Consider the following 114,198-nt stretch of genomic DNA (forward strand, 5'->3'; position numbering starts at 1 on the left):
CCTCGCCACAACCGCCCAAGCAGCAACGCACACCCCATCCGCCATCCCATCCACCACTCCCGATTCCGCCTCCCTCCCCCGACTCCTCCTCCTGATCGCCGGACCGCTCCTGCTCATAGCGGCCGTCGCTCTCCTTCTCCGCCGCCGCACCCGGCTACGAGATTTCGCGCACCCGTTGTCGGTCCCCCGGTCCGTCTTCACCGCTCTGCGCCGAGCCGACGAAACCGAGATACGGGAGCGCGCCGCTGAGGAGGTCATACGTCTGGCCGCGCAGACGCGGAGCACAACTGCCGCACCGGCTGCCGCGGAGCAGGCCCGTGAGGCCTGCGCGACGGCCGACACTCTCTTGCAGAGGGCGCGGGGAGTTCCGGACCTGGCGGGCGTGTTCGCCCTCCTCCACGAGGGCTATGCCGCCCTCGACCGGTCAACGGCTCCGCTCCCCCTGTGCTTCTTCCACCCCTTGCACGGCACCGCGACCCGACGCATACCTTGGCGCCCCTCGGAGCACGGCGACCGCTTCCAGGTGGGAGCCTGCGCCTCCTGCATACGTGCCCTACGGACCCGCCGGAGCCCGGACACCCTCACCGACCAGGACCAGGCGTCGGGCGGCCCCGTCCCGTACTTCCACCTGCCGCCGGAGCACAGCGTGTGGGCAGCCACCGGCTACGGCTCCCTACTGACCGACGCCTCCCTGACCACACACGTCCAACGCGCCCTCGGCCCCCAACCATGAACCAAAACACCCAAGCCCCCTCCCCTCCCTCTCCCTCACGCCCCACACACCTCTCACAGCTCAAGCACCGCTGGAGCGAACTACCGGTTTGGGCACGATGGGTTGCCGCGACATACGCGTACGGCTTCATCCAAGGGACCTGCGCCCACCTCATCGACCTGATACGCGACGGCGTCCACGCCTACGCCGCCTTCCCTCAAGTGCCGCTTCAGGTGTTCTTCATCAGCCTGGTGATCCTCGACCCGCTGACCGCCTTCCTGGTACTACGCCTACGCAGAGCAGGCGCCTGGATGGCATGCGGAGTAATGATCGCGGACACCACCGCGAACTGGACCGCCAACTGGCAATGGATACACAACGACCCACCAGAACTACTGAGCCCGGTAGGCCTCACCCTCATCACACTCTTCACCCTGTACGTAGTAGCCACCTGCTACCCACTCCAACGCGAGATGGCCCGGATGCAGCGACGGGGGAACAGCAGCAGCCGACGGCAGTGATCCTGCACGACCTGCTGGAGGAGGCGGTGCGGCAGGCAAAGGGCCGGGCGGGTCCCGCGCCGGACGGGCACAAAAAGCGCAACACGATGGAGCGGGCCATCAGAAAACTGAAGCAGTTCAGGGCCGTCGCCACTCGCTATGACCAGCGCGGATCCGTCCATCTCGCCACCGCCACCGCCACCGTCACCATCACCGCCACCGCGCTTCTCACCTGGCTCCGATCATGATCGAAAGGGCTGACCTACGGGGCCTCGACGCCAGATATCCGGTACTTGCTCACCTCGGCTGCGCGAATCTGAGCTGTCCGCTCGGGCTCCGGGCCCACACCACGGAAGCGTTCGAGATCCTCGTCCGTCTCCCAGCGTTCGTACACATTGATCCGGTCAGGCTCGACCAGATCGGCCGACAGGGCGAAATCAAGGCACCCGAGGGCGGCCCGGGCATGCTCGATGACCTTCGAGCATCCGGCCAGGTATGCGTCACGAGCAGCAGCATCCACGTACAACTTCCCGGCAATGATGATCACGGCACTCCTCGCATAGCAGCCACTCGCCCGACAGTGATGTGCAGCGTGACCGCCTTCCAGCACGGCCCCTGCGGAGACAGACCGTAGCGGCCTACCAGACTCAACGGACACATCCACCACCACGAGCAGGAGGCATCACAGCGGCGCAATCCACCTGATCGAAGAGACACGTCTTGGCGCCGGTGACAGTACCGGTGGCGCCGGTGCCGGTGCCGGTGCCGGTGCCGCCAGTGGTGTCAGCGGGGTGGCGCCAGTGACGGCGGCGCCTGTGTCGGCACCCGCGCCTGGCAACGTAGGTGCGCTGCCAGCCCGTAGGCGCGATTGAAGGGCCGCAGGTGGGTTCGACAGGGGCAGGGCCCGCAGACGGGTTGAACAGGCGATTCATGCAGCTCATGCAGCTCATGCGGTCCTTGCGAACCTTGTAGTGCCCGCAGTACCCGCAGCACCTGCAGTCCTTGTAGTACCTGCAGTACCTGTGGCCCTGGCGGTCTATTCGGCCCATCAGATGTGCACGTTTCGCGCGACACGTACACCGGTTCGGGGAGGGGTGGGGGGCGGGGGCGGGGGGGCCGGGGGGGAAGCCCCCAGACTCGCTCCCCCGCCCCCCCACCCACCCGCCCGCTCAGGTCCCGCTGTTCGTGTTGTCCCGTTTAGGGGGTGGGGGGCGGGGCGGCCGCTTGGGTGGTGAGGGCTGTTTGTTCTTCTTCGGGGGTGTAGCCGAGGCGGAGCGGGGGTTCGCCTCGGGCGCGGTCCCAGGCCAGGACGTCGGCGGCCGTTACTTCCAGCGGGGTCGACGGGAGGCCGGCCTGCCGGGCGCGGGCCGCGCTGCGCTGTTGGGTCGGCCAGTTCGGGCGTACCAGCGGAAACATTCGGGGCGCCCCGTCCGGAGAGACCGGCACGATGTCGACCTGGGTGCCCGCCACTCGCGCACAGGTCTCGATGAGTTCGCCGAGTGTCGTCGGTTCGGCAGGGCCCACCGCGTGGAAGACGCCGGGGCGGTCATCGGTGATCAACTGCACCACCAGGCGGGCCAGGTCACGCGAGTCGATGATCTGTACCGGCTGGGCCGGGTCGGCCGGCAGTGCCACTCGGCCGCCGCGCGCGGCGCGGCGTACCCAGTACGTGAACGTGTCCATCGAGTCGTGCGGCCCGGCCACCTTTCCCGGCCGTACGATCGTCGCCCGCGTGCCGTACCGGGCGGTCACATCGTCCTCGCAGGCCACTTTGAGCGGGCCGTACGTGGCTTCGCTCAGCTCTTCCGTGTCCCGTACGGGTGGGCGGCGCGGGGTGTTTTCGTCGCTGCCCGGGGCCAGGCCTGTGCGTTCGTAAACGGCGTGGCTGGAGATGAACAGGTATCGGCCGACGCGGTCGCCCAGTGCGTCCATCGCCTGTCCGACGTGGCGCGGTACGTATCCGCTGACGTCGATGACCGCGTCCCAACTCCTCCCCCGCAGTGCGGAGTAGTCGCCGGTGTCACGATCGCCGATGAGCCGGGGAAGATCGGGGAACAGGTCAGGGTTGGTGCGGCCCCGGCCGAACAGGGTCACCTCGTTACCGGACCGCAGGGCGTCCTCGACGACGGCGCGGCCGACGAAAGATGTACCGCCAAGAACTAGAAGGTGCATGGTCGCCGACACTATCGACGCGTCGATGGGACCGGCAGGGAATAGATCGGCGGCGGGTCTCTTATCAGATACTTACAGGCAGGCTTGTAGCTTGACTGCAAGTTAGTTCGATCGAGGCAGGGAGAAGACGAACATGACCGACGAACAGCGCAGGCTGGAGATCGCGATTCTGGTGTGTCCCGACTACATGCCGGTCGACGTCATCGGACTCCACACGGTCCTGGGCATGCTGCCCGGGGTGAACGTGCATCTCGTCTGGAAGAACCTGGACGAGATCTCGGGCTTCCCCCGCTTCCCCACCCGCGCCACCACCACCTTCGAGGACTGCCCGGCCGATCTGGACGTCCTGTGTGCCGGAGCCGTGCCCGCGGAGGTTCTTGAGGACGCCGAGACGCTGGCGTTCCTCGCCGACCGGGGCAGTCGCGCGAAGTGGATCGCGGGCGTCTGCGCGGGCAGCCTGCTGATGGGGGCGGCCGGCCTGCTCCGCGGATACCGGGCCACGACCAACCTCCATGTGTACGACCTGCTGCCCTACTACGGAGCGACAGCGGTATCGACCAACGCCGTCGTGGAGGACCGTAACCGCATCACCGCCGGCCCGGTGACCGGGAGCATCGAGATCGCCCTGCGGCTCGTTCAGGACCTCCTCGGAACCGAGACGGCGCGCGCGGCCGAGCTGAACATGGAGTACGCGCCTACGCCCCTGTTCGGAGTCGGCACGCCGGAGCTGGCCGGTCCTGAGCTCACCCGGACGGTGTTGGGCATGACCGCCGGCATGAAGACGCCCTTCCTCAAGGTCTCGGAGCGGGCGGCCGAGCGGCTCGGCGTCACGGTGCAGTCGGCCTGATCACCGGGGCCGGGCGGCCTGGGACACTGATACCGGGAGAGTCCACGCGCGGACATCGGTAGGGAGTCACAGGTGAGCAAGGCGCCGGAGATTGCGCTGTCGACGGTCATGCTGGTGATCGGCACCGGACGGCGCCTGCAGGAGCAGCTGGAAGCGCGGCTTGCCGACATCGGCCTGTCGATGCGGCTGTTCGGGGCCCTCGGGCACATCTCCCGCGACGCCGACCTGTCGTACAGCGATCTGGCCCGCCGCGCGGGTGTCACGAGCCAGAGCATGCGCGCCACCGTCCTCATGCTGGAGGAATTGGGGGCGGTGGAGCGCAATCTGCTGGGGCAGGGGCACCGCGCACGGCTGGATCTGACCGAACAGGGCCGCTCGCTGCTCGCCAGGGCGCGGGGCATCCTGTCCGAGCTGGACGAGGAGTTCCTGGCGAACGCCGGAGGGGACCGGAAAGAGGCGCTGGACGAAGCCTGCCGCGGTGCTTTGGGGGCGTCGTTCCCCTTCCGGAGCGAGTAAGCCCCGAACGGCCCGGGGCCGGTCCCGAACGGCCCGGGGGCGGTCCCGAACGGCCCGGGGGCGGTCCCGCATGGGCCGAACGGTGCCGCATAACCCGGACAGGGCAGTCCCGCACAGCTCGGACAGGCCGGTCCCGGTCAGCCCGGGGTAGCCCGGGGTAGCCCCGAGTGGTTCCGGGGCAGGCCCGAGTGGTTCCGGGAGTGTCGAGTGGTTCCGGGGCGTCCAGGGGCCTCAGGTCGGGAGGGCGGAGTCGAGGAAGGGGCCCAGTACGCCCCGCCACTCCGCGGGGGCTTCCCAGGGGAGCCAGTGTCCGGCGTCCGGGACCTCGGCGTAGGCGCCGTACGGGAGGACGCGGACCATTTCCTGGGCTTCGGCGCGGCCCAGTTCGCCGTCCAGGCCGCGGACGACGAGCGTGGGGCACTGCACCAGCGCGAGATCTTCCCAATGCGCGTCGTGGACCCAGGTCTCGCGGGCGGTGAGCATCTGGTGGCGGGAGAAGACCGGGCGCCAGCCGTCGGCGCGTTCGGCCATGATTTCGGCGAAGAACTCACCGCGGGCCGGCTTGGACCGCTCCAGTGTCGGGTCGTCCTCGCCGAACCACTTGCGTACGTCCGCGAGGGTGGCGAACGGAACCGGCCAGGAGCGGAACCAGTCCGCCCACTCCTGCTGCGAGGCCGCGCCCAGGGCGGAGGCCCGCATGTCGCAGATGACCAGCGCGCTGACGAGGTCGGGCCGCCGGGCGGCCACCTGCCAGGCCGTCAGGGCGCCCATGGAGTGGCCGATCAGGACGGCGGGCGCCAGGCCGAGCTGCTCGATGGCGGCGATGCCGTCGGTGATGTACGCCTCGCGGTCGTACGGGCCGTCCTGGGGCTTGTCGCTCCGGCCGTGACCGCGCTGGTCCAGGCCGACGGGGCGGCACCGGGAGCCGAGCCAGCGGGCGGTCTCGGCCCAGTGCGACGCGCGCCCCATGAGGCCGTGCAGGAGCAGCACGCCGGGACCGCGCTCCCCCTCCTCCCCGCCCCGGCCGGCCTTCGGCGGGTCGGTGAACTCCCAGGCGGCGAGCCGGACGCCGCCGGCCCCCGTCACGTCGATACGCCGCACCATGGGCCCTGGCACCCCCAATCGGTCTTCGAGCAGCCCCACACTATCGAACCCCTATTCGAATAAGCTGATTCTGCGCCCAATAACCCTCGTTCGGGTGACCACGCCCAAGGATTGCCGGTCCTCGCCGAGGGGAGACACGTAGCGGGAGGCGGGCCCCACCGGGAAGGGGGCCCACGGGGAAAGACCCTGAGAGCTCGGGGCTCCGGGTCTTGGCGGGGGGACGTGGGGAGGCGGGGCCCCGGCTGCTCGCAGCGCCGGGGCCCTGGTCGTTCACGGGGCCGCCGCCGTCGCGCCGGACGAACCCGCTTCGCATGCGCCTTCCGCGGCGACGCCCCGAAGTGCATCGGCCCCCCGAAGCGATGCGCCGCCGGGAAGCGGCGCGCCAGCCGGAAACAACCAGCCGCCCGGAAGCAATCCGCCGCCCGAAGGCACCCCGCTGTCCGGAAACAACCCGCCGCCCGGAGGCAACCTGCTGCCCCGAAGCCGCGCTACCCCCAGAGGCGGCAGCCCAGTTGAGACCGAGGACGCGCCCGATGACGGAGCCCCTCTCGGAGGCGAGGACGCGCCCGGAGGCGGAGACGCGCTCGGACGCGGGGGCTCGCTCGGACGCGGGGGCTCGCTCGGACGCGGGGACACGCTCAGAGGTGGGGACACGCCCGATAACGGGGAAGCCTTCAGAGGCGGGGAGCCCCTCAGGGGCGGGGGCTCGCTCAGAGGCGGGGACACGCCCGGTAACGAGGACGCCCTCGGAGGCAAGGACCCCCTCAGGGGCGGGAGCTCGCTCAGAGGCGGGGACGAACTCAGAGGCGGGGACGCCCTCGGACACGGGGACACACCCGATAGCGAGGACGCGCCCAGAGGCGAGAACCCCCTCAGAGGCGAAAACGCACTCGGAGGCGGGACCGCACTCAAAGGCGGAGGCGCGCCTGAAAGCGGAGGCGGGACCGCACTCAAAGACGAAGGCGCACCTCAAGCCGGAGGCGCACCTCAAAGCGAAGGCGCACCTCAAGCCGAAGGCGCACCTCAAAGCGCAAACGCCCCTGGGCCCGAAAACGCACCCGCTGACAACCGCGCAACGCAGAACGCCAAAACCCCCACGAGCCCTCTCGCCCGCACCCGCACCCGCACCCGCACCCGCACCCGCACCCGCACCCGTACCACCGTCCCCGCCCCCACCTCCGCCCACCCCCGCACAACTTGCCGAAGTCGCCCTGCGCGTCCGGGTCGTCGCGTACTTCGGTTTCGGGGGTGGTTTCCCGGGGCGGGCCGGGGGTCGCGGGGGACTGCTCCTCACCCGAGCCCCCTCCCCGACCCGGGGCCGCGGCGGCAGGTGTTGTCACGCCCTGTCGGTCGTCAGCCGCCTCGCCCCAGGTCTTAGGCGCCACACGTCATGAGCCCGCTGTCCGCTGTCCTCGCGCGCACGTGTGCCTGCTGCCACCTGTCACCGCGCGGTTGCCATCTGCCACCGCGCGGTCCGCGGCGGCCTTCGCGCGCACGCTCAGCGCCAGCGTGACATGCCTCCGGCCGCTCCGCTCGCGTTCCGCCAACTCCGCGCGCGGGTGAAGCGGTTGACCACTGCACCGGGCTGACGTCGTGCCAGGTCAGCCGGGTGGCGGGCGGTCGGCCCGGGTCAGCGCTTGGCCACGAAGACGTGCGCGGCGATCTCGGATTCCAGCTCCGCCGCCTCGCCGCTGCTGCCGATGAGGACGCCCGAGGACGACTCGGTCACGCTGACCACCGCGCCCGGCTGCACACCGGCCCGCCGCAGCGTGTACATGAGCTGGGCGTCCGCCTGGATGGGCTCGCCGATCCGGCGGACCACGACGGTCTTGCCGTCCGCGCCGGCCTCCAGGTCCATCAGGCTGACCATGCCGGCGTCCAGGAACGGGTCGGCCTCGGCCTTCTCGCCCAGCTCCTCCAGGCCCGGGATCGGGTTGCCGTACGGCGACTCCGTCGGATGCCGCAGCAGTTCCACGACGCGGCGCTCGACCGCCTCGCTCATCACGTGCTCCCAGCGGCACGCCTCGGCGTGCACCTGCTCCCACTCCAGCCCGATGACGTCGACGAGCAGACACTCGGCGAGCCGGTGCTTGCGCATGACGCGGGTCGCCAGCCGGCGGCCCTCCTCGGTGAGCTCCAGATGGCGGTCGCCCGCGACCGTGAGCAGGCCGTCCCGCTCCATGCGCGCCACGGTCTGGCTGACCGTCGGGCCGCTCTGTTCGAGCCGCTCGGCGATCCGGGCGCGCATCGGGACCACGCCTTCCTCTTCCAGCTCAAGGATGGTGCGGAGATACATCTCCGTGGTGTCGATCAGTCCGGACATGCGTGCCCCTTGATGTGTCGTGCGGTGGCCCTGACCTCAATTCTGACGCATCCCACCGACAACGGGCCCGCGCCCGCTCCGGCCGGGCCCCGCCGGAGCCCGGACCCGGCGCCACCCGCCCTGCGGCGAGGCGGCAACCGGGCGACGTCCGGGCTACCGGAAGGTGTCCGTCCGGTCGCGAGCGGCGACGTACACCGTATTGACAGGGCACTGGTCCAGACCGCAACGTGATCCGCGCCACGACTGTCCCCGCCGGAACCGCCACCGGAACCGCCACCGGACCGTCCGGACCGCGGACGGCCCCGGCGAGAACGGCGGGAACGGCAAGAACGGACAAGAACGGCAGGAAACAGCCGGGGATCGGCGGGAAACCGGTGCGTTGCCAGCAGCGGCGGCCGGCGCCGCCGGATGCGTCAGAACGTAGGACAAATGTACGAGGAACAACGTACAAGACCGATGAGTACCGACGAGAGGGGCCCCGCGGCGATGGGCGAGAGCAACCGGTTGGCCGGGCAGTACTTCGACGCCGCGATCGACCTGCTGCGCCGGGTGCGTGACGAGGAGGACGAGCGGATCGGCGCGGCCGGGACGCTCATCGCCGACACCGTCGAGGCCGGCGGCCGGGTCTTCACCTTCGGCGCGGGGCACTCCTCCCTGCCCGCGCAGGACACCGTCTACCGGGCCGGCGGCCTCGCCGTCATGAACCTGCTGACCGTGCCGGGCGTCGTCGGCGTCGACGTGCGGCCGGCGACGCTCGGCAGCGCGCTGGAGCGGGTGGACGGGCTGGCCGGGGCGGTCCTCGACACCAGCCCCCTGGAGACCGGTGACGTGCTGATCGTCATCTCGCTCTCCGGGCGCAACTCGCTGCCGGTGGAGATGGCCATGAACGCGCGGGCGCTCGGCCTCAAGGTCATCGGGCTGACGTCGGTGGCGTACGCGGAGGAGACCAGGTCCCGGCACGTCTCCGGTACGCACCTCCGGGACCACTGCGACATCGTCCTGGACAGCAAGATCCCGGTGGGTGACGCGGAGTTGACGCTGCCGGGCATCGAGGCGCCGTTCGCCCCGGCCTCGACGGTCGTCACCAGCGCGATCATGCAGTCCGTCGTCGCGACGGCCGCGGGCGTGCTGGCCGACCGCGGCATCGACCCGCCGCTGCTGCGCTCCGGCAACGTGGACGGCGGCCACGACTGGAACGGCCGGGTGATGCGGGAGTACGCGGACCGGATCTATTACCGGCACTAGGGCGCTTCTGACGGATCTCCGTGGGGGACGGAGCGGCGTTCGGTGCGTGCTCTCGGCGTGCGGTGTGAAGGGTCATGTGGCGGAGCCACCTGTCCCTTTGCGCCGTGCGGCGAGTGGGGGTCCCCCCTGCTCGAAGAGCTTGGGGGAGTGCCGGGCGTCGCGATGCCGCGGAGATCCGTCAGAAGCGCCCTAGTCACACAGATCGAGGGCCGCGGCGATCCTGGAGGCGACGTCCTCCGCGTACGTCGCGTCCGCCCGGTCGAAGGGGCGGCGTGAGGGGCCGCGCAGGAACGTCGCCACGCCCAGCGTCCGGCCCCGGCTGCGCAGCACCACGCACAAGCCGTGCACCGTGCCGTCCGGCCATTTGCGGGCCGCGGCCCAGCCCTCCGCGACGGCCGGGCCCGCGCCGGCCCGTACCGAGCCGCACCGTTCCAGCGCCTGTGCGGCCGGGTGGCCCGCTCCGTAGGCCACCGGAATGCCGGTCGGCGGCACCGCTTCGGAGGGGCCGGGCGCGCCCGCGGGTGAGGCGATGGCCCGTACGAGGCTGGGCGCGCCTCCTGAAGGATCACCGGCCCCGCCCTCGCCACTGCCCCCACCAGCGCTCCCGATCCCGCCCCCCACCACATCGACCAGCCCGTGATCGGCGAACCCCGCCAGGGCGAAGTCGAGATGGACCGCCGCCGCCTCCGTCGGGTCCTCGCACTCCCCCGCGGCCCGGCCCGCCCGGTGCAGTTGCTGGGCGCGGAAGCGCAGCAGGGAGCTTTCCTGTTCGGTGCGCTTGGCGTCCGTGATGTCCTGGAAGAGCCAGCCCACGCCGAGCGGTACGGGTTCCTCCGCCAGGGGCGAGGCCAGCCGCAGGAAGCCGCTGCGCCAGCACCGGCGGGTCGGTTCGGCCTCGTCGGACCGGAGGGTGACCCACAGTTCGGCGGCGGCGGGCGGCGTGCCTTCGGCGAGGACGTGCGTCAGGGCGCTCTCCAGCTCTTCCACGCCCTGGGTCAGCAGGTCGCCCAGCGGGCGCCCCAGTACGGCCGTACGGCCCATTCCCAGGGCGCGTGCGGCGTGCGCGTTGACGACGGCGGGCCGCAGGTCGGCGTCGACCAGCACCACGCCCCAGGAGGCGTCCACGAAGAGCGCTTCGCTGAGCGCGATGGAACGTTCCAGGTCGATCTGGGTGTGCACCTCGCTGAACGCGCAGTACACGCCCGCCGCCCGGCCGTCGGGCCCGAGCACCGCGGAGGACTGGGTGCGCACCAGGACGCGGCGGCCGTCCTTGGTCAGCAGCGCGAACTCGTGGACCTGGCGCCCCGGCGACCGGGTCGCCGCCAGGAGGCGGGCCTCCACCTCGTCGGCGTCCTCCTTGCGGACCGCCCAGCCGGCCAGCCCCGGGCGGCCGACCGCCTCCCCCGCCGACCAGCCGAGGATGCGTTCCGCCTCGCGGTTCCAGTGGGTGACCGTGCCGTCCGCGCCGAAGGCGCACAGCGCGGCGTCCATCCCGTCCAGCAGGGCGGCGAGCAGGCCGGAGTCGTCGCTGTCCGGCTGCGGGTCCGGTTCCGCGTCGGGGCACTCGTCCGCGCGCGCGTCGTCCGGAGGCGGGCCGCCCCGGTCCGCGGCCCGGCCCTGACCCCCGGGCGGTACGGGCTCGAAGCGGTGCGACGAGGACGACGAGGAGGACGAAGACGAAGCAGCCACTGGCACCCCCTACGAACGCGGCCACACGTGCTGCACGCCGGATCATTCAACTGGAACGTGACGCGGACCACACCCCATTCGCCGAAATCCCGCCGCGGGAAATTCGGTTGTGCGGCCGCCGGACCGGTTCCTAGGGTGTGAGGCACACGAGAAGGGAGGTGGTTCGGCAGATGATTTCGCACCGGACGCGTGAGGTGACTGCGGGCTAGCGGCCCGTCGTCGCACTCAGTGTGCAGCGCCGGACCAGCGCAGGAAACAGCTGCGCAGCCGGCCAATCCCAAGCAGTCACCCGACCCGCGGGCTGCCGGTTCGTCCGACCGGCCCCTTCGCGCCTCAGGCGCGGGGAAGCAGCCCGCGGGTCGTCTGCGTTCACCGGCGCGTCGCATACGGCCGGAAACGGACGCCGGCCCATGACGTACGGCCGGAAACGGACGCCTGCCCGCGGCGTACGGTCAGGAACGGACACCGGCCCGCGGCATACGGCCAGAAGGGGCAACGGACGCGCCGCCGCCCCGCCGGCCTCACGGCGCCAGCCGTACGACGGACCAGCCCTCCCCGCCGCTCTCCCGCTCGTAACGCAGCCGGTCGTGCAGGCGGTTCTCCCGTCCCTGCCAGAACTCGACGGTCTCCGCGACGACCCGCACGCCGCCCCAGTGCGGCGGTGCCGGTACCTGCTCCCCTTCGGGGTAGCGGGCCGCCAGGTCGTTCCAGGCGCGCTCCAGTTCGGTGCGGGAGGCGACCGGTGCGGACTGGTCGCTGGCCCAGGCGCCGAGCTGTGAGCCGTGCGGGCGGGTGCGGAAGTACGCGGCGGTCTCGTCGCGGCCGATGCGGGCGGCCGTGCCGGTCACGATGACCTGGCGGGCGAGCGGGTGCCACGGGAAGAGCAGCGAGACGTGCGGGTTCTCCGCCAGGTCGCGGCCCTTGCGGCTGCCGTAGTTGGTGAAGAAGACGAAGCCGTGCTCGTCGAAGCGCTTGAGCAGGACGGTCCTTGAGCTGGGGCGGCCCGCGGCGTCGGCGGTCGAGACGACCATCGCGTTCGGCTCGTGCAGTCCGCTGGTGGCCGCTTCCTTGAACCAGCGCGCGAACTGGTCGTACGGGCTGGGGGCGAGTTCTGCCTCGGCGAGTCCCTCGGCGCGGTACTGCGCCCGCATGGCGGAGGGATCGAGCTGGTCCGGGGTGGGCGTGTCGGCGGAGTGCACGGCCACATCTTGCAGCATGACGGCCTGTTGGGGCAGCCGGGTGGCAGGGAAGTCTGCCCTTGGACGGCCGTGCGTAACCCTCCCGTAAGCGAAACGCCCGGTGTGCCGGATCTCACGCTTCCCGGCACGTGCCGGACCGGCCAAAATCGTGCCGCGTGCCACTGTGGCGCGGGGGCGGTGCGGGATATCGTGTCCGCCCTGAAGTGATCGAAGTGATGTGCTCCGGGCGGGAAGCCACGGGTGCCGGTCGGGTGACCAACGCCCGCGCGGGGCATGACGGGAGTGACCGGTACGGACCGCGAGCCGCTGGACGGCCGCGTAACCGGACCGGCGCCCGGACCAGCCGTCCGATGCCCTGCGCGGCCAGCGGACCCGGCGGTCCACCGGAGCCGTCCGCCGCCCGGCCGCCGTGCCGGACTCCGGACGGCGTCGGCCGCACCGCCCGACCCGACCAGCCCGACCTGACAGATCCTGCACGCACGGCATCTTGGTCATGAGCCGCATGTCGTCCACATCTTGAGGAGCCGCCTGATGTCCGACTTCGTACCCGGACTCGAAGGAGTCGTCGCGTTCGAGACGGAGATCGCCGAACCGGACAAGGAAGGCGGCGCGCTGCGGTACCGCGGTGTCGACATCGAGGACCTGGTCGGCAAGGTCTCCTTCGGGAACGTGTGGGGGCTGCTGGTCGACGGGTCGTTCAACCCAGGGCTGCCGCCGGCCGAGCCGTTCCCGATCCCGGTCCATTCCGGTGACATCCGGGTGGACGTGCAGTCCGCGCTGGCCATGCTCGCGCCGGTGTGGGGCCTGAAACCGCTGCTGGACACCGACGTGGAGACGGCCCGGGACGAGCTGGCGCGGGCGGCGGTCATGGCGCTGTCGTACGTCGCGCAGTCGGCGCGCGGGCAGGGCCTGCCGATGGTGCCGCAGAAGGAGATCGACAAGGCCGGCACGATCGTCGAGCGCTTCATGAAGCGGTGGCGCGGCGAGCCGGACCCCAAGCACGTCGCGGCGGTCGACGCGTACTGGACCTCGGCGGCCGAGCACGGCATGAACGCGTCCACGTTCACGGCGCGGGTGATCGCCTCGACCGGCGCCGACGTGGCGGCCGCGCTGTCCGGCGCGGTCGGCGCGATGTCCGGGCCGCTGCACGGCGGGGCGCCGTCCCGGGTGCTCGGCATGATCGAGGAGATCGAGCGGACGGGTGACGCGACGGCGTACGTGAAGCAGGCGCTGGACCGCGGCGAGCGGCTGATGGGCTTCGGCCACCGGGTGTACCGGGCCGAGGACCCGCGGGCCCGGGTGCTGCGGCGCACGGCCCGTGAGCTGGGCGCGCCGCGTTTCGAGGTGGCGGAGGCGCTGGAGAAGGCGGCTCTGGAGGAGCTGCACAACCGGCGTCCGGACCGGGTCCTGGCCACGAATGTGGAGTTCTGGGCGGCGATCGTCCTGGACTTCGCGGAGGTCCCGGCGCACATGTTCACGTCGATGTTCACCTGTGCCCGTACGGCGGGCTGGAGTGCGCACATCCTGGAGCAGAAGCGCACGGGCCGCCTGGTGCGGCCGTCGGCCAAGTACGTGGGTCCGGGGCCGCGGGGTCCGGAGGCGGTGGAGGGCTTCACGCTGCCCGCTTAGCGGGCCCACGGCTGTCTGCTTAGCGGGCCCACGCTGCCCGCCTGGCGAGCCCACGCTGCCTGCTTAGCGGGCCGTGCGCTCCTGGCGCCGTACGGCGTCCGCGGTGACCGGCGTGAAGAGGTTGACCAGGTTGCCGTCGGGGTCCCGGAGGAGCAGGGAGCGGTTGCCCCACGGCATGGTCGTCGGCTCCTGGACGAACTCGCAGCCGAGGGACGCCAGGCGCCGGTGTTCCGCGTCGACGTCGGCGACGCGGAATTCGGTGATCACCGTGTGGTTGGCGGCGGCCCGTGCGGTGCCTTCGCCGAACAGGGCCACCGTGCGGCTGCCGGCGACGGCCAGCGTGCAGGAGGGCGAGACCAGCTCGGCGAATTCCGGGGTCGCCCACTCGGCCCGTACGCCGGTGAGGCGCTCGTAGAACTCGACGAGGCGGGCGACGTCATCGGTGATCACGCGGATGGAGACGAAGTTCATGGCTCGGCTTTCCTGCTGAGGGAGGGGCCCGGACCGACGGGCGTCGGCGGGCGTCTCCCACGCTAGGACCAATACCGGACAGGTTCCGCCCGGTATATGCGGGAGACTTTCCGGGTGACCACATCGACCACCGCCCGCGTGCTCGCGCTGCTGGAGATCCTTCAGGGCGGCGGCATCCGCACCGTTCCCGAGCTGGCCGTCCGCCTGGGTGTCGACGAGCGCACCGTCCGCCGCTATGTCGGTCACCTGCTGGACCTGGACATCCCCGTCGACGCGGTGCGGGGGCGCCACGGCGGCTACCGGCTCGCTCCCGGCTACCGGATGCCCCCGCTGATGCTCACCGACGAGGAGGCCCTGGCCGTGCTGCTCGGCCTGCTCTCGGGGCAGCGCGGCGGGCCGGGCGCCGCCTCGGCGGCGGCCGGTGAGAGCGCCGCGGCGAAGGTGCGGCGGGTGCTGCCGGTGGCGCTGCGGCGGCGGCTCGAAGCGCTGCTGGAGACGGCCGACTTCACCGACCGGCCCCGTCCCGCCACCCCTCCGGAGGCGGCGGCGCTGCTCGAACTCGCCGAGGCGGTGCGACGGCGGCGGCCGGTGGCGTTCGCGTACACCGACCGCAAAGGGAGCGACAGTGCCCGTACGGTCCTGCCGTACGGGCTCGTGGGGCACTCCGGACGGTGGTACCTGACCGGTGCCCGCCGGGACGACGGGGAGATGCGGATCTTCCGGCTGGACCGGATGGCCTCGGTCCGCCCGCTGTCCGGTTCGTTCGATGTCCCGGACGGTTTCGATCCGGCGGCGACCGTCCTCGACCATCTCGCCCGTACGCCGTGGACCCATGACGTGTCGTTGCGCGTCCGCGGCAGCGTCGAGCACCTTCGCGGCCATCTCCCGGCCGGGATCGCCGCCCTGTCCGAGGACGGGCCGGACTGGGTGCACGTCCGTATCCGGGCCGAGCGGCTGGACTGGATTCCGCCCGTACTGGCCGCGCTGGACCGGCCGTTCGTCATCGAGCGCCCCGCGGAGCTGCGCGGTCTCGTACAGGCGCTGTCCCGCCGCCTGGACGCGTACGCCGCCGGGTCCCCCGCCGAGCCTTCCGCTGCCGACGAGCAGCCCTCCTGAGGCCCGTCAGTCCCCGTTCAGCACCGTGTCCAGGATGCGCGCCCACTGCGTCACCACGCGGTCGCGGCGGGGTTTGTCGTCGGTGAGGAGGGTGGCGAGGCCGAGGCCCCGGGACATGTCGAGGAGGCCCTGCACGGTTTCGCGGACGCCGGGCACGGACTCGTCGGCGCCGAGGAGGCCGACCGCCGTACGGTGCGCCTCGCGGCCGACGCGGGCCTCCAGGGCGGTGACGCGGTCGCGGAGCTGTTCCTCGTCGGAGGCGGCGACCCACAGGTGCAGGGCGGCGCGGAAGAGGGGGCCCGTGTAGAGGTTGACGATCTCCTCGACGACGATGCGGGTGCGGGCGGCGGAGCCGGTGGGCGGCAGGTCCTGGGCGACGGCCTGGAGCGCGCCCTGGCGTTTTTCCGCGACGTGTTCGACGGCCGCCGTGAACAGGTCCTCGCGGGTGCGGAAGTGGTGCTGGGCGGCCCCCCGCGAGACGCCCGCGCGTTCCGCGACGACGGAGACCGTGCTGCCGCTCCAGCCGCGTTCGGCGAGGCAGGAGACGGCTGCCTCCAGGAGGGCGCGGCGGGTGGCGCGGCTGCGTTCCTGCTGGGGTTCCTTGGGGCTGCGCGCGGGGGTCACCGTACCCATGACGGTTCCCTGCGCTGGAAGAAGGCGGTCATGCCCTCCCGGGCCTCCTCGGAGGCGAAGAGCCGGGCGGAGGTGTCGGCGAGGGCGGCGGTGTCGCGGTCGAAGGTGCGCAGGACCTCGGCGGTGACCAGGGCCTTGGAGGCCGCGAGGCCCTGGGGGGAGCCCTTGCGGAGGCCGGCGAGGAGTGGTGCGAGGGCGGTTCCGGTGTCGTCGGCGGCGAGGGTCACCAGGCCGGTCCGGGCCGCTTCGGCGGCGCCGAAGCGCTCGCCGGTGAGGTAGTAGCGGGCGGCGGCCCGCGGGTCCATGCGGGGCAGCAGCGGCATGGAGATGACGGCGGGGGCGAGGCCGAGGCGGGCCTCGGTGAAGGCGAAGGTGGCGTCGGGGCCCGCCACGGACAGGTCGCAGGCGCCGAGGAGGCCGAGGCCGCCGGCCCGTACGTGGCCGGTGACCTCGGCGACGACGGGCTTGGGGAGTTCGATGACGGCGCGGAGGAGGCGGGCGAGGCCGAGGGGGCCGGAGACGGCCGCCGCTTCCCCGTCCGCGGCTCCGGTGGCCTCCGCCAGGTCCGCGCCCGCGCAGAACGTCGTCCCGGTGTGTGTGAGCAGCACGGCGCGCGTGTCGGCGGACCCGGCGGCGGCCTCCAGCGCCGCGTGGAGTTCGCCGACCAGGCGCCGGGAGAGGGCGTTGCGGTTGTGCGGGGAGTCGAGGGTCAGGACGGTCACGCCCCGGTCGTGGGCGTGCCGTACCAGCGGTGCGGCATCGGGCGTGGCGTCCGGTGTGGTGCCGGGTGCGGCCTGGGGCGTGGCGTCCGGTGTGGCGTCGGTCATGAGGCCGTGGAACTCCTTTCCCTGGCGCGCAGTTCGCGTCGCAGGATCTTGCCGGTGGCGGCGCGTGGCACGGCGTCCGTGAACTCCACCCGCCGTACTTTCTTGTACGAGGCGACCTGCCCGGCAACGTACGCGAGGACGTCGTCCTCGGTGAGCCGGGCCCCCTGGTCGCCGTGCTGCCGTACGACGTACGCCTTGGGTATCTCGTTGCCGTCCGCGTCGGTGACGCCGATCACCGCGGCGTCCGCGATGCCCTCGTGGGTGAGCAGCACCGCTTCGAGGTCGGCCGGTGCGACCTGGTAGCCCTTGTATTTGATCAGTTCTTTGACGCGGTCCACGACGTACAGCCAGCCGTCGGCGTCCACCTGTCCGATGTCGCCGGTGTGCAGCCAGCCGTCGCTGTCGATCAGCGCGTCGGTCTCCGCGGGCCGTCCGAGGTAGCCCTTCATGACCTGCGGGCCACGGATGAGGATCTCGCCGCTCTCGCCGGTGCCGAGGTCCTTGTCGGCGTCCGTGCAGCGGATGCGCATCTCGGTGCCGGGCAGGAGTTTGCCGACCGTGCCGGGCGGCGGGTGCACGGCGCCGCGGGGGACGGCGTGGGTGCCGGGCGAGAGTTCGGTCATGCCGTACGCCTGCATGACGTGCGGGATGCCGAGGCGGCGGGCGCAGGCGTCGGCGAGCCGGGCGTCGAGCGGGGCCGCGGCGCTGACGACGTAGTCGAGCGAGGACAGGTCGTACTGGGCGACGGCCGGGTGCTTGGCGAGGGCCAGGACGATGGGCGGGGCCACGTAGACGGCGTTGACCCGGTACTTCTCGATGGTGCGCAGGAAGTGTTCGAGGTCGAAGCGGGGCAGCACGACGACGGTGGAGCCGTTGCGCAGCGGGGCGTTCATCAGGGCGGTCAGGCCGTAGATGTGGAAGAAGGGCAGGACGGCCAGGACGCGGTCGCCGGGGCCGCTGGTGATCAGCTCGTTGAGCTGGACGAGGTTGGTGGCGACGGAGCGGTGGGTGAGCATGACGCCCTTGGGCGAGCCGGTGGTGCCGGAGGAGTACGGCAGGACGGCGACGTCCTGGGCGGGGTCGACGGGTACGGACGGTTCGGGCGCGGTGGAGGTGATCATGTCGCGTACGGAGCGGTGCCCGACGGCGCCGTCGCAGACGAACACCTCGGTGATGCCGCCCACCTGTTCGGCGGCGCTGCGGGCCGTCTCCAGCAGCGGGGAGACGGTGACGATCCAGTTGGCCCCGGAGTCGCGCAGCTGCTGGGCGAACTCGCCCGCGGTGGACAGCGGGTGGACGGTGGTGACGGCCGCGCCGCAGCGGGAGGCGGCGTAGCAGACGGCCGGGTAGACGATGGTGTTGGGGCTGTGCAGGGCGAGCACGTCGCCGCGGCGGACGCCGGCGTCGGCCAGGGCCGCCGCGATGCGGCGGGTGGCGCCGTCGAGTTCGGCGTAGCTGACCGTGGTGCCGTCCTGGCCGTCGATCAGGGCGGGCAGCGCGGCGTGCTCGGTGGCCGAACGTCCCAGTACGGCTTCGTGGATCGGCAGGTCGACGGGTGCGACATCGGCGTACTGACTGTGAAAGACCATGGCCATCCCCTCAGCAGCGGCGCTCGTCCGTGCCGGTCCCGGTCGCGGGCGGGCTCCTGTCCGTGTGCGTGCAGCATCGCGGTTGCCGGTGCGGTTGTCAGTACGGCGACCGCGATGCCGGTGCGGCCGGTCAGTACGACTTGGGCAGTCCGAGGCTCTGGTGGGAGACGTAGTTGAGGATCATTTCCCGGCTGACCGGTGCGATGCGGGCGACGCGGGCCGCGGTGATCAGGGTGGCGAGGCCGTACTCGTGGGTCAGGCCGTTGCCGCCGAGGGTGTGCACCGCCTGGTCCACGGCTTTCACGGCGGCTTCGGCCGCCGCGTATTTGGCCATGTTGGCGGCCTCGCCGGCGCCCAGGTCGTCGCCCGCGTCGTACAGGTGGGCGGCTTTCTGCATCATCAGGCGGGCGAGTTCCAGTTCGATGTGGACCTGGGCGAGGGGGTGGGCGACGGCCTGGTGGGCGCCGATGGGTTCCTTCCAGACCTGGCGGGTACGGGCGTAGTCGACGGCGCGGTCCACCGCGTAGCGGCCCATGCCGAGGGCGAACGCGGCGGTCATGATGCGTTCGGGGTTGAGCCCGGCGAAGAGCTGGAGCAGTCCGGCGTCCTCGTCTCCGACCAGGGCTTCGGCGGGCAGCCGTACGTCGTCCAGCGTCAGTTCGAACTGTTTCTCCGGTGCGGCCAGTTCCATGGAGATCTGGCTGCGTCCAAACCCGGGGGCGTCGCGGGGGACGATGAACAGGCAGGGCTTGAGCTTGCCGGTGCGGGCGTCCTCGGTGCGGCCGACGATGAGGGTGGCCTCGGCGATGTCCACGCCCGATATGAAGACCTTGCGTCCGTTGAGGACCCATTCGCCGGTGGCCGGGTCGCGGCGGGCGGTGGTGGTGATGCGGTGCGAGTTGGATCCGGCGTCCGGTTCGGTGATGCCGAAGGCCATCTTGCGGGAGCCGTCGGAGAGTCCGGGCAGCCAGGTGCGCTTCTGTTCCTCGGTGCCGAAGCGGGCGATGACGGTGCCGCAGATGGCGGGTGAGACGACGAGCATGAGCAGGGGGCAGCCGGCCGCGCCCAGCTCTTCGAGCACGATGGAGAGTTCGGCGATGCCGCCGCCTCCGCCGCCGTACTCCTCGGGGAGGTTCACGCCGAGGTAGCCCAGCTCGGCGGCTTCGGCCCAGAGGTCGTCGGTGTGCTTGCCCTCGGCGACGACGCGGGCGAAGTACTCGCGTCCGTAGCGCTTGCCGAGTGCGGCGACCGCTTCGCGCAGCGCGCGGTGTTCGGAGGTTTCGATCACGGGGTTGCTCACGGGGACTCCTTCAGGGGGAGGAGGGCGTCGGCGCCGGTCTCTCACCCGGTGACGACGGCCAGCGGCGTGCCGACCTCGACCTGCTGGCCCGCCTTGACGTGCAGGGCGGTCAGCGTGCCGGTGGCGGGCGCGGTGATCTTGTGTTCCATCTTCATCGCCTCCAGCCAGAGCAGCGGGGCCCCGGCTTCGACGCGGTCGCCCTCGGCCAGGCCGTCGGCCACCCGGACGACCGTGCCGGGCATGGGGGCGAGCAGCGAGCCGGGTTCCGTGCGGGCGCTGGGGTCGGGGAAGCGGGGCAGGGCGGTGAGGGTGCGGGAGCCGGCGGCGGAGTCGACGAAGATCCGGTCGCCGTGGCGGGTGACGGTGAACTCGCGGCGTACGCCGTCGATTTCGAGGACGGCATGGCCGGGCGAGGCCGCCAGCAGCCGTACGCCGGGGAAGTCCTCGGCGTGCAGGCCGTCGCGGCCGAGGCGGTAGCGGATCTCACGCTCGGCGCCGCCGCAGGCGTACGTCTTGCTCTGCGGCTGCGACGGTACGTTGCGGAAGCCGCCGAAGCGGGACCGGCCGTGGGTGTCGGCGAGGGCGGCGGCCAGCGCGCACAGGGCGGTGGCCGGGTCGTCGGGGGCCGCCGTGAGTGCGTCGAGGTGGCGGTCGTAGAAGCCGGTGTCCAGGCCGGTGGCGGTGGCGAACTCGGGGTGGCGCAGGGACCGTACGAGCAGGTCGCGGTTGGTGACCGGGCCGTGTACGCGGGCCCGTTCCAGGGCGCCCGCCAGTTTGCGTACGGCTTCGGCGCGGCCCGGCGCCCAGGCGATGACCTTGGCGAGCATCGGGTCGTAGTGGACGCCGATGACGGAGCCGTCGGCCACGCCGGAGTCGAGGCGGACGCCGTCGGGTACGGAGAGGTGGTGCAGGGTGCCGGTCTGCGGCTGCCAGTCCGCCGCCGGGTCCTCCGCGTACAGCCGGGCCTCCACGGCGTGGCCGCGCGGTGCGGGTGGCCCGTCCGGCAGGGGTTCGCCCTCGGCGACCCGCAGTTGGAGGGCGACGAGGTCGACGCCGTACACGGCCTCGGTGACGGGGTGCTCGACCTGGAGGCGGGTGTTCATCTCCAGGAAGTGGGCGTGGCCGGTGGCCGAGACGAGGAATTCGACGGTGCCCGCGCCGCGGTAGCCGATGGTGCGGGTGGCGTCGGCGGCCGCCGTGTGCAGGGTGGCGCGCAGTTCGTCGGAGAGGCCGGGTGCGGGGGCTTCCTCGATGACCTTCTGGTGGCGGCGCTGGAGGGAGCAGTCGCGGGTGCCGAGCGTCCATACGGTGCCGTGCGCGTCGGCGAGGACCTGGACCTCGACGTGCCGGCCGCCGACGACGTACGGCTCGGCGAAGACCTCGCCGTCGCCGAAGGCCGCGGCGGCCTCGGCCCGCGCCGCCGCCAGCTCGCCCGGCAGGTCGGCCAGTTTCCGTACGACGCGCATCCCGCGCCCGCCGCCGCCCGCCGCCGCCTTCACCAGCAGGGGCAGGTCGGCGTCGGTGGCCCGGCCGGGGTCGACGGGGGCGAGCAGCGGTACCCCGGCCGCCGCCATCAGTTCCTTGGCGCGCGTCTTGGAGGCCATCGACTCGATGGCGGCGGGCGGCGGTCCGACCCAGGTCAGGCCCGCGTCGGTGACGGCCGCCGCGAATCCGGCGTTCTCGGAGAGGAAGCCGTAGCCGGGGTGGACGGCGTCGGCTCCGGCGGCGTGCGCGGCCTTCACGATCAGGTCGCCGCGCAGATAGGTGTCGGCGGGGGCGTCGCCCGGGAGGCGTACGGCGGCGTCGGCCTCGCGGACGTGCGGCGCGTCGGCGTCCGCGTCGGAGTACACGGCCACCGTCGCGATGCCCAGCTCCCGGCAGGTGCGGAAGACGCGGCGGGCGATCTCGCCACGGTTGGCGACGAGGAGGGAAGAGATCACTGGTTCCTCACATCCGGAAGACGCCGAAGCCGCCGCGCGCGCCCTCGACGGGGGCGGTGTGCAGGGCGGACAGGCACAGGCCGAGGACGGTTCGGGTGTCGCGCGGGTCGATGACGCCGTCGTCGTACAGGCGCCCGGACAGGAACATCGGCAGCGACTCGGACTCGATCTGCTGCTCGACCATGGCGCGCAGTCCGGCGTCGGCTTCGTCGTCGTACGGCTGCCCCTTGGCGGCGGCGGAGGCGCGGGCGACGATCGACAGCACCCCGGCGAGCTGCTGCGGGCCCATGACGGCGGACTTGGCGCTGGGCCAGGCGAACAGGAAGCGCGGGTCGTAGGCGCGGCCGCACATGCCGTAGTGCCCGGCGCCGTACGAGGCGCCCATGAGGACGGACAGGTGCGGTACGCGGGAGTTGGAGACCGCGTTGATCATCATGGCGCCGTGTTTGATGATGCCGCCCTGCTCGTACTCCTTGCCGACCATGTAGCCGGTGGTGTTGTGCAGGAAGAGCAGCGGGATGTCGCGCTGGTTGGCGAGCTGGATGAACTGGGCGGCCTTCTGCGACTCCGCGCTGAACAGCACGCCCTGCGCGTTGGCGAGGACGCCGACCGGGTAGCCGTGCAGCTCGGCCCAGCCGGTCGTGAGCGAAGGCCCGTACAGCGGCTTGAACTCGTCGAAGTCCGAGCCGTCCACGATGCGGGCGATGACCTCGCGCGGGTCGAAGGGGGCCTTGAGGTCGCCGGGGACGATGCCGAGGAGTTCGTCCTCGTCGTACTCGGGGGGCGCGGCGGGTGCCGGATCGGTGTGGGCCTTCTGCCAGTTCAGGCGGGCGACGACGCGGCGGGCCCGGCGCAGCGCGTCCGGCTCGTCCAGGGCGAAGTGGTCGGCGAGGCCGGAGGTGCGGGCGTGCATCTCGGCGCCGCCCAGCGACTCGTCGTCGCTCTCCTCGCCGGTGGCCATCTTGACCAGCGGCGGCCCGCCGAGGAAGACCTTCGCCCGCTCCCTGACCATGATCACGTGGTCGGACATGCCGGGGATGTACGCGCCGCCGGCGGTGGAGTTGCCGAAGACCACGGCGACGGTGGGGATGCCCGCGGCGGAGAGCCGGGTGATGTCCTTGAACAGGGCGCCGCCCGGGATGAAGATCTCCTTCTGGCTGGGCAGGTCCGCGCCGCCGGACTCCACCAGCGACACGACGGGCAGCCGGTTGGCGAAGGCGATCTCGTTGGCGCGCAGGGCCTTCTTCAGCGTCCAGGGGTTGGAGGCGCCGCCGCGTACGGTCGGGTCATTGGCGGTGACCAGGCATTCCACGCCCTCGATGACGCCGATGCCGGTGACCAGGGACGCGCCCACCGGGTAGTCGCTGCCCCAGGCGGCCAGCGGCGACAGTTCCAGGAACGGCGTGTCCGGGTCGAGGAGCAGCTCGATGCGCTCGCGGGCGAGCAGCTTGCCGCGCTTGCGGTGCCGCTCGACGTACTTCGCGCCGCCCCCGCCGAGGGCCTTGGCGTGTTCCTCGTCGATCTCCGCCAGCCTGGCGAGCATCGCCTCGCGGTTCGCCGCGTACTCGGGCCCTGTCGGGTCCAGCCGGCTGCCGAGCACGGTCACAGCAACACCTCCGGTATGTCCAGGTGGCGGGCGCGCAGCCACTCCCCCACGGCCTTGGCCTGCGGGTCGAAGCGGGCCTGCGCGGCGACGCCCGCGCCGAGCAGGCCGTCGATCACGAAGTTGAGGGAACGCAGGCGGGGCAGGACGTGGCGGGTGACGGGCAGCTCCGCCGTCTCCGGGAGCAGTTCGCGCAGCCGGTCGGCGGTCAGTTCGTGCGCCAGCCACCGCCAGGCCGCGTCCGTCCGGGCCCACACGCCGACGTTCGCCGAGCCGCCCTTGTCGCCGCTGCGGGCACCGGCCACCAGGCCGAGGGGTGCGCGGCGCAACCTGCCGTCATGGGCGAGGGGTTCGGGGAGGGCGGGCTCGGCGAGCGGCGTCAGCTCACGGGTCTCCGTGGGCGGCGGCACGTCGACGCGGCTGCCGTCCGGGAGGACGGCGGTGTGCGGCACGTCCGCCGCGTCCGCGAACTCCGCCTCGAAGACGCCGTACGGATCGCCCTTGCCCGGCGGCGCCGTCACATGGAACCCGGGGATGCTGCCGAGCGCCAGCTCGACCGCCGCCCCGCTGACCACCCGGCCCACCGCGTCCTGGTCGGCGTCCCGCACCACCAGCCGCAGCAGGGCGCTCGCCTCCTCCTCGACGGCGGCGTCCGCGTGGTCGGTGCGGGCCAGCGTCCAGTCCACGGTCGCCGGGCGGCGCTTCGCCGCGTCGAAGGCCGCCTCCATCTGCGTCCGTACGAGGGCGGCCTTGGCCTCGATGTCGAGGCCGGTCAGCACGAACGTCACCGCGTTGCGCCAGCCGCCGAGACGGGTCAGGCCCACCTTCAGCGTCGGCGGCGGCGCCTCACCGCGCACGCCGTCGATACGCACCCGGTCCGGGCCGTCCTGCGTGAGGCGTACGGTGTCCAGCCGCGCGGTCACGTCCGGGCCCGGGTAGCGGGCTCCGGCCGTCTCGTAGAGGAGCTGGGCGGTGACGGTACCGGTGGTCACCGCGCCGCCCGTACCGGGGTGTTTGGTGATCACCGAGGTGCCGTCGGCGGCGATCTCGGCGAGCGGGAAGCCGGGGCGGCGCAGGTCGTGGGCGGCGAAGTCGCGGGCGGCGAAGAAGGAGTAGTTGCCGCCGGTGGCCTGGGTGCCGCACTCCAGGACGTGGCCCGCGACGACCGCGCCCGCCAGCCGGTCGTGATCGGTGGGCACCCAGCCGAAATGGGCCGCTGCCGCGCCGCTGACCAGCGCGGCATCCGTGACCCGGCCGGTGACGACCACATCGGCGCCCGCCCGGAGACACGCGGCGATGCCTCCGCCGCCCAGGTAGGCGTTGGCGGTCAGCACGCCCTCGCGCCCCCCGTACCGGGGCAGCAGGTCGTCACCCTCCACATGCGCCACCCGCACCGCCACGCCGACCCGCGCCGCCAGCTCCCGTACGGCGTCGGCCAGCCCGGCGGGGTTGAGGCCACCGGCGTTGGCGACGATCCGCACGCCGCGCTCGACGGCCAGGCCGAGGCTCTCCTCCAGCTGCCGCAGGAAGGTTTTCGCGTAGCCGCGTGCGGGGTCCTTGAGCCGGTCGCGGCCCAGGATGAGCATGGTCAGCTCGGCGAGGTAGTCGCCGGTCAGGACGTCCAGCGGGCCGCCGGTGAGCATGTCGCGTACGGCGTCGAAGCGGTCGCCGTAGAAGCCGGAGGCGTTGCCGACGCGCAGCACGTCGCCGCCGGTCACCGGGCACCCTCCCGGCCGCCGCTGCCGCCCGGCTCGCGGCCCCTGCCCGGCGGGCCGGCGAACGCCTGGGCGATGCCCAGCCACCGGTCGGCGTCCGGCCCGTCGGCCCGTACGTCCACGTCGTCGCGGTGGGCGCGCTGGGTCACCAGCAGACAGAAGCCGAGGGCGTCACCGGTCACCCGCTGCGCCGCGTCCTCCGGGCCGTACGCCCAGGTGCCGCCGCCCGGGGCGCGCAGCTCGACGCGGAACTCCTCCTCCGGCGCGGACAGGCCGTGTGCCGCGTACGCGAAGTTCCGCGCCCGCACGCCGATGCGGGCCACGTGCCGCAGCCGGACGGTCGGTTCGCGCGTCACACCGAGCGCGTCGGCGATGTCCTGGCCGTGCGCCCAGGTCTCCATCAGCCGCCCGGTCGCCACGGAGGGGACGCTCATCGGCGGCCCGTACCACGGCAGTTTCTCCCCGGCGGGCCGCGCGGCGAGCACGTTCTGCAACTCGGCCCGGCCCTCCCGCCAGCGCGTCAGCAACTGGGCGGGCGCCGCCCGCGCCTCCTCCTCCGCGCCTTCGTCGACGAACGTCGCGGGCGAGGCGAGGGCCCGCCGCACCGCCTCCTGGAAGGCGCCGGGGCCCGTCGCGGACAGCAGCACCTGCCGGTCGGTCCAGGCCAGGTGCCCGATCTGGTGGGCGACGGTCCAGCGCTCGGCCGGTGTCGGCAGCGCCCACCGCTCCGGCGCCAGGCCCGCGACGAGCACGTCGAGCGCGTACCCTTCGTCCCTCAGATCCGCCAGTACGGCATCGGCGTCGGACACGCGGCACTCCCCTCGTCGGCCATCTGCCGCGCGGGCAGGGCACATTGACTCATGCGGTGCGGTTTCCGAGCGTGACAGCGCGGAGGAAAACAATCAAGCACGCATGCATGATTTTCTGAAGGGGGTGGGCGGGGGCCGGGGTCCATCGGCGGCGAAGGGGGTGTCTGCGAGCCCGATGCCCGCAGATGCCCGCGGATGCCCCTACGCGTACAGACCGAGAGTGTCGGCCACGTCGCGCAGGCACTCCTCGAAGACGGGCTCCAGGTCGGAGTAGGCGAAGTCCAGTTGGTGCAGGACTTCCATGCACAGCAGGCCGTACAGCCTGGTCCAGCAGGTCAGGAAGACGTGCGCGGCTTCGGGCGGCAGGCGCCCGTCGAGGGTGGCCGAATAGACGGCCAGTTGCTCGCGCAGCGACGCGGGCAGACCGGCCGGATCGGGCACCGGGAACGGCCGCGTCTCCCACAGCTCGACCGTCAGATCCAGCAGGACCTGCTCGAAACGCTCCCCGGCCCGGCGACGCGCCGAGTCCGGCTGCCGGTTCGCCGGGGTGATCGGACTGGCGAAGATCCAGCCGAACTCGGCGGGATGGGCGCTCGCCCAGGCGCGCATGGCCCGGCAGGCCGCGAGGATGCGCTCGCCGACCGGCGCGCCGGTGTGGGCGTCACGGGCCTGCTCCATGGCGGCGGCCAACTCGCGGAAGAAGTCCGCGGTCACCGCGCCGACCAGCTCGCCGTATCCCGCGTAGTAGTGGTACAGGGCCGGGCCGCTCATACCCACCTGCCTGGCGACCGCGTTGATGGTCACCGCGGCCGATCCCTGCTCGACCAGGAGCTTGCGCGCGGCCCCGTGAATCTCCTCAAGGGTCGCCCGGCGCAGCCTCTCCCGCCTGCTGCTGGTCCCTGCGGACATCGCCCGTCACCCCTCTTGTCGCTCCGTCAGCACCGTTGACATCCTAGGGCATCTATGTTTCCTTAATGCCTCTAAGTGACCTTAGTAGCTCTAGGTGCGGGCGCGGAGGACCGGCGCCCGCCCGGCACGCACTCGGCGCACACCGGCACCCAGCAACCACGGAGGAGACCGGACGATGAAGGCGATCATTGTGGGCGGTGGCATCGGCGGGCTGACCGCGGCTGCCGCTTTCCATCAGCGTGGCTGGCGGGTGGAGGTCCTCGAACGCGCTCCGGAGTTCACCGAGATCGGTGCGGGAGTGTCGATCCAGCCCAACGGTTTACGCGCGCTGGACACGCTGGGCCTCGGCGATCTCCTGCGCTCCGGCGGACTGTCCGATCCGCCCGCGGGTATCCGCCGCGCGAACGGGGGCTGGCTGATCCGCAACGACATCGACGGCCTGAAACGCCGCTTCGGCCAGTGGGTGACCGTACACCGGGCCGCTCTGATCGACCTCCTGCGCGCGGCCGTGCCCGCGGAGGCGCTGCGGCCCGGCACCGCGGTGCACCAGGTGCGGCCCGACGGCACGGTCCGCCACAGCGGCGGCACCTCCACCGCGGATCTCGTGGTGGGCGCCGACGGCGTGCACAGCGTGACGCGGCGTTCCCTCTGGCCCCATCTCCCCGGGCCGCGCTACGTCGGCTACACCACCTGGCGCTTCATCGCGCCGCCCCAACCCGTCGAGGGGAGCGTGGAATCGTGGGGCCGGGGCGAACGATTCGGGCATGTGCCGATGCCGGACGGCCGCGTCTACTGCTACCTGCTGGCCAACGCCCCGATCGGCTCCCGCATCCACCTGGTCCGGCTGCGCGAACGCTTCGCGCACTGGCACGGCCCCATCCCCGCACTCCTGAACACCGCAGACGCGGACGCGGTGTTGCAGCACGACACCTACGAGCTGCCGGAGCTGCCCGCCTACGTCTCCGGACAGGTCGCGGTCCTCGGGGACGCCGCGCACGCCATGACCCCCAACCTGGGGCAGGGCGCCTGCCAGGCACTTGAGGACGCGGTCACCCTCGCCGCGGCAGCGGACACCCTCGGCGTACGTGCGGGGCTGGAGGAATACGACCGCGTGCGCAGACCGCGCACCCAGATGATCACCCGCCGCTCCCGGCAGGCCGGCGCTCCCGCGCACTGGACGTCCCCGCCACTGACCGCCCTGCGCGACGTGGCCCTCCCCCTCCTGCCCACATCCCTCTTCAACCGCTCCATCACCCCCGCCTACACCTGGACGCCCTGAGGCCCCTCACCCACGTGCCCCCGTCCGTGCCCCCACCCGCCCGACTCCGCGACAGCGCGTCACTTCCGGGAAACCACCGACCCCCAAGAGGCCAGCCCATGCACATGCCCCTCCCGCGCATCCTGATCATCCTCGTCGGAGTGATCACCACGGTCAGCGCCGTACTCGCCGATCTCGTCGTCCCCGGCCTGGCGGCCCAGCACGCCTTCAACCCCGGCTGGCCACCCCACGCCAAGTTCCACGACGCCCAGTACATGCTGATGACGGTGCTCCTCGGCCTCCTCGGCCTGACCCTCGCCCTGCGGCGGGGCCGCAACCTCCGCGGCCGGCTGCTGTGCGCCGCCGCGCTCCTGGCCGTCCCCTGGCTCGGCATGATCGGCGCACTCCTGTTCCCCGGCACCGCCACCTACGACCCGGAGTTCGCCGGCCGGACCCTCTTCGTCCTCGGCATGCACGGCCAGGTCTTCATGGCCGCCGTCCTGACCCTGACCCTGCTCGTGGCGACAGCGGCAACACTGCGCACGTCCCCGTCCCCCGCCACCTGACGACAAGCCGTCAGCTCTTCCCGCCCCCGCTCGTGCTCCGTACGGCGCCGACGCTCGCCAGGACCACCAGTCCGATCGCGACCGTCTCGGCCCAGCCCAGTGACTGGTGGAGGACCAGGAATCCGGCCAGTGCCCCGGCGGCGGGCTCCAGGCTCATCATCACGGCGAAGCCGGAGGCCGGGAGTTTGCGCAGGGCGAGGAGTTCGAGGGTGTACGGCGTGACCGAGGACAGCAGGGCGACGGCGGCGCCCAGCCCGATCGTGACCGGGTCCAGCAGGGCCGTGCCCGCGATGGCGATGCCCAGCGGAAGGCTCAGTACGGCCGCCACCGACATCGCCAGGGCCAGCCCGTCCGCCTGCGGGAAGCGCTGCCCGGCGCGGGACGACAGGAGGATGTACGCGGCCCACAGGGCGCCCGCCGCCAGGGCCAGCCCGGCGCCGAGCGGGTCCAGCCCGTCGAAGCCCTCCCGGCCGAGCAGGGCCACGCCGCCCAGCGCGAGCGACGCCCACAGCAGGCTCAGCGCCCGCCGTGCGGTGACCACCGACAGGACCAGCGGGCCCATGAACTCCAGCGTGACGGCGGCGCCGAGCGGGATGCGGTCGATCGCCTCGTAGAAGAGCGAGTTCATGGCGACCAGGGCGACGCCGAAGGCGAGGACCGTGGCCCAGTCGCCGCGGGTGTGGCCGCGCATCCGCGGGCGGCAGACGGTCATCAGGACGAGCGCGGCGACGACCAGCCGGAGGGTGACCACACCGAGCGCACCGGCCCGCGGGAAGAGGAGCACGGCGACCGAGGCGCCGAACTGCAGCGAGATGATGCCGCCGATGACCAGCGCCACGGACGTCAGGCGACCGCCCGCGGCCGCGTCCCGCTCGGCGGCTCGGACCTCGGGGGAGGCCGGGACCGGCCCGGGGGACGGTACCGGCTCCGGGACCGGGGGTGCGGGCGGCAGGCTGCTGGACTCGTGGCGCGATTCGTTCACACGCCCACGCTACGGCCCGCCTTCCCCGCCGTGAAATGCCTGTTCACTTGCCGTTATGCCCGGTGGGCATAACGACCGGAATGAGACACTCCGCGCCCTCGCCCCCGCTCCTTCACCCCCGCCTTCATCCCCGCCTTCATCCCCGCGGCGGCAGCGCCTCGGCCAGCACCTCGGCCAGGTGCCGGGCGCGCCGGTCGGTGAGCTGGCCGATCTGGGTGCGGCAGGAGAAGCCGTCCGCGAGCACCTCGGTGCCGGGCTCCGCCTCCCGTACGGACGGCAGGAGCTGCTCCTCCGCGCAGGCCACCGACACCTCGTAGTGGCCGCGCTCGAAGCCGAAGTTCCCGGCCAGGCCGCAGCAGCCGCCGCTCAGTCCGCCCGCCAGCCCGGCCCGTGCGCGCAGGCGCTGCTCGGCCGCTTCGCCGAGTACGGCGTGCTGGTGGCAGTGGGTCTGCCCGACGGCCGGGCGGTCGACGCGCGGCGGCTCCCAGCCGGGTGCCTGTTCCTCCAGGGTCTGGGCGAAGGTGCGGACGGACGCGGCCAGGCGCGCGGCGCGCGGGTCGTCGGAGAGCAGTTCGGGCAGGTCCGTGCGGAGGGCCGCCGCGCAGCTCGGTTCGAGGACGGTCAGCGGGGTGCCGTCCGTGAGCAGCGGGTCGAGGGCGTCCAGCGTGCGGCGCATGACCGTGCGTGCCTGGTCGAGCTGGCCGGTCGAGACCCAGGTCAGGCCGCAGCACAGCGGTTTACGGGGGCGGCCCGCCGCGGGCAGGCGCACGGCGAGTCCGGCGCTCTCCAGGACGTGGACGGCGGCGCGGCCCACCTCGGGGGCGAGGTAGTTGGTGAAGGTGTCCGGCCACAGGAGGACCGGGGGCGCGTCGGCCGCTCCGGCCCCGGAAGGCGCTCCTGCCCCGGAGTGCGCCCCTTCCCCGTCGGCCGCCCCTCCCCCGGTGGGCGCCCCGGTGGACGCCCACCGGGGCGCCCACCGGGGCGCCCCGGTGGACGCCCGCTTCGCCCACCACCGTACGAACGGCTCGGCGGCCAGCTCCGGGATCGCCCGCTGCGGCGCGATGCCGCCGAGGCGCTTGCCCGCTCCGGCCAGCGGCGTCCGGGCCAGGGCGTTGAGCAGCGGCGCGACCGGGGCCGCGGCACGCAGCCAGCGCGGCAGGCGGCCCATCGAGTAGTGCGCGGCGGGCCGCAGCCGCCCCGCGTAGTGGTGGTGCAGGAACTCGGCCTTGTACGTGGCCATGTCCACGCCCACCGGGCAGTCGCTGCGGCAGCCCTTGCAGGACAGGCACAGGTCCAGGGCGTCCCGTACCTCCTCCGACCGCCAGCCGTCGGTGACCACCTCGCCCGCCAGCATCTCGTGCAGCAGCCGGGCGCGGCCGCGGGTGGAGTGCCGTTCCTCGCCGGTGGCGCGGTACGACGGGCACATGACGGCCGAGGTGCCCGGGGCGGTGGTGCGGCACTTGGCGACGCCGACGCAGCGCCGTACGGCCGCCGAGAAGTCACCGCCGTCGTGCGGGTAGCCGAATTCCACGTCCACCGGGCGCTCCGGCAGCGGCGCGAAGCGCAGGTTCTCGTCCATCCGGTCCGGCCGGACGAGCATTCCGGGGTTCAGGCCGCCCGCCGGGTCCCACAGGTCCTTGAAGCGTTCGAAGAGGCCGACGAGTTCGGTGCCGTACATCTTGGGCAGCAGTTCGGCGCGTGCCTGTCCGTCGCCGTGCTCGCCGGAGAGCGACCCGCCGTGGGCGACGACCAGGTCGCCCAGGTCGCAGGAGAATTCACGGAACCGGCGGATGCCGGGGGCGGTCAGCAGGTCGAAGTCGATACGGACGTGGATGCAGCCGTCGCCGAAGTGCCCGTACGGTGTGCCGCGCAGGCCGTACTGGCCCAGCAGCTCGCGGAAGTCCCGCAGGTAGGCGCCGAGCCGCGCGGGCGGCACCGCGCAGTCCTCCCAGCCGGGCCACGCCTCGGAGCCGTCGGGCATCCGGGTCGCGGTCCCGGACGCGTCCTCGCGCACCCGCCACAGGGCGCGCTGCCGCGCCGGGTCGGTGACGACGGTGTGGTCGGTCGTGGACGCGCCGCGGCACAGCTCCTCGGCGCGCGCCAGCGCCTCGGCGGGCGTGCCGCCGCCCATCTCGACGAACAGCCAGGCGCCGCCCTTGGGCAGGCCCGCCGCGTTGCCCACGAGGTCGGCCGCCATGCCCTCGACGGTCAACGGCCGGTACGGAAGCAACGTGTGCGCCGCCTCGGCCGCCGCGCTCTCGTCCACGTATCCGAGTACCGCCAGCACCTTGGCGGCGGGCGGCCTGACCAGCCCGACGGTGGCCTCGGTCAGCACACCGAGGGTGCCCTCGCTGCCGGTGAGCGCCCGCGCGAGGTCGGTGCCCTGCTCGGGGAGCAGGGCGTCCAGCGCGTAGCCGGAGATGCGGCGCGGGAGCTCCGGGTAACCGGTGCGCAGCAGCGCCAAGTCTCCGTCCACGAGCGTCCGTACGCCGTCCCGCAGGCGCTGCGGTAGCGCGTCCAGTGCCGCCGCGCCCCGCCCGGCGCGCAGCCGCTCGCCCCCGTACGTCAGCACCTCCAGCTCGCGCACGCTGTCGGCGGTCGTGCCCCACGCCACCGAGTGCGAGCCGCAGGAGTTGTTGCCGATCATGCCGCCGAGGGTGCAGCGGCTGTGCGTGGACGGGTCGGGCCCGAAGGTCAGGCCGTGCGCGCCGGCTGCCGCCCGCAGGTCGTCCAGCACCACGCCCGGCTGGACGACGGCCGTACCGGCCTCGGCGTCCAGCGCCACGATCCGCCGCAGGTGCCGGGTGAAGTCCAGCACCACGCCGACACCGGTGGCCTGCCCGGCGATGCTCGTCCCGCCGCCGCGCGGCACCACCGGCACGCCCCGCTCACGGCACACCCGCAGTACGGCGGCGACGTCCTCCTCGTCCCGTGGGGCGACCACCGCCCGCGGCACCCGGCGGTAGTTGGACGCGTCCATCGTCATCAGCGCCCGGTCCCCGGCGGCGGACGAGACCTCGCCGCGCACGGCGTCCGCCAACTCCCGGGCCAGTTCCCGCGCCCCGTCCGGCGCCCCGCCCGGTTTCCCGCTCCGCATCCCGCGTGTCCTCGTACGATCAGCCATGCCCCCAGCCTGCCCACTCGGCCGGGGGCGCTCCCTCCCGTTCGCCCGCTCTGTGCCCGGCTACGCCCGGAACAGGTGCTCCGGGTCGTACGCCGCCTTGGCAGCGGCCAGCCGCCGGTACAGGTCCTCCTCGTACGCGTCGGCCACCGCGTCACCGTGATCACCGAACAGGAAGTTGACGCTGCGGCCGACCGCCCTGGACGCCAGTGCCGCGCGTACCTCCGCGTGCAGGGTCCGTGCGGTCCCGATGTCCGAGCCGTCCAGTGGGGACAGCAGGCGCAGCAGGTAGCGCGCGTCGCGGTGGCCGACGGAGCCGCCGCCGGTGGTGAGGGCGCCGCCGAGGTGGTTGAGCTGCACCACGGTCATCAGCGGGGCGTCCGGGCCGGTCAGTGCGGTGACCTTGCGCAGTTCCGCCGCGTCCAGGCCGCTGAGGAGGACGCTGTCGCCGTCGTAGGAGTGAGGCGTGTCCGGGTCTTGGTGGATGGTGTGCGCCTCGGTGTACGGCATGTCGTGCAGCGTGTCGGCCACCCGCGGCCCGACCGCGCGCAGCGGCGCGACCAGCCGCTCGCCGTCTTCCGCCGTCCCCGTGTACGCGATCCGGATCTGCGCGAGGTAGCGCCCGCGCAGGTGGCCGGGCACCACCGGGATGTCCGGGTACGCGATCAGGCCGACCGACGAGGTCAGCGTGTCGGGCAGATCCTCGGTCCAGGCCAGGTACGCGGCCAGCGCCTCGTCCATCAGGTCGCCGCCGAAGACCAGTTGCCCGCCGTACACCCGCTCCACGGGCACCAGCCCGAACTCCAGGGCGGTCACCACGCCCAGCCCGTGCCCGCCGCCGAGCAGCGCCCGGAACAGACCGGCGTCGCGTTCCGCCGTGACCTGGCGCAACTCGCCGTCCGCGGTGACGACTTCGACCAGCCGGACGCGGTCCGACGCGTAGCCGAACTCCCGGCCCAGGATGCCCAGTCCGCCGCCGAGCGTGTAGCCCACGACCCCCACGCCGGGCGACGACCCGTTCACCGGCGCCAGCCCGTACGGCGCGGCCTCCTCGATCACTTCGGCCCAGAGCGCGCCCGCCCCGGCCCGCGCGGTGCGCGCCCCGGCGTCGATCCGCACCCCGTCCATGCGGCGGGTACTGACCAGCAGGCCCCCGTCGTTCGCCGCCGCCAGCCCGTGCCCGGTCGACTGTACGGACACCGGCAGGCCGTTGGCGCGGGCGTACCGCACCGCCTCGACGACATCGGCCGCCGTGGCCGCTCCGACGATCACCGACGGACGGTGGCGGTAGCCGCTCTGGAAGCCGGACCGCTCGGCGTCGTACTGCTCGTCGCCCGGCACGAAGACCACGCCGGTGACGCGGCCGGTCAGTTCGGCGAGGGAGGCGGATGCGGAGGCGGATGCGGAGATGGGGGCCGGGGAGGGGGCCGGGAAGGGGCCCGGGGAGGCAGCGGCCTGTGCGGCGGTGGCGGCGGGAGTGTCGCTGCCCGTCGTGTTCATGCGGGCGCTGTGCGTCGTGTTCATGCGGGTGACTGTGGCGCCATAACCTGACACCTTCCGTCAAGTTTTCCGGAAGACTGGACGGCGTGAAGTCCGACCGCCTCCTCTCCGTCCTCCTGCTCCTCCAGACGCGTGGCCGGGTGCCGGCCGCCGAGCTGGCCACGCGGCTGGAGGTGTCCGTACGGACGATCTACCGCGACGTCGAATCGCTGTCGGCGGCCGGGGTGCCGGTGTACGCGGAGCGGGGGCGGCACGGCGGGATCGCGCTGCTGCCCGGGTTCCGTACGGATGTGACCGGGCTGACCACCGACGAGGCGCGGGCGCTGTTCGTGCTGGCCGCCGAGGGGGCGCACCACGCGCTCGGGCTGGACGACGCGCTCGGGTCCGCGCTGCGCAAGGTGATGGCCGCGCTGCCCGCGCCGCACCGGCCCGCCGCCGAGCTGACCAGCCGCCGCATCCTGGTCGATGCCGGGCGCTGGCGGTCCGGGCCCCGCCCGGCCGTGGACCTGGACACCCTGCACACCGCGGTCTTCGCCGACCGGCGGCTGCGGCTGCGATACCGGCACAGCGGCGAGACCGAGCCGCGTACGTACACCGTCGATCCGTACGGGCTCGTCTCCAAGGCCGGGACCTGGTACCTCGTCGCGGACCGGCGGCGGCGCGCGCAGCTCTTCCGGGCCGACCGGGTGGCCGCGGCCACCGTGCTCGACACGCCCGTGCGGCGCCGTGCGGGGGTGGAGCTGGCCGACGCGTGGGAGGCGCTGCGGCAGCAGGTGGAGACCCGGCCAGCGGGGCTGCGGGTGACGGCCCGGGTGCTGCGTACCCGTCTGGACCTGTTCGTCCGCATCATGGCGGCGGCGCTGGTGGAGCCGCCGGAGGACACCGGCGGGACGTGGGTGACGGTCGAACTGGTGGTGCAGGAGCTGCGGGCCGTCCGCCAGCTGCTCCAGTTCGCGACGTCGCTGGAGGTGCTGGAGCCGCCGGAGGCGCGGGTGGAGCTGGCGCGGGCCGCCGCCGCGGTCGGCGCCCTGTACGACGAGGCCCGCCCGGACGAATGGACCGAACCGTACGAAGGGGCCCGCCCGGACGAAGGGACCGGCCCGTACAAGGAGTCCCGAGCGACGGACGCCCGCCCGACGGAGGCATCCGTTCCGTCTCACCCGGTGGACCCTGGTCCTGCGCCGGCCCCGTGACGGATTACGCTTCGCCCGTGGCTGATATCCAGATTCCCGCTGACATCAAGCCCGCCGACGGTCGCTTCGGCGCGGGCCCCTCCAAGGTGCGTACGGAGGCGCTCGACGCCCTCGCCGCCACCGGAAGTTCCCTGCTCGGTACGTCCCACCGCCAGGCACCGGTCAAGAACCTGGTCGGCACGGTCCGCGACGGCGTACGCACCCTCTTCCAGCTCCCCGAGGGCTACGAGGTCGTCCTCGGCAACGGCGGTTCCACCGCGTTCTGGGACATCGCGACCCACGGCCTGATCGAGAACAGGTCCCAGCACCTGACGTTCGGCGAGTTCTCCTCGAAGTTCGCCAAGGCCGCCAAGCTGGCGCCGTGGCTGGCCGAGCCCACGACGATCTCCGCCGACCCGGGCAGCCACCCGGAGCCGAAGGCGGAGGAGGGCGTGGACGTCTACGCCCTCACCCACAACGAGACCTCCACCGGTGTCGCCGCCCCGATCCAGCGCGTGCCGGGGGCGGACGACGGCTCGCTGGTGCTGGTGGACGCCACCTCCGGCGCGGGCGGCCTGCCCGTGGACATCGCGCAGACCGACGTCTACTACTTCGCGCCGCAGAAGTCCTTCGCCTCCGACGGCGGCCTGTGGATCGGCGTCTTCTCCCCCGCCGCCCTGGAGCGCGCCCGCGCCGTCCACGCCTCCGGCCGGCACATCCCGGAGTTCTTCTCGCTGCCGACGGCGATCGACAACTCGCTGAAGAACCAGACGTACAACACCCCGTCGCTGTCCACCCTCTTCCTGCTCAACGAGCAGCTGGAGTGGATCAACGGCCAGGGCGGCCTGGACTGGGCGGTACGGCGCACCGCGGCCTCCTCGCGCACGCTGTACGGCTGGGCCGAGGACTCCAAGTACGCGACGCCGTTCGTCACCGACCCGGCCAAGCGCTCCCAGGTCATCGGCACCGTCGACTTCGACGACGAGATCGACGCGGCCGCCGTCGCCAAGGCGCTGCGCGCCAACGGCATCGTCGACACCGAGCCGTACCGCAAGCTGGGCCGCAACCAGCTGCGGGTGGCGATGTTCCCGGCGATCGACCCGGCGGACGTCGAGGCGCTGACCGCCTGCATCGACTACGTCATCGGCAAGCTGTAGGAACCGCCGAGGCACAACGGCCGGGCCCCGGCGGGACGCACCCGCCGGGGCCCGGCCGTTGTGCCGCCACGCCACCGTGGCGGCCCCCGTTCAGCGGCTGAGACGCTGGAAGCGGCGTACCGCGAGCGGCAGGAAGACCGCGGTCAGGGCGAGCGGCCAGACCACCGCCATCAGCAGGGCGTGCTCCTCGATCCAGCTGCCGCCGGTCATACCGGGCCGGCCGAAGAGTTCGCGTACGGCGTTCGCCGTCGAGGAGACCGGGTTCCACATCGCGATGGCCCCCAGCCAGTCCGGCATCATCGACGGCGGCGTGAAGACGCTGGAGATCATGCCGAACGGGAAGGCCAGCGCGAACAGCCCGCCCGCCGCCTCCTGGTTGGGCACCAGCAGGCCCAGCAGCACCCCCACCCAGATGAGCGCGAAGCGCAGGTGCAGCAGCAGGGCGAAGGCCGCCAGGGTGGCGAGCGCGCCGCCGTCCGAGCGCCAGCCCACGACGACGGCGATGACCGCCAGCACCGCGAGGTCCAGCGCCGCGCCGCACACGTCCGCCACGCCCCGGCCGCTGACCACCGCCGAACGCGCCATCGGCATCGAGCGGAAACGGTCGGTCACCCCCCGGTCCTTGTCGACCACGACCAGCATCGCGGTGTTCATGAAGCCGAAGGCCATCGTCATCGCGAACATGCCGGGCATGGCGTAGTCCCGGTAGGAGCCCTCGCCGCCGACGTCCATCGCGCTGCCGAAGACGTAGACGAAGAGCAGCACGGAGACGATCGGGAAGCCCAGCTGCCAGGCGATGTTGACGGGCTGCTTGACGAGGTGGGTGAGGTCGCGGCGGACGATGGTCCAGCAGTCGGCGAAGGCCCAGTACAGGCGGCGCTCCGGGAGGGGTCCGGGGGCGCCGGTGGCGGGGGTGCTCATGCGGCGGCCTCCGTCCGGTGCGCGGGGGCGGCCGCGTCGGCCGTACGGTGTCCCGTCAGCCGCAGGAAGACCTCGTCCAGCGTCGGCCGCCGCAGCCCGATGTCCGCCACGTCCAGCCCCGCGTCCTGGAGCGCCCGCGCCACCTCGGTGAGCGCCGCCACGCCGTCCGCGACGGGCGCACCGACCCGCCGTTCCGCCAAGTCCGTTTCCGGGGCGACGCCGTCCGCGGCCACCCTGGCCACGAGCCCCGCCGCCCGCGGCAGTTCGGCGGCGTCGCGCAGCACCACCTCGACGCGGTCGCCGCCGATGCCGTGCTTGAGCCCGTCCGGCGTGTCCTCCGCGATGGTCCGGCCGTGGTCGATGACGGCGATCCGGTCGGCCAGCTGGTCGGCCTCGTCGAGGTACTGCGTGGTCAGCAGGACCGTCGTGCCGCTCGCGACCAGGTCCCGGACGGTTTCCCAGACCTCGTTGCGGCTGCGCGGGTCGAGTCCGGTGGTCGGCTCGTCCAGGAACAGCACCTCGGGTGCGAGCAGAACGCTGGACGCCAGGTCCAGGCGCCGCCGCATGCCGCCGCTGTAGTGCCTGACCTGCTTGCCGGCCGCGTCGGACAGGCCGAAGCGCTCCAGCAGCTCGTCGGCACGGGCCCGCGCCCGCCGGCCGTCGAGGTGGAAGAGCCGGCCGAACATCTCCAGGTTCTGCCGCCCGGTCAGGATCTCGTCCACGGCAGCGTACTGCCCGGCCAGGCCGATCCGCTTGCGTACGGCGTGCGGCTCGCGTGCCACGTCGTACCCGGCGACCGTGGCCCGTCCGCCGTCCAGGCGCAGCAGCGTCGCCAGGATGCGTACGGCGGTGGTCTTGCCCGCGCCGTTGGGGCCGAGCAGGCCCTGCACGGTGCCGCGCCGCACGGCGAGGCCGAAGCCGTCGAGCGCCCGTTTGTCCCCGTACCGCTTGGCCAGGCCCTCCGCCAGGACCGCTGTCTCGGATGTCCTCATGGGTTCCCCCGTCCTTTCCCCGCGCTCGGATCGGGTACGCCGCACACCCGCAATCCAGGTACGGCGTACCCAGTTACGCGTACACCGTACCCGATAACGCGTACGACGTACTCGGTTTTTGTGCGGCGGCTTAGACTGGGCGGCACCATGACGACAGAACACAGCGGCAGCGGCGATGTGGCACGCAGCATGGAGCTGCTCTGGGGAACCGGCGAGCGGCCCAGCCGCGGGCCCCGGCCCGGCCTGACCCTCGACCGGATCGTGACCGCCGCGGTCGCGGTCGCCGACGCCGAGGGGATCGGCGCCGTGTCGATGCGCCGGGTCGCCGCCGAACTGGGCGTCGGCACGATGTCGCTCTACCGCTACGTGCCGGGCAAGGGCGAGCTGCTGGACCTGATGCTCGACAAGATCGTCGAGCTCGACGCCGTGGCGTTCCCCGGGCCCGAGGCCGGCTGGCGCGCCGTCCTGGAGACCGTCGCACGCGGCATCTGGCAGCTCCACCACCGGCACCCCTGGCTGCTCCAGATCGACCAGACGCGCCCGCTGCTGGGCCCCAACTCCCTGGACGGCCTGGAGTTCACCCTGCGCGGACTGTCCGGACTCGCTCTCCCCGACCGGGAGAAAATGCAGATGCTGATGACCGTGGAGGGCTACGTCGCGGGCGCCGCCCGCACCGGGCTGAACTCGGCGATGGCCGAGAAGCGCACCGGCATGAGCAACGAGGCGTGGTGGAAGACGCAGCTACCCGTACTGACGCGGGCGATGGAGAGCGGCCGCTACCCCTATCTCGCGCGGCTCGCCGAGAACACGTTCACCTTCGACCCCGACGACGACACCGAGGGCGACGCGGCGTTCGAACTGGGACTCGGCCGCCTGCTCGACGGCTTCGCCACGTACATCGACCGGCACGGCGGCTGAAGCGGAAGACACCCGTTCCGCGGTGCGGAGCGGAGAGCGCACCCGCCCCGCACCGCGAAACGGGCCCGCTGTCCGCCGCGGTGCACGAGCCGGTGTCTAACGTCGGCGGAACATCCGGCGCAGTGCCAGCACCACCACCGTCGCCACGCCGAACGTCGCCGCCGCCAGCAGCACGTTGCGGTTCTTGCCCCCCGCCTCCTGACCCCCGTCGGCAGCGTCCCCCTTGCCGGTGCCGTCGCCGCCGCCGCTCTTCCCGTCGGACGCCTTCGCCGACTCCGGCAGCTGATCGCCGCTGAGCCCCACCGGCTGCACCTGACTGCTCTTGCCCTCCGACCCGAACAGCAGCGTCCGCCCGTCGAGAGCGAAGGTCACCGACTCGCCCTGCATCTGCAACGGCACGCCCACACTGCCGATGTCCTTGGGGCGCCCGCCCTCCCACCGGTACATCTCCGCGCCGAAGTACCCGCGCAGCAGCAGCCGCGTGCCGTCCGGCGAGAACGCGCCGTCCGTCACCCACTGGTCGATGCCGGCGATCCGGCGGAAGGTGTTCGTGCCGCGCGCCGCCAGCCGCTCGGGCCCCTCGTACAGAGCCGCCCCGCCGCTCTTCTTCTTGCTGGCGATGTAGACCCGCCCGGTTTTGGGATGCACCATCATCGCCTCGGCGTCCCGCGGCCCGCCGTCGTACTTGACCGTGAACTGCGCGGCGGTGACGGTCTGGTCGCGCAGCTTCCGCGGCTCGGGGAAGCGGTAGATCCATACGTGGTTCCAGGTGCCGCCGAGGTTGTCGCCGATGTCGCCGACGTAGACATTGCCGTCCGGGCCGACCGAGATCGCCTCCACGTCGCGCGGGTCGCCGATGCCGCGCAGGGTGACGGTCGCGACCGTGCGGCCGGTCCGGCCGTCCACGGCGTAGACGTACGGCCCGTCGTCGCTGTCGTTGTGGGTCCAGTACACGCCGGGGTGCGCCCGGCTGGCCGCCAGCCCGCTGGACTCGGTGATCCGCGTGTCCTCGATCGTGAACCCGTCGGCCCCTCCCCCGCCGTCGGCCACCGCAGGCCCGGCCGCCGCGAACAGCACGATTCCCGCGGCCCCGGCCGCGCACAAGAGTGAACGCATGGGCACAGCTTCCCACTTCGGGGGCGCGGCGGTGGCGCCCGGCCTCGCGGGCCGCCCTCGCGGACCGGGCGCCGGCCGACGGCCGACGGCCGGACGCGAGAAGGCCGGCCGCCGATGGACCCGGCGGCCGGCTTCTCGCCCACACATTCAGCTCACGGATTCGGGATCGGATCGGGATCGGATCGGGATCGGATCGGGATCGGATTCGGATTCGGGATCGGTCTCCGGGAATTTCCGGTGCGCAGGGTTCACTTCCCGGAGTGCGCCGACCGCATTTCGGACGCGATCACCATCACGATCACGCACTCGGAATTCTCTCCACCGGCGGCATCGGCATCGGCATCGGCATCGGTCCGGTAAACCGTCTTACGTTCCTCGCTCTTCCCTCGCTCTTCGCATGTGTGGTGAACTCGCTCCCGATTGCGCAGACCCAGCGGTCGGATCAGCAGCCGCACCAGCGCGGATGCGACTCATGAGCGACTGGTCTCACATGGATTAAGGTAGGCGCCGAAACGCGGAACTGCCATCGCTCGAAGAGATGGGTTTCGAAACTGCGAACGCAGGCACCGCCCCGCCCTCGTCGCTCGGCTCCCCGCTCCTTATGATCTCCGCATGACCACCCCGACAGCGCTCTCCGGCGCACCCGGGCCGGGCGGCCGGGAGGTCGTATGCGTGTGATGTTCGTCGGTGACTCGATGACGATCGGCAGCGCCGGTGACTTCACGTGGCGCTACCGGATGTGGCAGCACCTCAACCGGACCTTCGGCGGCCCGTACCGCATCGTCGGACCGCGTACCGAGCTGTACGACCTGTCCGCCGACGCGGCCGTCTCGTACGCCTACCGCGACCCGGACTTCCCCGAGCGCGCCCGGCGCCACCTCGCCGGGTGGGGCGAGGGCTGGTGCCACATGGCGCCGCTGATCGGCGACGCGGTGCGCAGGCACAAGGCCGACACCCTGCTGGTCTCGCTCGGCCTGATAGACCTCGGCTTCTACACGGACGCGGAGCAGACCGCCGAAAACGTCCGCCGCTTCGTCGCGGAGGCCCGGGACGCCGCCGCGGGCGTACGGGCCGTCCTGATGCCCGTCATCCCCAACACCCGCGCTCTGTCCGACGCCCCCTTCGCCACCGAGTGCGAGCGCTTCAACGAGCTGCTGGCCAAGGCGGTCGCGGACCTGTCGACCCCCGCTTCGCCGCTGCTGCTGGCCTCCCACCCGGACGGCTACGACCTGGACCGGGACACCTACGACGGAACGCACCCCTCCGCGTCGGGCGAGCACCTGCTCGCGGCCGCCTTCGCGGACGCCCTGCACCAGGCGTGGGACGTGGGCGCCGCCTACGCGCCCGCGGACGGCTGAGAGCGGGCCCGCTCCTCGATCCGGACCCACTCCTTGATTCGAGCCCACTCCAAGGCGTTGGCTAAGGCCCCATGGAGTACACGCAGCTCGGACGCACCGGACTCAAGGTCAGCCGACTGGTCCTCGGCACCATGAACTTCGGCCCCCAGACGGACGAGGCCGACAGCCACGCCATCATGGACGCCGCGCTCGCCGCGGGCGTCAACTTCTTCGACACCGCCAACGTCTACGGATGGGGCGACAACAAGGGCCGCACCGAGGAGATAGTCGGCTCCTGGTTCGCCCAGGGCGGCGGCCGCCGCGACAAGACCGTGCTGGCCACGAAGGTCTACGGCAACATGGGCGGCGACGGCGGGCAGGTCTGGCCCAATGACGACCGCCTCTCCGCGCTCAACATCCGGCGGGCGGTGGACGCCAGCCTCAAGCGCCTGAACACCGACTATATCGACCTGTACCAGTTCCACCACGTGGACCGGCACACGCCGTGGGACGAGATCTGGCAGGCCATCGACGTCCTGGTGCAGCAGGGCAAGATCCTTTACGCCGGTTCCTCCAACCACGCGGGCTGGCACATAGCCCAGGCCAACGAGACCGCCGCGCGCCGCGGCTCCCTCGGCCTGGTCAGCGAGCAGTGCCTGTACAACCTCGCCGAGCGGCGCGCCGAGATGGAGGTGATCCCGGCGGCGCGGTCCTACGGCCTCGGCGTCATCCCGTGGTCGCCGCTGCACGGCGGTCTGCTCGGCGGCGCCGTACGCAAGGAGCGCGAGGGCGGCGGAGCCCGTACCAGCGGGGGCCGCTCGGCCGGGGCGCTGGCGAACTCCGCGATCCGCGCGCAGATCGAGTCCTACGAGGACCTGCTCGACAAGCACGGGCTGGAGCCCGGCGAGGTCGCGCTGGCCTGGCTGCTCACCCGGCCCGGTGTGACGGGGCCCATCGTCGGCCCGCGGACCACCGGTCAGCTCGAATCCGCGCTGCGCGCCGTCGAGCTGGAGCTGTCGGCCGAGCTGCTGGACTCGCTGGACGAGATCTTCCCGGGTACCGGGCCGTCGCCGGAGGCGTTCGCCTGGTGAGGTTCAGGGCGCACACCGTGCCGGTGTGATGGGGGGCCGTCCGGCGTCTCAGCGCAGGGCGGCCGCCACGATCACGACGACGAGCAGCACGGCGAAGAGACCGGACATGATCCGGTTACGGGTTTTGGGGTCCACCCTTCGAGCGTAACCGGCCCGCCGGGCGCACCGACGGCCAGGCGGCCTCCGGGGCCCGGCGGGCAGCGGCCGGCACGCTCCCGGCGGCCCGGCTGCTCGGCCGCCCTGCTGTCCAGCCGCCCAGCGGCTCAGCGGCTCAGTGACCCAGCGGCCAGGCCGCCACCGTCTCGTACCGGGGCTGCTCGCCCGCCACGCCCGAGGCCGGCAGACGGCTGCGTACGAGCGCCAGCTCCCGCACCGTCCACGGGCCGCCCTCGAAGTCCGCCAGCCCCTCGACGAACGGGGTGAGGTCGAGGGCTTCCGCGCGGTTGCGCGCGACGGTCAGGTGCGGGGTGTACGCGCGGTGGCCGGACATCTCGATCCCGGCCCGGCGGGCCGCCGCCGTGGCCGAGTCCGCCAGCCTGCGCAGGGCCGGCAGGCCGCCCTCGGCCCCGGCCCACACCACCCGGTCGGCGAAGCGCCCGCCGCCCTTGAGCCGCAGCGGGAGCGGCTCGTGCCGCCGTGCGGCGCGGGCCAGCCGTTCGTGCAGATCGGGCAGTGCGGTGTCCGGCACCTCGCCGTAGAAGGCGAGGGTGAAGTGCCAGCCGGCCCGCCCGGTCCAGCGCAGCCGTCCGGCGCCGGGCAGCGCCCGCAACCGGCGTACCCGGGCGTCGAGTTCGTCGACGGCGGCCTCGGGCGGCACTACGGCGGCGAAGAGTCTCATGCGGTCAGTGTCGCGCACGGGATGATCGCCGGGGCCCGTACCCGGGACGGGGCCGGGGTGCCCCGGCTGCCGCGTCGCGGCCGGGGCACCGGGCGTCCGTCAGGCCGCCGCGGCCAGCCGCTCCGGCTCACTCTCCCGCTCGCGCGGCACGAACCGTACGTGCTGGTGGCCGCGCCGCAGGTCTATCCGTACCCGCAGGCCGCCCGCACGGGTCAGCACCAGGCCCACGCCGGCCGCCGCCAGGGCGGAGACCAGGCCGCCCGCGAGGAAGCCGAGCCGGGCGCCGTACGCGTCGGTGACCCAGCCGACCAGGGGCGCGCCCAGCGGCGTACCGCCCATGAAGACCATCATGAACAGGCTCATCACCCGCCCGCGCATCAGCGGGTCGGTGGCCATCTGCACGCTGGAGTTGGCCGTGACGTTGATCGTCAGGCCGACGACGCCGATGACGATCAGCAGCGCCCCGAAGATCCAGACGGCCGGGGAGAGGGCCGCGGCCATCTCCAGGAAGCCGAACAGCAGCGCCGCGCCCACCAGCAGCCGCAGCCGCGACGTGCTGCGCCGGGCCGCGAGCAGCGCGCCCGCGAGCGAGCCGGCCGCCATCAGGCCGTTGAACCAGGCGTACATCCCGGCGCCGCCGTGGAAGACCTTGTCGGCGAAGGCGGTCAGCCAGATCGGGAAGTTGAAGCCGAAGGTGCCGATGAAGCCGACGAGGACGATCGGCCAGATCAGCTCGGGGTGGCCCGCGACGTAGCGCACGCCTTCCCGCAGCTGGCCCTTGCCGCGCGGGGTGCGGTCGACCTCGTGCAGGTCGCGGGTGCGCATCAGCAGCAGTCCGGCGAGCGGCGCGATGAAGGACAGGCCGTTCAGGAGGAAGGCGTAGCCGCTGCCGAGTGAGGTGATCAGCGCGCCGGCCACGGCGGGGCCGATGAGCCGCGCGGACTGGAAGTTGGCGGAGTTCAGGCTGACGGCGTTGCGCAGGTCGTCCGGGCCGACCATCTCGACGACGAACGCCTGCCGTGCCGGGTTGTCGACGACGGTGATCAGGCCGAGCACGAAGGCCATCAGGTAGACGTGCCAGACCGCGACGTGCCCGCTGAGGGTCAGTACGGCCAGCACCAGGCCGGTCAGGCCCATCGACGCCTGGGTGATCAGCAGCAGCTTGCGCTTGGAGACCCGGTCGGCGATGACACCGCCGTACAGGCCGAAGAGCAGCATGGGCAGGAACTGCAGCGCGGTGGTGATGCCGACGGCGGCGGAGGAGCCGGTGATGCTGACGACCAGCCAGTCCTGGGCGATGCGCTGCATCCAGGTGCCGGTGTTGGAGACGACCTGGCCGGTGGCGAACAGACGGTAGTTGCGGACTCTCAGCGACCGGAACATGCCCCCGCGCGGTTCGGCGGCGGTGCCCGGTGAGCCTGTGGGGGGCGCGGTCGCGGCGTCGGTGGCGGTGGTGTCGTCGGAGTGCGGTGCGGGGGCGGAGTCTGCTCCGGATCCCGTACTCAAAGTGGGTTCGCCTCCTCGGCGCTCGGTCTCTACAGCTGGGCGAGCTTCTCCAGCACGGGTGCGGCGGTCCGCAGTGCGGCCCACTCGTCCTCGTCCAGCCCGGAGGTCAGCTCGGCCAGCCACGCGTTGCGTTTGCGGCGGCTCTCTTCGAGCATCGCCTCGGCCTGTTCGGTCTGGGTGACGACCTTCTGGCGGCGGTCGTCCGGGTGCGGTTCGAGCCGGACCAGGCCCTTGGCCTCCAGCATCGCCACGATGCGGGTCATCGACGGCGGCTGGACGTGCTCCTTGCGCGCCAGCTCGCCGGGGGTGGCGTGACCGCACCGGGCGAGGGTGCCGAGCACCGACATCTCGGTGGGGCTGAGCGACTCGTCGACCCGCTGGTGCTTGAGTCGGCGGGACAGTCGCATCACGGCGGACCGCAGAGCGTTCACGGCGGCAGCGTCGTCGCCAAGGGACAGTTCCGGCATGTTCGTTAGCATAACTCATTACCCTCTCTAATGAAAGCCCGTACACCTGTGACCACCCGCATCACCCTTCCGAGTGAGGACGCAGCGGAAAGCGACCCGCCTGACCAGGGCGTGAGAGGACCGTGGCGGTATGGGATCGGGAGTGCTCAGCCTGCGTATGGACGGGGAACTGCTGGAGCGCCTTCGGCAGCACGCCGCGAAACGCGGAATGAGCGTCCAGGACTATGTGACCCGGACGCTCATCCGTGAAGACTTCGACGAACGTTTCAAGATGTCGGTGGACCGGACGGAGCGGTTCTACGCGGCTCCGCCGCTCTGAGGGCCGTCGGCTAGCGGACGCCCAGCACCTGCTCGATCGGGTTGAGCAGGAAGTAGACGAGGAAGGCCACGCCCACGGCGTTCAGCAGCCAGGGGATCTCCTTGAAGCGGCCGGTCGCCGACCGCAGCAGGATGAAGGCCAGCACGCCCATGCCGATGCCGTTGGTGATGCTGTAGGTGAACGGCATCGAGATGATCGTCAGGAATGCCGGGACGGCGACGGTGTAGTCGCTCCAGTCGATGTCCCGGACGTTGGCCGACATGATCAGGAAGCCGACGACCAGCAGGGCGGGCGTCGCGGCCTGCGACGGGACGACCGTCGCCAGCGGCGTGAAGATCAGCGCCAGCAGGAAGAGCCCGCCGGTCACCACGTTCGCCAGGCCCGTCCTGGCGCCCTCGCCGACGCCCGCGGTGGACTCCACGAAGCAGGTGTTCGCGGAGGCCGAGCCGAGACCGCCCGCGGCGACCGCGACGCCGTCCACCATCAGGATGCGGCCCATGCCGGGCAGGTTGCCGTTCTCGTCGGTCAGCCCGGCCTCCTCGCCGACGCCGATGATCGTGCCCATCGCGTCGAAGAAGCCGGACAGCAGCACGGTGAAGACGAAGAGGCAGCCGGTCAGCAGGCCGACCTCCTTGAAGCCGCCGAACAGGCTGATCTGGCCGACCAGGCCGAAGTCCGGCGCGCCGACGATGCTGTCCGGCACGTTCGGGACGGCCAGGCCCCAGCTCGCGTCGGGGATGTCCGCGACGGCGTTGATGACGACCGCGACGACGGCCATCACGACCATGCCGATCAGGATCGCGCCCTTGGTCTTCCGTACGGTCAGCAGGAACATCAGCGCCAGGCCGACGACGAAGACCAGCACCGGCCAGCCCTGGAGCTGGCCGCCCTGGCCCAGCGCCAGCGGCACCGTGGTGTGCGCGGCGTCCGGGTTGCGGCTGACGAAGCCCGCGTCGACGAGGCCCACCAGCGCGATGAACAGGCCGATGCCGATCGCGATGGCCCGCCGCAGCCCGTTCGGGATCGCGTCCATGACGCGCTGCCGCAGGCCGGAGGCGACCAGGATCATCAGCACCAGACCGGCGAGCACGACCATGCCCATCGCGTCCGGCCAGCTCATCTTGGGGGCGAGCTGGAGGGAGACGACGGCGTTGATGCCGAGGCCGGCGGCGACGGCGATCGGCACGTTGCCGATGACGCCCATCAGGAGCGTGGACAGTCCGGCCATCAGTGCGGTGGCGGTGACCAGCTGGCCGTTGTCCAGCTGGTGTCCGAACTTGTCCTGGCCTGCGCCGAGGATGATCGGGTTCAGCACGACGATGTACGCCATGGCGAAGAAGGTGGCGAGACCGCCGCGCAGTTCCCGGGAGACCGTCGATCCCCGCTGGGAGATCTTGAAGAACCGGTCGAGACCGTTCTTCGGCGGCTGCGGGCCTGGGCTCTGGACGGCGTCGACCGGCGTGGTGGCCGAGGGGGACATGCGCGAACCTCAGTCGTACGGGCCTGGGAGAGGCGTGGGGGCCCCGGATCGGGCCCAGAACACAAACAAGCCGGATCGGATTGGAGGATTCAACGAATCAAACCAGTCAGAACCGGATAGGTTCAGTATGAATAAACAACGCGATGATCGCTATCTCCGCGCGTAGACCCATGTGCGGAAAGGACCGGCAGGCTTCCGCGGTGCGGCCGGGGCGCCGCACGCTCACCGCCCTGCCGGGATCGGCTCTGTCAGCGGCTGCCCGTAAGCTGGCCCCATGTGGAAGAAGTCCGAACTGCGCGAGGCCCCGGAGCCTCTTGAGGGTCCCGTCGTCGGCACGATCACCGGCGGCACCATCATCTGGTTCGTGCTCTTCCTGGCCCAGCTCCCCTTCTACGGCTGGTTCGCCGACCACGACCGCACCTGGTGGGTCTGGACCTGCCTGGCCGGCGGCAGCCTCGGCATCCTCGGCATCTGGTACGTCCGCAAGCGCGACGCCGCCATCAAGCGCGCGGCGGCAGCCTCGGGCACGGACCGGTCCCCGGCGGACGCAGTCTGACGCGCGTCGGCGATTTCCCCCCAAGGGGGACGCACCCCGCTTCGCCCCGGTTGACACGGACCCCTCCAACAACTTCCGCCACCTTCCTGTCCGCATCCAGCGGGTGAAGTGTCCGCTCCGCCCGTAACGTCGAAGGCATGACTGAGCGGGCCAAGACCGAAGCCGAGGAACCTGAGCAGGGCGCCGGAACCGCGAACGGCGCCGCCACCGGCACGGCCCACCGCGGCCTGAGCGCCGCCGAGGTGGCCGAGCGGGTGGCCAGAGGCGAGGTCAACGACGTCCCCGTACGGTCCTCGCGCTCCACCGCCGACATCGTCCGCTCGAACGTCTTCACCCGCTTCAACGCCATCATCGGCGTCCTGTTCGTGATCATCCTGATCGTCGGGCCGATCCAGGACGGCCTGTTCGGCTTCGTCATCGTCGCCAACACCGGCATCGGCATCATCCAGGAGCTGCGCGCCAAGAAGACCCTGGACAGCCTCGCCGTCATAGGCGAGTCCAAACCGTCCGTACGGCGCGACGGGCGGTCCGCCGGGATCCCCACCTCCGAGGTGGTGCTCGGCGACGTCATCGAACTCGGCCCCGGCGACAAGGTCATCGTCGACGGCGAGGTCCTGGAGAGCGACGGCCTGGAGATCGACGAGTCGCTGCTGACCGGCGAGGCCGACCCGGTGGTCAAACAGCCCGGCGAGAAGGTGATGTCCGGCAGCTTCGTGGTCGCCGGCGGCGGTGCGTTCACCGCCACGAAGGTCGGGCGCGAGGCGTACGCGGCGCAGCTCGCCGAAGAGGCGTCCCGCTTCACCCTCGTCCACTCCGAGCTGCGCAGCGGCATCAGCCAGATCCTCAAGTACGTGACGTGGATGATGGTGCCGACCGCCCTCGGCCTGATCCTCAGCCACCTGTTCACGCTCAACATGGCGGGCGACGAGGCGGTCCGCCGGATGGTCGCCGGCATCGTCCCGATGATCCCCGAGGGCCTGGTCCTGCTCACCTCCGTCGCCTTCGCGATCGGCGTCATCCGGCTCGGCCGCAAACAGTGCCTGGTCCAGGAACTGCCCGCCATCGAGGGCCTGGCCCGCGTCGACGTGGTCTGCCTGGACAAGACCGGCACGCTGACCGAGGGCGGCATGGACGTCAGCGAGCTGCGGCCGCTCGGCGGTACGGACGAGGGCCACCTCAAGCAGGTCCTCGGCGCCCTCGGCGCGTCCGACCCCCGCCCCAACGCCTCCCTCCAGGCGATCATCGACGCGTACCCGGCCGACGACGGCTGGCGGTCCGAGGACGCGCTCCCCTTCTCCTCCGCCCGCAAATACAGCGGCGCGGCCCTCGAAGACCCGGACGGCGAGCGCACCACCTGGCTGCTCGGCGCCCCCGACGTCCTGCTCCCCTCCGGCGACGACGCACTCGCCGAGATCGACGACCTCAACGCCCAGGGCCTGCGCGTCCTCCTCCTGGCCCGCGCCGAACAGGACCTCCACGCCCCCTCCGTCGCCGACCACGTACGCCCCACCGCCCTCATCGTCCTCGAACAGCGGCTGCGCCCCGACGCGATGGACACCCTGCGCTACTTCGAGGAGCAGGGCGTCCAGGCGAAGGTCATCTCCGGCGACAACGCGGTCTCCGTCGGCGCGGTGGCCGGAAAACTCGGCATGCCCGGCGCCGATTCGCCCGTGGACGCGCGCAAGCTCCCCGACGACCCGGAAGAAATGGGCAAAGCGCTGGAGAGCGGCGCGGTGTTCGGCCGCGTCACACCGCAGCAGAAGCGGGACATGGTCGGAGCGCTCCAGAAGCGCGGCCGCATCGTCGCGATGACCGGCGACGGCGTCAACGACGTCCTCGCCCTCAAGGACGCGGACATCGGCGTCTCCATGGGCGCGGGCAGCGAGGCCACCAAGGCCGTCGCCCAGATCGTGCTGCTCAACAACAGCTTCGCGACGCTGCCGTCCGTCGTCGCCGAGGGCCGCCGGGTGATCGGCAACATCACCCGCGTCGCCACCCTCTTCCTCACCAAGACCGTCTACTCGGTCCTGCTCGCGGTCCTCGTCGCCTGCTGCCAGATCCCCTACCCCTACCTGCCCCGGCACCTCACGCTGCTGTCCACCCTCACCATCGGCGTCCCCGCCTTCTTCCTCGCCCTCGCCCCCAACAAGGAGCGCGCGAAACCCCACTTCGTACGGCGGGTGATGCGGTACGCGGTCCCCTCCGGCCTGATCATCGGCCTCGCCGCCTTCGCCACATACCTCCTGGCCCGCAGCCACTACACCGGCCCGGACGCCCTCCCCGCCGAAACCAGCGCGGCCACACTCACGCTGTTCCTCAGCGCCATGTGGGTCCTGGCGATCATCGCGCGCCCGTACACGTGGTGGCGCATCGGCCTGGTCCTGACCATGGGCCTCGGCTTCCTCATCGTCCTCGTCGTCCCCTGGCTCCAGAACTTCTTCGACCTGAAACTGGTGGGCACGACCATGCCGTGGACCGCCGTGGGCATCGCCGTCGCGGCAGCGGCCCTGCTGGAAATCGCGTGGCGGATCATCGGGCGGCGCTTCCCGGCGTAGCCGGCTTCGCCGGCGGCTTCTCCGGTACGTACGCGCGCCGCCGGGCAGGCCGGTGCGCGGGCAGACCACCGGCCCAGCGGTCACCGGCCTGCCCGCACCCCCGGGCGCTCCCTAGTCGAACCAGCGGGCCTCCGCCAGTTCCTCCGCGCGGTCCAGGTCCTCCAGCAGGGCCGCCGCCTCGAAACGGCGGGGCCACTGGCCCGCGGCCCAGGCGAGGCCCGCGGCGACGCCCTCCAGGGTGGCCGCGTGCAGCGTGCCGTCGGGCGTCCAGCGCCAGTCGAGTTCGGTGCCGTCCTCGACGGTCAGCTCCTCGTGCTCGACGTACGACCGCGGCGTGTCCGGGCCCAGCAGCGTACGTACGGGCTCCGGGACCTCGTGCCGACCGCCCTCCGAGACCACCGGCGCCGCGAAGACCTCGCTCAGCCGCCGCACCTGGAACAGCTCCGCCAGATCCCCGGCACGCGCCGGGGTCACCGGCAGCAGCGGCAGCCCGGCGGCCAGCGGCATCAGGTCCGGAGCGTCCGCGACGACCGCCTCGGCCGCGTCCACGACCTGCACCTCGCCGTCGACGACGGCCCGCAGCTCGTCGGGGAGCGTGACCTGCTCGGGGTCCAGGTCCGCCAGCACCCCGTACAGCGCGTGCAGCTGCGCGGAGCCCACCTCCCGCGCCGGGTCCGCGAGGCGGGCCAGCAGCTCGGCCGCGCCGCCAGGCTCCTCCAGCAGCGCCGCCGCCGAGGTCCGCACGCCGAGGGCACGCAGCACCTGGGCGTCCACGTCGCCCGCGTCCGCCGACTCGTACAGCCCCGCCAGCAGCGGGTCACCGCCCGCGGCCCGCAGACCGGCCGGCCGGCGGCCGTCCAGCACCGGGTGCCCGCGCAGCCACCACGCCGTGTACGGGCGGACCGACTCGGTCGTACCGTCCGGCAGCAGCACCCGTACGGGCGCGGTCAGCGCATCCCGCAACGGCGGCCGCGACAGCATCGCCAGCGCCTGCGGCCACGCATCGTCGTCGACCAGATCCAGGTCCCGTACGGCCACGATCTCCGTCGCGACCGGCGGCACCGGCGTCTCCGGCAGCCCGTCGAGAACGTCCTCGCACCACACGTCCACCGCATCCAGCACGCCGACGTCGTCCGGCTCGGTGAAATCGCCGTCCCGCGGCTCCAGCTCGTCCGGATCCAGCACCACGTCGGGAGCCCGTACGAGAGCGAAGCCCGCCAGCACGCCCACGGCGGTCAGCGGCTGCTCCCCCCAGCGCTCCACCAGCCCGGAATCCACCGCGGCGAGTTCACCCTCACGGATCACCCGCTCGAAATCACTCCCCGGCAACACCAGTTCGCCCGCGGGCGCCGGCTCACCGTCCTCGTCCGGCAGCGCGAGCGCCCCCAGCCACGGCTCGTCACCCGGCGCCAGGTACGCGTCCCGGACCAGACCGAGCACGGTCTCCGCCAGCTCCTCGCCGCCGAGCCCGGCCGGCTCGCCGTCGAAGCCGAAGGCGTAGTCGTCGTCCTCCGCGTCCAGGGAGTTCGCGACCGCCGCCCTCACCTGGGGAGTCGTCAGCACGGCGCGCGGAGCCGCCGGGGTGGCGCCCAGCTTCTCCAGCAGCGGGTGCACCGCGTCCGGGTGCGCCACCTTCAGCCCCAGCCGGGCCAGCGTCCCGTGCCGCTCCGCCGCGCCGTCGCCGTCACCGGCGCTCTGCGACAGCGGCAGCAGCACCTGCCGCGGACCGATCGTCGTCCGCGCCGCCCGGCCCTCCTCACCCGCGGGCCCGGCCAGCGGCACCGGCAGTCCGCTCAGCCGCTCCGGATCCGTACCGGTCAGCGAGTCGTACAGCCGCCACCACCACGCGGGCGACCGGTCCACGCCCGCCAGCCGGTCGACGACCTCGCCCAGCGGCACCCGGGCCACACCCAGCGCCCGCAGCTCCGGCCGCCGCTCCAGCCCGGCGGGCAGCAGGCTCGGGAACAGCTCCGCCAGCACGCGGACCGTGCCCGCCCCCGCCCCCTCGACCAGCTCGGCGTCCACCGGCCGCAGGACGTACGCGTCCTGCTCACCCCGGGCACCGCCCCAGCCGCCGCCCTCGCCCGGCGCCAGCTCGTCCGGGCCGCTCGACCCCGGCACCGCCTCCAGGGACAGCTCACCGCCCATGGCGGGCGCCGCCGCGCTCGGCAGGAACCGCACCCGCGGCAGCAGCTCCAGCACCTGCCGCCGCAGCTCGTTGTCCAGCTCCCCCTTGCCCAGCGGACCCGGTACGAGATCGATGGTCCCCGCCGACACCGGCTGCCAGCCGGCCAGCAACGACGCGTACGCCTCGGCGGCGCGCCGCACCAGGTGATCGGCGAGCGGGCCCGGCGCGACGTGGCGTCGCGTCGGCTCCAGCGGGAAAGAGGCGATCAGCAGCGCCGGCAGGCCCTGCGGCTCGTCGGTCGGGGTCGGCGCGTGCACGACCGGCACGGTCGCCGGGCGCACCGGCGCGCCCTCCTCGTCCACCGGGACCGCCCAGGTCACCGCCCAGTGCGGACGCAGCCGCTCCTCCACCGGGCGATCGGCCAGCAGCTCCGCGTCCAGCCCGCCGCTCTCGCTCACGACGCGCCAGCGCGAGGTGCCGCGCTCACTGTCCTCGATGACGACGTACGCGCCCTCCTGGCGCCGCCTCATCTCCCGTACGCCGTCCGGACTCTCCACGACGACCTCGGACAGACCGGGCAATGTCAGCAGCAACGCGGCGTCGATACCGGCCAGCAGGCGCACCGTCAGCTCGTGCGCGGCACCGTCGCGCAGCGGCAGCACGACGGACGTGTCGTAGCCCTGCGGCGCGGAGCCCTCGGCGGGCAGCGGCAGCCGCAGCAGCGGTACGTGGCCGTCCCGGCGGCGCAGCTCGCCGCCGAGGCCGGGACTGTGCGCCGCGACCTTGCCCGCCATCTCCCGGGCCTCGGCCAGCGACCAGCGGACGCCGCCGGTGCGGCCGATCAGCGCGGGTTCGTCGCTGACCGCGAGCACCGCCGAGAACCCGACGCCGAAGCGGCCGACGGAGACCGCGGTCTCGGTCTCCCGCTTGGCGGAGGCGCGCAGGGTGGCCAGCGATTCGACGCCGGTGGCGTCGATGGGGGCGCCGGTGTTGGAGGCGACCAGCACGGCGGGGTCGGTGCCGCGGGCCGGGTGCAGGGTCAGGCGCAGCCGTCCGGGTACGCCGGCGCGGGCCGCGGCGTCCGCGGCGTTCTGCGCCAGCTCCACGGCGAGCCGGTCCCGGTAGCCGCCGAGCGCGAGGTCCTCCTCGGCGTTCGCGTCCTCCCGGAACCGGGCCGGCGAGGCCGCCCAGGCATCGAGCACCCCCCGCCGCAGCCGAGCCGTCCCGAACGGATCTGCCTCTGCCGCTTCGCTCACGTTCTCTCCCGTAGTCCGAGCCGAACTTCTCTTTCTACCGGGTGGGGGCGGGGGCGGGGGGCGCGGGGGTACGGCCTTGTGGGTGTGGGCGTCTGGCGTCTATGGCCCGGTGGGGTGCGCGCGTTTGCGCGGTCGGCCCGGTGGGGGTGGGCGTTGTGCGCGTGGGGTCCGGTGGGTGGGGGGCTCGGGCCCACGCAGGGGTCACTCCTCGACACCGTGTACGTCAACGGCGAAAACATAGTGAACCCAGATACCCGGCTGCTCTGCGGGGAGACCCCTGCGTGGACCCGAGCCCGGCCGGATTGCGGCTCTCCCGCCATCGTGGCTCACATACCCCTGCGCGCAGCGCAGGGGCCGGGGCCGCGTCCACCGCGCGCAGCGCGGCGGCTGGGCCCGCCACGCGGAGCGTGGCGGCTGGGCCAGGCATGCCATGAGGTACGCACCCACCGCCGGGTGACGCCATGGCCGTCCCCGCCTCCACCCCGTGAGCCTCACCACGTGGTGGGCGGGCACGGGGGTGATCGAAGAATTCCCCCCAGCTGGCCGCAGTCGCCAAACGACCTGAGGGGGTGCGTAGGGGGCCATCCCCGCAGAGCAGCCGGGTATCTGGGTTCACGATGTAGTCACCGTTGCCGTACACGGTGTCGAGGAGTTGGCCCCCTGCGCGCCCCCGCCCCCAGGAACCACACAATGCGACCCGCGCGCCAGCGAACCCCTCGCGCGAAGCGCGAGACGCCCACCCCCAGGGCGTGACCCCGCGAACCAGGCCCACCCCGCCCGGGGTACATCGTCGGCCGCGCCTCCGTAACGGCTCAGCTGTGGCCGAACTCTTCGCCCGGCCCGGTCTCCTCCACAGACCCCCCCGTGCGATCGGGCCGCAGCGCAAACGGATCGACGACGGTCTCGTCGATGACCGGCGGCGCCGGCCGCGGAGGCTTCGGCATGACGGCCGCCTCGGAGTGGCCCCCGCAGCCGAAGCCGAGGGAGACGACGTGGCCGTCCGCGGGTCCGAATTCGTTGGCGCAGATGCCGAAGGCCTGCCGCAGGGAGCCGGCCAGCGGGACCAGGAAGCCGCAGGAGAGGCAGTTGGCGGGGGCGGCCTGGGCCATCGCGGTCTTGGGGCCGTACTCCTCTTCCCAGCGGTCCGCCGCGGCGTGCAGCCCATGGCGGGAGAGGACGCGGGAGCGTCCCATGCCCAGCTCGTCGGCGACCGCGGCGATGCTGCCGCGGGTGGTCGTCTCGGGCTGGGCCGCGGGCGAGCCGGGCTCGACATCGGCGTCCTCGGCGTCGGCGAGCTCGGTGACGCCCGCCGGGACCGGCTCTCCGCCCGTCCCGGTGCCCTCCGCGGCCTCCCGGACCGCTTCGTGGCCGGGTTCGAGCCGGATGTCTTCCGCCTCGGTGGGGAGGAGGTCGCCGGGGCCCATGTCACCGGGTCGCAGCCGCTCGCTCCACGGCACCCATTCGGGGGCCAGCAGCGCGTCGGGGCCGGGCAGCAGGACGCTCTCGTCGAGGGTGACGTGTTTGGCGCGGGAGGCGCGGGCGACGGTCACGGCCCAGCGCCAGCCCCGGTAGCCGGCCTCTTTGCATTCGAACAGGTGCGTGACGACCCGGTCCCCGTCGACGACGGCGTCGACGTGTTCGCCGACCGTTCCCGGCGCCGCGGCCTCCTCGGCCGCAGCGCGGGCAAGGTCGACCGCCTCGGCGCACAGGCGGTCCGGGGTACGGCTTCGCATCGCAGCACTCACAAGAATCGATTCTCTCTTCCACGCCGTCTCACGAGTGCGCCAGCCGGAGCTGTCCTGTCCTGTCCGGACGACCGGCGTGCCGGGGCGGGCGGAGCGGACCTGGGGACCGCGTCGACGTCCGCGCCCGGTCATCTCGGTCGAGCGCACCTCTTACGAACCATTCTGCGGGATCGCGGCAAGGCGCGCGGCCAAGGACGACCGCCGGTGGCGCGCTACACACGCTACCCCTTCAACGGTGTACGACCCCTCGCCGGGAGCGGCAAATGTCACCGGCAGCGTCCGGCGGCCGTGCGGTCCGGCGCGACAGGCCCCGGAAAGAGCCATGTCCCGGGCGAGTTGGGGCACTATTGCTGCGTGGCTGCCGGACGGGCGTCGAGGAAGCCGAGGCTGCCGCGGATGTCGCGGGCGTCGCGGGTCTCCAGGGCGGGGACCGCGAGGGCCGCCCGGGCCCCGCGGATCGCCAAGGCCTCGCGGATCTCCACCGGCCCGCGGGTCTCCAAGGGAGCGCGGGCCTCGACGGCGTCCACACGACCGGGCCGGGAGGGCGGCGGGGCGGGCCGCGCGTGCCGTGCCGCGGGCCGGGCGCTGCGCCGCCCGTTCGCGGCGGCCGGGCGCGGCATACGGCGCGCCACCCACGCGCACGGCGCGGGCGAGTCGGGTCTCGGGAAGCTGATCGAGCTGCACGCGGTGAATTCGGCCGGTGACATGCTGATCACGGTGGCGCTGGCCTCGACGGTGTTCTTCTCGGTGCCGACGGACCAGGCGCGCGGCCGGGTGGCGCTCTACCTGGTCGTCACGATGGCGCCGTTCGCGCTGCTGGCGCCGGTGGTCGGGCCGCTGCTGGACCGGGTGCCGCACGGCCGGCGGGCCGCGATGGCCGGGGCGATGCTGGCCCGTGCGCTGCTGGCGCTGACCATGTCGGGCGCGGTCGCGGGCGGCGGGCTGGAGCTGTATCCGGCGGCACTGGGTGTATTGGTGTGCTCGAAGGCGTACGGGGTGGTGCGGAGCGCCGTCGTACCGCGCCTGCTGCCGCCCCGCATTCCGCTGGTGAAGGCCAATTCGCGGGTGACGCTCGCCGGGCTGCTGGCGACGGGGGCCGCGGCGCCGGTGGGCGGGGCGCTGCATCTGATCGGTCCGGGCTGGCCGCTGTACGGCGCGTTCACGGTGTTCGTGGTGGGCACGTTCCTGTCGTTCTCGCTGCCGCACAAGGTGGACTCGGCGAAGGGTGAGGGGCGGGCGCGGCTGGCGTCCGGGGACGACGGTGAGCGGCCGGCGGGGGCGGCCGCCGAGCGGCCGGGGAAGGCGCTGGCCGGCGGGCGGCGGCCGGGGCTGCGGACGGTCGGCCCTTCGGTGCTGCACGGCCTCCAGGCCAACTGTTCGCTGCGGTCGCTGTCCGGCCTGCTGACGTTTTTCCTGGCGTTCCTGCTGCGTGAGCATCCGCTGGGCGGGCTGGGGCCGCAGGTCTCGCTGGGGCTGGTGGCGGTGGCGGCCGGCGCGGGCAACGCGCTGGGGACGGCGGTCGGCGCGTGGCTGCGGGCCAGAGCCCCCGAGCTGATCATCGCGGTGGTGCTGGGGCTGGCGCTGGCCGTGGTGGTCACGGCGGCGGCCTTCTACGCGGTGCTGGCGATCGTGGTGGTGACGGGTGTGGCGGCGACGGCGGGGCTGTGCCAGGCGCTGGGGAAGCTGTCGCTGGACGCGCTGATCCAGCGCGATGTGCCGGAGCCGGTCCGTACCTCGGCGTTCGCCCGTTCCGAGACGGCGTTGCAGTTGTCCTCGGTGGTCGGCGGCGCCGTGGGGATCGCGCTGCCGCTGAACGGGACGGTGGGGCTGGCGGTGGGCGCGGCGCTGCTGACGGCGGGCGCGCTGCTGGCCGTGCGCGGCCTGCTGGGCGCCGCGCGGCACGGCGCGCCCCACCCTCGTGTGGCGTGACCGGGGCCGACCGATAGCCTGCCCGCATGACCGCGTTCTCTTCTTGGGGCACAGGCCGCCGTGCCGCTGCCGCCCTCGGTGCCGTGTCCCTGGGTCTCGTCACCCTCTCCGCCTGTGAGAAGCCGACCCCGCTCGCCACGGTGACCGCCGGCAAGGACACCGTGACGGCCGAGGCCGCCTGCTACGACGACGGCAAGGTGCTGGGCGATCTGGCCGCCAGTGACAAGAAGGCGCAGGCCGAGTTCGCCAAGTGCCTGACCACCGCGCCCAAGAAGACGCTCACGGTGCACCCGGGCGAGAAGCTGCGGCTCGGTGTGGAGCCGGACGTGGCCGAGGACGGCTGGATCGCGCTGTCCAACAGCAGCCCGATCACCAACGTCAGCAAGCAGACGTACCAGGTCGTCGACAGCGCGGAGCAGCTCTTCGTCAACCAGCAGACCCGCAGCCTGGCCGATTCCACCGTGGTGTCCGTCGTGGCCACCAAGGGCGGCAAGTACACGGGCGTGTGGAACATCAAGCTGGAGCGCGCGGAATCCTGAATTCCGTCGGCGTACGCGTGAGGCTGGTGGTGGCGAGGTGACGGAGACGCGAGTCCTGGTCGTCACCGCCGTCGCGGCCGAGCGCGACGCGGTGGTCGCGGGAGTGGCCGGTGGCGGCGGCGCGGACGTCGTCGCGCTGCCGGCGGGCGGCTACGCGCTGCACCGGGTCCGGGCCGCCGCGCCGCCCGCGGACGAGCGGGCCGGTGTGGCCGTCGACGTGCTCGCCGCCGGTGTCGGCCCGGCCGCCGCTGCCGCCGGGACGGCGACCGCGCTGACCGCCGGAATCTGCTGCGGAGCCGGTTACGACCTCGTCATCTCCGCCGGGATCGGGGGCGGTTTCGTGCCCGGTCCGGACGCGGGCAGGCCCGGCGCCGCGGTCGGTTCCGCGGTCGTCGCGGACGAGATCGTCGCGGCCGATCTGGGCGCCGAGACCCCGGACGGCTTCGTTCCGGTGACGGAGCTCGGCTTCGGGACCGTCGTCCACGTCCCCCCGCCGGACCTCGTACGGTCCCTCGCCGCGGCGACCGGTGCCGCGTGCGGCGCGGTGCTCACCGCCTCGACCGTGACCGGCAGCGCGGAACACGCCGCGCGCCTCTCCGCGCGCCACCCGCGCGCCCTCGTCGAGGCGATGGAGGGCTTCGGCGTCGCCGAGGCCGCCGCCGCGCAGGGCCTGCCGGTGCTCGAAATCCGTACGGTCTCCAACCCCGTCGGCCCGCGCGATCGTGCCGCGTGGCGCATCGGGGACGCGCTCGGCGCGCTCTCCGCCGCCTGCGCCGCGCTCCCCCGCGTCCTGACGGCGGCCGGGGCCCCGACCTCCTGGAGGACGCCATGAGCGACGCGCTCAAGATCGCCTATTCGCCGTGCCCGAACGACACCTTCGTCTTCCACGCGTGGGCGCACGGCAAGGTCCCGGGCGCGCCCGCGCTGGACGTCACCTTCGCCGACATCGACATCACCAACGGCATGGCCGAGCGCGGCGAGCTGGACATCCTGAAGGTCTCGTACGCGGTGCTGCCGTGGGTGCTGGAGGAGTACGCGCTGCTGCCGTGCGGCGGCGCGCTGGGCCGCGGCTGCGGGCCGCTGGTGCTCACCAGGGAGCCGGGCGAGGCCAAGGACCTGGCCGGCAAGACGGTGGCGGTGCCCAGCGAGCGGTCGACCGCGTATCTGCTGTTCCGGCTCTGGGCGGCGGACGAGGTGCCGGGCGGCGTCGGCGAGGTGAAGGTGCTGCCGTTCGACGAGATCATGCCGGCGGTACGGGACGGCCGGGTGGACGCCGGGCTGGTCATCCACGAGGCGCGCTTCACGTACGGGAACTACGGGCTGAGCTGCCTGGCCGACATGGGCGAGCACTGGGAGCTCACGACGGGGCTGCCGATCCCGCTGGGCGCGATCATCGCCAAGCGCTCGCTGGGCGCGGAGCGGCTGCGCGAGCTGGCCGCGGCGGCCCGCGAGTCGGTACGGATGGCCTGGGACGACACCGAGGCATCGCGCGCGTACGTGCTGGAGCACGCGCAGGAGATGGATCCGGCCGTCGCCGACCAGCACATCGGCCTGTACGTGAACGAGTTCACCGCCGACCTCGGCGAGAACGGCTACGCGGCGGTACGCGGCCTGCTCACGCGCGCCGCGGCCGAGGGGCTCGTACCGCCCCTCGGCCGCGATGCGCTGAACTTCGGCTAGCCGGGCCGCCCGGCCCGGTCCGGTGCGGGCGCCGTCACACGTCCAGCTGGTCGGCGACCGCCCGCAGCATGTTCGCGATCTTCCCGCCGTGCGCCTTGTCGGGGTAGCGGCCGCGCTCCAGCTGCTGGGTGACGCTCTCCAGCAGCGTGGTGAGGTCCTGCACGATCGACGCCAGCTCGTCCGGCTTGCGGCGCTGGGCCGCCGCCACCGACGGCGCGGGGTCGAGGATCGTCACCGAAAGCGCCTGGTCACCGCGCTGGCCGGCCACCACGCCGAACTCGACGCGCTGGCCCGGCTTGAGTGCGTCCACGCCGTCGGGCAGCACCGACGAGTGCACGAAGACGTCACCGCCGTCGTCGCGGGAGAGAAAGCCGAAGCCCTTCTCGCTGTTGAACCACTTGACCTTGCCGGTAGGCACGTCTGTCCTCGTCCTCGTACTCGTCGGAAAACCACTGGGGTCTGGGTACTGCGTTTTCTGCGTCTTCTGCGGGAAAAAACAGCTCTGGATAGCAGTGCAGCGGGCCACCGGACCCGCCACCCCCCAAGGCTAATGGTCCGGTGCCCGGTGACAAGACGTCGCCGGGTGGTTCCTCCGCGCTTCTGGCCCGGACTTACCCTGGTCCTGTGTCTGACGAAACTCCCCAGGCAGGGGATCTGCTGGTCCGGATCGGCGCGATTGTTTTCCTGATTGGCGCGGTGGCCACTCTCGCCACCGTCGCCCCGTTGTTCGTGGGGGCCGAGCCGCTGCCGTCCGTCTTCTACTGGGTGTGCATGCTGATGGGCGCCGGGTTCCTGATCGCCGGGGCCGGAGTGCTGCGTTCCGTCGCGGCGCAGCGCCGCCAGGCGAGGTCGTCCACGGCGTAGCGGCCCGCGCCTTCCGGACTCATACGTTCCGCCGGGACCGCTGCGCCGCGTACTCCTCCAGCCAGGCCGGGAAGCCGGTCAGGTCGCCGAGGAGCACGTCGGCGCCGGCCGCGCGCAGCTCGTCCGCGCCGCACGGCCCGGTGGCCACGGCGACGGACAGCGCGTCGGCGGTGTGCGCACCGCGTACGTCACCGGTGTGGTCGCCGACGTAGACGGACGCGCCGTGCGCGCGCAGCGCCTCGGCCTTGGCCTCCGCCCACAGCGAGCCGATGACGGCGTCCGCGGCGATGTCCAGGTGGTCCAGGTGCAGCTTGGCGTTCGGCTCGTACTTCGCGGTGACGACGATCGCCCGGCCGCCGTGGCGCTGTACGGCGGCCACCGCCTCGCGGGCGCCCGGCATCGCGAGCGTCCCGGTGATCGCGTACTCCGGGTACAGCTCCCGGTACAGGTTGCTGATCTCCGCGACCCGCTCCTCGGGGAACCACCGGCGGATTTCCTGCTCCAGCGGCGGACCGAGCCGGGTGATCGCCGCGTCGGCGTCGACGTGCGTCCCGGTGGCGGCGGACAGCGCCTCGTAGGCCGCCTTGATGCCGGGGCGGGAGTCGATCAGCGTCATGTCCAGGTCGAAGCCGACCGTGAGCGTCTGCGCGGCCGTGGCGACCGTGGGGTCGGGTACCGGGGTGTGCGAAGCCATGGTGGCCATTGTGGCCGATGACCGGGAGTGGGCCGGGCCCTACACTTGCCCCTCCGCACCCGCCCCTGTCGCCTGCCCGCGCCGGCGCCGTCGCGAAGGGGAACCGATGCCAGTCGTCCGGGCCGGCCGCCCCAGATCCTCCCTGGTGAGGCACCGCGTCGGCTGGACGGCGGCGGCGGTGCTCGCCCTGCTGCTGGCGGTGCTCCTCTCGTTGGCGTTCGGCAGCAGGCAGTTCGCGCCGTCCGAGGTGCTCGACGCGGTGCTGTACGGCGGGGACGGCGACGCGGCACAGGTGGTGCGCTTCCTGCGGCTGCCGCGCACGCTGATCGGCCTGATGGTCGGCGCCGCGCTCGCCCTCGCGGGCACGGCCATGCAGGGCATCACCCGCAACCCCATCGCCGACCCCGGTGTCCTCGGCATCAGCCAGGGCGCCTCGGTGGGCGTGGTCCTCGCGCTGTCCTTCCTGGGGGTGCACACCCTCGGCGGTTACGTGTGGTTCGCCTTCGCGGGAGCCGGGGCCGCCGCGGTCGCCGTGTACGCGATCGCCTCCAGCGGGCGGGGCGGCGCGACGCCGGTGAAGCTGGCCCTGTCCGGCGCCGCGATCAACGCGCTGCTCGTCGCGGTGACGATGGCGGTGCTGACGACGAAGGCCGCCGCACTGGACGAGTTCCGGTTCTGGCAGGTCGGCTCGCTGACCGGCCGGGACAGTGCGGTCGCCGCGCAGATCTGGCCGTTCCTGCTGGCGGGCGCGGTGCTCGTGCTGTCCGTCGCGCGCGGCCTGGACGCGCTGGCGCTCGGCGAGGACGCGGCCAGGGGGCTCGGGCAGAACGTCGCCGCCGTACGCGTCGTGGCCGGGCTGGGAGCGGCGGTCCTGACCGGCGCGGGCGTCGCGGCCGCCGGGCCGATCGCCTTCGTCGGCCTCGCCGTACCGCACCTCGCCCGCGCGGCCGTGGGCGGCGGCCACCGCTGGCTGCTGCCGATGGCGGCGCTGCTCGGCCCGGTCGTCGTGCTCGTCTCGGACACCGTCGGGCGCGTGCTGTTCCCGCCGTCCGAGGTGCCGGCGGGTGTGCTGACGGCTCTGATCGGCGTTCCGTTCCTGGTCGCGCTGGTACGGCGGAAGGGGGTGCCGGCGTGACGGCACCGGTCGCCGGCTCCGGCGCCCCGGTACGGCAGGGGCGCGCGCGGCCCACGGGGTACGCCCTCGTGCGCGCCGGGCGCGCGTCGTTCCTCGTACATCGACGGGCGGCGGCCGTCGCCACGGCCCTGGCCGTCCTGCTCGCCGCCGTCTGCCTGGCGTACCTGTGCGTCGGCGAGTCCTTCGTGGCCCCCGGCGAGGCCCTGAAGGCCGCTTTCGGGCAGCCGTCGTCCGCCGGACTGGTCGTCGGGACGCTGCGGCTGCCCCGGATGGTGGCCGGACTGCTGGTCGGCGCGGCCTTCGGGGTCGCGGGCGCGCTGATCCAGACCGTGGCCCGCAATGCGCTCGCCAGCCCGGACGTCATCGGCGTCACCCAGGGCGCGAGCGCGCTGACGGTGGGCGCCATTACGTACGGCATCACCTCGTACGCCGTCCTGCCGTACCTCTCGGTCGCCGGCGGCGTCCTCGCCGCCGCCCTCGGCTACGTCTTCGCCTGGCGCGGCGGCCTGCACGCCACCCGCTTCGTCCTGATCGGCATCGGCTTCGCCGTCGCGCTGCGCTCGGTCACCCACCTCTTCCTCATCAAGGGCGACTACACCGTGGCCCAGCAGGCCCAGGTGTGGCTGACCGGCTCGCTCAACGGGCGCGGCTGGGCCGAGGCCGCACCGCTCGGCTGGGCGCTGCTGGTGCTGCTGCCCGCCGTCCTGTGGGCGGCCCGCGCGCAGCGCACCGTCCCGATGGACGACGACACCGCGACCGCCCTCGGAGTACGGCTGAACCGCACCCGGCTCGGGCTGGTCGCGCTCGGCGTGGTGCTGGCGTCGATGGCGACCGGCGCGGCCGGACCGGTCGACTTCGTGGCGCTGCTCGCCCCGCAGACCGGCCGCCGGCTGACGCGTACGGCGCAGATCCCGCTGCTGTGCTCGGCGCTGCTCGGCGCGGTCGTCGTCGTCCTCGGCGACCTGCTCGCCCGCAAGCTCCTCGCGCCGACGGAACTGCCGGTGGGCGTGCTGACCGCGGCCGTCGGTGCCCCGTACCTGATCCACCTGATCATCCGCAGCCGTGCCGTGGGAGGGCGAGCGTGACCGAGGGCACCGAAGGCACGGGGGGCATCGGGGGTACCGGGGGTACCGGAGGTGCCGGGGAGGCAGTGCCGGTGGTCGGCAGCCGTCTCACGGCCCGGGATCTGACGCTCGCCTACGAGGACCGCACGGTCGTCGACGGGCTCGACCTCGACATCCCGCACGGCGCGGTCACCGTCGTCGTCGGCCCCAACGCCTGCGGCAAGTCCACGCTGCTGCGGGCGCTGGGCCGGCTGCTCAAGCCGCGCCGCGGCGCCGTCCTGCTGGACGGTACGGACCTGGCCCGCATCCCCACCAGGAAGATCGCCCAGGCGGTGGGGCTGCTGCCGCAGTCCCCCGTGGCGCCCGAGGCGATCACCGTCGCCGACCTGGTCTCGCGCGGCCGCCAGCCGCACCAGCGCTGGTGGCAGCAGTGGTCCGAGGCGGACGAACGGGCCGTCGCCGAGGCCATGGACCGTACGGATGTGGCGCAGCTGGCGGACCGGCCGGTGGACGAGCTGTCCGGCGGCCAGCGGCAGCGCGTGTGGATCGCGATGGCCCTCGCGCAGGAGACCGGCCTGCTGCTCCTGGACGAGCCGACGACGTACCTGGACATCGCGCACCAGGTCGAGGTGCTGGACCTGGTGCGGCAGCTCAACCACGACCGGGGGCGCACCGTCGTCGCCGTCCTGCACGACCTCAACCAGGCCGCGCGCTACGCCGACCACCTCGTCGCGATGAAGCAAGGGCGCATCGTCGCACAGGGGCGCCCGACGGCGGTCGTCACGGCGCACCTGGTGCGCGAGGTGTTCGGGCTGGAGTCGGTGGTGGTACCGGACCCGGTGACGGGTTCGCCCCTGGTGGTGCCGGGGCGGCCTTGGCAGGCTCCGGGTACGGCCCTCGCCGCGCCCGGGTCCGAGTGACCGCGCCGCTCCCAGCCGAAAGGGCTTGTCATGCCGCTCTCCGCAGTTCCCCGCCCGGTTCCGCGGGCGGGACGACGCCGTGCCGCGTTCGCCGTGGTCTCCGCCCTGGCCGCTTCCGTGGCGCTGACCGCCTGCGGTGCGGACGGATCGTCCGGTACGGGCCGTTCCGGCGACAGCTCGGCCGAGGCCGCCGACTGCCCGGCCCAGCCCGCCACCACCTGGGCGCAGCCCGCGTCCGGCGGGGGCAGGCACCAGGTGCGTACGGCGCAGGGCGAGGTGGAGGTGCCCGACGCGCCCCGGCGGGTGGTGGTGCTGGACACCGCGGAACTGGACTCCGCGATCACCCTGGGGGTCAAGCCGGTCGGTGCCACCCGGTCCGACGTGGCGGGCGGCTTCCTGAGCTACCTGCCGAAGGACGAGGTCGCGGGCATCGCGGACGTCGGCAAGATCGGCGCGCCGAATCTGGAGGCCGTCGCGGCCCTGAAGCCGGACCTGATCCTGACCAGCAAGGTCCGCGACGGCGGGCGGTACGCGCAGCTGAAGGCCATCGCGCCCACCGTCATGACGGAGACCACCGGCTATCCGTGGAAGCAGAACTTCGCCACCCACGCCGACGCGCTGGGCAAGATCCCGGAGGCGAAGCGGGCGGTCGCCGCGTACGGGGCACACGCCCGGCGGGTCACCGAGGCGCTCGGCGGGGCCGCGGCGGCGAAGCGGACCACGACCAATGTCGTCCGCTTCGTCGCGGGCGCCGACACCCGTGTCTACGGCTGCCGCAGCTACATCGGCACCGTCCTGAACGACGTCGGCACCGGCCCGACCAGCGTGGTGCAGGACGCGCCGGACGGCATGATGATCGAGGTCAGCGCGGAGCAGATGACCAAGGCCGACGCGGACGCGGTCTTCTACACGGCGTACGGCAGCCCGGAGAAGTCCAAGGAGACACAGGTCACCGGCGGGGCGCTGTGGAAGAACATGAAGGCGGCCAGGAACGGCCGGACCTTCCGCGTCGACGACGAACTGTGGATCCAGGGCATCGGCTACACGGCGGCCGACAAGATCCTGGCCCAGTTGCAGGAGAAGCTGGCCAGGAAGTAGCCGGAGGAGGGGCGGGGCCACGGAGTGGCCGGAGGCGGGACGGGGTCACGAAGTGGCCGGAGGAGGGGCCGGGAGGGCAGGTCGGGGCGGCTCCGCTGCGGCCCGCCTGTCCCGCCGCCCCGGTCACCGCCGCCGCCCCGGTCCCCGCCGCCGCTCAGCGCGGCTGCCGCCGCATCCGCCACACCAGGAACAGCGCGGAGGCGACGGCCGCGACGCGGACCATCACCGGCAGCACCCCGGTCAGCTCGTGCCCCAGCTGCCCGTCGGCGATGGGCTCGCCCCATCGCCCGTCCACACGGCCCCACAGCCACACCACCAGCCCGCCGACGATCAGCCCCGGCACGCCGAGCGCCGCGAACTTCGCCTCGCCGCGCGGCAGCCGCCGGGAGGTGTAGGCGATCACCCAGCCACCGGCGAGCGCCAGCCAGGAGCCCAGCACCGCGCCCGCCACCAGCAGCAGCACGGCCAGCAGGAGGACGGGGCTGAGCGGGGGCCGCGCGGCCGGCACGTACTCCACCGGTTCGGGCTCTTCGGCGTACGGCTCCGGCACGGCCGCCCGCTGCCGCCGCCACGCGAGCACGCGCGGCAGCACCCGTGGCAGCACGCCGGTGCGGGGCGCCTCGGCCGCCTCCTCGCCGTGCTCGCCGCCCGCCTCTCCGTCCTCGGTCTCCTCGTCGTCCGCCGCCTCACCGTCGTCGTCCCGCCCGTCCTTTTCCAGGGACAGCGGGCCGTCCTTGCGCTCGCCCGGCGGACGCTCACGGATCTCCGGGATCTCGATGCCGCCGATGAAGCCGGGCACCGTCTCGCCGGGCTCGTACGACCCGTACGCCGCGAACGGGCCCTCCTCCACGCGCCACCAGTCGGGCTCGTCGGCGCCCTCCCCGAAGGCGACGGTGCTGTCACCGAGCTCGTCGAAGCCCGCGAGGTGCGGCGGGGAGGCGGTCGGCGGCGGCTCCGGTTCCCGCGCACGGGCGGAGCGCCGCTTGCCGTCGCGGGGTGCGGGGACCTTTCCGGCGAGGCCGCGCAGTCCTTCGCCGAGGCCGGACAGGCCCGGCAGCCCCGGCAATCCGGGCAGCCCTCCACCCTTGGCGATGCCGCTGCCCTTGGCGGTGCCGCTGGGCTTGGCGATGCCGCTGCCCTTGGCGATGCCGCTGGGCTTGGCGATGCCGCTGCCCTGGCCGCCGCCTGGTCCGGTCACGCCACCCGGCTCGCCGGGCCCGGCCGCGCTGCCGCCCGCACCACTCGTACCGCCTGTACCGCCCGTATCGCCTGCACCACCCGTGCCGAAGCGGCGCGCGGCCCCGCCCAGCTTGTCGCGCAGGCCCGGCCGCGGCTCCGGCTCCGGCGCGCCCCGGGGCCCCGGCACCGCGGACGGTCCGCTGCCGCCCGCCGCCGTCACCACCGCCTCGGGCGTACCGAGGCGGGACAGTACGCGTCTCACCCCGGGCACCGTGTCCGGCTTCACCGCGTCCACCTGTGCCCGCAGCTCGGCCACCAGGCGCATCCGCGCCCCGGAGGACAGCCCTCGCTGCTGGGCCAGATCACCGACCCGGCTCAGATAGTCAAAGACCAGCTGGTCGCTCTCGATCCCCACGAAATCCCCTGTGGCACAGCCCGGTTCCTCCGGAGACGGTACCCCTGATCGCCCTTTTTACGGGGGCGGCGGCGCCGACCGGCCCGCCCCGCCTGCGTGCCCCGGCTCCCGCCCCGTCCGCCTGCCCCGGCCGTGTCAGCCGGACGGCGGGCGCGGCGCTGCACCCGACAACGTCACATGCCCCCGCTACCGTGTAGCGGATGAGTGAAACACCCCGCACGCTCGCCGAAGAGCTCCGCACCCGCCCCGACAGCGGGCTCGCCGGCCTGCTGCGGGCCCGCCCCGACCTCCTCAGCCCGGTCCCCGGCGATCTGACCCAGCTCGCCACCCGGGCCGGCACCCGCGCCTCGGTCGTACGGGCCGTGGAACGCCTCGACCGCTTCGCGCTACAGGCCGCCGAGGCGCTGGCCGTCGCGCCGGACCCCTGCCCGTACGAGACGCTGCTCGGTCTGATGGCGGGAGACGCGGGCACGGACGGCGACGGCGACGCCATCACCACCCAGCTGCCCCGCGCCCTGCGCACCCTGCGCGACCAGGCGCTGGTCTGGGGCGGCGACGACCGGCTGCGCCTCGTCCGTACGGCCCGCGAACTGCTCGCGCCCGGACCCGCGCACCCCTCCCCCACCGGCCTGGGGCCGACCGTCGCCGAAGCCTCGTCCGGCATGTCGCCCGGTCGCCTCCAGGAGATCCTGGCCGCCGCCGGACTGGCCGCGACCCACGACCCGGTGACCGCCGTCGCCGCTCTGGCCGGGCTGTTCGAGGACCGTACGCGGATGGCGGAACTGCTGGCCGCCGCGCCCGCCGAGGCGCGGGCCGTACTGGACCGGCTGGTCTGGGGCCCGCCCTACGGTGCCGTCACCGACCGGCCCGCCGCACACCTCCAGTGGCTGCTGGACCGCGGCCTGCTGCTGCCCGCCGGACCGCGCAACGTCGTCCTCCCCCGCGAGGCCGCGCTGCACCTGCGCGCGGGGCGCGCGCACCGGGTGCCCGAGCCCCTGCCGCCCGCCCTCGCGCCCGCCACCGAGCGTGATCCACAGCTTGTGGACAGGGCCGCCGCCGGCCAGGCGTTCACCGCCCTGGACACCGTCGAGGAACTCCTCAAGGAGTGGGACCTCGGCGGGCCGGGCGTGCTGCGCGCCGGGGGCCTGTCGGTCCGCGACCTCAAGCGGACCGCCGCCGCCCTGGACTGCACCGAACAGCTCGCCGCCTTCTGGCTCGAACTCGCCTACGGTGCCGGACTGCTGGCATCCGACGGCGAAGCCGACGAGCGGTACGCGCCCACCCCCGCCGCGGAGGACTGGCGCCGGCTCCCGGACGCGGAGCGCTGGGCGCGGCTCGCCACGGCCTGGCTCTCGGCGACCCGTACGGCCGGGCTGGTCGGCACCCCCGACCCGAAGGGCCGCACCCTGTCCGCGCTCGGCCCGAACCTCGACCGGTCCGCGGCCCCCGAGGTACGCCACCGGACGCTCGCCCTGCTCGCGTCCCTGTCCCCCGGCACGTCCGTACCGGCAGAGGCCGTTCTGGACCGGCTCCGCTGGGAACGCCCGCTGCGCGGCGCGGCCCGCACAGCGCCGGACTCCGCCGCCAACAGCGGCGCCAAGGCGCCCGCCCGCCGCCCGGACCCGGCCGCCGCGGCCGACGCCAACGCCGCCCGCAACGCGTCCACAGCCGCCAACGCCTCCCCCTCCGCCAACGCCACCGACGACCTGCGCTCCCGCATCGCCCGCTGGACGCTCACCGAGGCCGAACTCCTCGGCATCACCGGCCGCGGCGCCCTCGCCGCCCACACCCGCGCCCTCCTGGAAGCCGCCCCCACAGACCACCCCACCCACCCCGCCGACCCCGCGGACGCCACGGCCCCCGCCGCACGCGCCGCCGCCCTCCTCTCCCCCCTCCTCCCCGAGCCCCTCGACCACGTCCTCCTCCAGGCCGACCTGACCGCCGTCGCCCCCGGCCCCCTGGAGCGGCCCCTGGCCGACGCGCTCGGCGTCCTCGCCGACGTCGAGTCCAAGGGCGGCGCCACGGTCTACCGCTTCACCCCGGCCTCCGTACGCCGCGCCCTGGACGCCGGCCGGTCCGCCGCCGAGCTCCAGTCCTTCCTCACCGCCCACTCCCGCACCCCGGTGCCGCAGCCGCTCGCCTACCTGATCGACGACGTGGCCCGGCGCCACGGGCGGCTCCGCGTCGGCGCGGCCTCCGCGTACGTACGCTGCGACGACGACGCGCTCCTCACCGAGATCCTCGCCGACCGCCGCGCCATCGGCCTGCGCCTGCGCCGCCTCGCCCCGACCGTGCTGGCCTCGGCCGCCCCGCCCGACCAGCTCCTGGAGGGCCTCCGCGCAATGGGCTACGCCCCCGCCGCCGAGTCCGCCGAGGGCGACGTCCTCATCGCCCGCCCGGACGCCTACCGCACCCCGCCGCGCACCGCACCGGCCCCGGTCCCCGAGGGCCCGCCCGCACCCGACACCACCCTCCTCGAAGCGGCGGTCCGCGCCATCCGCGCCGGCGACCTGGCCGCCACCGCCGAACGCAAGCCCTCCACCGCCCCCGCTGCCCCGGCCCCCGGCGGCCTCCCGCGCACCACCTCCGCCGAAACCCTCGCCACGATGCAGGCCGCCGTCCTGACCAACGCCACCCTCTGGATCGGCTACGTCAACGCCGACGGCGCCGCCAGCCAACGCGTGATCGCCCCCGTCCGCGTCGAAGGCGGCTTCGTCACCGCCTACGACCACACCGCCGACGAGGTCCGCACCTTCCCCCTCCACCGCATCACCGGCGTCGCAGAACTGGCAGACGAAACGGCTTCGTGAGGGGACAGCGAAGCAGCCTCACCCCTCGCGCGACACCCGCGCATGGCATCGCACCCCGAACCTCGTTCCTTTCCCCTTTCGGGACGTCCCGCGCGGTGTAGAACGTCCCTCAGACGTCCCCGTACGGGACAGGGAGGGACGGGCCATGCTGATCGCCGCCGCCCGCCCCGTGGACGAGTGAGCCGATGGCGCGCACCGAGTACTACGACGATTCCACGGCCCCCGAGCCCAACAGCCTGGTGGTCGCCGCCTCCGCGGTCGTCGCGGACGGTTCCGGGCGCATCCTCCTCCAGCGGCGCCGGGACAGCGGCCTGTGGGCGTTGCCGGGTGGGGGAATGGAGATGGACGACTCCCTGCCGGGCGCCGCCGTACGCGAGGTCAAGGAGGAGACGGGGCTGGACGTGGAGATCACCGGGCTCGTCGGCACCTACACCGATCCCCGTCATGTGATCGCGTACTCGGACGGTGAGGTGCGGCGGCAGTTCAACGTCTGCTTCACGGCCCGCGTGACCGGAGGCGTCCTGGCGGTCTCCGACGAGTCGACGGAGGTCCGCTTCGTCGCACCGCCCGAGCTCGACGCCCTGTCCATGCACCACACCCAGCGGCTGCGGCTCCGGCACTATCTGGAGGACCGGGACCGGCCGTACCTCGGCTGACAGGGCACGCGGCCGGTGCGGCGTCAGGGCGACGACGACGGGACGATCTCGACCACGACGAGCCGCCGAGCAGGCCGTAAATGCGCTGTCGCTGCCCTAATTACCGACATACGATGATCACCGCTCAAGGGGTCGCACAGCCGTTCGGCTCCTGTTCCCGTACGTCAACACCAGGTGGTCACCTCACGTGAAGTCTCATCGAATCGCGGTTGCCGTCGCCGCAGCCGCGATAGCCCCGGCCCTTCTGCTGTCGGCTCCTGCCGTGGCGGCCGGGAAGCCTGCGGCCACGGCCGGTTCGCAGTCGGCCGTCGTCGCGGAGGACGGGCGCGCCGCCATTTCCGCCAAGGTGCCCGGGAACGTCACCGCGGGTGTCTGGACGGAGCTGCAGCTGACCGTCGACAACCGCGCGGGCAGGACCATGGAGGACCTTTACGCGGGTATCGATACCTTTGTGTCGGCCAGCGACTTCAAGGACGGCGACTCCGAGCTCGAATACCGGGCCAAGGACGGTTCCTGGCAGCAGCCCTTCACGTTCGGCGGCAACTCACACTCGATCGAATGGGGCCGGGTGGAGAAGGGCGCCGTCTTCACCATCGAAGCGCGCATACGGTACGCGTCGCATGTCTCCGGCCACGGCATGTTCAACGCGCTCGTGGGTTCGAGCTCCCACACCGGGTGGGGCGGCAGCACCTCCCTGAGCTTCGACGTCCAGCCCGCCGACGGGGTCCAGGTTCCCCCGGACAAGGCGACGGACCACAGCACCCGAGTGGCGTTCAGGGGGCTGCCCCCCAAGTCAGATATCCGGGCGGGTGGCGACTGGCGGCAGTTCCAGCTCGTCCTGGACAACCGCCGGGGCGAGGCGGACATCGCGAACTTCAAGCTCCTCATGAGCGTGGGTCTCGCGGGCAGGGCTCAGCCCGGCCAGGCCGAGTTCGAGTACCGCACCTCCCCCGATGCCCCGTGGCAGCCGTGGAAGGTCACCCGTATCCAGCCGATGGGCATCCTTGGCTCCCTGAACCCGCCGAAGCTCGCCAAGGGTGAGCTGCGGACCATGGACGTCCGGCTGCGGATCGCCGCCGACGCGCCCACGGGCGGGGGCGTGGTGATCGTATGGGGCGGCCCCGAGAAGAATCCCCAGGCACGGACGACGTCGCGCATGCTCGACGTCACCGCCGGCTGAGCGAAGTCCCCGGGCAGAAGCGCCTTTCCCTTCGGGGAGGGGCGCTTTCGCCGTGCGGGCGCCCGAGCACCTCTACGCGTACGGAGCACCTCCACACGGGCACCTCCACACGTAGCGGGCGACGCCGCTTCCACACATACCGGGCAACGCCCGGGGCCGTGGAACGCGCGCGGCCGGGCACGGTGCTCCCTTCCGACCGGTGTGAGGCACCCGTTCCCGGCACCGTCCCGTTCCTCACCGCCCATGCGGCACACTGGACGTTTGGCCGTACGGACGGCCGGGTGCCGCGGTCGGGCTGGGGAACGGCCGGGTGCAGGTGACGCGAAAGGCGAGGCGCGTGAACGGACCTCTCATCGTCCAGAGCGACAAAACGCTGCTGCTGGAAGTCGACCACGAGCAGGCGGAGGCGTGCCGGCGGGCCATCGCGCCGTTCGCGGAGCTGGAGCGGGCGCCCGAGCACATGCACACGTACCGGGTGACGCCGCTCGGGCTGTGGAACGCGCGGGCTGCCGGGCACGACGCCGAGCAGGTCGTGGACGCGCTGGTCGGGTTCTCGCGGTATCCGGTGCCGCATGCGCTGCTGGTGGACATCGCCGACACCATGTCGCGGTACGGGCGGCTGACGCTGTCCAAGCACCCGGCGCACGGGCTGGTGCTCACCACCACCGACCGGCCGGTGCTGGAGGAGATCCTGCGGTCGAAGAAGGTGCAGCCGCTGGTGGGGGCGCGGCTGGACCCGGACACGGTCGTGGTGCATCCGTCCGAGCGCGGGCAGATCAAGCAGACGCTGCTCAAGCTGGGGTGGCCGGCCGAGGACCTGGCCGGGTACGTGGACGGCGAGGCCCATGCGATCGAGCTCGACGAGCGCACCTGGTCGCTGCGGCCGTACCAGCAGCAGGCCGTGGAGGGCTTCTGGCACGGCGGGTCCGGTGTGGTCGTACTGCCGTGTGGTGCCGGAAAGACGCTGGTGGGGGCCGGTGCCATGGCGCAGGCCAAGGCCACCACGCTGATCCTGGTGACGAACACCGTCTCGGCGCGGCAGTGGAAGCACGAGCTGGTGAAGCGGACGTCGCTGACCGAGGACGAGATCGGCGAGTACAGCGGTACGAAGAAGGAGATCCGGCCGGTCACCATCGCCACGTACCAGGTGCTGACGACCAAGCGGAAGGGCGTCTACCCGCACCTGGAGCTGTTCGACTCGCGCGACTGGGGGCTGATCGTCTACGACGAGGTGCATCTGCTGCCCGCACCGGTCTTCAAGTTCACGGCCGATCTCCAGGCCCGGCGGCGGCTGGGGCTGACGGCGACACTGGTGCGCGAGGACGGGCGCGAGTCGGACGTCTTCTCGCTGATCGGCCCCAAGCGCTTCGACGCGCCGTGGAAGGAGATCGAGGCGCAGGGGTACATCGCGCCGGCGGACTGTGTCGAGGTACGCGTCAGCCTGACGGAGTCGGAGCGGCTGGCGTACGCCACGGCCGAGACCGAGGAGAAGTACCGGTACTGCGCGACGACGGCCAGCAAGCAGAGCGTGACCGAGGCGCTGGTACGGCGGCACAAGGGCGAGCAGACCCTGGTCATCGGGCAGTACATCGACCAGCTCGACGAGCTGGGCGAGCACCTGGACGCGCCGGTGATCAAGGGCGAGACGTCCAACGCGCAGCGCGAGAAGCTCTTCGACGCGTTCCGGGAGGGCGAGATCTCCGTGCTGGTGGTCTCCAAGGTCGCGAACTTCTCGATCGACCTGCCGGAGGCGACGGTCGCGATCCAGGTGTCGGGCACGTTCGGGTCGCGGCAGGAGGAGGCGCAGCGGCTGGGTCGGGTGCTGCGTCCCAAGGCGGACGGGCACGAGGCGCGGTTCTACTCGGTCGTCGCCCGCGACACCGTCGACCAGGACTTCGCGGCGCACCGGCAGCGCTTCCTGGCGGAGCAGGGGTACGCGTACCGGATCGTGGACGCGACGGAGCTGCTGGCGGAGGGGTGAGCCGGGATACGCGGTGAGGGCCCGGAGCCGGACGGCGTCGGCCTTCGCCCGGAGCCGGGCGGGCTTCGGACGGGCTTCGGCATTCGCCCGGACCCGGGCGCGCGTCGGCGTTCGCCCCGCCCCCGGGCGCGCGTCAGCGTTCGGGGACGCGGGTGCTCAGTTCGCGGGCCGGGCGGGCGGCGCGGGGCAGCGGAAAGGGGCGGCGGCCCAGGGTGGACAGCGGGGTGGCCGGGGGCCGGCGGCTCCACCAGGCCGCCGCCGCCAGCATCGCCAGTCCCAGGAAGGGGTACGGGGCCGCCAGCGGCTGCTGCCACCAGGAGAACTTCAGGTCGAGGTTGCCCTGGTGCGGGAGCACCCACATCGTGCGGGCCATGAAGGCGACCGCCACCGCCGCGAGCAGCACCTGCCGCCACCGTACGCCGCGGACGTGCGCGCCGAGGGCGACCAGCAGCGGCACGCACCACACCCAGTGGTGGGACCAGCTGATCGGCGAGATGAGCAGGGCCGTGACGGCGGTGCACAGCACGCCCCAGGAGTCCAGGCCGTGCCGCAGGTACACCCGCCGGGCCACGAGGAGTCCGGCCATGCCGGTCAGCAGGGCGGCGCCCGCCCACAGCAGGCCCGGTTCCGTGGTGTGCAGGCAGCGGGCGAGGAGTCCCTGGAGGGACTGGTTGTCGACGATCCACAGCTGGCCGACCCGGCCGGTCTCGAACATCCGCCGTGTCCAGAACTCCACGCTGGCGTCCGGCAGGACGAGCACCCCGAGCAGCACGGAGCACACGAAGCCGGCCAGGGCGGTGAAGGCGGCCCGTACCCGGCCGGTGATCAGCAGGTAGACGGCGAACACCGCCGGGGTGAGCTTGATGCCGGTGGCGAGGCCGACGGCGAAGCCCTTCAGGCGGGCGCCGTCGGGGCGGGCCAGGTCCCACAGGACGAGGCAGGTCAGGGCGATGTTGATCTGCCCGAACACGAGCGTCTGGAAGACCGGTTCGAGCCATATGGCGAGCGCGGTGGCGGCCAGCACGACGGGCAGTGTCCGCACGCGCCGCAGCCGGGACGCACCCGCGCTTTCGCGGGTGCCGGTGGTGTACGCGGCCTTGTACGACAGGTGCAGCAGGACCGGGATGAGGGCCACGTTGACGACGACGGAGGCGACCTTGAGGGCACCGATGGGGACCCAGGCCGTCGGGATGAACAGCAGAGCGGCGAAGGGCGGGTACGTCGCGGGGAGGTTCCACTCGGTGACGGTGAAGCCGTACAGATCACTGCCGGTCGCCGCGGCCTCACCTTCGGCGCGGTAGACCACTATGTCCGACATGGACAGTGATACCAGCCGGAATACGGTGGCCAGCGCGGCCAGGGACACCACGAGCAGTACCGCTGTCGCGATCGTCTTCTTGTCCGGGCGGGTGAGATGCCGCGTCCACGGCCGTCTGTGCGGTACCGACCGCGTCCCCTCGGCGGCAGACACTTGTTTGGCCCCTCCTCGTCACCGGACGCATGCTGTCTGCGGCGACGCTAGTCGATCGAGACCGACTGCTTGTAACGGTTTCCGGTCATCCGGATGCTGGTTGCGTATCAGTCGAGGGCCGGAGGGGGTCGGAAAGGGCTGGGAAAGGGCTGGTTCAGTCCTCCGCGTACTCCCCGAGGAGGACGACGCTGACCGCGGCGGCGGCGAAGACCTTGAACGCACGGAAGACGTTGCCGACGATGTGGCGCTGCTCGTGGGAGTGCGGGGTGTGGGCGGCGTCGGGGCCGAGGGCGGTGGCGCCGTGGGTCGGGTGCAGGGGGCCTGGGGTGATGGTTGCGCTGCTCATGTCTCCATGATGGTTTTCGCGGAGCGGCCGCACATCGGCCCACGGGTGCATCCCCGAGTGGTCTTCGGTCACCCGCTGGACCCATGCCGTCCCCTACGGGAGATGTACGGGCCGGGGCGGAAAGTTCAGGGTCGCCGCGACGATCGTCGCGGCGACGGTGGCGGATGTCCACGTCGCCGCTGGTGGGCGGCCCCGGAGAAACCCGTTGGCGCCCCCGATACCTGCTGACTACAATCGCCGGTCTGCCCGCCTCCCTCAGCGGAGTGCCACCGGCCGCACGGAAACCGGCCGGGTTCCCGCTTCACGCATCTGCTCGCATCTGAAGACGCCTACGCGTACGCCGTCACGTACGGACGTAGCCGGACCCGCCGGAGGCAACACCGTGCCCTCGCACGCCCACGACCAGGCACCCGCCCGGACCCAGCAGCAGGCCACCGACCAGCCCGACCCCCTGGAGCGCGAACGCGCCCACCTCGCCGACTCCCGGGCGGCGCTGCGCGCCATGCGCCGGGACGCCGAAGCGCTCAACATCGCGGACGTCACCGCGAACTGGGTCAACGCCGAAGTGCTCCAGGGCGAGGTCGACGCCCGCATCAAGGCGCTCGCCGACCTCGCGCACACCCCCCTCTTCTTCGGCCGCCTGGACTACCGGCACGCGCCGGGGGCGGACGCCGAGGGCGCGGAGGGGGAGAACTTCTACATCGGCCGCCGGCACGTCCACGACGCCGACGGCGACCCCATGGTCATCGACTGGCGCGCACCGGTCTCGCAGCCGTTCTACCGGGCCTCCAAGAAGGACCCGATGGACCTGGAGCTGCGCCGCCGCTTCGGCTACACGGGCGGGCGGCTGACCGCGTACGAGGACGAGCACCTGACCGACCCGGCGGAGGCGGAGCAGCACAGCAAGCTGCTCCAGTCCGAGATCGAACGGCCTCGTGTGGGTCCGATGCGCGACATCGTGGCGACGATCCAGCCGGAGCAGGACGAGATCGTGCGCGCCGGGATCGGCGGCACGGTCTGCGTCCAGGGGGCGCCGGGCACCGGCAAGACCGCGGTGGGCCTGCACCGGGTCGCGTACCTGCTGTACGCGCACCGCGAGCGGCTGGCCCGCTCCGGCACCCTCGTCATCGGCCCGAACAGCTCGTTCCTGCACTACATCGAGCAGGTGCTGCCGGCGCTGGGCGAGCTGGAGGTCAAGCAGGCCACGGTCGACGACCTGGTGGCGCACGTCGAGGTGCGCGGTACGGACGACGCGGTGGCGGCCACGGTCAAGGGCGACGCGCGGCTGGCGGAGGTGCTGCGGCGGGCGGTGCGGTCGCATGTGCGGATGCCGTCCGAGGCGTGTGTGGTGGTGCGCGGTTCGCGGCGCTGGCGGGTGCCCGCGTACGAGATCGAGGAGATCGTCGAGGAGTTGCTGCGCCGCGACATCCGCTACGGCGCCGCCCGGGAGGCCCTGCCGCAGCGCATCGCGCACGCGGTGCTCGTACGGATGGAGCAGGCGGGCGAGGCGCCGGACGACCGGGTGCAGGACACGGTGGCGCGCAACGCGGCGGTCAAGGCCGTGGTCAAGGAGGTGTGGCCGCCGGTCGACCCGGCCAGGCTGGTGCTGCGGCTGCTGGGGGACGCGGAGTTCCTGGCCGGGCAGGCGGCGGGCATCCTGACGCCGGAGGAGCAGAAGGCGATTCTGTGGGCGAAGCCGCCGCGCAGCGTGAAGAGCGCCAAGTGGTCGGCGGCGGACGCGGTGCTGATCGACGAGGCGGCGGACCTGGTCTCCCGTACGCACTCCCTGGGGCATGTGGTGCTGGACGAGGCGCAGGACCTGTCGCCGATGCAGTACCGGGCGGTGGGACGGCGCTGTTCGACCGGTTCGGCGACGATCCTGGGGGACATCGCGCAGGGCACCACGCCGTGGTCCACCGACACGTGGGAGGAGGCGCTGGCCCACCTGGGCAAGCCGGGCGCGCGGATCGAGGAGCTGACGCTGGGCTTCCGGGTGCCGCGCGAGGTGATCGGGTACGCCTCGCGGCTGCTGCCCGCGATTGCCCCGGAGCTGACCGAGGCCACCTCCATCCGCGAGTCCGCCGGCGACTTCGCGGTCCGGCCGGTGGAGGCGGCGGAGCTGGACGACGCGGTCGTCGCCGCCTGCCGGGAAGCGCTGGCCAAGGAGGGCTCGATCGGCCTGATCGCGGCCGAGGCCCGGCTGCCCGCGCTGCGCGCGGCGCTGGACGCGGCGGGGCTGGCCGTCCTGGCGCCCGGCGAGGAGACCTCGGCCGAGGCCCGGCTGACCCTGGTCCCGGCCACGCTCGCCAAGGGTCTCGAATACGACTACGTGGTGCTGGACGAGCCCGCCGCGATCATCGACGGCGAGCCGGACGAACGCACCGGCCTGCGCCGTCTGTACGTCTGCCTGACCCGCCCGGTATCCGGGCTGACGGTGCTCCACGCGGCGGCCCTGCCGGAGCGGCTCGGCACGTCCGCCGGGTGACCGCTCCGGCTCCGGCTCCGGCTCCGGCTCCGGCTCCGGCTCCAGCTCCGGCTCCGGCTCCGGCTCCGGCTCCGGCAGCATGCGTTCCGGCGACGGGCGGCCCCGCCGCCCGCGCCTGAGAAGGGTGCCGCGTTCCCGTACGGGGAACGCGGCACCTGCCCGCCTCTAGACCGGCACGCCCTCCAACGCCCCCCGCCACGCCGCCACGGCCTCCGCGTCGACCGGTGCCTCCCAGCCGGACGGGCGCGCCGCGCCGCCGATGTGGAAGGCGTCCACTCCGGACGCCAGCAGTTCCGGTAGGTGCGCGAGCACCAGGCCGCCGCCGATCAGCAGCCGCGGCTCGTAGCCGGGCTCGCCGTCCGCCGTACGGGCGCGCTCGGCCAGCAGCGTCGGCAGGCCGTCCTCGACCCCGGCGGGCGACCCCGCCGTCAGGTACGTGTCCAGGCCGGGCAGCCCGGCCAGTTCCTTGCGCAGCGCGTCGCGGTCGGCGGCCCGGTCGATGGCCCGGTGGAACGTCCACCGGCAGCCGTCGACCGCGGCGGCCAGGGCCCGTACGGCCGCCAGGTCCGGGCGGCCGTCCGTGTCGAGGAAGCCGAAGACGAACTCCTCCGCCCCTTCGGCCCGCAGTGCGGCGGCCGACGCGCACAGGGCGTCCACCTCGCCCGCCGCGAAGCCGTCGGCGGCCCGCAGCATCACCCGTACCGGGATGTCGACGGCCGCCCGGACCTCCGCGACGGTCCGCGGCGACGGGGTGAGGCCGTCGGCGGCCATGTCGCTGACGAGTTCGAGGCGGTCCGCCCCGCCGGCCTGGGCGGCCACCGCGTCGGCGGCGTCGAGCGCGATCACCTCCAGGAGTGCGCGCTTGGTCATGGGTCCCCATTCCTTCGACGTGACGACTTCAGCAGGACGAGACGGGATGCCGACACGGACAGCACGAGGACGACAGGTCTAGTCCAATATCCCAGGGTACGGGCCGACCCGCCCCCAAGGACCACAACGCCCCGGTACTCGACCGGAAACCCCCTCTTGACCTCCGCGCGGGCACAATGGGCCGTATGGCTCGCACGACACCTCCGTCCGGTACGGCCCACACCCACTTCGGTGGCGGCGCCGATCCGTTCCCGGACCTGCACCACCGCTGGGCCACCGCCGTCGCCGGCGCACGGGGCGGCAGCGGCCCCGCCGACCCCGACCCGGCCCCGTACGCGGACAACCTGCTCGGCCGCTGGTCCGAACCGCAGCGCCGTTACCACACCACCGGCCACCTGATCGCCGTACTGGACCGCGTCGACGAGCTGGCCGTGCACGCGACCGACCTGGACGCCGGTGTCCCCGTCGACTGGGACGCCGTCCGCCTCGCCGCCTGGTTCCACGACGCCGTCTACCGGCCCGAGCGCTCCGAGAACGAGGAGCGCAGCGCGGCCCTCGCCGAGCGCGCGCTGCCCGAACTGGGCATCGACGACACCTGTACGGCCGAGGTCGCCCGTCTCGTACGCCTCACCGCGGGCCACGACCCGGCCCCCGACGACCACAACGGCGCGGCCCTGTGCGACGCGGACCTGGCGGTCCTGGCCGGAGCGCCCGAGCAGTACGCGGCCTACGCCGCCGCCGTCCGCGAGGAGTACGCATTCGTGCCGGACCGGGAGTTCCGCGCCGGGCGCGCCGACGTGCTGCGCCAGCTCCTGGACATGGCGAGCCTGTTCCGCACCCTGTACGGCAAGCAGCAGTGGGAGCGGGTGGCCCGCCGCAATCTGACCACCGAGCTGGAGCTGCTCACCGCGGGGTAGCGGCGGCGGCCGCGCGCCCCGGCCCGCGCCGTTCGCGCCGCTGGGCGCGCCCCTCCGCCCGGTACCACCGGCACGCCACGACGACCGCCAGCGCCAGCTCGACGGCGTCGCCCCCGTAGTACATGGCCTGCGAGGCCAGGTGCAGGTCGGCGGCGTCGAAGGAGGTGCCGGGCGGGCCCGCCGCGTACAGGGACTTGGCGAGGACGGCGTGCGCCGCCCCCGCGGCCAGCAGCACTCCGGCCCGCAGGCCGGTGCCGGGGCGGTGGCGTACGGGGTCCAGGGCGAGCAGTCCGAAGGAGAACAGGACACCGGCGAGCAGGATGTGGACGTGCACGGCCGTGTTCAGCCAGGGGTGGTGGTGGCTGACGGACAGCAGCGGGGTGCGGTACAGCAGCCACAGCCCGCCGAAGTCGAGCAGGGCAGCCACCGGCGGCAGGGCCCAGACCGTCGCCCAGCGCGCGCGGGACAGGTACACCAGCCGGCGCCTTACGGGTACGGGCGCGGTGCGCAGGGCCAGCGTCAGGGGACGGCCGAGCACCAGGAGCAGCGGGGCCACCATGCCGACGCACAGGTGCGTGAGCATGTGGGCGGTGAACGGCGGTGCGGCGCCCCAGGGCTCGGCGACGCCCGCCACCAGGACCGCGCCGCCCGCGCAGAACAGCGCGTCGCGCCCGTACGGCCAGGCGTCGCCGCGGGCGCGCAGGCTGGCCGTGGCGGCCAGGTAGGCGAGGCAGCCGAGGACGGCGGCGGCGGTGACGGCCCCGGTGAAGGGCGGGGGCAGGGCCGGGGACGTCATCGGCTGCGCGAGGCGGTCGGCGACGCGGTACGTGACGACGCGGCGCGCGGGGCCGTGCGCCGGGCGCGGACCAGCAGGAGCGCGCCGGCCAGCAGGAACAGCACGGCGATCCCGCCCCACGTCCAGTCGTACGGCGCCAGGTCCACGCCGTACCGGATCTGGTGGATGCCCAGGACCTTGTGCTGGAACGTTCCGTCGTAGAGCTGGAACCCGCCCAGCCCCAGACACAGCCCGCCCCACCACGCCGCGGGCACCAGCGCCCCGCGGCGCCGGACGTCCGCGTACAGGACCAGGCCCGCCACCATCGCGAGCCAGCTGCCCGCGTGGAACAGCCCGTCGGAGACCAGGCCCGCGTCCGTGGTGGACAGGTCGTAGAAGTGGTGCCAGTGCAGCAGCTGGTGGAACACCGTCTCGTCGACGAACGCGGCCGTGCCGATCCCCGTCAGCACGCCGCCGACCACCGTCCTCGAACGCCTCATACGGACCTCCTCGCCTTCGCGGGCCGGGCGGAGCGGCCGGGGTACCCCGGGCCCCCGGGGCAAAACGGCGCGAGGACGCGACCCGGCCACCCGTCCGGAACCGCCCGGTACCGTTCCGGTTTCGACACCGCGGCAGGGAATGTCAGGCGTGTCGGCGCTGTTCGTGCGTGACATGCAAGACCATCCCGATCGCGCCCGTATGCCCCTCGCCGTCTATGTCCTCGGCCTCTCCGTCTTCGCCCTCGGCACCAGCGAATTCATGCTGTCGGGCATCCTCCAGCCCCTGGCCCGGGACATGGGGGTGACCATTCCGCAGGCCGGTCTCCTGGTCTCGGCCTTCGCGATCGGCATGGTGGTCGGCGCGCCGGTGCTCGCCGCGGCCACCCTGCAACTGCCCCGCCGCACCACACTGATCGCGCTGCTCGCCGTCTTCGGGCTCGGGCAGGTGGCGGGCGCGGTGGCGCCGTCGTACACCGTGCTGTTCGTCTCGCGCGTGGTCAGCGCGCTCGCCTGCGCCGGGTTCTGGGCGGTCGGCGCGGCCGTCGCGGTGTCGCTGGTGCCGGTCACGGCACGCGCCAAGGCGATGGCCGTGATGGTCGGCGGGCTGAGCGTCGCCAACATCGCGGGCGTACCGGCCGGCGCGCTCCTCGGGCAGCACGCGGGCTGGCGGTCCGCCTTCTGGGCGGTGGCGGCCCTGTCGGCGATCGGCCTGGTCGGCGTGATCGCGCTGGTGCCGCGGACGGCCGTACCGACCGGTGACGATCGGCCGGTGCTCCGCCGCGAACTGAGCATCTACCGGGACAAGCAGGTCTGGCTGGCACTGATCGGCACCGCGCTGAACGGCGCTGCGGTCTTCGCGCTGTTCTCCTACCTGGCGCCGCTGCTGACCGACACCGCGGGCCTGTCCGAGGGCAGCGTGCCGACCGTGCTGGCCCTGTTCGGCGTCGGCGCGCTGATCGGTACGTTCGTCGGCGGGCGGATAGCGGACGCGCACCCGTTCGGAACGATCATCGGGGGCATCAGCGCCTCGGCCACCGTGCTGGCGCTGCTGGCCCTGACCGCGCACAGCTCCGTCGCCGCCGTCACGCTCTCCCTGCTGCTCGGCATCACCGCGTTCGCCACCGCTCCGGCCCTGAACGCCCGGATGTTCAACGTGGCGACCGCCGCGCCGACGCTGGCCGGCGCGACCACCACCTCCGCCTTCAACATGGGCAACACCCTCGGGCCGTGGCTCGGCGGGCTCGTCATCAGCGCGGGCTGGGGCTACCCGGCCGTCGCGTGGACGGCCGCGGCGCTCGCGGCGCTGGGCGTCGGCACCACGGTCGTCGCCCTGCGGCTGCACCGTACGAAGAGCGCCTCCCGCCTGGTCGCCTCCTCGGCCGACGCGACGCACACACCGGCGCCGACGCAGACGGCAGAGGCCGCAGAGGCCACAGGCGCGGCAGACCGGGTCTGAGCCGAGGCGGGGCCGGGCCGGAGCCGGGCCGGGGCCGGAGCGGGGCCGGAGCCGGAGCGCGTCGCGGGGCCGGAGCGCGTCGCGGCCTACCGGCCCACCGCTCCGCCCTCCCGGCTCTTCGGCCGCCGCAGGCCCGCCGCGCGCAGCAGGCGCACGATCTCCTTGCTGTCGGCCTCCGCCGCGCCCGCGCGCACCGCGTCGGCGTGGCGCTCCGCCGGTATGTCGTAATGATCGCGGTCGAACGCCTTGCGGGGGCAGCCGATGCGCTCGGCGAAGGCGTGCAGCTCCTCGAACGAGGCGTCGCTGACGAGGTGGGACCACATCCGGCCGTGTCCCGGCCAGGTCGGCGGGTCGATGTAGAGGGCCATGTCAGCCTCCCTGGGGGGCACCCAGGGAGCCGACCCGCGCCACCGAGACCGCCGTCTTGGGGCAGACCCAGTGCGGGTCGGGCCCCAGCTCGGGCTCGACGTCGAGGGCGTGGGGGTCGCCGCCGTGCATGCAGACGGGGCACAGCGGCCAGCGGCCGTAGCGCTCCAGCAGCGCGTCCTGGACGTCCTGCGCTATCAGCCCGGACACGAACTCGACGCCTTCGGGCCACTGCTCGACCCACCATCGCCGGTGCGCCACGGAATCCTCGACGAGCGAGACGATCTCCGCGTCGGCGACTTCGCCCGCCACCAGATCCGCGAGGACCAGGGCGCGGGCCGCGTGCAGTGCCTGTTCGAGCTCCATGGCCCCATTCTCTCCCGCACCACTGACAACCGCCCCGGCTGCCCGCGGCGGCGGCCCCGCCGGGCGCTCCGGTCCCGTCCGGCCGTCCGTCCACAGGCACGTGCGGGGTATTGACGCGGACCGGCGGTGAAATTATTTTTCAGCTGTGAGCCCTGACCTGAAGGAAACTTTCAAGGACTCCGGAGCCGCCGTCCGGGCGGCCCCGGGCCCGCCCGCCCCCGCGGCCCTGGCCGCCAAGGTGCGTACGCTGGCGCCGTCCATGACCCGGTCCATGCAGCGGGTCGCGGAGGCCGTCGCGGGCGACCCGGCCGGCTGCGCCGCGCTCACCGTCACCGGCCTCGCGGAGCGCACGGGCACCAGCGAGGCCACCGTCGTGCGCACCTCGCGCCTGCTCGGCTACCCGGGCTACCGCGACCTGCGCCTCGCGCTGGCCGCCCTCGCCGCCCAGCAGGCCACCGGCCGCGCGCCCGCCGTCACCGCCGACATAGCGGTCGACGACACGCTCCCCGACGTGGTCGCCAAGCTGGCGCAGGAGGAGCAGCAGTGCCTGGCCGACACCGCGGCCGGGCTGGACATGACGCAGCTGGAGGCGGCGGTCGGCGCGCTGGCCGCCGCCCGGCGCATCGACGTGTACGGCATAGGGGCCTCGAACCTCGTCGGCCAGGACCTGGTCCAGAAGCTGCTGCGGATCGGCCTGATCGCGCACGCCCACTCCGACCCGCACCTCGCCGTGACGAACGCGGTCCAGATGCGCGCCGGTGACGTGGCCATCGCGATCACCCATTCGGGGGGTACGACCGACGTCATAGAGCCGTTGCGGGTGGCCTTCGACCACGGCGCGACGACCATCGCGATCACCGGCCGCCCGGACGGCGGCATCGCCTCGTACGCCGACCACGTCCTCACCACCTCCACCGCCCGGGAGAGCGAGCTGCGCCCCGCCGCCATGTCGTCCCGTACGAGCCAGCTGCTCGTCGTGGACTGCCTGTTCGTGGGGGTCGCACAGCGGACGTACGAGACCGCCGCGCCCGCCCTGTCCGCCTCCTACGAAGCGCTCGCCCACCGCCACTCCCCCCGTACCCCCCACCGCTGATCACCGGCCCGCCGGCCGCCCGTCGGTCCCGGCCGCACCGTCCGCCCCCGTGAATCCGCCCGCCAGCCGTCTCCGCTCCCCCGTACAGAGCCGTACGAGCCCGGAAAGAGCCGCCACCACCATGACCTCCCCCGCCGAGTACGCACAGCTGCGCGCCCAGCTGGACACGCTCACCACCGAAGCCTTCCGGCCCGAACTCGCCGAGATCGACCGGCTGTCCACCCTGGAGATCGCCCGCACGATGAACGGCGAGGACACCACCGTCCCCGCCGCCGTCGCCGACCGGCTCCCCGAGATCGCCGCCGCCATCGACGCCACCGCCGAGCGGATGGCCCGCGGCGGCCGCCTGGTCTACGCGGGCGCCGGTACGGCCGGCCGCCTCGGCGTGCTGGACGCGAGCGAGTGCCCGCCCACGTTCAACACCGACCCGTGCGAGGTGGTGGGCCTGATCGCGGGCGGCCCCACCGCCATGGTCGCCGCCGTCGAGGGCGCCGAGGACAGCAAGGAGCTGGCCGCCGCCGATCTGGACGCGCTGGGCCTGACCGCCGACGACACGGTGGTCGGCATCTCCGCCTCCGGCCGCACCCCGTACGCGATCGGCGCCGTCGAGCACGCCCGCGCGGCCTGCGGCGCGCTGACCGTCGGCCTGTCGTGCAACGCGGGCTCCGCGCTGGCCGCCGCCGCCGACCACGGCATCGAGGTCGTCGTCGGGCCCGAACTCCTCACCGGATCCACGCGGTTGAAGGCCGGTACGGCGCAGAAGCTGGTCCTCAACATGCTGTCGACCATCACCATGATCCGGCTGGGCAAGACCTACGGGAACCTGATGGTGGACGTCCGCGCCTCCAACGAGAAGCTCCGGGCCCGCTCGCGCCGCATCGTGGCGCTGGCCACCGGCGCCGGGGACACGGAGATCGAGGCCGCGCTCGCCGCCACGGACGGCGAGGTCAAGAACGCCATCCTCGTCGTCCTGGCCGGGGTCGACGGGCCGGCGGCGGCCCGGCTGCTGGCGGGCTCCCGCGGCCATCTGCGGGCCGCGCTGCACACCGCCCTGCACACCCCGCCCCCGCAGGACGGCTGACGCACCCGGGCCGCAGGCCGCACCGCCCCCGCCCTCCCGCCCGTCCCGGCACGCACAGCAAGGCACCCCACATGTCCGATGAGAAGAACCGCGCCACCGCCGCCGCGATCCTCCCCCTGGTCGGCGGCGCCGCCAACGTCACGTCCGTCGCCCACTGCATGACCCGGCTGCGCCTGGGCATCGAGGACCGCTCGCTGGTCCGGGACGACGCCCTGAAGGCGCTGCCCGCCGTCCTGGGCGTGGTGGAGGACGACACGTACCAGATCGTGCTCGGTCCCGGCACGGTCGCCCGCGTCACCCCGGAGTTCACCGCTCTGGTCGAAGCCGGACGCGACGCGGCCCCTGCCCCGCAACCGGCTGCCGCACCGGCCCCGGACCCGGCCGCACCGGACCCGACCGCGCCGACCACGGACCCGGCCCCGTCGCCCCCGGCCGGATCCACACCCCCCACCGCCGAAGCCCTCGCCACCCAGGGCGCCGCCCTGAAGGCCCGTCAGAAGGCCAGGAACGCCACCCCGGTCAAGCTCTTCCTCCGCCGGATCGCCAACATCTTCGTCCCGCTGATCCCCGCCCTCATCGGCTGCGGCATCATCGCCGGTCTGAACGGCCTGCTGACCAACTTCGGGGTGCTGCCCGCCCTCGTCCCGGCCCTGGCCGCCATCGCCTCCGGCTTCATGTCCCTGATCGCGGTCTTCGTCGGCCACAACACCGCGAAGGAGTTCGGCGGCACGCCCGTCCTGGGCGGCGCGGTCGCCGCGATCATCGTGTACGCGGGCGTCGCCCAGGTGAGCGCCTTCGGGCAGCAGCTCTCGCCGGGCCAGGGCGGCGTCCTGGGGGCGCTGGGCGCGGCGCTGCTGGCCGTACGGATCGAGAAGTGGTGCCGCCGGTACGTCCCCGAGGCGCTCGACGTGCTGCTCACGCCCACCGTGACCGTGCTGGTCTCCGGCCTGGTCACGCTCTTCGGCCTGATGTTCGTCGCCGGTGAGGTCGCCACCGCCATCGGCACGTGCGCGAACTGGCTGCTGGCGCACGGCGGTGCCGCGGCCGGGTTCCTGCTCGGCGGGCTCTTCCTCCCGCTCGTCATGCTGGGGCTGCACCAGGCCCTGATCCCCATCCACACCACCCTGATCGAGCAGCAGGGCTACACGGTCCTGCTGCCCATCCTCGCGATGGCTGGCGCCGGCCAGGTGGGCGCCGCCCTCGCGGTCTACGTCCGCCTGCCGCGCAACCGCTCGGTCCGTACGACGATCAAGTCCGCGCTGCCCGCCGGTTTCCTCGGCGTCGGCGAGCCGCTCATCTACGGCGTCTCGCTGCCGCTGGGCCGCCCGTTCGTCACCGCCTGCGTCGGTGGCGCGTTCGGCGGCGGCTTCGTGGGCCTGTTCAGCCAGCTCGGCACGGCGGTCGGCTCCACCGCCATCGGCCCGTCCGGCTGGGCCCTGTTCCCCCTGCTCAAGGGCGACCGGCCGCTCGGCGCCACCCTCGCCGTCTACGCCTTCGGGCTGCTCATCGGCTACGCGGCCGGCTTCCTGGCGACGTACTTCTTCGGCTTCGGCAAGCAGGCCCTGGCAGACCTGAACTCCGCCACGCCCCGGCCCGCCGCCGCACCGGCCGCGTCCCGGCCGGAGGGCGGCCTACCGGGCTCCGGTCACGGCAGTCATCAGCCGACGGCCGTCTGACCGGGCCCGCCCCGCGCGCCGCTCAGCCGCGGAGGAACGGCAGGAGGTGGTCGAGGAGCGCCTCGGGCCGCTCCTCGGGGACGTAGTGCCCGCAGTCGGGCAGGACGACGCTGTCGAGCCGCTCCGTCACGGGTCCGAGGTAGGCGCCGAGGCGCTCGCCCTGCCCCTGGGCGCCGGCGACGCCGAGCACCGGCATGGTGAGCGGCTGCCGCTTGCGCCGTTCGTTCTGGGCCATGTTCTCGTCGATGGCCCGGTAGTACTCGAAGCTGGCGCGCAGGGCCTCGGGGTCGCGGGCGAGGCTCTCGACGTAGAAGCCGATCGCGGATTCGGGCAGCGGGCGCGCGGCCTTGTTGCGGAACTGGTCGCCGTAATAGATGTGCTCCCGGCCGCGGACGAGCTGTTCGTTGACCGACCGCTTGCGGTTGAAGGCGAAGTGCCACAACAGGTCGTTCTGCGCCTCGGAGCCGAAGAGGGGGGTGGCGGGCGCGAGGCCGGGGATGGTGGCGTCGATCAGGGCGAGGCGCTCGACCGCTTCGGGGTGGTCGGCGGCGAGGGCGTAGCCGATCCACATGCCGATGTCGTGCCCGGCCATCGCGAAGCGGTCGTGGCCGAGCGTCCGCATGAGGGCGGTGAGTTCGGCCGCCACGGTGCCGGTGTCGTATCCCGTGTGCGGCTTGCCGGACGGCCCGACGCCGCGCGGGTCGACCGCGACGACCCGGAAACGTTCCGCCAGGAACGGCATGACGAAGCGCCACACGTACCAGTTCTGCGGCCAGCCGCCGACGAGCAGGAGGGGCCGTCCGGCGCCGCCCTGCACGGTGTGCAGGTCCACCTCGCCGACGCGGACGAGGCTGCTGTCGAAGACGTCCGTGAAGCCGTCGGGGAGCCAGGGCACGCCGCTCACGGTGCCGAATCCGGTGAGCGGCCGGGTGATCGTCGAGGTCATGTCGTCTCCTTGGCCATCGCGGCTTCGCGAACCGTTCAAAGCGGTTCGCTAGAACCGATTAAGGCGGTTCGCCCGGACGATGTCAACCGCTGGCCCGATGACTGCGGAGCAGCTAGGCTGAACCACCATGACCGGTTCACCCGCCGACCCGAGCACGTCCTCCCCGGCCTGTCCGGCCGCCGCTCAGCGCGGCGCGGAGGGCTTCCGGCTCGGCAACGAGATCCTCGCGTTCCGCTTCGTCGCCACGCTCGGCGAGCGGCGCGCCGATCCCGTGGAACGGATCGCCACCCCCGAACGGCTGCGGGCCTGGCTCGCCGCCAACGGACTCGGCGGTACGGACACACCGGTCACCGAAGCCCTCCTGCGGGACGCCCGCGAGCTGCGCGAGGCGATCCACCGGGCCGGTACCGCCGTCGCCTGCGGCGGCGTGCCGGAGGCGGCCGACGAGGAACTGCTCAACCGCTGGGGCGCACGGCACCGCGCGCGGCTCTCGCTCTGCGGCGGGCAGGCGCAGTGGCACCTCCCGGACGCCGACCCCGCCCGCGCCGCGCTCGCCGTCGTCGCCCTGGACGCCGTCGCGACCCTCGGCGGCCAGCGGGACGGCGTACTCAAGCGGTGCGAACAGGCCACTTGCGGAGGGCTGTTCGTCGACACCAGCCGCGGCGGACGACGCCGCTGGTGCTCCATGGCGACCTGCGGCAACAAGGTGAAGAAGGCCAATCTCAAGGCGTCGCGGGACTGCGCCGGGGCCGGGGCCGCCCCTGAGGCCGCGTCCAGGCCGGGGGCTGCGTCCAGGTCCGGGGGCGCCTCTGAGGCCGCTTCCGGGGCCGGGCGCCAGGGGCAGCCGGCGTAAGAGACCCGCAGGACTCAGCGCGCGCCCGCCGCCGTCCGCTCCCCCTTGCCCTCGTTCTCCGCGCTCCTCCCGCTCTCTCCGCTCCCCGTGGGAACCGCGGGCTGCGGGTCCGGCCAGCACTCCACGCCCGTCAGGTCCGGCATCCGGGAGCTGGTGAAGACCGGGTCGAGGCCCGACCGGCGCTGCGCCGTGTAGTCGTCGAGGAGACGGAAGGCGATGGCCGAGAGCGGGATGATGGCCAGCAGGTTGACCAGGGCCATGAAGCCCATGAAGACGTCGGCGAGGTTCCAGACGACGCCGACCGAGCCCAGCGCGCCCAGGAAGACGACCGCGAGGACCAGGGCGCGGTAGACCGGCAGGACCCAGGTGCGCCGGGTCATGAAGCCGATGTTGGACTCGCCGTAGTAGTAGTTCCCGATCATGGAGCTGAAGGCGAGCAGGAAGACGACGGCCGTCAGCACGTGACCGGCCCAGCCGCCGAGCGTGTCGGTCAGCGCGGTCTGGGTGAGGTCGGCGCCCTGCCGGCCGCCCAGCTCCGGGGTGGTCGTCAGGATGATGAAGGCCGTCATCGAGCAGATCAGCAGGGTGTCGAAGAAGACGCCGAGGGACTGCACGAGCCCCTGCTTGACCGGGTGGGTGACCTCGGCGGCGGCACCCGCGTTGGGCGCGGAGCCCAGGCCCGCCTCGTTGGAGAACATGCCGCGCCGGATGCCCTGCTGGATCGCCGCGCCGATCCCGCCGGCCGCCAGCTCCTTGAAGCCGAAGGCGCCGCCGACGATGTCGCCGAAGACGCGCGGCAGGTCGTCGAGGTTCAGGAGGACGACGGCGGTGCCCAGCAGCAGGTAGACGACTGCCATGACCGGTACGAGAACGGTCGTCACCGAGGTGATGCGGCGCACCCCGCCGCAGACGGCGATGCCCAGCATCACGGCCAGCAGCAGGCCGACCGCCGGGGCGAACCACGACGGACCGCCGCCGGAGACGGACCCGGAGGCGACCGCCGTGATCGTGTTGGACTGCACGGCGTTGAAGACGAAACCGAAGGTCACGGTGATGGCGACGGCGAACAGGACGCCCGGCCAGCGCTTCCCGAGCCCGCGCTGCATGTAGTACGCGGGGCCGCCCCGGTACGTACCGGAACCGTCGCCGTCACGGACCTTGTAGAGCTGGGCCAGCGCGGACTCGACGAACGCCGAGGCGCCACCGACGAGCGCCATCACCCACATCCAGAACACCGCGCCCGCGCCGCCGAGGGTGATGGCGGTGGCGACGCCCGCGATGTTGCCCGTACCGACCCGCGCGGCCGCCGAGATGGTGAAGGCGCCGAAGGACGAGACCGGCTTGGTGCCGTCCGCCCTGGGCTGCGACTTGTCCTTGAGCACGCGCAGCATCTCCGGGAAGAGCCGCAGCTGTACGGCCCGGGAGCGGACCGTGAAATACAGACCCGCGCAGACCACCAGCGGGATCAGCAGGTAGGTCCAGAGACCGTCGTTGATGCCGACGATCAGGGAATCGAGCGTGCTCATGGGCGTCCTTAACGGGGCGTCCGGGTGCGGGGCGGGCCGTACCGGAAGATCACCATCCGGAAAGGCTCCGCAAAGTATGGACGCCGTTGCCATAACAGGACCAGCGAGCCTTACGTGCCTCATCTCACACAAGGCACCATAAACCGGCATTACGCCCTCATCTACGCATCTTCCTTACCTGCCTGCCCCACCCACCCCGCACGCCTCCCGTAACGACGCCCCGCCCGCTCCGCCCTGCCCTCACACAGCGCAGCCGTGCAGCCCGCCGTCCACGACCAGGTCCTGCCCGGTGATGTACGACGCCTCGCCGGAGGCCAGGAAGGCCACCGCGTCGGCGATCTCCTCGGGGCGCCCGAACCGGCCCGCCGCCGTCTGGGCGCTGAGCTTCTCCACCTCCGCCGCGCCGATGTCCGAGCCCGCGATCATCGGCGTCTCGACATAGCCGGGACTGACCGAATTGACGCGGATACGCCGCTCGGCGAGTGCCGCCGCGAGCGTGCGGGCGAGGTTGTGCGCGGCGGCCTTGGTCGCGGAGTGCACGGTGGCGTCCGCCTGCCCGCGTTGCAGGAGCGACGAGGCGTTGATGACGACCGCGCCGCCGTCCCGCAGCAGCGGCAGCGCCCGCTGGACGGTGAAGAACACGCCCTTGAAGTTCACGCCGACCGCCCGGTCGAAGTCGTCCTCGGTGATCTCCTCGAAGGGCGCGGCGGCGTACCGGCCCGCGTTGGCGAAGATGATGTCGAGGTGCCCGAAGCGGTCGCGTACGGTCCGGACCGCGGCGTCGAGGTCGGCGACCGAGGCCGTGTCGGCCCGTACGCCGAGCACCCGGCCGGCGGCGGCACCGGCCGTCTCCGTTGCGCCCGCAACGGCCGCCTCGCCACCCGCCACCGCCTCCTGCGCCTGCTCCCTCAGCTGCGCCACGGCGGCGTCGAGGCGGCGCTGGTCCCGTCCGCACACCACCACCCGCGCGCCGTCCGCGAGCAGCCGCCGGGCGGCGGCCAGGCCCACTCCGCTGCTGCCGCCGGTGATCAGGGCGACGGTGTCCGCGGTGAACCGGTCCGGTCGGGCGGTCTGCCCGTTTCGAGTCGTCATGGAGTGATCGTGCCCCGCCGGGCCGGGAACCGCGCAAGGACCACCGCACGGAACCGGCACACCTCGGCCGTACGGAACCGGCACACCTCGGCCGTACGGAATCGCCGCGCCGGAAAGCCGCACGGAGAGCCGCATGGGAAGCCCACCGGAAGCCGCACCGGGAGCCCTACGGAAAACCGCACCGGAACCCGCACCGGAACCCGCACGGAAACGCCGCTGGGGCGGCACCCCCCTGGGAGAGGGAGTGCCGCCCCAGCGATCTGAGGACAGATGATCCGGGAGGATCAGAAGTCCATGTCACCGCCCGGCATGCCGCCCGGAGCGCCGCCCGCGGCGGCCTTCTCCGGCTTGTCGGCGATGACGGCCTCGGTGGTCAGGAACAGCGCGGCGATCGACGCGGCGTTCTGCAGCGCGGAGCGCGTGACCTTGGCGGGGTCGATGATGCCCTCGGCGATCATGTCGACGTACTCGCCGGTCGCGGCGTTCAGACCGTGGCCGACGGTCAGGTTGCGCACCTTCTCCACCACGACGCCGCCCTCAAGGCCGCCGTTGACGGAGATCTGCTTCAGCGGGGCCTCCAGGGCCAGCTTCACAGCGGCGGCACCGGTGGCCTCGTCGCCCTCCAGCTCCAGCTTCTCGAAGACCGAGGAGGCCTGCAGCAGGGCGACGCCACCGCCGGCGACGATGCCCTCCTCGACGGCCGCCTTCGCGTTGCGAACGGCGTCCTCGATGCGGTGCTTGCGCTCCTTGAGCTCGACCTCGGTGGCGGCACCGGCCTTGATGACGGCCACGCCGCCGGCCAGCTTCGCCAGACGCTCCTGGAGCTTCTCGCGGTCGTAGTCCGAGTCGCTGTTCTCGATCTCGGCGCGGATCTGGTTGACGCGGCCCTGGACCTGCTCGCTGTCACCGGCACCGTCGACGATGGTGGTCTCGTCCTTGGTGATGACGACCTTGCGGGCGCGGCCCAGCAGGTCGAGACCGGCGTTCTCCAGCTTGAGGCCGATCTCCTCGGAGATGACCGTGCCGCCGGTGAGGATGGCGATGTCGCCGAGCATGGCCTTGCGGCGGTCACCGAAGCCCGGGGCCTTGACGGCGACGGACTTGAAGGTGGCGCGGATCTTGTTGACCAGCAGGGTCGACAGGGCCTCGCCCTCGACGTCCTCGGCGATGATCAGCAGCGGCTTGCCCGACTGCATGACCTTCTCCAGCAGCGGAAGGAGGTCCTTCACGCTGGAGATCTTCGAGTTGACGATGAGGATGTACGGGTCGTCGAGCGACGCCTCCATACGCTCCATGTCGGTGGCGAAGTACGCCGAGATGTAGCCCTTGTCGAAGCGCATACCCTCGGTGAGCTCCAGCTCCAGACCGAAGGTCTGGGACTCCTCGACGGTGATGACGCCTTCCTTGCCGACCTTGTCCATGGCCTCGGCGATCAGCTCGCCGATCTGGGTGTCGGCGGCGGAGATGGAGGCGGTCGAAGCGATCTGCTCCTTGGTCTCCACGTCCTTGGCCTGCTCCAGCAGGGCGGCGGAGACGGCCTCGACGGCACGCTCGATGCCGCGCTTGAGGGCCATCGGGTTGGCGCCGGCGGCCACGTTGCGCAGACCCTCGCGGACCAGGGCCTGGGCCAGGACGGTCGCGGTCGTCGTGCCGTCACCGGCGACGTCGTCCGTCTTCTTCGCGACCTCCTTGACCAGCTCGGCGCCGATCTTCTCGTACGGGTCCTCGAGCTCGATCTCCTTGGCGATGGACACACCATCGTTGGTGATCGTGGGGGCGCCCCACTTCTTCTCGAGGACGACGTTGCGGCCCTTGGGGCCAAGGGTGACCTTGACGGCGTCGGCGAGCTGGTTCATCCCGCGCTCGAGACCGCGCCGTGCCTCCTCGTCGAACGCGATGATCTTGGCCATGTGAAGTGGTCCTCCCGGACTGGGGGTCCCCCCGGACTACGTCTGGGGGAGGGTGGATACTCCGGACCGCGCTGGCGCCCGCGACGGACGGTCTGCGTGCCGGTGGTTCCTTGCCCCACCTGCCCGCGGACCTCACCGAGTCGGTCCTTAGCTGTCACTCTCACTCGTAGAGTGCTAACGCAATGATTAGCACTCGACCCATGAGAGTGCAAGCGCGTTGGCGGGAGCCATCCCCGCGGAGGACGGGTGTCAAACCGGAGACGCCCGGTCGACCTGGCGCCTCCCCCCGGCGACCTGCCGCTCCCCCACGGCACGCCCCTCCACCCCACCCAAACACAGAAGGTCCGCGCCCCCCGCAGGGGACGCGGACCTTCGTACGCAGCAGTCGGTCGGCGCTTCAGCCGGCCACGCGGACCATGTCCGCCTGCGGCCCTTTCTGGCCCTGCGAGATCTCGAACTCGACCCGCTGACCCTCCTCAAGGGTGCGGTAACCGTCCATCTGGATCGCGCTGTAGTGGACGAATACATCCGCACCACCGTCGACCGCGATGAAGCCGTACCCCTTCTCCGCGTTGAACCACTTGACGGTGCCCTGAGCCATGCCTAACTCCCCTATTACTGGCCCTTGCACAGGACCGCACTCCGCGGACCCGGGTCAGACCTCACCCCCCGACAGGAGGGGGTGTGCGCCGGAACGCGTCGACCGCCGCTGAATGTATCTGTCCAACTGCCCAGCGCAACAGGTCAGTCGGACGAGAATTCTGCTCGCGAACAATCGCGCATAAGTGGAGAAAAGGCCTTGTTCCAGGGCAAGTCGGGCCGGGCAAAGCTCACCAACGCGACAAATCATGTCCACACTTCGCGCACAACTTGCCGGGGTCTCATATGCGTTCGGCACGCGCTGGACGGGGAATCACCCCAACTGTATCGCCTTTAACAACATGGAATCGCCCCGTCCGCATCGTGGCGGACGGGGCGATTCCAGCCGTCGGCCCGGGGAAGGGCCGAAAAAGATCCTTACGGCGTTCCGGGCGGCCGGCTCAGCAGCCGCCGGCCACCGCCGGGATGATCGAGACGCCCGCGCCGTCCGGCGTCGGCGTCGCCAGGCCCTGCTCGAAGCGCACGTCGTCGTCGTTGACGTAGACGTTCACGAAGCGGCGCAGCTTGCCGGTGTCGTCCAGGACGCGGGCCGCGATGCCGGCGTGGTTCTTCTCCAGGTTCTCGATGACCTCGGAGAGGGTCGCCCCCTCGGCGGCGACCTCGGCCTGACCGCCGGTGTAGGTGCGCAGGATGGTCGGGATGCGGACGTTGACGCTCATGGTGTTCTGCCTTCCAGCTTGCGGGAGGGGTACGTAGGGGGCGGGCGCGGATGCACCGGCGCCCGCAGGCGCGGACGGAGGCATGCCGACGCGTACGGGTGTGTACGGCGGCGTACGGGGTGAACCGCCGCGCGCGGCGGTCAGCTCGCCAGACCGGCGGCGCGGAACGCCTCCAGGCTCGGCCGGATGGTGGCCGTGGGCCCGGTGGTCGGCGCGACCGCGTCCAGCGTCTTGAGCCCGTCGCCGGTGTTCAGCACGACGGTGGTCAGCGCCGGGTCGAGCAGACCGTCCTCGATCAGCTTCTTCGTCACGCCCACGGTCACACCGCCGGCGGTCTCCGCGAAGATGCCCTCCGTACGGGCCAGCAGCTTGATCGCGTCGACCACCTGCGCGTCGTCGACGTCCTCGACCGCGCCGCCGGTGCGCCGGGCGATGTCGAGCACGTACGGGCCGTCGGCCGGGTTGCCGATGGCCAGCGACTTGGCGATGGTGTCGGGCTTCTGCGGCCGTACGACGTCGTTGCCCGCCTTGAAGGCCGTGGAGACCGGCGAGCAGCCCTCGGCCTGGGCGCCGAAGATCTTGTACGGCCGGTCCTCGACCAGTCCGAGCGCGATCAGCTCCTTCAGACCCTTGTCGATCTTCGTGAGCTGGGAGCCGGAGGCGATCGGGATGACGATCTGGTCCGGCAGCCGCCAGCCGAGCTGCTCGCAGATCTCGTAGGCGAGGGTCTTGGAACCCTCGCCGTAGTACGGGCGCAGGTTGACGTTGACGAAGCCCCAGCCCTCGCCGAGCGGGTCGCCGATCAGCTCCGAGCAGAAGCGGTTGACGTCGTCGTAGTTGCCCTCGATGCCGACCAGCTCGCCGCCGTACACCGCGGCCATGACGACCTTGCCCGCCTCCAGGTCGTGCGGGATGAACACACAGGAGCGGAAGCCGGCGCGGGCCGCCGCGGCGCCCACCGCGCCGGCGAGGTTGCCGGTGGAGGAGCAGGACAGGGTGGTGAAGCCGAAGGCGCGGGCGGCCTCGACGGCGATGGCGACGACGCGGTCCTTGAAGGAGTGCGTCGGGTTGCCGGAGTCGTCCTTGACGTACAGGCCGCCGGTGACGCCCAGCTCACGGGCCAGGTTGTCGGCCTTGACCAGCTTGGTCAGGCCGGGGTTGAGGTTGGGCTTGTCCGCGACGTCGGCCGGGACGGGCAGCAGCGGCGCGTAACGCCAGATGCTGTTGGGGCCCGCCTCGATCCGCTTGCGCAGCCCCTCGGGGTCGCCGGTCGGCAGGTCGTACGCCACCTCCAGCGGCCCGAAACAGGACGCGCAGGCGAAGATCGGGCCGAGGTCGAAACGCTCGCCGCACTCGCGGCAGGACAGCGCGACGGCGGGACCCAGGGAGACGCTGGCGGACGTGGTGCTTTCAGCGGATTGCACAGCCATGGAGGCGAGGCCCTTTCTCCTCATCTTCCTCGCGACGCATCTCGCCACGAGACGGAATTGGCACCTTCCCGAGCCGGGAGCCTCGCGGGCCGCACGCGATGTGCGGCGACGGAGACCGGCTGGAGGGTTGCCGGGGCTTCAACGGGCCGTATCCCTCTGCCCCTCTGGATGAGCGGTATGGCGCTGGGCCGGGACCCAGGCGTTTGTCGCGCCGACCCCGGCATGTCCGGGACGATCGCGTTGTTCAAGACTGTAGCCGAAGGGGTGGGCGGTCGAGACAGCCGTCCGCACCGCGAGATGGATCACATCGCTGGTCCGGGAACGAAGGAGAAGCGCACGTGCTGGAAGAGGTGGAGCGCTGGCTGGCCAGCCGGTCCTGGTCGGCCGCGGACCGCCCGCTCGACCGGCTGCTGGCCGCGAAGCGCGAGACGGGGCAGACGGTCTCCGTCGTGCTGCCGGCGCTCGACGAGGAGGCGACGGTCGGCGCGATCGTCGAGGCGATCCGTGCCGGGCTGATGACACCGTCGGTGCCGCTCGTCGACGAGCTGGTGGTGCTGGACTCCGGGTCCACGGACGGCACGGCCAAGGTCGCCGCCGAGGCGGGCGCGCGGGTGGTCCACCGGGACGAGGTGCTGCCGCGGCTGCCCGCGCTGCCCGGCAAGGGCGAGGTGCTGTGGCGCTCCCTGCTGGCCACCGGCGGCGACATCGTCTGCTTCGTCGACGCGGACCTGCGCGAGTTCTCCGCCGGTTTCGTCTCCGGGATCGTCGGTCCGCTGCTGACCGACCCGGACGTGCAGTTCGTCAAGGGCATGTACGACCGTCCGCTGGGCGAGGCGGCCGGCCAGGGCGGCCGGGTCACCGAGCTGGTCGCCCGTCCGCTGCTGAACCTGCACTGGCCGCAGCTCGCCGGGTTCGTGCAGCCGCTGGGCGGTGAGTACGCGGCCCGCCGGTCGCTGCTGGAGCGGCTGCCGTTCCCGGTGGGGTACGGCGTGGAGCTGGGCCTGCTGGTCGACGCGCTGCACACGGCCGGTCTGGACGCGCTGGCCCAGGTCGACGTCGGGGTGCGCAAGCACCGCCACCAGGGTGGCCAGGCGCTCGGCAGGATGGCGGCGGCGATCTACCGCACCGCGCAGCTGCGGCTGGCCCGCGGTCATCTGGTGCGCCCGCGGCTGACCCAGTTCGAGCGCGGCGAGGCGGGTTTCGTGGCCCGCACCACGGACGTGGACACCGAGGAGCGGCCGCCGATGACGGAGATACCGGAGTACGCGGAGCGCCGCGCGGCCTGAGGCGGTCGCTGCGGGGCCGCGCGGCCTGAGGCGCCCGCCCCAGGGCCCGGCGCGGGGCGCCGCGGCAACCGTGACGTTCCGGCTACGCTCCGCACGTTTGAGCGGGTGGGTGGCGGGCTAGTCTCGCAACATGGTCTCCGAGCGTTCTGGTGCCCAGGTTCTCGTCGCGTCCAACCGCGGCCCGGTCTCGTACGCGGTGAGGGAGGACGGCGAGCTGACCGCCAGACGCGGCGGTGGCGGGCTGGTGTCCGGACTCTCCGCCATCGGCCCCGACGCCGGGGCGGTGTGGGTGTGCGCCGCCCTCGCGGACGGCGACCGCGAGGCCGCCCGGCGCAGCGGCGGCCACCTGGACCCCGCCGACACGGGCGGCCAGCATGTACGCATGCTGGACATCCCCGCCGATGTCTTCACCGACGCCTACAACGGCATCGCGAACTCGGTGCTCTGGTTCGTCCACCACCTGCTCTACCAGACTCCGCTGGAGCCCTCCTTCGACGACGGGTTCCGCGCGCAGTGGGCGTCGTACGAGGCGTACAACGCGGCCTTCGCGGACGCGCTCGCCGACGAGGCCGCGCCGGGTGCCGTCGTCCTCGTGCAGGACTACCACCTCACGCTGGTGCCGGGCCTGCTCCGCGCCCGCCGCCCCGACCTGCGCATCGGCCACTTCTCGCACACGCCGTGGGCGCCCGCCGACTACTTCCGGATGCTGCCGGACGACGTCGCCGAGGCGGTGCTGCGCGGCATGCTGGGCGGCGACCGTGCCGCTTTCCTGACGCGGCGCTGGGCGGAGGCGTTCGCGGAGTGCTGTACGGCGGTGCTGGGTGCCGAGGTGCGGCACGGCGCGGACGGCGGGCTGAGCGTCGTCCACGAGGGCCGTACGACGCGGCTCGGCGTGCACGGTCTGGGCGCGGACGCGGAGTTCCTGCGGGAGCGGGCGCACCGCCCGGACGTGGACGAGCGGCTGGCGGCGCTGCGCGAGCAGATCGGCGGCCCGGACCGGAAGACGATCGTGCGCGTGGACCGTACGGAGCTGTCCAAGAACATCGTGCGCGGGCTGCGCGCGTACCGTGCGCTGCTGGCCGGGCACCCCGAGTGGCGCGAGCGCGTCGTGCATGTCGCGTTCGCCTACCCGTCCCGGCAGGACCTGGAGGTCTACCGCGCGTACACGGACGAGGTCGGGCGGCTGGCCGAGGAGATCAACGACGAGTACGGGACCCCGGGCTGGCAGCCGGTCGTACTGCACGTGAAGGACGACTTCGCGCGGTCGCTGGCCGCCTACCGGATCGCCGACGTGGCGCTGGTCAACCCGATCAGGGACGGGATGAACCTGGTCGCCAAGGAGGTCCCGGTGATCTCGGAGGCGGGCTGCGCGCTGGTGCTGTCCCGGGAGGCCGGGGCGTACGCGGAGCTGGGCGAGGACGCGGTCTGCGTCAATCCGTACGACATCTCGGCGACCGCCCGCGCGCTGCACGAGGCGCTGTCCATGGAGGACGGCGAGCGGGCGGAGCGCACGAAGCGGCTGGCCGCCGCGGCCACCGCGCTGCCGCCGGACCGGTGGTTCCTCCAGCAGCTGCGGGCGCTGGAGCGGTAGCGGCGGGGCCCTCGTCCGTCAGGCGGGTGCCCCCAAGCGGTCCGCGAGGGCGTGCAGCAGGGCGACGACACCCGCCGGGCCGTCGACGACCAGGTCCGCCCGGCCCGCCAGCTCGGCGACCTCCGCGCTGCCGCTGCACACCAGGACCCCGGTCAGGCCGTCGGAGCGCAGTTTGTCCACGGCGGAGTAGGCGGCGAGGTCGCCGAGGTCGTCGCCCCCGTACAGGACGGTGGTGGCGCCGGTCTCCCGTACGTATGCGGCGAGCGCGACGCCCTTGTCCATGCCGGGCGGGCGCAGTTCGAGGACGTAGCGGCCGGGCTCGACGATCAGGCCGTGCCGCTCGGCGAGCGCGTACAGGGGCTCGCGCAGCAGCTCGAAGGCGGCCTGCGGGTCCTCGGCGCGGCGGGTGTGGACGGCGATGGCGCGGCCCTTGTCCTCCACCCACGAGTTGTGCCAGGCGCCCAGTTTGTCCAGGACACCAGGGAGTTCGGCCTGTACGGCGGCGACGCCGGGGGGCGGCGCGGGGGCCCGTACCGTGCCGGTGGCCGCGTCCCAGCGCTCGGCGCCGTAGCCGCCGAGCACCACGAGCCGTTCGAGGCCCGGCGCGTCCGTGAAGCCGCCGAGGCGGACCGCGACACCGGCCGGGCGGCCGGTGATGACCACCAGGGAGCGCAGCAGCGGCGCGAGGCGGGCGAGCGCCGCCACGGCGCCGGGGTGGGCGCGGGCCTTGTCGGGGTCGGGCACGATGCCGGCGAGCGTGCCGTCGAAGTCGAGAGCGATCACGGCCCGGCCGGGGCTGTCCAGCAGCGCGGCGAGGCCGTCCCGGCCCGCTGCGGTGACCGGCGTCGGCAAGGAGTTCGGGGGGCTGCCCATGGCGACGACATTACCGGGCGGGCGCGGGCACGTGACGGGTCTACGGGCGCATCGGCGCACCACGGCGGCACCGGGGGCCGTGCACCGGGCCCGGCGGGCCGGGTGGCCGAGGCTCTGCGGTGGCCGTGTGACCGCAGCCGGAGCTCAGCGGCGACCGCGCCGGGCCTCGCGGACGCGGCGCAGCCGGTTGACCGTGACCGGGTCGTGGGCGAGCGCCCGCGGGTCGTCCAGCAGCGCGTTGAGCAGCTGGTAGTAGCGGGTCGGCGAGATGCCGAGCCGCTCGCGGATGACCCGCTCCTTGGCGCCCGGCCGGGGCCAGGAGCGGCGCTCGACGCCGAGCACCGCCTCGTCCTGGGGGGACAGTGCTCCTATGCCACCGCCTCCGGTGCCGCCGCTGGTGCCTTCGCTCGTCATCACCCGTCCACGATAAGGCCGCGGTACGACAATCCCCCGCCGCCGGCCCGGGGCCCGGGGCGCACGGCGCGCCGGGGCCGCCCGGCCGTTCCGCGGCTCCGCGTCCGTGCTCCGCCGCGGGTCACTTGCCGCTGTTGTCCGCCTCGTTCGCCGTGTTCTGGATGTCGCTGAGCACACCGGCCGGGTTGCCGTTGGCGCCCACCGCCGTGCCCATCTTCGCCTTGACGGTCTTGCTGACCAGCGGCCAGGAGGTCTTGTTGGCGGGGTAGAACTCGGCGTTGTCCAGCTGGCGCAGGAAGCTGTGCAGCTTGGCGTACTTGTTGTCGGCGAGCATCGCGTGCGACCCGGAGGTGGTGACGGGCAGCAGCCCGTATTCGCCGGAGAAGTCCATGACGTTCTTCTGGTTGTAGACGAAGTCCAGGAACTTGCCGACCTGGTTGCGGTGGCCGTTCTGCTTGAACGCCGTCATCCAGTCGGCGACGCCCATGGTGGTGCGGGCCTTGCCGCTGGGGCCCGGCAGCTCGACGGTGCCGTAGTCGACGCCCTTGGCCTCGGCCTGCTTCATCAGGGTGGGGTGGCCGTTGAGCATGCCCACGTCACCGGCCGCGAAGGCGTTGAAGGCGTCCTGGCGGTTGAGCTTGGCCGGGTCGATGCCGGTCAGACCCGGGGCGACCAGGTCCTTCTTCAGCCATTCGAAGGTCTTGACGTTCTCGCGCGAGTCGACCGTGTACTTGCCGATGCTGTCGGTGTAGCCGCCGCCGCCGCTGAGCATCCACATCAGCGTCTCGGCCTGCGTCTCCTCCGGGCCCAGCGGCAGCGCGTACGGCATCTTCACGCCCTTGGCCTTGAGCTTGGCCGCGTCGGCCGCGACCTGTGCCCAGGTCTCGGGCGGGTCGGTGATGCCCGCCTCGGCGAAGAGCTTCTTGTTGTAGAAGAGGCGGCGGGTGCTGGCGCCGAAGGGCATCCCGTACTGGATGCGCTGGTACTCCCCGGCCTCCGCGAGGGCGGGCACGAAGTCGGCCTGCACGGGGATGCCGAGCAGCTGGTCGGCGCTGTAGAGCTTGCCTTCGGCCGCGTAGTCCGCGTACGCGCCGATCTGCGCCATGTCCGGTGCCTTACCGGACTTGACCATGTCCTCGACCTTCTTGTCGACGTCCTTCCAGCTGTAGACCGAGACGTCGACCTTGATGCCCGGGTTCTTCTTCTCGAAGTCCTTGGTGAGCTTGTCCCAATAGTGCTGCGAGGAGTTCGCCTCGTTGTCGCCGTAGTCCGCCGCGACGAGCTTGAGGGTGACGTCGCCGCCGTCGCCCGCGCCGCTGCCGCAGGCGGACAAGGAAAGCGTCATGGCCGTGGTGAGTCCCGCTGCCGCCAGGCTCAAGTACCGCCGCTGCACTGCCATTACCGCCTTTTGTCCCGAATGTTCCGTGCTTGCCGGGGAATGCCCCGTGGCTTCAGGGGCCCGCCCTCAACCGGCATGAACGACGAGTCTCCCCCGTTTACCCACACAAGGTCTACACCACCCCTCATTTCGCTTGCGTATCGCCTGTCACACACGCTGGTCACGCCGTCGCGACCACGCCTTTCCGGAGCGGAACCACGCCATCCCCGCGAGTGGACTAGACCTTTCGCGGCTGATCGCGCGAAACTGTTCCCGTGAGACACGTCATCGCCCTTGATGTGGGCGGCACCGGAATGAAGGCCGCCCTGGCAGGCGCGGACGGCACACTGCTCCACGAGGCACGGCGCCCCACCGACCGCGAACGCGGCCCGGAAGCGGTCGTCGACTCGGTCCTGGACTTCGCCGAGGACCTGCGCGAGACCGGACGGCAGCGGTTCGGCACCGCCGCGGCGGCGGTCGGCGTCGTCGTCCCCGGCATCGTCGACGACGCGCGGGGCATCGCCGTCTACTCCGCCAACCTGGGCTGGCGCGACGTCCCCCTGCGCACCCTGCTCTCCGAGCGCCTCGGCGGCGTCCCGGTCGCGCTCGGCCACGACGTACGCACCGGAGGCCTGGCCGAAGGCCGCATCGGCGCGGGCCGGGGCGCCGACCGCTTCCTGTTCGTACCGCTGGGCACCGGCATCGCCGGCGCGATCGGCATCGAGGGCCGTATCGAGGCCGGCGCGCACGGCAGCGCGGGCGAGATCGGCCACATCGTCGTCCGGCCCGGCGGCCCCGCCTGCAGCTGCGGGCAGCGCGGCTGCCTGGAGAAGCTGGCCTCCGCCGCCGCCGTCGGCCGCGCCTGGGCCGAGGCGTGCGGCGACCCCAAGGCCACCGCCGCGGACGCCGCCAAGGCCGTCGAGTCCGGCGACGCCCGCGCGCGTGCCGTGTGGCAGGAAGCGGTGGACGCCCTCGCCGACGGCCTGGTCACCTCGCTCACCCTGCTCGACCCGCACACGCTGATCATCGGCGGCGGACTCGCCGAGGCGGGCGACACGCTGTTCGAGCCGCTGCGCGAGGCGGTCCGCGAACGGGTGACCTTCCAGCGGCTCCCCCTGATCGTTCCGGCTGCGCTCGGGGACGCCGCCGGCTGCCTGGGCGCAGGTCTGCTCGCCTGGGATCTTCTCTCCACGGAGGTAACTGCCTGATGCCGCTGCAACAGTCCGGGGACAGCGCCCCGACCCCCCGGCGCACCGTCCTGACCGGCGCCCGGGTCGCCCTGCCGTCCGGCGTGGCCGACGCGGGCCTGGTCGCCTTCGAGGGCACCCGCATCACCGACGCCGCGCGCGCCGACGGGGCGGCCGCCCCGGCCCCCGGCGACCAGGTGATCGACCTGACCGGCCACCTCGTCGTGCCCGGCTTCGTCGACATCCACGTACACGGCGGTGGCGGCGGCTCCTTCTCGTCCGCCGACACCGAGGAGTGCCTGACGGCGATCCACACCCACCGGCGGCGCGGCACCACCTCCCTGCTCGCCTCGACCGTCACCGGCGACCTCGACGACCTGGCCCGGCAGGCCGCCGTGCTGGCCGAGCTGACCGAGCAGGGCGACCTCGACGGCATCCACTTCGAGGGCCCGTTCATCTCCCCGCACCGCTGCGGCGCCCACCAGCCCGGCCTGCTCCGCGACCCCGACCCGGCGGACGTGCGCAAGCTGGTCGACGCCGCGCGCGGCACCGCCAGGATGATGACCCTGGCGCCCGAACTGCCCGGCGGCCTGGAGTCCGTACGGCTGCTCGCCGACGCCGGCGTGATCGCCGCCATCGGCCACACGGACTCCACGTACGACGCGACCCGCGAGGCCATCGACGCGGGCGCGACCGTCGCCACCCACCTGTTCAACGCGATGCCGCCGCTCGGGCACCGCGCGCCGGGACCGATCGCCGCGCTCCTGGAGGACGAGCGGATCACCGTCGAGCTGATCAACGACGGTACGCACCTGCACCCCGCCGTCCTGGAGCTGGCCTTCCGCGAGGCGGGCGCCGACCGGGTCGCCTTCATCACCGACGCGATGGGCGCGGCCGGCATGGAGGACGGCATGTACCCGCTCGGCCCGATGACGGTCGAGGTCAAGGACGGTGTCGCCCGCATCAGCGAAGGCCCCACCGCCGGGTCCATCGCGGGCTCCACCCTCACCCTCGACCTCGCCTTCAAGCGCGCGCTCACCGTCGACGGCCTGACCGTCGACCAGGCCGTACGGGCCCTGTCCGGGAACCCGGCCCGGCTCATCGGCATCGGCGACCGCACCGGCTCGATCGAAGCGGGCAAGGACGCGGACCTGGTCGTCCTGGACGCTTCGTACGACCTGGTGGGCGTGGTGCGGCGGGGCGCTTGGGTGGTACGGCCTTCGGGGGTGTGAGCCGGGCGGACGGCGTCCGGGCGGCTGGCGTCCGGGCAGACGGCTTGCCGGGCGGACGGCTTGCCGGGCGGACGGCGTGCCGGAGGGGCGCGAGGCGGGGGCGCGGGCGCCGTCCTGTGAGGCGCGGGACGGGACGCGGGCGCCGTCCCTGAGGGGGTGCGCCGGGCGTCGCCGGGACGGGTGAGGCGTACCGCCTCTCAGGTGGCACATGGCCGGTTCGGCACGACCGGAGCGGTACCGACCGTGCGGCGGTTGGCCCAAGGGCTGGGCCAACCGCCGCTCGCGATGGCATGATCGCTGCGCACTCGCGCACCCGCGCACCTGTCCGTCCCGCACGGACCCACCGGCCGCCGGCCCGGTGTGCCGCCGTCCGTCCACGTACGTTCCGGGGAGGGGGAACCATGATCCTCACGGTCACGCTGAACGCAGCCCTCGACATCACCTACCGCGTGCCCCGGCTCCAGCCGCACTCCACGAACCGCGTCACGGAAGTCTCCGAGCGACCGGGCGGCAAGGGCCTGAACGTCGCCCGCGTCCTCACCGCGCTCGGCCACGAGGCGGTCGCCACCGGCTTCGCGGGCGGCGGCAGCGGCGACGCCCTGCGCTCGCTGCTCGCCCAGGAGACGTCGGTGACCGACGCGCTGGTCCCGGTCGGCGGCGCGACCCGGCGCACCGTCGCCGTCGTGGACGAGGCCACCGGCGACACCACGCAGCTCAACGAGCCGGGCCCGATCGTCACCCCCGCCGAGTGGGACGCGTTCATGTCCACCTACCGCGAACTGCTCGTCGACGCGCGGGCGGTGGCCCTGTGCGGCAGCCTCCCGCCGGGCGTCCCCGTGGACGTCTACGCGCGGCTGACCCGTGCCGCCCGTACGGCGGACGTCCCCGTCCTCCTGGACACCAGCGGCGAACCGCTGCGCCGCGGCCTGGCCGCCCGCCCCGACCTCGCCAAGCCCAACGCCGACGAACTCGCCGCTCTCACCGGCTCCACCGAACCCCTGCGCGCCGCCCGCGACGCCCGCCGCCGCGGCGCCCACACGGTGGCCGCCTCCCTGGGCGCGGACGGCATGCTCGTGGTCACCGCGGACGGCGCCTGGCAGGCCGCGCCGCCCCGGCGCATCGCCGGCAACCCGACCGGCGCCGGTGACTCCGCGGTGGCCGGCCTGCTCTCCGGCCTGGTCGAGGACCTGCCCTGGCCGGCCCGCCTGGCCCGCGCGGTGGCCCTGTCGGCGGCGACCGTACGGGCCCCGGCGGCGGGCGAGTTCGACCGGGGGACGTACGAGGAACTGCTGGAGCGGATCACGGTCACGGAGCATCCGGCGGCTGCTTGAGAGGCGGTCAGCGTCGCGGCTGCTCGGCGTACTTGAGATACCGGCCGCCATCGCGGCGGCTGCTGCTTGAGGTACCGATTACTGCTTGAGGTACCGATCGCCATCGCGTCGACGGCTCCCGCGGGCCGTCGACGCGCGCCGCGCCTCAGCGCTTGACGTGTCCCGCCTTGAGGTAGACCCGGTCGAGGTTGACCTCGCACTGGTCGCCCTGCTCGCAGGAGATCTTGATCGTGTTGGTGCCCTCGTTGAGGGTGATCCACCGGAAGGTGGTCGTCCAGCCCTTGTCCCAGGCGCCCTCGGCGGCATGGGCGAAGTTCGACATGTTGATCTGGTCGTTCTTGCCCCCGTTCACCCCGAGCGTCGTCTTCATGTCCTTGCCCGGCACCGCGTAGTCGACGAGCAGCGTGTACTCGCCGCTCTTGGGGACGTCGACCGACCAAGTGGCGGAAGCGCCGACCTTGTTCAGCGACACATACGCGCCGTTCGCCGCCTTGGCGCCCGGTACCGACTTGTCCGTGCTCGCCTCCGGGCTGAGCGAGAGCGCCGCCGCGGCCTCCTTCGGCAGCGGACCCTGGGACGGCTTGCCGGACGGCTTGTTGCTGGGCTGGACGGACTCGCCGGCCGTCGGTGTCGGGTCGCCGCCGCCCGCTTCGTCCTTCTTGTCGCTGTTCTGGTTGGTGAGCATCGCCGCGCCGATGCCGATACAGACCACCGCGACGACCGCGACGGCCCCGATCAGCAGGCCCTTGTGGTTGCGCCGGGGCGCACCGCCGTTGCCCGGAGGCGGGCCCTGGCGGGCATTGTCGCCGCCCGGGAGCGTCTCGGGGGCCGCGTAGTGGGCGTTCTGCTGCCCGTACGGCTGCTGGGCGGGGACCTGCTGCTGGCCGTACTGGCGCTGCCCGTACTGGCGCTCGCCGACCGCACGCACCTGGTTGTACGAGGCACGCGGTACGCCCGGCCGACGCGCTGCCGAGCCGCCGCCCGCCGCGCCCTGTGCGTCGCCCTCGCCGCCTTCGGAGCGGTAGAGGTGGGCGAACGGGTCGTCGTCCTCGGGCGTGCCCGCACCGTTGTTGCCGGCCGTCATTCCGTGTCACTCCCCAGCGGTCTGTGCGAGATGGCTGTGTTGATCTTCAGGCCCCCGGCGGCGCCCCGCCGCATCGGCGCAGCCTACCCCGTTCGGGCGACGGCACGCCGATCCATAACGGCCACAGGACCGCTGCGGACGCGTGCTGCGGACGGCGCGCGGGTGCCGTCCGGGGCGCATCGGTCCGCAGGGCCGCGTACCGGTCCGCAGGGCCGCGTACCGGTCCGCAGGGCCGCGTACCGGTCAGCCCGCGCGCCGGCTCGCCTTCGAGCGGGACCGCTTCTCCACGTACATCCGCTGGTCGGCGGATTGCAGGACCTCCTCGGCCGACATCCCGCAGGACGCCCAGCCGATGCCGAAGCTGGCGCCGACCCGCACCCCCCGGCCGTCCACCCGGATGGGCGGGATGATGCTGCTGCGGAGCCGTACCGCGAGGTCCTGCGCGTCGGCCTTGCCCAGGCCGTCCGCGAGCACCACGAACTCGTCGCCGCCGAGCCGGGCGACCGTGTCGCCGTCCCGGACCCCGTGGGTCAGCCGCCGGGCCACCTCGATGAGCACCGCGTCACCCGTGTGGTGCCCGAAACGGTCGTTGATCGACTTGAAGCCGTCCAGGTCGCAGAAGAGGACCGCGAGCCCCTTGGCCCCGTCGTCCTCCGGCCCGTCCGACGGCGCGATGACGTGGACATGGTGGTCGTACGGGCCGGCCGGCACACGCTCCGGGCCGTCGGCGACGTCGTACCCGTCGAAGACCTCGGGGCCGTCGGAGCCGAACCCGTGCGCCTCCTGGAAGGCCGCGACCGACGCGGCGGAGGCGGCCGAGGCGTACGCGTCCGCGTCCGAGCCGGGCGGGCGCGAACACAGCCGGGCGCCGAGCCGGGCCCGCAGCTCGGCGCTGTTGGGCAGGCCGGTCAGCGCGTCGTGGCTGGCGCGGTGCGCGAGCTGCAGCTCGTGGCGCTTGCGCTCCTCGATGTCCTCGACGTGGGTGAGCAGGAAGCGCGGGCCGTCGGCCGTGTCGGCCACGACGGAGTTGCGCAGCGAGACCCACACGTACGTGCCGTCGCGGCGGGCCAGACGCAGCTCGGCGCGCCCGCCCTCGGCGGAGGTCCGCAGCAGGGTGCCGATGTCCTCGGGGTGGACGAGGTCGGAGAACGAGTAACGGCGCATCGCGGAGGCCGGGCGGCCCAGCAGGCGGCACAGCGCGTCATTCGTACGGTGGAGCCTGCCGTGCTGGTCACCGCCCATTTCAGCGATGGCCATGCCGCTGGGCGCGTAGTCGAACGCCTGCCGGAAGCTCTCCTCACTGGCGCGCAGGGCCTGCTGCTCACGCTCCAGGCGGACCAGCGCGCGCTGCATGTTGGCGCGCAGCCGGGCGTTGCTGATCGCTATGGCCGACTGGAACGCGTACATCTGGAGGGCTTCCTGCCCCCAGGCGCCGGGCCGGCGGCCGTTGCGCGGCTTGTCGACGGAGATCACGCCGAGCAGCTCGCCCCCGCCGTTCGCCGCCGTGTACATGGGCGCGAGCAGGCGGTCCATCGGATGCCACTCGTCCGGGAAGCGCGGCGCGGGTCCGGCGGCGTGCCACTGGGGCACATCGTCGTCGTCCAGCACCCAGCCCTCGGTGTGCGGGATGAAACACAGGCCGCCCCAGCGCTCGCCCATGTTCAGGCGGCGGTCCCAGGAAGCGCGGGAGCCGACCCGGCCCGCCATGAGGGCCTCGGCACCGGCGCTGCCGGCGACCGCGGCCACCACGAGGTCACCGTCCGGCCGTACGAGGTTGACCGCGGCGAGCTCGTACCCGAGCCCCGTGATCACTCCGTCGGCGACGGTCTGCAGGGTGTCTGCGAGGCTGCGTGCGGTGTTCAGCTCGGCGACCACTTGGTGCAGCTGCCGCAGGGTCGCAAGGCGGACGTATGGCTCCGACTCGGTCTCCATCGCTCGCTCTCCCCGAGACCTCGACAGCAACTCCAGGATTCTGTGTCGTCCGATTGCCACGGCCACTGAATCACAGTGAGCTGTTCACTCGGTACACAGGGTCAACAATTACTGGCTGCTGTGACTCAAGTCACAGAGCGTGGCGACTGCTTGGCGGCCTCCGAAAAGGCGTCGCTGGGGGCACTTCTACAATTCCTGAACGCAAATCCGGACGCAAGGGCGAGCTCGGCCGCCGGACCTAGGGCGCGTCTGGTCCCCGGGCCCGATGCGGGCAGCCTACGACCCCCACTAGCGTTCATGGCGTGTTCACGAAAACCTCCGCCGCCACGCCCGACGATCGTCCCGCGGCGCCCACCACGCCACTCTCCGCGCCCGGTGGTGGGACGATCCCCCATCCTGGAGGGGTGAGTGACGACGAGTTCCGCGCCGCCCTGTCCCGGCTCGCCGCCGGGGTCGTACTGATCACCGCGCACGATCCGGAGGACGGACCGCGCGGCGAGGACGTGGGCATGACCGCCACCGCCTTCCTGTCGGTGTCGCTCGAACCGCCCTTGGTGATGGTGAGCGTTCGCAACGACTCCCGCATGGACGACCTTCTGGAACACCAGCCTCTATGGGCGGTTTCGGTGCTGTCGCAAGGGCAGCGGCACATTGCGGGCCGGTTCGCCATGAAAAACCGCATCAGCGACCGACTGCTCTTCGAGGACATTCCTGCGGAACGGGGCGAACAGGCCGGAGCGCCCCTGATCGGCGGAGCACTGGCGCACCTGGAATGCCGTACGGAACAGCGGGTCGTGGCCGGCGATCACACGCTGGTGATCGGCCGGGTGCTGTCGGCGGCGGCCCAGGGGGAGGACAAGGGACCGCTCACCTACTTCCGGGGGAAGTATCGGCATTTGGGGTGAGGGGGTGGGGGGTGGGGGGTGAGTGGCCGGGGGCGATCGGCGGGGGCCGGGTCGTCGGGGCCACAGCTGGGGGCGGTCGGCCGGGGTCAGCCGGGGTCGGGCCGTCGGGGCCACGTCCGGTCTCGGCCGGGGTCACGTCCAGCGCGGCCAGGGATCCCGTCCGCTCGCGGCCAGGTCGCGGCCGGGGATCACGTCCAGTCGCGGCCGGAGCGCCCACGCTTGACGTCGCCGCGCTGCTTCTTCTCCCGCAGGCGGCGTTCGTTGATCCCCCGCGGTATTCGGCTCTTGCGCCGCGGCTTCGGCGGCGGAGCGGTGACCTCGGCGAGAAGCGAGGCGAGCCGTACGGCGGCGGTCTCCCGGTTGCGCCACTGGGAACGGTGTTCGGAGGCCCGTACGGACACCACCCCGCCGTCCAGCAGCCTGCCGCGCTCGGCGAGCCGCTCCAGCGCCCGCTCCTTCCACACCTCCGGCAGCACGGCGGTGGCGGCGACGTCGAAACGCAACTCCACCTGGCTGTCCGACGTGTTGACGTGCTGTCCGCCGGGGCCCGAGGAACGCGAAAAACGCCACACCAGCTCGGCCTCCGGAAGGACGACCGAACCGCGGATGACATAGGGCCCTGACATGCCCCCATGATCCCGCTTCCGCCCGCCCGCGTCACCTTCTTTTGCCGCACCGCCGCGCCCGCCCCTCCTTCGCCTGCCGCCCCTCCTCGCCCCCCGGCATCAGGAATTGGCAAAGAAAGTAAAGGGAGCTGGAACCCGACGGTCCCTCCGTGACGTTGTGCAGGGTGACGGTAGCTTCGTCCGCAGTACGGAGCCCGACGATTCGACGAGGAAAGGGACATCCCCATGGCTGTAAGCCTGTCCAAGGGCGGCAACGTCTCGCTCACCAAGGAGGCACCGGGCCTGACCGCCGTCACGGTCGGCCTCGGCTGGGACGTCCGCACCACCACCGGCACGGACTTCGACCTCGACGCGAGCGCCATCGCGGTCAACCCGAGCGGCAAGGTCTTCTCGGACCAGCACTTCGTCTTCTTCAACAACAAGGTCACGCCGGACCAGTCCATCGAGCACACCGGTGACAACGTCACCGGTGAGGGCGAGGGCGACGACGAGCAGATCAAGGTCAACCTGGCCGCCCTCCCGGCCGACATCGACAAGATCGTCTTCCCGGTCTCGATCTACGACGCCGAGAACCGCAGCCAGAACTTCGGCCAGGTGCGCAACGCCTTCATCCGCATCGTCAACCAGGCCGGCGGCGCCGAGATCGCCCGCTACGACCTGAGCGAGGACGCGGCGACCGAGACCGCCATGGTCTTCGGCGAGCTCTACCGCAACGGCGCCGAGTGGAAGTTCCGCGCCGTCGGCCAGGGTTACGCCTCCGGCCTGGTCGGCATCGCGAAGGACTTCGGCGTCAACGTCTGACCCCACACGGCCCTCCCCGGCGCAGCCCACTCCTGAGCGGCCTGCCCCCGGACAGACAGCCACGCATCGCGCCCCGCCGAGAACTCCATCCCGGCGGGGCGCGGTACGTATCGCGGGACGTATCACGGGACGTATCGGGGGGCGCACCGCAGGACGTATCGCAGGACGTATCGGGGGGCGCACCGCAGGACGTATCGCGGGCGACCGATCCCGCCAAAACATCTGCCGTGGCAAGGCATCCGCTGCTGCGGGGCCGGGCGGCCGCTGCCGGGCCGGGGGGCAGCTGCCGGGCCGGGGGCAGCTGCCGGGCCGGGCGGGAGCGGCGGGGCAGGACCGGCCGCGGCCAGTTCGGTCGGCTGCTGCCGGGCCTGGCGGTCACTGTCGGACGGACAGCTGCCGCCGGGCCGGGAGGCTGCCACCGGGCCAAGAGGCCGCGGCCGAGCCGGCCGGTCGCGACCGGGCCGGTTGGTCGCTACCGGGCCGGGCCACCGGCCAGTCCGCCAGCCGGGCCGCTGACTGAGCCGCCGGTGAGCAACCGGTGAGCCGCCGCTGAGCTAACGGTGAGCCACCGGCGGCCCTCCCCGATCAGGCTCCCTCGTCAGGCCTCACCGTCGACCGGCCTTCCCCCCCCCGCCATGCCTCACGGTCGGCCAGCCCTCCCCTCGCCAGGCCTTACCGTCGACCAGGCCTCCCCCTCCCCTCGCCAGGCCTCACCGTCGACCAGACCTCCCCCTCCCCGCCATGCCTCACGGTCGGCCGGCCCTCCCCTCGCCAGGACTCGCCTGTCGGCGGGCCCTCACCTCGTCACAGTTCGTCCAGGTCGACCGCCTCCGCCATGGCGCGGTATCCGGCGTCGCTCGGGTGCAGGTGGTCGCCGGAGTCGTAGGCAGGGGCCAGGCGGTCCCGGTCGGCCGGGTCGGACAGGGCCCGGTCCAGGTCCACGACCTCGTCGTACTCACCGGAGGTCCGTATCCACTCGTTGAGCGCGTCCCGCTTGGCCTCGCCCCGCTCGGAGTAGTACGCGGCGCCCTCGAACGGCGGCAGCGTCGCGCCGATCGCCTTGACCCCCGCCTCGTGTGCCTGCTTGATCATCGCGCGGTGTCCCTTGACGAGTTCGGCAACCGAAACGTCCGGGGCCGGGCCTCCGGGCCAGTCCGGTGAGGCGCTGGCTCCGATGTCGTTGATCCCCTCCAGCACGATGACCGAGCCCACGTTCGGCTCGCCGAGTACGTCGTGCCGGAAGCGGGCCACGCCCTTCTCCCCGGCCCATGTCGAGTCCGCGGTGATCCGGTTGCCGCCGATGCCCTGGTTGAGCACACTGCGCGGATGCCCGGTGGCCGCGAAGCGCTCCGCCAGCACGTCGGGGTAGCGGCGGTACGCTTCGGCCGTCGAGCCGTAGCCGTCGGTGATGGAGTCGCCGAAGGCCACCACCGCGCCCCGGCAGGCGTCCCCCTTGCCTCCGGCCACCTCCACTCCCGAGAGGTAGTACCAGGACTGGCTCTGCTCCGTGAACGCCGCGCTCCCGATGTCGGCACGGTGGTCGCCCGCCGCGCGGTACGTCGTGACGTAGGCCGACTGGTGGAAGGTGCTCGGCCCGGTCGGCCCTGCCAGGTACAGCGTCACGGCCAGCTTCTCCAGTGCCGTGACCTTCATCGGCAGCCCGTCGCTGCGCACCTCGCCGCCCGCCGGCACGGTCACCGACCGCTGCCGCCCGAAGAGCAGGTTCCGTACGGTTCCGTCCTGAACCGACGCCCCCTTGCCCGCACGGGCGATGGTCGCGCCGGTCACCGTCAGCGGCGTACGGCCGTAACGGTTGGACAGCTCGATACGCGCCTTGGCGCCGCCCGTGGTGACCCGGACGACTTGCCGCACCGTCTGGTCGGTGAAGCCCTTCGTCGACCAGTTCGGAACCCGCCCGTGCGGCGCCTGCGCCGAGGCCGCCCAACCGCCCCTCCAGCGCTGCGTGCTGCCGCGATCATTTCCCGGGCTGCGCTCGCCACTGCCGCTGCGGCCGTTGCCGAGGTCACCCGTTCCATGAGCGCTGCCGAGGCCACTGCTCAGGCCTGCACCGGAGCCCCCGGCACTCCCCTCTCCCGTTCCCGTCCCCGTCCCTTCTCCCGCTCCCGCAGCCACCGCCGCAGCCCCCGCCGTGGGCGCCGACGCGGTCACCGCGGCCGCGTCCCGCTCCGTACCGAGCACCGGAAGCGCCGCCAGTGCCGCGGCGGCGAGCAGTGCGACACCCGAGCGTCTGGTCATGGAACCCGACATGATCCATCCCCACCTCTGACTCGTTGCTCATTGGCCCGCTGACCTGCTGGCTTATCAACCCGCCGGCTCGCTGGCCCGCCGGCCCGCTGGCCCGCTGGCCCGCTGGCCCGCTGGCTCACCGGCTCACCGGCTTGTCGCTCGTGCACGGGCGGGTCGGCCGCCCCTTCCTGCCCCACCTCCTCCTCCAGCCACCGGTCCGGCGGACGACTCCGACGACCGCGACGGCACCGCCGAACGTATGAGCGTGACACCATCAGGGACGTGATCGACCTCGGCTACTCCCTTTCCCGCCGTTTTCCGGACCCGCCGCAGACGGACTACCGCACCGCGGACGTGCGGGCCCTGCGCCACGACCTCTTCTGCGGCGACGTCTACCTGGCCGACACCAAGGCGGACCGCGAGGTCCAGACCGCCTGGGGCTGGGTGCCGGTGCTGGACTTCGCCTGGGCCCTGTGTGACATCGTCGAACGGATCGACCGCGATCCCCTCGGCAACCGCGCCGCACAGCCGCAGTTCGCGGAGCTGGATTTCACCGAATCGGCGGACCGGATGTACTTCGAACGCCGCTTCGGCTGGGTGGACGTCGACGCCGACTGGATGCCGGCCGACGAAGCCCCGCTCACCTTCCAGCACTCCGCGCTCCGCCGCGAGGCCCGCGACTTCCTGCACGACCTGATCGCGGACCTCACCGACCTGCACGACGGGCTCGGTGACAACCCGGCCGTATGGGACCTCCAGGCCCGCTTCCCCCGCGTCTGAGCACCCGTCCGGCCGCCTCGCCCCCGCGCGCCGCCGTACCCGCCCCGGCTACCGACTCCATCCCTGCTCCTCCCCCTTCC

General features: G+C 72.9%; 97 protein-coding genes and 1 riboswitch (1 of these 98 running past the window's edge). Of the genes, 45 read left to right on the top strand and 52 right to left on the bottom strand.

The features are described 5' to 3' along the window. Together A6A06_RS05180 and A6A06_RS05190 are read left to right on the top strand one after the other, a co-directional pair. Positions 1-733, top strand: partial view of a hypothetical protein gene (locus A6A06_RS05180; protein ID WP_206780360.1) — the 3' portion only. 14 nt of this gene lie to the left of the window's left edge; the window shows 733 of its 747 coding nt (coding positions 15-747); its start codon lies off the left edge, out of view; its stop codon occupies positions 731-733. Positions 734-1,229: 496 nt separating this feature from the next. Beyond that, complete coding sequence (locus A6A06_RS05190) at positions 1,230-1,460, top strand: hypothetical protein (protein ID WP_073759238.1); 231 nt, start codon at positions 1,230-1,232, stop codon at positions 1,458-1,460. Positions 1,461-1,474: 14 nt separating this feature from the next. Here the strand turns inward: A6A06_RS05190 and A6A06_RS05195 are convergent, their stop codons facing one another. After that, positions 1,475-1,759: a putative quinol monooxygenase gene (locus A6A06_RS05195; protein ID WP_073759239.1), complete on the bottom strand. Its 285-nt coding sequence runs from the start codon at positions 1,757-1,759 to the stop codon at positions 1,475-1,477. 650 nt (positions 1,760-2,409) lie between these two features. Further along, positions 2,410-3,384, bottom strand: a complete 975-nt coding sequence (locus A6A06_RS05200) for an NAD-dependent epimerase/dehydratase family protein (RefSeq protein WP_073759828.1) — start codon at positions 3,382-3,384, stop codon at positions 2,410-2,412. 133 nt (positions 3,385-3,517) lie between these two features. On the opposite strand from A6A06_RS05200, the gene A6A06_RS05205 reads away from it, so the two are divergent. Continuing rightward, positions 3,518-4,231 (top strand): DJ-1/PfpI family protein, encoded by a 714-nt coding sequence (locus tag A6A06_RS05205; RefSeq protein WP_073759240.1) that lies wholly within the window; start codon positions 3,518-3,520, stop codon positions 4,229-4,231. Positions 4,232-4,303: 72 nt separating this feature from the next. Then, a complete protein-coding gene (locus A6A06_RS05210) occupies positions 4,304-4,747 on the top strand; it encodes a MarR family winged helix-turn-helix transcriptional regulator (protein WP_079193782.1) in 444 nt (147 codons plus the stop codon). Between the two features lie 231 nt (positions 4,748-4,978). Here the strand turns inward: A6A06_RS05210 and A6A06_RS05215 are convergent, their stop codons facing one another. Together A6A06_RS05215 and A6A06_RS05220 are read right to left on the bottom strand one after the other, a co-directional pair. Beyond that, on the bottom strand, positions 4,979-5,851 hold the full coding sequence (locus tag A6A06_RS05215; protein WP_073759241.1) for an alpha/beta fold hydrolase: 873 nt from the start codon (positions 5,849-5,851) through the stop codon (positions 4,979-4,981). A gap of 1,630 nt (positions 5,852-7,481) precedes the next feature. Continuing rightward, positions 7,482-8,174: a metal-dependent transcriptional regulator gene (locus A6A06_RS05220; protein ID WP_073759242.1), complete on the bottom strand. Its 693-nt coding sequence runs from the start codon at positions 8,172-8,174 to the stop codon at positions 7,482-7,484. Positions 8,175-8,660: 486 nt separating this feature from the next. On the opposite strand from A6A06_RS05220, the gene A6A06_RS05225 reads away from it, so the two are divergent. Beyond that, positions 8,661-9,419: an SIS domain-containing protein gene (locus A6A06_RS05225; protein WP_073759832.1), complete on the top strand. Its 759-nt coding sequence runs from the start codon at positions 8,661-8,663 to the stop codon at positions 9,417-9,419. Between the two features lie 189 nt (positions 9,420-9,608). On the opposite strand, the gene A6A06_RS05230 is transcribed toward A6A06_RS05225, so the two are convergent. Both A6A06_RS05230 and pdxH read right to left on the bottom strand, forming a co-directional pair. After that, on the bottom strand, positions 9,609-10,910 hold the full coding sequence (locus tag A6A06_RS05230) for a PAS domain-containing protein (RefSeq protein WP_443333717.1): 1,302 nt from the start codon (positions 10,908-10,910) through the stop codon (positions 9,609-9,611). A 719-nt stretch (positions 10,911-11,629) separates the two neighbouring features. Next, the gene (pdxH, locus tag A6A06_RS05235) at positions 11,630-12,325 is read right to left on the bottom strand and encodes a pyridoxamine 5'-phosphate oxidase (RefSeq protein WP_199930679.1); all 696 of its coding nucleotides are present in this window, start codon (positions 12,323-12,325) and stop codon (positions 11,630-11,632) included. A 513-nt stretch (positions 12,326-12,838) separates the two neighbouring features. On the opposite strand from pdxH, the gene A6A06_RS05240 reads away from it, so the two are divergent. Then, positions 12,839-13,936: a citrate synthase 2 gene (locus tag A6A06_RS05240; RefSeq protein WP_073759243.1), complete on the top strand. Its 1,098-nt coding sequence runs from the start codon at positions 12,839-12,841 to the stop codon at positions 13,934-13,936. A gap of 63 nt (positions 13,937-13,999) precedes the next feature. On the opposite strand, the gene A6A06_RS05245 is transcribed toward A6A06_RS05240, so the two are convergent. Beyond that, a complete protein-coding gene (locus A6A06_RS05245) occupies positions 14,000-14,407 on the bottom strand; it encodes a VOC family protein (protein WP_073759244.1) in 408 nt (135 codons plus the stop codon). 114 nt (positions 14,408-14,521) lie between these two features. Between A6A06_RS05245 and A6A06_RS05250 the strand changes: the two genes are divergently transcribed. Beyond that, a complete protein-coding gene (locus A6A06_RS05250; RefSeq protein ID WP_242440564.1) occupies positions 14,522-15,523 on the top strand; it encodes a helix-turn-helix transcriptional regulator in 1,002 nt (333 codons plus the stop codon). A 6-nt stretch (positions 15,524-15,529) separates the two neighbouring features. Here the strand turns inward: A6A06_RS05250 and A6A06_RS05255 are convergent, their stop codons facing one another. From A6A06_RS05255 to A6A06_RS05295, 9 genes are all read right to left on the bottom strand, one after another. Next, entirely contained in the window at positions 15,530-16,156 is a 627-nt protein-coding gene (locus A6A06_RS05255; RefSeq protein WP_073759246.1) for a TetR/AcrR family transcriptional regulator, read from the bottom strand. Next, entirely contained in the window at positions 16,144-16,983 is an 840-nt protein-coding gene (locus A6A06_RS05260; protein ID WP_073759247.1) for an enoyl-CoA hydratase family protein, read from the bottom strand. The genes A6A06_RS05255 and A6A06_RS05260 overlap by 13 nt, the downstream gene beginning before the upstream one ends. Next, positions 16,980-18,572, bottom strand: coding sequence for a 4-coumarate--CoA ligase family protein (locus A6A06_RS05265; protein ID WP_073759838.1), 1,593 nt, complete (start codon positions 18,570-18,572; stop codon positions 16,980-16,982). Before A6A06_RS05265 ends, A6A06_RS05260 begins: the two co-directional genes overlap by 4 nt. A 130-nt stretch (positions 18,573-18,702) precedes the next feature. Next, positions 18,703-19,872 carry an acyl-CoA dehydrogenase family protein gene (locus tag A6A06_RS05270; protein ID WP_073759248.1) on the bottom strand — a complete coding sequence of 390 codons (1,170 nt, stop codon included), beginning with the start codon at positions 19,870-19,872 and terminating at the stop codon, positions 18,703-18,705. A 41-nt stretch (positions 19,873-19,913) separates the two neighbouring features. After that, a complete protein-coding gene (locus A6A06_RS05275; RefSeq protein WP_073759249.1) occupies positions 19,914-21,812 on the bottom strand; it encodes an acetyl/propionyl/methylcrotonyl-CoA carboxylase subunit alpha in 1,899 nt (632 codons plus the stop codon). Between the two features lie 7 nt (positions 21,813-21,819). Further along, entirely contained in the window at positions 21,820-23,418 is a 1,599-nt protein-coding gene (locus A6A06_RS05280) for an acyl-CoA carboxylase subunit beta (RefSeq protein ID WP_073759250.1), read from the bottom strand. Further along, positions 23,415-25,133 (bottom strand): acyclic terpene utilization AtuA family protein, encoded by a 1,719-nt coding sequence (locus tag A6A06_RS05285; RefSeq protein ID WP_073759251.1) that lies wholly within the window; start codon positions 25,131-25,133, stop codon positions 23,415-23,417. The genes A6A06_RS05280 and A6A06_RS05285 overlap by 4 nt, the downstream gene beginning before the upstream one ends. Further along, positions 25,130-25,939, bottom strand: a complete 810-nt coding sequence (locus A6A06_RS05290; protein WP_073759252.1) for a TIGR03084 family metal-binding protein — start codon at positions 25,937-25,939, stop codon at positions 25,130-25,132. The genes A6A06_RS05285 and A6A06_RS05290 overlap by 4 nt, the downstream gene beginning before the upstream one ends. A gap of 201 nt (positions 25,940-26,140) precedes the next feature. Continuing rightward, a complete protein-coding gene (locus A6A06_RS05295) occupies positions 26,141-26,848 on the bottom strand; it encodes a TetR/AcrR family transcriptional regulator (protein ID WP_073759253.1) in 708 nt (235 codons plus the stop codon). A 175-nt stretch (positions 26,849-27,023) separates the two neighbouring features. Between A6A06_RS05295 and A6A06_RS05300 the strand changes: the two genes are divergently transcribed. Then, positions 27,024-28,127 (top strand): FAD-dependent monooxygenase, encoded by a 1,104-nt coding sequence (locus A6A06_RS05300; RefSeq protein ID WP_073759254.1) that lies wholly within the window; start codon positions 27,024-27,026, stop codon positions 28,125-28,127. 98 nt (positions 28,128-28,225) lie between these two features. Then, entirely contained in the window at positions 28,226-28,672 is a 447-nt protein-coding gene (locus A6A06_RS05305) for a DUF6640 family protein (RefSeq protein WP_199930680.1), read from the top strand. A gap of 10 nt (positions 28,673-28,682) precedes the next feature. Here A6A06_RS05305 and A6A06_RS05310 read toward each other — a convergent pair whose 3' ends face one another. The 3 genes from A6A06_RS05310 to A6A06_RS05320 all read right to left on the bottom strand — a co-directional run bounded on the left by A6A06_RS05310 (position 28,683) and on the right by A6A06_RS05320 (position 34,299). Beyond that, positions 28,683-29,654 (bottom strand): EamA family transporter, encoded by a 972-nt coding sequence (locus A6A06_RS05310; protein WP_079193783.1) that lies wholly within the window; start codon positions 29,652-29,654, stop codon positions 28,683-28,685. 136 nt (positions 29,655-29,790) lie between these two features. Continuing rightward, the gene (locus tag A6A06_RS05315) at positions 29,791-32,778 is read right to left on the bottom strand and encodes an FAD-binding and (Fe-S)-binding domain-containing protein (RefSeq protein ID WP_079193784.1); all 2,988 of its coding nucleotides are present in this window, start codon (positions 32,776-32,778) and stop codon (positions 29,791-29,793) included. A 60-nt stretch (positions 32,779-32,838) separates the two neighbouring features. Continuing rightward, on the bottom strand, positions 32,839-34,299 hold the full coding sequence (locus A6A06_RS05320) for an FAD-binding oxidoreductase (RefSeq protein WP_242440565.1): 1,461 nt from the start codon (positions 34,297-34,299) through the stop codon (positions 32,839-32,841). Positions 34,300-34,361: 62 nt separating this feature from the next. Between A6A06_RS05320 and A6A06_RS05325 the strand changes: the two genes are divergently transcribed. Further along, positions 34,362-35,468: a helix-turn-helix transcriptional regulator gene (locus A6A06_RS05325; protein WP_073759256.1), complete on the top strand. Its 1,107-nt coding sequence runs from the start codon at positions 34,362-34,364 to the stop codon at positions 35,466-35,468. Positions 35,469-35,485: 17 nt separating this feature from the next. Continuing rightward, positions 35,486-36,604 (top strand): phosphoserine transaminase, encoded by a 1,119-nt coding sequence (gene serC / locus A6A06_RS05330; RefSeq protein ID WP_073759257.1) that lies wholly within the window; start codon positions 35,486-35,488, stop codon positions 36,602-36,604. 90 nt (positions 36,605-36,694) lie between these two features. Here serC and A6A06_RS05335 read toward each other — a convergent pair whose 3' ends face one another. Together A6A06_RS05335 and A6A06_RS05340 are read right to left on the bottom strand one after the other, a co-directional pair. Then, positions 36,695-37,525, bottom strand: a complete 831-nt coding sequence (locus A6A06_RS05335) for an ABC transporter permease (protein WP_073759258.1) — start codon at positions 37,523-37,525, stop codon at positions 36,695-36,697. Further along, positions 37,522-38,517 carry an ATP-binding cassette domain-containing protein gene (locus tag A6A06_RS05340; RefSeq protein ID WP_073759259.1) on the bottom strand — a complete coding sequence of 332 codons (996 nt, stop codon included), beginning with the start codon at positions 38,515-38,517 and terminating at the stop codon, positions 37,522-37,524. Before A6A06_RS05340 ends, A6A06_RS05335 begins: the two co-directional genes overlap by 4 nt. Before the next feature lie 147 nt (positions 38,518-38,664). Here A6A06_RS05340 and A6A06_RS05345 point away from each other — a divergent pair, with 147 nt between their 5' ends. Then, entirely contained in the window at positions 38,665-39,435 is a 771-nt protein-coding gene (locus A6A06_RS05345; RefSeq protein WP_073759260.1) for a TetR/AcrR family transcriptional regulator, read from the top strand. 96 nt (positions 39,436-39,531) lie between these two features. On the opposite strand, the gene A6A06_RS05350 is transcribed toward A6A06_RS05345, so the two are convergent. Beyond that, positions 39,532-40,551, bottom strand: coding sequence for a hypothetical protein (locus tag A6A06_RS05350; RefSeq protein WP_073759261.1), 1,020 nt, complete (start codon positions 40,549-40,551; stop codon positions 39,532-39,534). A gap of 668 nt (positions 40,552-41,219) precedes the next feature. On the opposite strand from A6A06_RS05350, the gene A6A06_RS05355 reads away from it, so the two are divergent. Together A6A06_RS05355 and A6A06_RS05360 are read left to right on the top strand one after the other, a co-directional pair. Further along, positions 41,220-41,909, top strand: coding sequence for a GDSL-type esterase/lipase family protein (locus tag A6A06_RS05355; protein ID WP_073759262.1), 690 nt, complete (start codon positions 41,220-41,222; stop codon positions 41,907-41,909). Between the two features lie 71 nt (positions 41,910-41,980). Beyond that, positions 41,981-42,979, top strand: a complete 999-nt coding sequence (locus A6A06_RS05360; protein WP_073759263.1) for an aldo/keto reductase — start codon at positions 41,981-41,983, stop codon at positions 42,977-42,979. A 271-nt stretch (positions 42,980-43,250) separates the two neighbouring features. Here A6A06_RS05360 and thpR read toward each other — a convergent pair whose 3' ends face one another. The 3 genes from thpR to A6A06_RS05375 form a co-directional block, all read right to left on the bottom strand. After that, positions 43,251-43,817 carry an RNA 2',3'-cyclic phosphodiesterase gene (gene thpR, locus A6A06_RS05365; protein ID WP_073759264.1) on the bottom strand — a complete coding sequence of 189 codons (567 nt, stop codon included), beginning with the start codon at positions 43,815-43,817 and terminating at the stop codon, positions 43,251-43,253. 99 nt (positions 43,818-43,916) lie between these two features. Continuing rightward, complete coding sequence (locus A6A06_RS05370) at positions 43,917-45,323, bottom strand: MFS transporter (RefSeq protein WP_073759265.1); 1,407 nt, start codon at positions 45,321-45,323, stop codon at positions 43,917-43,919. A gap of 29 nt (positions 45,324-45,352) precedes the next feature. Continuing rightward, positions 45,353-45,790, bottom strand: coding sequence for a MarR family winged helix-turn-helix transcriptional regulator (locus A6A06_RS05375; protein ID WP_073759266.1), 438 nt, complete (start codon positions 45,788-45,790; stop codon positions 45,353-45,355). Between the two features lie 130 nt (positions 45,791-45,920). On the opposite strand from A6A06_RS05375, the gene A6A06_RS05380 reads away from it, so the two are divergent. Next, positions 45,921-46,109, top strand: coding sequence for a ribbon-helix-helix protein, CopG family (locus tag A6A06_RS05380; RefSeq protein WP_073759267.1), 189 nt, complete (start codon positions 45,921-45,923; stop codon positions 46,107-46,109). Positions 46,110-46,119: 10 nt separating this feature from the next. Here the strand turns inward: A6A06_RS05380 and A6A06_RS05385 are convergent, their stop codons facing one another. Beyond that, complete coding sequence (locus A6A06_RS05385) at positions 46,120-47,589, bottom strand: NCS2 family permease (protein WP_073759268.1); 1,470 nt, start codon at positions 47,587-47,589, stop codon at positions 46,120-46,122. Between the two features lie 274 nt (positions 47,590-47,863). Between A6A06_RS05385 and A6A06_RS05390 the strand changes: the two genes are divergently transcribed. Then, positions 47,864-48,145: a DUF2530 domain-containing protein gene (locus tag A6A06_RS05390; RefSeq protein ID WP_073759269.1), complete on the top strand. Its 282-nt coding sequence runs from the start codon at positions 47,864-47,866 to the stop codon at positions 48,143-48,145. A gap of 137 nt (positions 48,146-48,282) precedes the next feature. Next, the gene (locus tag A6A06_RS05395; RefSeq protein ID WP_073759270.1) at positions 48,283-50,700 is read left to right on the top strand and encodes an HAD-IC family P-type ATPase; all 2,418 of its coding nucleotides are present in this window, start codon (positions 48,283-48,285) and stop codon (positions 50,698-50,700) included. Between the two features lie 111 nt (positions 50,701-50,811). Here A6A06_RS05395 and A6A06_RS05400 read toward each other — a convergent pair whose 3' ends face one another. Beyond that, entirely contained in the window at positions 50,812-54,084 is a 3,273-nt protein-coding gene (locus A6A06_RS05400) for a sacsin N-terminal ATP-binding-like domain-containing protein (RefSeq protein WP_073759271.1), read from the bottom strand. Positions 54,085-54,896: 812 nt separating this feature from the next. Continuing rightward, entirely contained in the window at positions 54,897-55,817 is a 921-nt protein-coding gene (locus A6A06_RS05405) for a DUF3027 domain-containing protein (protein WP_073759272.1), read from the bottom strand. 408 nt (positions 55,818-56,225) lie between these two features. Between A6A06_RS05405 and A6A06_RS05410 the strand changes: the two genes are divergently transcribed. From A6A06_RS05410 to A6A06_RS05425, 4 genes are read left to right on the top strand one after another with little or no spacing between them, the layout of a single operon-like run. Beyond that, positions 56,226-57,758, top strand: a complete 1,533-nt coding sequence (locus A6A06_RS05410) for an MFS transporter (RefSeq protein ID WP_199930681.1) — start codon at positions 56,226-56,228, stop codon at positions 57,756-57,758. Between the two features lie 26 nt (positions 57,759-57,784). After that, positions 57,785-58,297: a hypothetical protein gene (locus A6A06_RS05415; protein ID WP_073759273.1), complete on the top strand. Its 513-nt coding sequence runs from the start codon at positions 57,785-57,787 to the stop codon at positions 58,295-58,297. A gap of 37 nt (positions 58,298-58,334) precedes the next feature. Beyond that, positions 58,335-59,129, top strand: a complete 795-nt coding sequence (locus tag A6A06_RS05420; protein ID WP_073759274.1) for a futalosine hydrolase — start codon at positions 58,335-58,337, stop codon at positions 59,127-59,129. Then, positions 59,126-59,977 carry a 1,4-dihydroxy-6-naphthoate synthase gene (locus A6A06_RS05425; protein WP_073759275.1) on the top strand — a complete coding sequence of 284 codons (852 nt, stop codon included), beginning with the start codon at positions 59,126-59,128 and terminating at the stop codon, positions 59,975-59,977. The genes A6A06_RS05420 and A6A06_RS05425 overlap by 4 nt, the downstream gene beginning before the upstream one ends. Positions 59,978-60,011: 34 nt before the next feature. On the opposite strand, the gene A6A06_RS43455 is transcribed toward A6A06_RS05425, so the two are convergent. After that, positions 60,012-60,395: a cold-shock protein gene (locus A6A06_RS43455; RefSeq protein ID WP_030022252.1), complete on the bottom strand. Its 384-nt coding sequence runs from the start codon at positions 60,393-60,395 to the stop codon at positions 60,012-60,014. 206 nt (positions 60,396-60,601) lie between these two features. On the opposite strand from A6A06_RS43455, the gene A6A06_RS05435 reads away from it, so the two are divergent. Further along, on the top strand, positions 60,602-60,841 hold the full coding sequence (locus A6A06_RS05435; RefSeq protein WP_073759276.1) for a hypothetical protein: 240 nt from the start codon (positions 60,602-60,604) through the stop codon (positions 60,839-60,841). A gap of 19 nt (positions 60,842-60,860) precedes the next feature. Here the strand turns inward: A6A06_RS05435 and A6A06_RS05440 are convergent, their stop codons facing one another. Continuing rightward, positions 60,861-61,544, bottom strand: coding sequence for an HAD family hydrolase (locus A6A06_RS05440; protein WP_073759277.1), 684 nt, complete (start codon positions 61,542-61,544; stop codon positions 60,861-60,863). A gap of 97 nt (positions 61,545-61,641) precedes the next feature. On the opposite strand from A6A06_RS05440, the gene A6A06_RS05445 reads away from it, so the two are divergent. The 4 genes from A6A06_RS05445 to A6A06_RS05460 all read left to right on the top strand — a co-directional run bounded on the left by A6A06_RS05445 (position 61,642) and on the right by A6A06_RS05460 (position 65,752). Next, the gene (locus A6A06_RS05445; RefSeq protein WP_073759278.1) at positions 61,642-62,670 is read left to right on the top strand and encodes a FecCD family ABC transporter permease; all 1,029 of its coding nucleotides are present in this window, start codon (positions 61,642-61,644) and stop codon (positions 62,668-62,670) included. After that, positions 62,667-63,755 (top strand): FecCD family ABC transporter permease, encoded by a 1,089-nt coding sequence (locus tag A6A06_RS05450; RefSeq protein WP_073759279.1) that lies wholly within the window; start codon positions 62,667-62,669, stop codon positions 63,753-63,755. The genes A6A06_RS05445 and A6A06_RS05450 overlap by 4 nt, the downstream gene beginning before the upstream one ends. A 71-nt stretch (positions 63,756-63,826) precedes the next feature. Further along, complete coding sequence (locus A6A06_RS05455) at positions 63,827-64,654, top strand: ABC transporter ATP-binding protein (protein WP_199930683.1); 828 nt, start codon at positions 63,827-63,829, stop codon at positions 64,652-64,654. Positions 64,655-64,684: 30 nt separating this feature from the next. Next, complete coding sequence (locus A6A06_RS05460) at positions 64,685-65,752, top strand: ABC transporter substrate-binding protein (protein WP_079193786.1); 1,068 nt, start codon at positions 64,685-64,687, stop codon at positions 65,750-65,752. Between the two features lie 154 nt (positions 65,753-65,906). Here the strand turns inward: A6A06_RS05460 and A6A06_RS05465 are convergent, their stop codons facing one another. Continuing rightward, positions 65,907-67,346: a hypothetical protein gene (locus tag A6A06_RS05465; RefSeq protein ID WP_073759281.1), complete on the bottom strand. Its 1,440-nt coding sequence runs from the start codon at positions 67,344-67,346 to the stop codon at positions 65,907-65,909. Positions 67,347-67,546: 200 nt separating this feature from the next. Here A6A06_RS05465 and A6A06_RS05470 point away from each other — a divergent pair, with 200 nt between their 5' ends. The 4 genes from A6A06_RS05470 to A6A06_RS05485 all read left to right on the top strand — a co-directional run bounded on the left by A6A06_RS05470 (position 67,547) and on the right by A6A06_RS05485 (position 73,973). Further along, entirely contained in the window at positions 67,547-70,156 is a 2,610-nt protein-coding gene (locus A6A06_RS05470) for a helicase C-terminal domain-containing protein (RefSeq protein ID WP_073759282.1), read from the top strand. 185 nt (positions 70,157-70,341) lie between these two features. Continuing rightward, a complete protein-coding gene (locus tag A6A06_RS05475) occupies positions 70,342-70,812 on the top strand; it encodes an NUDIX hydrolase (protein ID WP_073759283.1) in 471 nt (156 codons plus the stop codon). Between the two features lie 187 nt (positions 70,813-70,999). Further along, the gene (locus A6A06_RS05480; RefSeq protein WP_199930684.1) at positions 71,000-71,992 is read left to right on the top strand and encodes a hypothetical protein; all 993 of its coding nucleotides are present in this window, start codon (positions 71,000-71,002) and stop codon (positions 71,990-71,992) included. 337 nt (positions 71,993-72,329) lie between these two features. Beyond that, entirely contained in the window at positions 72,330-73,973 is a 1,644-nt protein-coding gene (locus A6A06_RS05485; RefSeq protein WP_073759285.1) for a DNA repair helicase XPB, read from the top strand. A gap of 133 nt (positions 73,974-74,106) precedes the next feature. Here A6A06_RS05485 and A6A06_RS05490 read toward each other — a convergent pair whose 3' ends face one another. Continuing rightward, entirely contained in the window at positions 74,107-75,444 is a 1,338-nt protein-coding gene (locus tag A6A06_RS05490) for a glycosyltransferase 87 family protein (RefSeq protein ID WP_073759286.1), read from the bottom strand. A gap of 154 nt (positions 75,445-75,598) precedes the next feature. Beyond that, positions 75,599-75,790, bottom strand: coding sequence for a hypothetical protein (locus A6A06_RS05495; protein WP_079193787.1), 192 nt, complete (start codon positions 75,788-75,790; stop codon positions 75,599-75,601). Positions 75,791-76,172: 382 nt separating this feature from the next. Here A6A06_RS05495 and A6A06_RS05500 point away from each other — a divergent pair, with 382 nt between their 5' ends. Continuing rightward, a complete protein-coding gene (locus A6A06_RS05500; protein ID WP_073759288.1) occupies positions 76,173-78,275 on the top strand; it encodes a HelD family protein in 2,103 nt (700 codons plus the stop codon). Positions 78,276-78,440: 165 nt separating this feature from the next. Here the strand turns inward: A6A06_RS05500 and A6A06_RS05505 are convergent, their stop codons facing one another. Continuing rightward, on the bottom strand, positions 78,441-79,145 hold the full coding sequence (locus A6A06_RS05505; protein WP_073759290.1) for a copper homeostasis protein CutC: 705 nt from the start codon (positions 79,143-79,145) through the stop codon (positions 78,441-78,443). Positions 79,146-79,330: 185 nt separating this feature from the next. On the opposite strand from A6A06_RS05505, the gene A6A06_RS05510 reads away from it, so the two are divergent. Continuing rightward, positions 79,331-80,062 carry an HD domain-containing protein gene (locus A6A06_RS05510; protein ID WP_199930685.1) on the top strand — a complete coding sequence of 244 codons (732 nt, stop codon included), beginning with the start codon at positions 79,331-79,333 and terminating at the stop codon, positions 80,060-80,062. On the opposite strand, the gene A6A06_RS05515 is transcribed toward A6A06_RS05510, so the two are convergent. Both A6A06_RS05515 and A6A06_RS05520 read right to left on the bottom strand, forming a co-directional pair. After that, positions 80,049-80,858 carry a cytochrome c oxidase assembly protein gene (locus A6A06_RS05515; RefSeq protein ID WP_073759292.1) on the bottom strand — a complete coding sequence of 270 codons (810 nt, stop codon included), beginning with the start codon at positions 80,856-80,858 and terminating at the stop codon, positions 80,049-80,051. The two genes, A6A06_RS05510 and A6A06_RS05515, sit on opposite strands and share 14 nt — an antisense overlap. Next, complete coding sequence (locus A6A06_RS05520; RefSeq protein ID WP_073759294.1) at positions 80,855-81,337, bottom strand: DUF2243 domain-containing protein; 483 nt, start codon at positions 81,335-81,337, stop codon at positions 80,855-80,857. Before A6A06_RS05520 ends, A6A06_RS05515 begins: the two co-directional genes overlap by 4 nt. Before the next feature lie 199 nt (positions 81,338-81,536). Between A6A06_RS05520 and A6A06_RS05525 the strand changes: the two genes are divergently transcribed. Beyond that, a complete protein-coding gene (locus A6A06_RS05525) occupies positions 81,537-82,793 on the top strand; it encodes a Cmx/CmrA family chloramphenicol efflux MFS transporter (RefSeq protein ID WP_073759853.1) in 1,257 nt (418 codons plus the stop codon). Positions 82,794-82,879: 86 nt separating this feature from the next. On the opposite strand, the gene A6A06_RS05530 is transcribed toward A6A06_RS05525, so the two are convergent. Next, entirely contained in the window at positions 82,880-83,161 is a 282-nt protein-coding gene (locus A6A06_RS05530; RefSeq protein ID WP_073759296.1) for a DUF4031 domain-containing protein, read from the bottom strand. A 1-nt stretch (position 83,162) separates the two neighbouring features. After that, positions 83,163-83,525, bottom strand: coding sequence for a hypothetical protein (locus tag A6A06_RS05535; RefSeq protein WP_073759298.1), 363 nt, complete (start codon positions 83,523-83,525; stop codon positions 83,163-83,165). Positions 83,526-83,670: 145 nt separating this feature from the next. Between A6A06_RS05535 and A6A06_RS05540 the strand changes: the two genes are divergently transcribed. From A6A06_RS05540 to A6A06_RS05550, 3 genes are all read left to right on the top strand, one after another. Continuing rightward, on the top strand, positions 83,671-84,618 hold the full coding sequence (locus A6A06_RS05540; RefSeq protein WP_443333709.1) for a MurR/RpiR family transcriptional regulator: 948 nt from the start codon (positions 83,671-83,673) through the stop codon (positions 84,616-84,618). 121 nt (positions 84,619-84,739) lie between these two features. Continuing rightward, entirely contained in the window at positions 84,740-85,699 is a 960-nt protein-coding gene (murQ, locus tag A6A06_RS05545; protein WP_073759300.1) for an N-acetylmuramic acid 6-phosphate etherase, read from the top strand. Between the two features lie 71 nt (positions 85,700-85,770). Then, the gene (locus tag A6A06_RS05550; protein WP_073759302.1) at positions 85,771-87,375 is read left to right on the top strand and encodes a PTS transporter subunit EIIC; all 1,605 of its coding nucleotides are present in this window, start codon (positions 85,771-85,773) and stop codon (positions 87,373-87,375) included. Positions 87,376-87,397: 22 nt separating this feature from the next. On the opposite strand, the gene A6A06_RS05555 is transcribed toward A6A06_RS05550, so the two are convergent. Further along, positions 87,398-88,321, bottom strand: a complete 924-nt coding sequence (locus A6A06_RS05555; RefSeq protein WP_073759305.1) for an alpha/beta fold hydrolase — start codon at positions 88,319-88,321, stop codon at positions 87,398-87,400. A gap of 127 nt (positions 88,322-88,448) precedes the next feature. On the opposite strand from A6A06_RS05555, the gene A6A06_RS05560 reads away from it, so the two are divergent. After that, positions 88,449-89,174, top strand: a complete 726-nt coding sequence (locus A6A06_RS05560; RefSeq protein ID WP_073759307.1) for a CGNR zinc finger domain-containing protein — start codon at positions 88,449-88,451, stop codon at positions 89,172-89,174. A gap of 14 nt (positions 89,175-89,188) precedes the next feature. Here A6A06_RS05560 and A6A06_RS05565 read toward each other — a convergent pair whose 3' ends face one another. The 6 genes from A6A06_RS05565 to thrC form a co-directional block, all read right to left on the bottom strand. Beyond that, positions 89,189-90,700: an alanine/glycine:cation symporter family protein gene (locus A6A06_RS05565; RefSeq protein WP_073759310.1), complete on the bottom strand. Its 1,512-nt coding sequence runs from the start codon at positions 90,698-90,700 to the stop codon at positions 89,189-89,191. Between the two features lie 240 nt (positions 90,701-90,940). Continuing rightward, positions 90,941-91,792, bottom strand: coding sequence for an SDR family NAD(P)-dependent oxidoreductase (locus tag A6A06_RS05570; protein ID WP_073759312.1), 852 nt, complete (start codon positions 91,790-91,792; stop codon positions 90,941-90,943). A gap of 284 nt (positions 91,793-92,076) precedes the next feature. After that, positions 92,077-93,702, bottom strand: a complete 1,626-nt coding sequence (gene groL, locus A6A06_RS05575) for a chaperonin GroEL (RefSeq protein ID WP_073759314.1) — start codon at positions 93,700-93,702, stop codon at positions 92,077-92,079. 397 nt (positions 93,703-94,099) lie between these two features. Next, a complete protein-coding gene (locus A6A06_RS05580; RefSeq protein ID WP_003986833.1) occupies positions 94,100-94,303 on the bottom strand; it encodes a cold-shock protein in 204 nt (67 codons plus the stop codon). 439 nt (positions 94,304-94,742) lie between these two features. After that, entirely contained in the window at positions 94,743-95,021 is a 279-nt protein-coding gene (locus A6A06_RS05585) for a MoaD/ThiS family protein (protein ID WP_073759316.1), read from the bottom strand. A 140-nt stretch (positions 95,022-95,161) separates the two neighbouring features. Beyond that, positions 95,162-96,451: a threonine synthase gene (thrC, locus tag A6A06_RS05590; RefSeq protein WP_073759318.1), complete on the bottom strand. Its 1,290-nt coding sequence runs from the start codon at positions 96,449-96,451 to the stop codon at positions 95,162-95,164. A 17-nt stretch (positions 96,452-96,468) separates the two neighbouring features. Next, a riboswitch (SAM riboswitch) is annotated at positions 96,469-96,626 on the bottom strand. A 163-nt stretch (positions 96,627-96,789) separates the two neighbouring features. Between thrC and A6A06_RS05595 the strand changes: the two genes are divergently transcribed. Next, a complete protein-coding gene (locus tag A6A06_RS05595; RefSeq protein WP_073759320.1) occupies positions 96,790-97,737 on the top strand; it encodes a glucosyl-3-phosphoglycerate synthase in 948 nt (315 codons plus the stop codon). 130 nt (positions 97,738-97,867) lie between these two features. Beyond that, positions 97,868-99,328: an alpha,alpha-trehalose-phosphate synthase (UDP-forming) gene (locus A6A06_RS05600; RefSeq protein WP_073759322.1), complete on the top strand. Its 1,461-nt coding sequence runs from the start codon at positions 97,868-97,870 to the stop codon at positions 99,326-99,328. Positions 99,329-99,346: 18 nt separating this feature from the next. Here A6A06_RS05600 and otsB read toward each other — a convergent pair whose 3' ends face one another. From otsB to A6A06_RS05615, 3 genes are all read right to left on the bottom strand, one after another. Beyond that, positions 99,347-100,201: a trehalose-phosphatase gene (gene otsB / locus A6A06_RS05605; protein ID WP_073759324.1), complete on the bottom strand. Its 855-nt coding sequence runs from the start codon at positions 100,199-100,201 to the stop codon at positions 99,347-99,349. A 144-nt stretch (positions 100,202-100,345) separates the two neighbouring features. Then, the gene (locus A6A06_RS05610) at positions 100,346-100,615 is read right to left on the bottom strand and encodes a DUF3263 domain-containing protein (RefSeq protein WP_073759326.1); all 270 of its coding nucleotides are present in this window, start codon (positions 100,613-100,615) and stop codon (positions 100,346-100,348) included. 121 nt (positions 100,616-100,736) lie between these two features. Continuing rightward, positions 100,737-102,008 carry an extracellular solute-binding protein gene (locus A6A06_RS05615; protein WP_079193839.1) on the bottom strand — a complete coding sequence of 424 codons (1,272 nt, stop codon included), beginning with the start codon at positions 102,006-102,008 and terminating at the stop codon, positions 100,737-100,739. 260 nt (positions 102,009-102,268) lie between these two features. Between A6A06_RS05615 and A6A06_RS05620 the strand changes: the two genes are divergently transcribed. The 3 genes from A6A06_RS05620 (at position 102,269) to A6A06_RS05630 (ending at position 105,743) form a co-directional block, all read left to right on the top strand. After that, a complete protein-coding gene (locus tag A6A06_RS05620; RefSeq protein ID WP_073759328.1) occupies positions 102,269-103,201 on the top strand; it encodes an ROK family protein in 933 nt (310 codons plus the stop codon). After that, a complete protein-coding gene (gene nagA, locus A6A06_RS05625; protein ID WP_073759330.1) occupies positions 103,201-104,412 on the top strand; it encodes an N-acetylglucosamine-6-phosphate deacetylase in 1,212 nt (403 codons plus the stop codon). Before A6A06_RS05620 ends, nagA begins: the two co-directional genes overlap by 1 nt. A gap of 401 nt (positions 104,413-104,813) precedes the next feature. After that, positions 104,814-105,743 (top strand): 1-phosphofructokinase family hexose kinase, encoded by a 930-nt coding sequence (locus tag A6A06_RS05630; protein WP_073759332.1) that lies wholly within the window; start codon positions 104,814-104,816, stop codon positions 105,741-105,743. A gap of 145 nt (positions 105,744-105,888) precedes the next feature. Here A6A06_RS05630 and A6A06_RS05635 read toward each other — a convergent pair whose 3' ends face one another. After that, positions 105,889-106,827 carry a CBM35 domain-containing protein gene (locus A6A06_RS05635; RefSeq protein WP_073759334.1) on the bottom strand — a complete coding sequence of 313 codons (939 nt, stop codon included), beginning with the start codon at positions 106,825-106,827 and terminating at the stop codon, positions 105,889-105,891. A gap of 243 nt (positions 106,828-107,070) precedes the next feature. Then, complete coding sequence (cdgB, locus tag A6A06_RS05640) at positions 107,071-108,759, bottom strand: diguanylate cyclase CdgB (RefSeq protein ID WP_073759336.1); 1,689 nt, start codon at positions 108,757-108,759, stop codon at positions 107,071-107,073. A gap of 302 nt (positions 108,760-109,061) precedes the next feature. Between cdgB and A6A06_RS05645 the strand changes: the two genes are divergently transcribed. Then, complete coding sequence (locus tag A6A06_RS05645; RefSeq protein ID WP_073759338.1) at positions 109,062-109,664, top strand: flavin reductase family protein; 603 nt, start codon at positions 109,062-109,064, stop codon at positions 109,662-109,664. Positions 109,665-109,852: 188 nt separating this feature from the next. Here the strand turns inward: A6A06_RS05645 and arfB are convergent, their stop codons facing one another. Next, complete coding sequence (gene arfB, locus A6A06_RS05650; protein WP_073759340.1) at positions 109,853-110,290, bottom strand: alternative ribosome rescue aminoacyl-tRNA hydrolase ArfB; 438 nt, start codon at positions 110,288-110,290, stop codon at positions 109,853-109,855. Between the two features lie 225 nt (positions 110,291-110,515). On the opposite strand from arfB, the gene A6A06_RS05655 reads away from it, so the two are divergent. After that, a complete protein-coding gene (locus tag A6A06_RS05655) occupies positions 110,516-111,091 on the top strand; it encodes a TerD family protein (protein WP_073759342.1) in 576 nt (191 codons plus the stop codon). Positions 111,092-111,895: 804 nt separating this feature from the next. Here the strand turns inward: A6A06_RS05655 and A6A06_RS05660 are convergent. Beyond that, the gene (locus A6A06_RS05660; protein WP_242440566.1) at positions 111,896-113,347 is read right to left on the bottom strand and encodes an SGNH/GDSL hydrolase family protein; all 1,452 of its coding nucleotides are present in this window, start codon (positions 113,345-113,347) and stop codon (positions 111,896-111,898) included. Between the two features lie 273 nt (positions 113,348-113,620). Between A6A06_RS05660 and A6A06_RS05665 the strand changes: the two genes are divergently transcribed. After that, positions 113,621-114,118 (top strand): hypothetical protein, encoded by a 498-nt coding sequence (locus tag A6A06_RS05665; RefSeq protein ID WP_073759346.1) that lies wholly within the window; start codon positions 113,621-113,623, stop codon positions 114,116-114,118. The last annotated feature ends 80 nt before the right edge of the window (positions 114,119-114,198 follow it).

The sequence above is a fragment of the Streptomyces sp. CB02923 genome, assembly GCF_001905005.1.
In the GTDB taxonomy this organism is placed as follows: Bacteria; Actinomycetota; Actinomycetes; order Streptomycetales; family Streptomycetaceae; genus Streptomyces.

Coding starts and splice junctions, on each gene's coding strand:
- A6A06_RS05345 (WP_073759260.1), top strand. CDS start 38,665: ATGACGACAGAACACAGCGGCAGCGGCGATGTGGCACGCAGCATGGAG.
- A6A06_RS05445 (WP_073759278.1), top strand. CDS start 61,642: ATGCCAGTCGTCCGGGCCGGCCGCCCCAGATCCTCCCTGGTGAGGCAC.
- A6A06_RS05295 (WP_073759253.1), bottom strand. CDS start 26,848: ATGTCCGCAGGGACCAGCAGCAGGCGGGAGAGGCTGCGCCGGGCGACC.
- A6A06_RS05305 (WP_199930680.1), top strand. CDS start 28,226: ATGCACATGCCCCTCCCGCGCATCCTGATCATCCTCGTCGGAGTGATC.
- A6A06_RS05335 (WP_073759258.1), bottom strand. CDS start 37,525: ATGAGCACCCCCGCCACCGGCGCCCCCGGACCCCTCCCGGAGCGCCGC.
- A6A06_RS05300 (WP_073759254.1), top strand. CDS start 27,024: ATGAAGGCGATCATTGTGGGCGGTGGCATCGGCGGGCTGACCGCGGCT.
- A6A06_RS05440 (WP_073759277.1), bottom strand. CDS start 61,544: ATGGCCACCATGGCTTCGCACACCCCGGTACCCGACCCCACGGTCGCC.
- A6A06_RS05470 (WP_073759282.1), top strand. CDS start 67,547: ATGAGTGAAACACCCCGCACGCTCGCCGAAGAGCTCCGCACCCGCCCC.
- A6A06_RS05380 (WP_073759267.1), top strand. CDS start 45,921: ATGGGATCGGGAGTGCTCAGCCTGCGTATGGACGGGGAACTGCTGGAG.
- A6A06_RS05425 (WP_073759275.1), top strand. CDS start 59,126: ATGAGCGACGCGCTCAAGATCGCCTATTCGCCGTGCCCGAACGACACC.
- A6A06_RS05585 (WP_073759316.1), bottom strand. CDS start 95,021: ATGAGCGTCAACGTCCGCATCCCGACCATCCTGCGCACCTACACCGGC.
- groL (WP_073759314.1), bottom strand. CDS start 93,702: ATGGCCAAGATCATCGCGTTCGACGAGGAGGCACGGCGCGGTCTCGAG.
- A6A06_RS05560 (WP_073759307.1), top strand. CDS start 88,449: ATGACCGGTTCACCCGCCGACCCGAGCACGTCCTCCCCGGCCTGTCCG.
- A6A06_RS05410 (WP_199930681.1), top strand. CDS start 56,226: ATGTCGCGGGCGTCGCGGGTCTCCAGGGCGGGGACCGCGAGGGCCGCC.
- A6A06_RS05260 (WP_073759247.1), bottom strand. CDS start 16,983: ATGACCGACGCCACACCGGACGCCACGCCCCAGGCCGCACCCGGCACC.
- A6A06_RS05320 (WP_242440565.1), bottom strand. CDS start 34,299: ATGAACACGACGCACAGCGCCCGCATGAACACGACGGGCAGCGACACT.
- A6A06_RS05245 (WP_073759244.1), bottom strand. CDS start 14,407: ATGAACTTCGTCTCCATCCGCGTGATCACCGATGACGTCGCCCGCCTC.
- A6A06_RS05555 (WP_073759305.1), bottom strand. CDS start 88,321: ATGACCTCGACGATCACCCGGCCGCTCACCGGATTCGGCACCGTGAGC.
- A6A06_RS05570 (WP_073759312.1), bottom strand. CDS start 91,792: ATGACGACTCGAAACGGGCAGACCGCCCGACCGGACCGGTTCACCGCG.
- A6A06_RS05390 (WP_073759269.1), top strand. CDS start 47,864: ATGTGGAAGAAGTCCGAACTGCGCGAGGCCCCGGAGCCTCTTGAGGGT.
- A6A06_RS05530 (WP_073759296.1), bottom strand. CDS start 83,161: ATGGCCCTCTACATCGACCCGCCGACCTGGCCGGGACACGGCCGGATG.
- arfB (WP_073759340.1), bottom strand. CDS start 110,290: ATGTCAGGGCCCTATGTCATCCGCGGTTCGGTCGTCCTTCCGGAGGCC.
- nagA (WP_073759330.1), top strand. CDS start 103,201: ATGCCGCTGCAACAGTCCGGGGACAGCGCCCCGACCCCCCGGCGCACC.
- A6A06_RS05580 (WP_003986833.1), bottom strand. CDS start 94,303: ATGGCTCAGGGCACCGTCAAGTGGTTCAACGCGGAGAAGGGGTACGGC.
- A6A06_RS05225 (WP_073759832.1), top strand. CDS start 8,661: ATGGGCGAGAGCAACCGGTTGGCCGGGCAGTACTTCGACGCCGCGATC.
- otsB (WP_073759324.1), bottom strand. CDS start 100,201: ATGGGCAGCCCCCCGAACTCCTTGCCGACGCCGGTCACCGCAGCGGGC.
- A6A06_RS05520 (WP_073759294.1), bottom strand. CDS start 81,337: ATGAGGCGTTCGAGGACGGTGGTCGGCGGCGTGCTGACGGGGATCGGC.
- A6A06_RS05635 (WP_073759334.1), bottom strand. CDS start 106,827: ATGACGGCCGGCAACAACGGTGCGGGCACGCCCGAGGACGACGACCCG.
- A6A06_RS05510 (WP_199930685.1), top strand. CDS start 79,331: ATGGCTCGCACGACACCTCCGTCCGGTACGGCCCACACCCACTTCGGT.
- thpR (WP_073759264.1), bottom strand. CDS start 43,817: ATGAGACTCTTCGCCGCCGTAGTGCCGCCCGAGGCCGCCGTCGACGAA.
- A6A06_RS05360 (WP_073759263.1), top strand. CDS start 41,981: ATGGAGTACACGCAGCTCGGACGCACCGGACTCAAGGTCAGCCGACTG.
- A6A06_RS05315 (WP_079193784.1), bottom strand. CDS start 32,778: ATGGCTGATCGTACGAGGACACGCGGGATGCGGAGCGGGAAACCGGGC.
- A6A06_RS05655 (WP_073759342.1), top strand. CDS start 110,516: ATGGCTGTAAGCCTGTCCAAGGGCGGCAACGTCTCGCTCACCAAGGAG.
- A6A06_RS05525 (WP_073759853.1), top strand. CDS start 81,537: ATGCCCCTCGCCGTCTATGTCCTCGGCCTCTCCGTCTTCGCCCTCGGC.
- A6A06_RS05415 (WP_073759273.1), top strand. CDS start 57,785: ATGACCGCGTTCTCTTCTTGGGGCACAGGCCGCCGTGCCGCTGCCGCC.
- thrC (WP_073759318.1), bottom strand. CDS start 96,451: ATGGCTGTGCAATCCGCTGAAAGCACCACGTCCGCCAGCGTCTCCCTG.
- A6A06_RS05600 (WP_073759322.1), top strand. CDS start 97,868: ATGGTCTCCGAGCGTTCTGGTGCCCAGGTTCTCGTCGCGTCCAACCGC.
- A6A06_RS05375 (WP_073759266.1), bottom strand. CDS start 45,790: ATGCCGGAACTGTCCCTTGGCGACGACGCTGCCGCCGTGAACGCTCTG.
- A6A06_RS05535 (WP_073759298.1), bottom strand. CDS start 83,525: ATGGAGCTCGAACAGGCACTGCACGCGGCCCGCGCCCTGGTCCTCGCG.
- A6A06_RS05355 (WP_073759262.1), top strand. CDS start 41,220: ATGCGTGTGATGTTCGTCGGTGACTCGATGACGATCGGCAGCGCCGGT.
- A6A06_RS05395 (WP_073759270.1), top strand. CDS start 48,283: ATGACTGAGCGGGCCAAGACCGAAGCCGAGGAACCTGAGCAGGGCGCC.
- A6A06_RS05255 (WP_073759246.1), bottom strand. CDS start 16,156: ATGGGTACGGTGACCCCCGCGCGCAGCCCCAAGGAACCCCAGCAGGAA.
- A6A06_RS05460 (WP_079193786.1), top strand. CDS start 64,685: ATGCCGCTCTCCGCAGTTCCCCGCCCGGTTCCGCGGGCGGGACGACGC.
- A6A06_RS05385 (WP_073759268.1), bottom strand. CDS start 47,589: ATGTCCCCCTCGGCCACCACGCCGGTCGACGCCGTCCAGAGCCCAGGC.
- pdxH (WP_199930679.1), bottom strand. CDS start 12,325: ATGCTGCAAGATGTGGCCGTGCACTCCGCCGACACGCCCACCCCGGAC.
- A6A06_RS05240 (WP_073759243.1), top strand. CDS start 12,839: ATGTCCGACTTCGTACCCGGACTCGAAGGAGTCGTCGCGTTCGAGACG.
- A6A06_RS05660 (WP_242440566.1), bottom strand. CDS start 113,347: ATGACCAGACGCTCGGGTGTCGCACTGCTCGCCGCCGCGGCACTGGCG.
- A6A06_RS05230 (WP_443333717.1), bottom strand. CDS start 10,910: ATGGACGCCGCGCTGTGCGCCTTCGGCGCGGACGGCACGGTCACCCAC.
- A6A06_RS05550 (WP_073759302.1), top strand. CDS start 85,771: ATGTCCGATGAGAAGAACCGCGCCACCGCCGCCGCGATCCTCCCCCTG.
- cdgB (WP_073759336.1), bottom strand. CDS start 108,759: ATGGAGACCGAGTCGGAGCCATACGTCCGCCTTGCGACCCTGCGGCAG.
- A6A06_RS05565 (WP_073759310.1), bottom strand. CDS start 90,700: ATGAGCACGCTCGATTCCCTGATCGTCGGCATCAACGACGGTCTCTGG.
- A6A06_RS05205 (WP_073759240.1), top strand. CDS start 3,518: ATGACCGACGAACAGCGCAGGCTGGAGATCGCGATTCTGGTGTGTCCC.
- A6A06_RS05505 (WP_073759290.1), bottom strand. CDS start 79,145: ATGACCAAGCGCGCACTCCTGGAGGTGATCGCGCTCGACGCCGCCGAC.
- A6A06_RS05610 (WP_073759326.1), bottom strand. CDS start 100,615: ATGACGAGCGAAGGCACCAGCGGCGGCACCGGAGGCGGTGGCATAGGA.
- A6A06_RS05405 (WP_073759272.1), bottom strand. CDS start 55,817: ATGCGAAGCCGTACCCCGGACCGCCTGTGCGCCGAGGCGGTCGACCTT.
- A6A06_RS05475 (WP_073759283.1), top strand. CDS start 70,342: ATGGCGCGCACCGAGTACTACGACGATTCCACGGCCCCCGAGCCCAAC.
- murQ (WP_073759300.1), top strand. CDS start 84,740: ATGACCTCCCCCGCCGAGTACGCACAGCTGCGCGCCCAGCTGGACACG.
- A6A06_RS05220 (WP_073759242.1), bottom strand. CDS start 8,174: ATGTCCGGACTGATCGACACCACGGAGATGTATCTCCGCACCATCCTT.
- A6A06_RS05215 (WP_073759241.1), bottom strand. CDS start 5,851: ATGGTGCGGCGTATCGACGTGACGGGGGCCGGCGGCGTCCGGCTCGCC.
- A6A06_RS05630 (WP_073759332.1), top strand. CDS start 104,814: ATGATCCTCACGGTCACGCTGAACGCAGCCCTCGACATCACCTACCGC.
- A6A06_RS05350 (WP_073759261.1), bottom strand. CDS start 40,551: ATGCGTTCACTCTTGTGCGCGGCCGGGGCCGCGGGAATCGTGCTGTTC.
- A6A06_RS05265 (WP_073759838.1), bottom strand. CDS start 18,572: ATGGTCTTTCACAGTCAGTACGCCGATGTCGCACCCGTCGACCTGCCG.
- A6A06_RS05495 (WP_079193787.1), bottom strand. CDS start 75,790: ATGAGCAGCGCAACCATCACCCCAGGCCCCCTGCACCCGACCCACGGC.
- A6A06_RS05515 (WP_073759292.1), bottom strand. CDS start 80,858: ATGACGTCCCCGGCCCTGCCCCCGCCCTTCACCGGGGCCGTCACCGCC.
- A6A06_RS05340 (WP_073759259.1), bottom strand. CDS start 38,517: ATGAGGACATCCGAGACAGCGGTCCTGGCGGAGGGCCTGGCCAAGCGG.
- A6A06_RS05200 (WP_073759828.1), bottom strand. CDS start 3,384: ATGCACCTTCTAGTTCTTGGCGGTACATCTTTCGTCGGCCGCGCCGTC.